Origin of the sequence: Algiphilus sp., assembly GCF_023145115.1 — a bacterium.
Lineage (GTDB): Bacteria > Pseudomonadota > Gammaproteobacteria > Nevskiales > Nevskiaceae > Algiphilus.
The window spans coordinates 56749-170037 of sequence record NZ_JAGLEJ010000014.1 but is presented as its reverse complement, the minus strand read 5'-3'; the positions used below and the strand labels follow the sequence as shown (position 1 = coordinate 170037).

Here is a 113289-nt window from a genome sequence, read left to right as displayed (position 1 = left end):
CGATCGCGCCCAGCTCGGCCGCGCTGCCGGCGTTGCCGATGACCGCGGTGTCGACCAGGCCGAGCAGCGGCGTGCTGCAGTTGGCCAGCATGATCGGCCACGCCAGCCGCAGCAGGTCGCGGTGCCGCGGCAGCGTCCGGTCGGCATCGCTCAATTGGCCGGCGACCCGGCACCGACCGTTGGCCGGAAACCGTCTGTGCGGGGATGACGGGGATGCCCCCGGTTGCTACCGTGCAGCCGGGTGGCGCGTGCACGGTGAGGGAGGCCGGCACCCGCGCCCTTCCACAGACAGCGCAAGGGGGAGACCGTGGGCATCATCTCGTGGATCGTGCTCGGACTGATCGCCGGTATTCTGGCGAAATGGATCATGCCGGGCCGGGATCCCGGCGGCATTGTCGTCACCATTCTCATCGGCGTCGCCGGCGCCTTCGTCGGTGGCTATGTCGGGTCGCTGGTCGGTCTCGGCACGACCGGCGGCCTGAGCCTGGGGAGCATCGTCACCGCCGTCGTCGGCGCCCTGATCCTGCTCTTCGCCTATCGACTGATCGCCGGCAAATCCGGCAAGTGACGGCACGGCCGCGCCTGATCCAGCGGATCCGGGCGCGGCCGTCATGGCGCCGCCGCGGCAGCGCCGGCGTCAGGTACGACGCTCGACCAGCATCTTCTTGGTCTCGGCGATGGCCTTGGCCGGATTGAGCCCCTTCGGGCAGGTCTTGGCGCAGTTCATGATGGTGTGGCAGCGATACAGCTTGAACGGGTCCTCGAGCGCGTCCAGGCGGTCGCCGGTGGCCTCGTCGCGCGAATCGGCCAGCCAGCGGTAGGCCTGCAGCAGGATGGCCGGTCCCAGGTAGCGATCGCCGTTCCACCAGTAGCTGGGGCACGCCGTCGAGCAGCACGCGCAGAGAATGCACTCGTAGAGTCCGTCGAGCTCGGCACGGTCCTCCTTGGACTGCAGGCGCTCGCGCGTGGGCGCGGGCGTGTCGGTCTTGAGCCAGGGCTCGATGGATTCGTACTGCGCGTAGAAGTGCGACAGATCCGGCACCAGATCCTTGATGACCGGCATGTGCGGCAGCGGATAGACCGCCACGTCGCCCTTGATCTCGTCGTGTCCCTTGAGGCACGCGAGCGTGTTGGTGCCGTCGATGTTCATCGCGCAGCTGCCGCAGATCCCTTCGCGGCACGAGCGGCGGAAGGTCAGCGTCGGGTCGATCTCGTTCTTGATCTTGATCAGCGCGTCGAGAACCATCGGACCGCAACTGTCCGCATCGACCTCGTAGGTATCGACGCGGGGATTGTCCCCGCCGTCCGGGTCGTAGCGGTAGATCTTGTAGATGTGCTTGTTGGTCGCCTTCGACGGGAAGTACTTGCCGGGCTGCGGCCGCGAGCCCTTGGGAAGCGTTAGCTGGGCCATCGTGCTTGCTCCTGGTGATTCAGTAGACGCGCTTCTGCGGTGCGATGACGTCGATCTCGTCGTCGATCGTGTACATGTGCACCGAGCGGTAGTCGATCTGCGTTTCCGTGTCGCTGGTGCGCCAGCAGAGGCTGTGCTTCATCCACTGGTCGTCGTCCCGATCCGGGAAGTCCTCGCGGGCGTGGGCGCCGCGCGATTCCTGGCGGTTCTGCGCGCTGGCCAGCGTGGTGAGCGCGCAGCCGAGCAGATTGTCGAGCTCGAGGGTCTCGACCAGATCGGAGTTCCAGACCAGGGAGCGATCGGACACGGCGATGTCGCTGAAGGTGCCGGCCGTGGCGGTCAGCTTCTTCATGCCCTCGTCCAGCGACTCGCCGGTGCGGAACACCGCGGCGTGGTCCTGCATGACCTTCTGCATCTCGGCGCGGACCTCGGCGGTGCTGCGACTGCCCTGGGCGTTGCGGAGCCCGTCGAAGCGGTCGAGGATCTTCTCCTCGGAGGCCGGCGAGATCGGCTTGTGCGCCTGGTTGGGCGTCATGGTCTCGGCACAGCGCTGCGCCACCGAGCGGCCGAACACCACCAGGTCGAGCAGCGAGTTGGAACCCAGGCGGTTGGCGCCGTGCACCGACACGCACGCGGCCTCGCCGGCCGCCATCAGGCCGGGGACGACCTTGTTCTCGTCGCCGTCCGCCGAGGTGACCACCTCGCCGGTGTAGAGCGTCGGGATGCCGCCCATGTTGTAGTGCACCGTGGGCAGCACCGGGATCGGCGCCTTGGTGGCGTCGACGCCGGAGAAGATCTGCGCGGTCTCGGTGATGCCCGGCAGCCGCTCGTGCAGCACTTCCGGCCCGAGGTGCTCGAGGTGCAGGAAGATGTGGTCCTTGTTGGGACCGACACCGCGCCCTTCGCGGATCTCGATGGTCATCGAGCGTGAAACGACGTCGCGCGACGCGAGATCCTTGCGGCTGGGCGCGTAGCGCTCCATGAAGCGCTCGCCCTCGGAGTTGGTCAGATAGCCGCCCTCGCCGCGCGCGCCCTCGGTGATCAGGCAGCCGGCGCCGTAGATGCCGGTGGGGTGGAACTGGACGAACTCCATGTCCTGCATGGGCAGGCCGGCGCGCAGCACCATGCCGTTGCCGTCGCCGGTGCAGGTGTGCGCGGAGGTCGCGGAGAAGTAGGCGCGGCCATAGCCGCCGGTGGCCAGGATGACACGGTGCGCCCGGAAGCGGTGCAGCGTGCCGTTGGCCAGGTCCCAGGCGATGACGCCGCGGCAGGCGCCGTCGTCGTCCATGATCAGGTCGAGGGCGAAGAACTCGACGAAGAACTGCGCGCGGCACTTCAGGCTCTGCTGGTACATCGCGTGCAGCATGGCGTGACCGGTACGGTCGGCCGCCGCGCAGGTGCGCTGGGCGGTGCCCTCGCCATAGTGGGTGGTCATGCCGCCGAAGGGGCGCTGGTAGATCTTGCCCTCGTCGGTGCGCGAGAAAGGCACGCCCCAGTGCTCCAGCTCGACCACCGCCGGGATGGCCTCGCGGCACATGTACTGCACGGCATCCTGGTCGCCGAGCCAGTCGGAGCCCTTGATGGTGTCGTACATGTGCCAGCGCCAGTCATCGTCGCCCATGTTGGCGAGCGCGGCCGAGATGCCGCCCTGCGCGGCGACGGTGTGCGAGCGCGTGGGGAAGACCTTGGTGATGTTGGCGGTCTTGAAACCGGCCTCGGCCAGACCGACCGTGGCGCGCAGACCGGCGCCGCCGGCACCGACAACGACCACGTCGTACTCGTGATGGATCAGCTCGTAGGCAGCCATGCAATCGAACTCCTGCGATGCCGGCGCTCAGGCGCCGAGCGAGATTTTCAGAACGGCGACGATGCCCAGCACGCCGGCCAGCACCAGGCCGAAGCGCGACACCACCAGCAGCGCGAACTTCGCGCCCTCGTGCCCGACGTAGTCCTCGATCACCACCTGCATGCCGAGGATGGCGTGGTGAAAGAGCGTCGCGAGCAGGACGACGAGCAGCGCGGTATTCAGCGGATGCGCCACCCAGGCGCGCACCGCGATGTACTCGCTGCCCGCCAGGGACGCGAGGCTGAACAGCAGCCAGAGCATCAGCGGCGCCATGGCGATGGCGGAAATGCGCTGGATGTACCAGTGGTGCGTGCCTTCCTTGGCCGCGCCGAGGCCGCGGGCCTCGGAAAGGGGGGATCGCAGACTCATGTTTCCGGCTCCTTCAGCGGCTCAGATCAGCACCACCAGCCAGACCAGCGCGGTCAGCGCCAGCGATCCGGCAATGACGGCATAGCCCGTGCGGTAGACGGTGGGAAGGTCGAAGCCGCGCCCCGTGTCCCACACCAGATGGCGCAGTCCGTTGCACAGGTGGTAGGCAAGCGTCCAGCTCCATCCGAACATCAGGATCAGTCCGTACCAGGCGCCGGCGTGCCCCATGAAGGCAGCGTGCGCATCGGGCCCGGCCGCGATGCAGAGCAGCCACACGACGAGGCCCAGCGCGCCGGCGACGTTGATCATGCCGGTCAGACGGTGGGTGATCGACAGCATCGACGTGAGCTGCGGGCGGTAGTACGGACCGATCATGAACGGCGAAAGCGGCCGCTGCGGAGACGGTTTAGCGCTCATGGTGCCTCTCGAAGTATCTTGTTCTGAGAATGTCGCGCTGCATCAGAAGTCGATGCAACGCCCCTTCTTTTCCCAGTCGCCGTAGCGCGTCGGTTCGGGCCCGCGTCGGCCGCCGATCTCCCGGGGACGCGCATTATCGCCGCTTTCGGGATTCGAGGTCGCCGCGTTGTCATCTGCCGGCTGCTTTTCGGCCCCGGAAGGCGGAAAGTCGGTATCGTGTCGCTGATCGTGGTTGCTCATAGCGCCCGGCATGTTCGTACAAAAGCTGCAGTGCAGCAATGGATGTTGAGTCAGAAATGCATTCGACGATGGTCGCGAGTCCGCCGCCGCACGGCGCCCTGATCCGCGTGGCGGGCGCCGACGCCGAGAGCTTCCTGCAGGGACAGCTGAGCCACGACATGCGCGCGCTGGGCGCCGGTCGCGCCACGCTCAGCAGCCTCAACGGCCCCAAGGGGCGCGTGCTGGCGACCCTGGTCGTGCTCCGCCTAGGCGACGAAGTCGGGCTGCTGCTGGCGCCGGACATCGCCGAGGCGATGCTCAAGCGCCTGCGCATGTTCGTGCTGCGGTCGAAGGTCACGCTGACCCTCGACGAGGCGTCCGTGGGCGGTCTGGTCGCCACCGGAGATGCCGGGCAGGAGGCGGACTGGGGCATCACGCGCGACGGCGAAGACTGGCGCATCCGCGCGCCCGGACATCCGGCGCGATGGTGGGTGATGGGTACCGCGGGCCACGGTGTGGAAACCACCGATCCCGACGCCTTCGCGGCGGCCGACATCGCCGCGGGGCTGCCGTGCATCGGCGCCGCCCAGACCGAGGCCCATGTCGCGCAGCACATCGGCCTCCAGCACTTCGGCGCGCTGGCCTTCGACAAGGGCTGCTTCACCGGCCAGGAAGTCATCGCGCGCCTGCACTTCCGCGGTGGCGTCAACCGCGTGCCGGTCCGCCTGCGCGGCCCCGGCGCGGCACCCGACCCCGGCAGCACCCTGCGCAATGCCGATGGCAAGGCGATGGCCGAGGTGGTGAACAGCGTCGCGACCGCGGACGGCTGCGAGGTACTCGCGGTGTGGCGCGGCACCGAGCCCCCCGACACCGCGCCCGCCGTCGAGCAGGCATTCGCGGTGCTGCCCTTCGCGCGCTGATACCCCAAGGGCGCCCGGAGACGCGAGCCCGGTGACCGCGGCGACCACTCGCACCAGGTGCCGTCCGGCGCTATGCCTCGGGGTGCATCCGCGGGCGGGCCGGAGGACGCGAATGTCCGGTGAACACTACCCCGGCGAGTGCCGGGCCATGGATGGCCCGGCAGGAGGTTCTCACGGGCAGTGGCGTCACGCCACGGAGGACTACTGCTCGGGGCGCATCTGGGGGAACAGCAGGACATCCCGAATCGACGCCGAATCGGTCAGGAACATCGCCAGCCGGTCGATGCCGATGCCGGCGCCGGCGGTCGGCGGCATGCCGTATTCGAGGGCGCGGATGTAGTCGGCGTCGTAGACCATGGCCTCGTCGTCGCCGGCATCGCGGGCCTCGACCTGAGCGCGGAAGCGCTCCGCCTGGTCGTCGGGATCGTTGAGCTCGGAGAAGCCATTGGCGACCTCGCGCCCGGCAAGGAAGAACTCGAAGCGGTCGGTGACGTCGGGGTTGTCGTCGTTGCGCCGCGCCAGCGGCGACACTTCCGCCGGGTACTCGGTGATGAAGGCCGGCCCGTCGAGCTTGTGCTCCACCGTCTTCTCGAAGAGCTCGGTGAGCAGCTTGCCCGGCCCGTAGCCGGGCTGCACGTCGCCGCCCGCGGTGCGCGCGGCCTCGGCGAGCCGCTCGCGATCATCGAGCACCGCGGCGTCGAGCCCCGGATTGTGGGCCAGCACGGCTTCACGCATGGTCTGGCGCAGGAAGGGCTGCGCCAGGTCATAGTCGGTGTCCTGGTAGCGGATCGTCGTGCCACCGGTCACGGCCAGGGCCGCGTCGCGCACGTAGTCCTCGATGCGGCTCATGAGATCGCGGTAGTCGCTGTGCGACTGGTAGAACTCCAGCATCGTGAACTCGGGGTTGTGCCGCGTCGACAGCCCCTCGTTGCGGAAGTTGCGGTTGATCTCGTAGACCCGCTCGAAGCCGCCCACCACCAGTCGCTTGAGATACAGCTCGGGGGCGATGCGCAGATACATGTCACGATCGAGCGCGTGGTAGTGCGTGATGAAGGGTCTGGCGCTGGCGCCGCCCGGAATCGGCTGCAGCATCGGGGTCTCGACCTCGATGAAGCCGAGTGCGTCGAAGAAGTCCCGGGTGAAGCGCAGCAGCCGGGCGCGGCGCCGGAAGGTCTCGCGGGCATCGCGGTTGACGATGAGATCGACATAGCGCTGGCGGTAGCGCTGCTCGACGTCGGTGAGCCCCGCCCACTTCTCGGGCAGCGGACGCAGCGACTTGGTGAGCAGGCGCACTGCTTCGGCCTTGATGCTGAGCTCGCCGGCGCGGGTGCGGAACATGGTGCCGGTGACGCCGACGATATCGCCGATGTCCCAGCCCTTGAAGGCCTTGTAGACGTCCTCGCCGAGCACGTCGCGCTGCAGGAAGGCCTGCAGCCGCCCCTCGGCATCCTGCACACCGATGAAGCTGGCCTTGCCCATGACCCGCTTCGCCACGATGCGACCGGCGATGCTGTGCCGCCGCTCTGCCGCCTCCAGCGCTTCGGCGTCGAGCTCGCCGTAGAGGCCGTGCAGCACATCGGTGGAGGCATCGGGCCGGAAGTCGTTGGGATAGGCGTTGCCCGCCTCGCGCAGTGCGCCCAGCTTCTCGCGGCGCTGCGCGATGACGAAGTTCTCGTCGCTGTGTTGATCGGCCATGGTCAGAGCCCCTGCTTGAGGCTGGCTTCGATGAAGGGATCGAGATGCCCGTTGAGCACCTTCTGGGTGTCGGCGATCTCGACGCCGGTGCGCAGATCCTTGATGCGCGACTGGTCGAGCACGTAGGAGCGGATCTGGTTGCCCCAGCCGATGTCGCTCTTGCTGTCCTCGACCGCCTGCTTCTCGGCCTCGCGCTTGGACAGCTCCAGCTCGTACAACCGCGCGCGCAGCATCTTCATGGCCTGGTCGCGGTTCTTGTGCTGGCTGCGTTCGTTCTGGCAAGCCACCACCACGCCGGACGGCGTGTGCGTGATGCGCACCGCCGAATCGGTCTTGTTGACGTGCTGGCCGCCCGCACCCGAGGAGCGGTAGGTGTCGACGCGCAGATCGGCCGGATTGATCTCGATCTCGAAGCTGTCGTCCACCTCCGGCGACACGAACACGGCCGCGAACGAGGTATGCCGGCGCGCGCCCGAATCGAAGGGCGACTTGCGCACCAGCCGGTGCACGCCGGTCTCGGTGCGCAGCCAGCCGAAGGCATAGTCGCCGCGCACCATCAGCGTGGCGGACTTGATGCCCGCGACATCGCCGGCCGAGCATTCCAGCAGCTCGTGCTCGAAGGCGTGCTCGTCGCACCAGCGCAGGTACATGCGGAGCAGCATCTCCGCCCAGTCCTGGGCCTCGGTGCCACCTGAACCGGCCTGGATATCGACGAAGGCGTTGGCGGCATCCATGTCGCCCGAGAACATGCGCTGGAACTCCAGCTTCTCCGCCATGCCGGCGAAGCGGGTGCAGTCCTTCTCGATCTCGGCGATGGTCGCGGCGTCGCCTTCCTCGGCCGCCATGTCGAGCAGGTCGAGGGCATCGCGCAGACCGTTGGTGGCTTCGTCGAGCGGCTCGACGGCGTCGATCAGGCGCGCGCGCTCTCGCCCGAGCGCCTGCGCCTGCTCGGGGTTGTTCCAGATCTCGGGATTCTCGAGCTCGCCGTCGATCTCGGCGACGCGGTCACGCTTCTCAGCGTAGTCAAAGATAGCCCCGCAGCGCGTCGAAACGCGCCTGCAGGGCCGTAATCTCTTGCTTGATCTGGTGGGCTTCCATCGGGACGGGGCATTCGCTTGAATTGCGGGGTCGCGCAGTGTACGCAAGCAGCCGGCGTCGCGCAGCGCCGGGACGCCGCGACACAAGCGCGGCGGGCGCTGATATAGTCTGCGGGACGCGTCGTCGACGGCCACGCGCACCAAAAGATCAGGGGAGAGTTCATGTTCAATCGATTCCGCACGGCGCTTGCTGTGATCGCCGGATTCGGCCTCGTCCTGCCGGCCTCCGCCCAGCTCCAGGACAACCGCTACTACGTCGCACCCGCCTTCTCCTATTCCGTCGCGGACGGGGACCGCATGACGGATGACGGCATCGGCGGTCAGATCAGCTTCGGCAAGCGCGTCACCAGCAACATGACGGCCGAGCTCACCGGCTTCTACAGCAGCTACGACGCCGCCTTCGCCGACGGCTCAGGCGAGCTGAAGGGCGTCGGCCTGGCGCTGAACATGTTCCTGGTGACCGACCGCCCGGGCTTCTACATCCGCAGCGCGCTTCACTACGGTGCCTCCGAGGACCTGCCCTGCACGACGCCGGCGGACCTCGACGGCTGCAAGCACAACTACGACAGCGTGGTCTTCGACTTCGGCGCCGGCGCGCTGATCCGGCCGCAGTTCCTGTCGTTCCTCGGCGAGGGCACCGCCATCCGCACCGAGGCGGTCTACCGCATGGACTCGCACGAGGAGAGCACCGCGGGCCGCGGCGGCGACGATGCCTTCTACGACGGCGTCTTCACGGTCGGCCTGCAGATCCCGATCGGCTCGATCTACGAAGAACCCGAAGAGGAGCCGGAACCCCAGGTCGTGGCGGCCGACGAGCCGACCTGCGCCGAATACCCCAACCTGCCGGACGATGTCCCGGTGGGCGACGACGGCTGCCCCTTCGATGACGACGCCGATACCGTCGCCAACTTCGAGGACGAGTGCCCGGGCACGCCCGCCGGCACCGCCGTCGACGCGGTGGGCTGCGCACTGCCGCTCTCCGAGTGCCGTCCGCCGTTCCCGGGCGAATCCGCCGATGCGCGCGGCTGTGCCGACGGGGACACGGTCGTGCTGCGCGGCGTCACCTTCGAGTTCGACAGCACACGCATCACGCCCAATGCACGCGTGATCCTCGACGAGGTTGCCGACACCCTGCTGGCCGCGCCCGGCCTGGTGATCGAGATCGGCGGCCACACCGACAGTCGCGGCTCGGACAGCTACAACCAGACGCTGTCGCGCGAGCGTGCCGATTCCGTGATCGCCTATCTGAGCGACCGCGGTGTCGCGGCCGACCAGCTGGAGGCCGAGGGCTACGGCGAGACCCAGCCGATCGCCTCCAACGACACCGAGGACGGCCGCGAGCTGAACCGGCGCGTGGAGCTGAAGATCCTGGAGACGCGCGACCTCTAGGGCGCTCCCGCCTCGGACGGACGACGTCCAGGGCCCCGGCAGACACTGCCGGGGCCCTTTCTGATTGGGTCCAGCCACACACACCCCGTCCCTTGCCTTCCGGCAGGGCTGCGCGCAGGCTGACGCGGTGACCGAGCAACCACCGGAACCTATCATCCAGACCGTCGCCGAGGCCGTGCGGGCGCAGAGCGCCCGACGCATCGCGATCTTCGCCGCCCCCGGCACGGACGAAGCGCCGCCCGAATGGCTGCCCGTCGACGCGATGCGCGTATCGGCCTGCGCGGATCTGCAGGCAGGGCGGCCGGATGGCGCGCGCGTGGATCTCGCCCTCCTGACACCCGACTGGCTGCGTCAGGCCGCGGATGCCGGCAACCTCGAGCGCGAGCTGGCCGCGCTGCGCGACCTCTACGCGGGCGCGGTGCTGGCAGTCGCCGAGCAGGATGCGCCGCTCAGTGACGCCGGGTGGCGGGCGCTCGGCTTCACGACGCACCGGCGCGACGCGCGCACCGGCACCGCGCTGCAGGGTTTCAACCTCTATGACTACAAGCAGCGCCCGGACTGGCTGAACGCGCGGAACTGGGCGAACCCGGAGCTCTGGGACGTCTACCGCTGGTAGCGCACGGCGCGCGCCGGAGCGTCAGCGAGCTCCCGCAACGGCCCCAGGGATCATCGGCACCAGACGACGCTCGATCAGCCCGCGGAGGGCCTCGCGGTCCCGCTGGTGCGGACTGTCCACGATGAGCAGCGACAGCGTCATCCGGCAGGCGACTTCGGCGATCTCGGCCTCGTCATCCGGATCGAGCCGCGCCGGCGCGAAGACGTGGGCGGTGACGTGCCGCACGAGCTCCCAGTTCTGCGGCGCGCCGAGCGCATCCTCGCTCACGAACGACGCCAGATCGGGCCGGGTGATGACCGCGAGTGACGGCTCCTTGGGCAGTTCCTCGAGACAGAAGAGGATCGATTCCACGAAGCGATCAGCGATCGAATCGAAGGCACTGACGTGCGCGATCAGGCGCTGTGCCAGCAGCATCGAGGACTGGTAGAGCGCCGCCTGCAGCAGCTCGTGGCGGTTCGCGAAGTAGCTGTAGACCGTCGGGCGCGTGACGCCGGCTTCCTTGGCGATGTCGTTGAGGTTGGTCTTCTCCACCCCCCACTTCTTCACGCAGCGGATGGCCGCTTCGAGAATCCCCTGCCGCGTCGGATTGTCCGTTTCCGGAACCGGCAACGGGATGGTCGATTCTCGCGACGACGACATGATGCTCCTCCGGTGTCTCCCGTCATGGGCCCGCGGCGGCGCGCGCCCGCGACTCGCCCGGCACTTCCGCGCCGGCACGTATCGGCTTTACATCCTACGCGGAAGTGTCTAGTCGTTGCCAGCCCGTGGTCGCCGCGGCGCTCCCCCGCGCCGCCGGCCGTTCAGCGCGAACGCGAGAAGACGCTGGTGACCTTGATCATGCCGTTGATGCCGCGCACGACCATGTCCGGCACCACGATCGGCCGGCTCAGCATGGAGCCCGCCATCTTCTTGTACTTCTCGGTGTACGGCGGAAACATCATGTCGGGATCGCCGACCGGCGGTCCCTCCTCGATGATCGAGCGCTGATTGCTGGTCTCCAGGAAGGTGTAGTGCCCGCCAATGCGCCCGATGCCGCTGGCATTGACGCCGCCGAAGGGCAGATTGGCATTGGTGCCGGACTGGATCATGTTGTGGTTGACCACGGTGCTGCCCGAGGTGGTGCGCGCCAGGAACCAGTCGATGGCCTCGCGATCCTCCGCGAAGATGTACAGCGCCAGCGGCTTGGGCCGGCGCCGGATGGTGGCCAGCACCTCCTCGCGTTCGCGCCAGGGCACCACGGCGATGGCCGGGCCGAAGATCTCCTCCTGCATGATGCGCATGTCCTCGGTCACGCCGGTCACGACGCAGGGCGCCATGTAGCGCTCGGCGGCCTCCCGCTCGCCGCCGCAGGCCAGCTTCGCGCCCTTGTCGACGGCATCATCGATGAGCCCTGTGACCCGCTCGAAGTGACGGTCATTGATGATGCGCGGGTACTCCGGGTTGCTCTTGAACCCGCGATCACCGGGGTTGTACATGTCGGCCATCGCGCGCGACAGCGCCTCGACGAAGCGGTCATGGACGGATTCGTGCACCAGCGCATAGTCCGGCGCGATGCACACCTGCCCGGCATTGCTCAGGCGCCCCCATGCGATCTTGCGCGCGCTGGTCTCGATGTCGGCGCTGGCGTCGATGATGGTGGGATTCTTGCCGCCCATCTCCAGTGTCACCGAGGCGAAATGCTCGGCTGCCGCCTTCATCACCAGCCGGCCCACCTGGTGGCCACCGATGTAGAAGATGTGATTGAAGGGCTGCGCGAGCAGCTCCTGGGCGATGTCCGCCCCACCCTGCAGGACCGTGAACACATCCGGCTCGACCGCACGCGAGACGATGCGCGCCAGCACCTCAGCCGAGTGCGGCGCCAGCTCGGACGGCTTCAGCAGCACGGCATTGCCGGCCGCCAGCGCGCCGATCGCCGGCACCAGGCCGATCGCGTACGGCGCGTTCCAGGTTGCCAGGTTGAGCACCACGCCCTTGGGCTCGTAGCGGATGTAGGACTTCTTGCCCAGCGTCATGAGCGAGCCCTTGACCCGCTGCGCCTTCACCCAGTCGGCCAGATGCTTGCAGGCGTATTCGATCTCCGCCTTCACCATCAGCAGCTGCTGGTCGATGTCGGTATCGCACAGGCCGAGCTCCTTGCGCACGGCCTCGTGGATCTCGTCGCGCGCGGCGAGCGTCTCCTTCAGGAGGCGCTGCAACCGCTCGATACGGGTGGCAGCACTCTCGTGCACCAGATCGGGGGCACGCGCGGCCAGCGCATCGAAGGCCGGCCGCACATCGCTGATCGCGTTATCCGCCATTGTTTCAGGCCCTGGCAGTGGGAATCTTGTAGACGCCGCGGATCATCGCCTCGAAGCGACCTCCGGGCATGAATCGGTGCAGCATGCCGAGCGGGCGCGCATCCTTGCCGACGCAGTACCACGCACCCAGCTTGTTGCGCTCCGCGATGGCGATGATCTCGTCGGTCACGGCATCGGCGGTATTGCCTTTCCGCTCGATCATGTCGGGCAGGATCTCGGTGATGCCGCGCTTGAGATACTCGGCGTAGGTTTTCTGCACGTCCTCGGGCTGCGCATTCCAGGAACCGAGCGTGCTCTCCTTGGCATTCGCCGTCATCGCCGTCTTGACTGCGCCCGGCCATATCGAGGTGACCTGCACCCCGAACGGTGCCAGCTCGTTGCGCAGCGTGAGCGTCATGCCGTGCACGGCGTGCTTGGACATGGTGTAGGGCCCGGCCATCGGCGGTGCCACCAGCACGGCCCCCGAACCGAAGTTGAGGATCTTCGCCGGCTTCGCGGCACGGCGGATCATGGGCAGGAACGCCTGGCAGACGCGCAGCTGTCCGAAGGTGTTGATCTCGAACAGGCGCCGGACATCGTCCATCGCCGCGCCCTCGATCACCGCCGAGGCGATGTTGGCAACACCGGCGACATTCATCAGGAGATCGAGTCCGGCTCCGTCCAGCGCCTCCTCCACGACACTGGCACTGGCACGGACCGACGCGTCGTCGGACACATCCTGCTCGACCACCGTGACACCGGCCACCGAGCCGAGATCGGTCTCGGCGCCGGGCAGCACCCCGCCGAACACGCGCCAGCCCCTGGCCGCCAGCTTCTTGGCGATCAGATTGCCCTGCCCGATCGCGGCTCCGGTGATGAATGCGCTCTTCATGCTCTCCCTCTGCGTCCCGTGCGTGCGTGATTGGGGGCGGCGGCGCGCCGGCACGCGCCGCCGCCGGCCGTCATCGGCCCTTGCGCGCCAGCGCTTCGGCGCTGAACTGCGACGGCTTGAGCGGCTCGTTCAGCGTCCACCAGTCGTCGCCGGCCTCGTTGACCAGATAGCCCGCCTCGTAGGTCTGCGCCGTGAGGTCGTGATAGACCGAGACGCCGCGATGGAAGCCCTGCGACTCCGGCGAGTAGAAGTAGTTGACGAAGTTCGGGCGCCACAGCTGTTCCCGCTTGTCGTAGTTGTCCGCCCACAGCGCCAGCCAGGTGTCCTCGTCGACGTAGAGGACGCGCTTGCCGTAGTTGTGGCGCACCCCCTCCTTGAGCGTGCCCTCGACGACCCAGACGCGGTGCAGCTCGTAGCGCACGTATTCCGGATTCACGGTGTGATCGCCGATCAGCTCGTCGTAGTCGATCGACGGATCGTTGATCTTGAAGTTGTGGTACGGGACGTAGAACTCCTTCTTGCCGACCAGGCGCCAGGTGAAGCGCTCGGGCGAGCCGTTGAAGAGGTAGTCGTCGTCGGTGTTGCGCATGCCGGCGGGCGGCACCGGGTAGTCGAAGCCGACTTCGGGGGCCTGGCGCACGCGGCGCAGGCCGGGCTGGTACTGCCACGAGTTGGTGGCGTCCTCGGCGAAGTTGTTGGGCTGATAGCCCACCGCCGTGAAGCCGGCGTCGCGCGGCGGCTCGATGAACTCGGCGTAGAAGTAGGCGTTGATCTTGTCGGTGAACGACTTGCGCTCGTCCGGATCGGGGTGATTGCCGGGGTTGAGCGTCATGAATCGCTGCCGCCCCCAGGCCACACTGCCGTTCTCGTAGACGTTGGCGATGTCGTAGACGACCTGCTCGGTCCAGGCACGGTGCGGATTGATGACGTTCCAGATCGCCTGCAGGCCGCCCTCCGGGAACGGGAACGGGTGCGCACCGGTTGTGCCGGTGACGCCCAGCCCGTCATCGGTGATCTCGGCACTGGTGGCATTCTTCTTGACGATGTCGCACACCCAGTCGCGATTCTTGAAGTCGCGGTGACTGGGATAGACCTTCATGTAGAAGCTGTCCGGATAGGCCTCGAACAGCGCCTTCTGCCCCGGCGTGAGCTGGTCCGCGTACTCGTCCATGTTGTCGGCGCGGATGGTGAACAGCGGCTCCTCGTCGGCGTACGGGCCCGGTCGGTAGCCGGCTTCCTCCTCCATGCCCGGCCACTCGCCCTGGAACTTGCCGGTGTACTCCGCGACGCCGCTCTCGGTACCGGCGCGCTCGGCCCCCATGCAGGTGTACTTCTCCCCGCCGAGCTCGGCGGCCTTCTCGGCCGAGACCTTGGCGGTTGCAGGGCCGCCGGCCAGCGCGGCAGCGAAAGCGGCCGCGGCCAGGATCCGGCCGTGGGAGCGAAATTCATGCATGGTGGCTTCCTCCGTGCCGCACTCGTCTATGCGGGCCTGTTGCTGTAATGGATGATCCGTGCTCAGCGCGAGCGATCCCGATGGTGGGCGCTACTCACCAGGGCGTCATCGTCCGAACTGACGATCAGCGATAGTCATCGATCAGCGCGCGGCCCGCGTCAGCTTCCTGCTCGGCACGCGTCTCCATGTCCGATGCCACGAACTTCTCGAGCTTGCGCCCGACGACGGGGACGTTGGCCTTGATGTCCCAGTCGTAGCGCACCACGCAAGCGTCGTCGCCGTCGTCCTCGATGCGGGCGCTGCAGCGCATCTCGATGGGCATGCCCTGCGGCTCCGCCACGATGGTGGCCGTCCCCTCCTGCAGATCCCAGTCCTCGGTGTGCACGACCCGGCTGCTGCCCGAGGACTTCTTGAGCCCCGGCAACTGGACCGGCACCTGGCGCGCGATGCTGACGCGGGCACGCGCATCGTCGGCCTGGAACTCCAGCACCTCGTACCTGGCGATGCCCATCGCATCGAGCTTGCGCTCGTGGAAGGCGCGGTCGGCAAACATTCGGAGCAGCACCGCGCGCGGTGCCTCGTAGCGGGACTCCATGCTGTGCTTCATGTCGATTCCTGTTGGCGCCGGCTCAGCCGACGAAAGGTTCGAAGGCCGACTTCGGCGAGCCGCACTCGGGACAGGTCCAGTCCTCGGGCAGATCCTCGAAGCGGGTGCCGGGGGCAATGCCGTGATCCGGCATGCCCTCGGCCTCGTCGTAGATGAACCCGCAGATCACGCAGATCCACTGCTGCATGTCAGGCTGCCTGCCGTGCCGCGTTCTGGTGGGTTCGCACGTGCAGCCGGTTGATGCGGCGGGCGTTGTGATGAGCGTAGTCGTAATCGATGTCGCCGTCGCCATTGGCGAGCTCGGCATCGGGGAAGCGCTTGAGGAATTCGCTGATCATCAGTCCTCCCTGCACCCGCACCAGATAGGTGCCGATGCAGAAATGCGCGCCGGCGCCGAACACCAGGTTGCCGTCGAGCCGTCGCTCGATGTCGAGCTGGTCCCAGTCCGGGTACCTGGCGGGATCGTGCCAGGCGGCGGACAGGTTCACCAGGATGCACTGCCCCTTGCCGATGCGCTCACCGCCGAAGTCGACATCCTCGGAAGCGAAGCGGAAGAAGGGCAGCTTGCCCATCGAGCCGTGCCGCAGCAGCTCGATGATGGCGTTCTCCATCAGATCGGGGTTGTCGCGCAGCTTCTGCATCTGGTCCGGATGCTCGAGCAGCCCCTTGATGGCGTAGGTGTGCAGATCGGTGGCGGTATCGGAGCCCGCCGCGATCAGCGCGAAGATGACCGCGAGGATGTCGTAGTCGTCCAGGCTCTCGCCGTCCTCGCTCGCACCCACGAGGCTGCCCAGGAAGTCGTCGCCGGGCTCGTCGCGGGCGCGGCGCTCGTCGATCAGCTCGCGGAAGAAGGCGAAGCCCGGCAGCGTGCCCTCGATGGCGGCGTCGCGCTGCTTCGGACTCAGGTTGGGGCGCGTGGCCATGATCAGGTTGACCGCGAAGTCGTGGAAGAAGGCCTCGCGGTCGGTGGGCACGCCCACCATCCGCGCGATGGCCCGTACCGGCAGCTTGTTGGCGATCGCATCGTAGACGTCGAACTCCTCGGCATCGCCGATATCGTCGAAGCATTCCGTGACCAGATCCTCGATCTTGCCGTGGATCCTGCCCATGACCGGCTTGGAGAACGCCGGCATGGTGAGCTTGCGCAGTTTCAGGTGCTGCTTCTGCGAGACCGTGAACAGCGAATGGTCGAAGGCCTTGTCGAAGTCGTTCTTCTCGGCCTCCGGCTTCTCCGGCGGGGCGTGCTCCCACATCCGGAAGTTGGGCGTGAACACATTGTTCTTGAGGATCGCGGAGCACAGCTCGTGGGTATTGACGACCCACATCTGCAGCTCCTTGTGCCAGGCGATGGGATAGTCGCGCAGCATCCGCTGCCAGGTGTCGTGCGGCGCGCGCACGAACTCCGGAGAGAAGGGATTGAACACGCTGCTGTCGATCTCGGTCCGTGGTGTCGCGGCGTTCTCGCTCATGATGTCGCCTCCTGCTGTTCCGCCTCGCGGGCGGCCTGGTTTCCGTTTCGATCGCCTTCGACGAGGCCGGCGGGCAGGACCTCGCCGCGCTCGTGGGCGAAGCCGTGCAGCATCGGCAGCAGCGCCGAGCGCCAGTGCTCGCGCTCGGCGGTGCGATAGCAGTGGAGTCCGCGCATGACGTGCGGATAGCGCCGCGGGCCGGCCGCCCTGACGGCCTTCTCCATGCCCGCGACCAGATGTGCGCCGCCGCCCGCCGCGCGCGCACCGGCGGCGCCGGCGGCCGCCCCCACGGCCAGCATGGCCACGGCGTTGTGCAGCCGCATGCCTGCCTCGGTGCCGACCCCGCACGCGGCCAGCTGCGCCAGGAATGGCTCGAGGAAGATGATCTCGGTCTCCGGCGCGAGGCGGCCGGCCGCGAGCTCGCCGATCAGCTGCGGCTGCTCGGCGAAGACCTCGACCAGGCTATCGGCGTAGGTGCACACCACCTCGGCCCAGTGGGAGGGCGGATGCGCGTCGTCGCTGGCCACCTGGCGGGCCAGCGCAAGCCGGAAGCTCGCCAGCCGAACCAGTTCGTCGCGGCCGCTGACGTGGCGATAGAGCGTCGCCGCGCCGACGCCGAGCCGCTGTGCGACACGGCGGAGCGTGACGTCGCGCAGCCCGATGGCGATGGCCGCGTCGAGAATCTGCTCGATGCGCACCCGCGGCGGCCGGCCGGGCCGACGATCACCCCGCGGCGGTGCCGGTGCCCGCATGCACGACTGGCTGGCAGACGTCTCCATCTGTCTCGGTCCTCGAACGCCCCGTCTCCCGTTTCGAGACGGACGTTCGCAAACCGGGGCATGCGGAACATCCCCCACTCGGACGAGACCGGGACGGCGCAAGCGGAAGGAGAGATTTCCGGCCTTCAGGCCTCGGGTGCGACTTCCACCGCGATGCCGGAAAGTCCGTCGTCGAGCTCGATCTGGCAGGCCAGACGCGAGGTCGGGCGAACCTCGACGAAGTCGCCGAGCGCCTCCAGCATCATGGCTTCGTCCTCGCTGCGCTCGGGAAGCTTCCCGGCCCATTCCGGCGCGACGTAGACATGGCAGGTGCCGCATGAGCACATGCCGCCACAGGTCCCCTCGACGCCGGTGCTGCCATCGCGCAGCACCTCCATGAGCGGGCATGCGCCCGTCGATTCCAGCGTCCGGCTCTCGCCGTCCCGGGTCACCACTTCCACTCGCGCCATCGTGCCTTCCGACCTCCAGAAAAGGAAAAGCCGGGGACGGCGTGGCCGCCGCCCCCGGCCTCTTGCGTACCTAGATCTTCGCCAGCGTTTCCTCATCCGTGACGTAGAACTGCTTGAACCACTTGCGGAACTGCAGCACCGGACCGTCGCCGTCGCACAGCAGCGGGTTGGGGCGGTACTTCTTGTGGTTCCACACGATGAAATCGACGCTCTCGAAGCCGGCGCTCTCTTCGCCCTCGGCCTCGCCGATCATGTGATCGACGATCCTGGAGGCGATCATGCGCTCCTGCGAGCCTTCCGGGTAGTCCGCGTGCCGGAAGCTCATGTTCATCTGGCTCTTCTCGACATCGATCGGCTGCGTGTAGCTGATCATGGTGGCGGACACGCCGTTCTGCGTGAAGCGGAATACGTTCAGACCGGGGCCGTAGCCCTTGCCGACGATGTAGCCGTGACCCATGTTGATGTCGATGACATGATCGTCGAAGTTCACCTCGGCCGGCGGGATCTGCTCCGCACCGTGCAGGAACTTGAGATGGGCGAAGTCGACACCGTTCTCGGCGATCTCCTGGATCGCCGTGCTGGCGGTCCACGAACCGCGACGCGAGCCGGTCCAGCCCTCCTCGTCCTCGAGCTCGGGGATGTAGGGCAGTTCCCAGGTCGGCGCCTCGCACTTGGGGTGGTACCAGGCCCAGATCATGCCGTACTTCTCGACGATCGGAAGCGTGCGCAGGATGGCCTGCTTCTTGGTGATCGGCGGCGCGATCTTGCCGTACGGGATCTCCTTGCACCAGCCCTCGGTGTCGTACTGCCAGTGATGGAACGGGCAGCGGATGTTCTCGCCGACAACCTTGCCGCCGTGGCCGATGTGGGCGCCCAGATGCGGGCAGTACGGATCGGTCATGCCGACCTTGCCGGACTCGTTCCGGAAGAGCACCCACTCCTGGCCGAAGATGAAGACGTTGCGGATCTCCTCCTTGGCCAGGTTCTCCGAGAAATCGACGTGGAACCAGCCCGACGGGATCGGAAACGGGCAACGCTCAAGCTGCTGGGACTCGAGCAGCTGCTGGAGATTGATGGCACCCATTGTGAAACGCCTCCTGCTTCGAATGGCAATCGTTGCGCGGAACGCACTGACCGCGCCTGCTAACACACTGTCATGGTGCGCAGGCGGGCGCACCGTGTCCTACTCCATTCAGGTGATAGTTGTCGGCACCCGCCCTCCACGCCCGCCGCGGACGCACGCATCCCAGATCGGCGCGCGCCGCCGCCCAGTCGCGGTCGAGCAGGCACAGATCGGCCCGCATGCCCGCACGCAGGCGGAGATCGCCCCGCCCCGGCCCGCTCGGCCGGCCGGCCATGGCGGCGTAGGCACGCTCCGGGCTCAGCGCCTCGCCCGGGCCCAGCGGCTCGCCGTCGGCGCAGCGTCGTGTCACCGCGGCCGCCATCGCCCGCCAGGGATCAATGTCGGTATAGGGCGCGTCACTGCTCAGCGCCAGAGGCACACCGGCGACCTGGAAGCTGCGCAGGCGGTAGAGATGCGGCAGGTCGTCCGCATCGACCTCCCGGCGATAGACCGCGCCGCGCTCGCTGATCATCGCGGGCTGCGACACCACCGTCAGGCCGAGCGCGGCGATCTCGGCCAGTGCTTCGGGTGGCGCGACCGAGGCGTGCTCGACGCGGTCACCAGGGCGCGCCCCCGCGGCGCGCCAGGCGGCCAGCGCAAAGGCCAGATCGACGCGGCTGACGCAATGCGCGGCAACGTTGCGGCCGGCGGCGTGGGCGGCGCGCATCGCCGCGGTCAGCTCGTCGAGATCGGGCAGCGCCGCGTCGTGCAGATGGAACTTGCGCGCGCCGATGGCCAGCTCCGGACCGTCGTCTCCGTCGGCGGGCACCCCGGCACCGTCGAGGTCGGCATTGCCCATCACCAGCACATCCTGCAGCAGCGCACCGCTGCGCTGCGCTGCTCCGAAGGCGGCGACATCGTCGCGGTCGTTGTCGTGGCTGCAGTCGGTGACCGCCGTCACGCCCAGCGCCCACAGTGCCCGGCTGAGGTCGCCCAGATCCGGTCGCCGCGCGCCGGTGCGCGCGCCCAGCCAGCCGTCGGCGTCGTAGAGGCGCCCGGTGAAGCGCCCGCCCCGGCGCTCCAGCGGCGTGTCGCCGTCGTCCTCGTCGACACCGATCGCCCGCAGCGCGGCCGTGTTGAGGAGCCACATGCGACCGCTGCGATGCTGGAGCCGCGCCGGGCGGTGGGGCACCACCCGGTCCAGCCAGTCGCGGTCCGGAGCGGCGCCGGACCCGGCCAGCACGTGCTCGTGGAATCCGTTGCCGCGCAGCCACCCTCCTGCCGGCAGCACGCGATCAGCCGCCTGCAGGCGCTCCGCGAGTGCGGTCGCATCGGGGCAGGCGGCGTCTGCGCAGTCGACCGAGGCGCGCGCCGCCGCGGTCGCCTTGAGATGAAGATGATGGTCACAGAGGCTGGGCAGCAGCGCACAGCCGCCGGCCGTCACCACGGTCTCGCCGGCGCGACGCGACAGCCGTGGCGCGATCTCGGCGACGCGTCCTTCGGCCACGCGCACATCGCCACGCCGTCCACCGAAGTCGAGCTCGGCGTCGCGGATCAGCACGGCAGGCCGAGCTCGCGCAGCACGGCCGTGGTATCGGCGCCGAGGGCGGCCGCGGCGCCGCCGGATGCGCGCACCGCGGGCGCCCGGGCCGGCGGGCGGGGCGCGCGGTGCGCCGACCACGCCCGCGCGCGCCGCGCGAAGGCATCGGCGTCGCGGTCGCCGCCCGACGTGGCCACGTGCGCGACCACATCGCGCATGGCGACATCGATCAGGCCGCCGCCCCCCGCGAGCCAGCCGCACCAGGCCGCCAGCCCCGCGTGCATGCCGGTCAGCGGATCGGCCAACGCATCGCCCACGAAGCAGGGCTCGCCGTGGGCGGCCGCCATGACCCAGCCGAGTCCGCCGGCCACGGCGGCATCGTCGCCGTAGGCCACCCGCCCGGCGTCGGCGCCATCGCGGCCGTAGCCGGTGATGCTGATCCAGGTCAGCCCCGGCACCTCGGCGACACAGCGCCGTGCATCGATGCCCAGCTGCGCCAGCGCGCGGGGCCGCGCCGACTCGATGACGATATCGGCGCGCGCGATCAGGCCGCGCAGCTGATCGCGACCGCGTGCGCTGGCGAGATCGAGCGCCACCGAGGGCTTCCCGGCATTGAGCAGATCGAAGAAGGCCGCCTCGCCGTTTCGCGCGCCGTCGGGCCGCTGCAGGCTCTCGACCTTGAGCACGCGCGCACCCATGCGCTGCAGCAGGTGCCCGCACAGCGGGCCGGCCCAGAGCGCGGAGAGATCGACCACCAGCGGCGTCTTCGCGCCGCACCGCCCGGCCGGCCCCCGCTGCAGTACACGGAACGGCGACCGGACCTGGCACGGTGGCGCGCAAACCGCGACGGCAAGCCCGAGCCAGGCGGCGCGCTCCAGCAGCACCGCGTGCGGGACGGTGCGCAATGCGTCGGCCAGGGCCTCCCAGTCCGGGGCTACGGCGCGCTCCAGCCATGCCGGCAGCAGCCCCCAGTCATCCTCCCGCGCGAGGTTCACGGCCAGGGTACCGTCGGCGCAGTCGAGCAGTCGGCAGGCGCCACCGGGTGCGACGCGCCCGCCGCGCGCCAGACCGGAGATGGCAGCGCGCTCGGTCAGCAGCGCGGCGCCGCGGAGTCCCGCCAGCCCCTCACCGCCGGGCAGCGCCGCAAGCGCGCCCAGCACGCCGTCGGCACAGGCCGCGATCGGCACCGGGCAGATGCGTCCCGGGCCATCGGCAGCGCCGGTGAGTGCTTCCAGGCCGCATTCGGCAGCCGCATCGGCAGGATGACAGGCCGCCAGAGCGGTCGGCTCGGCGTGGCCGAGCCCGTCGAGCAGGCCGCGCGCGTACTGCGCGGCGAGCCCGCCCTCGTCGGGTGCGCGGGTCAGCGCGGGTTGCGCTGCGCCCACAGCGATTCGGCGCGTTCCTTGACGCCCCCGTTCATGCCGGCGAAACCGCCGCGCAGCCGTGCTCCGAGCAGGCCGCGCACCACCGGCATGAGCCAGCCCCGCAGCTCGAAATGCGACCGATAGCGACAATGGCCGTCGTCCACCGGCGTGATGTCGTGCCAGCGGGCGCTGGACAGGGCCCCGCCCGGCACCGGCTTCATGCGGTAGGCGAAGCCGCGTCCCTCGTGGTATTCGCTGATCCACTCGCGCTGCTGCTGCGGGCGTTTCATGAGATGGACGGTCATGTCGATGGGATCGCCTGGCCGCAGCGTCGATGCGCACGACGAGACGAAGGGATTCCACTCGCCGTAGCGCGGCAGGTCGGTGATGACCTCCCAGACCACGGCCGCCGGCGCGGCGATGTCGAGGGTCTGCTCGTAGACGAAGGCCATGGCGTCAGGCCGCCACGGCTTCGGCGAGCTCGCCACGGATGATGCGGCGCAGGACCTTGCCCATCTCGTTGTACGGCAGCGCATCGCGGAACACGATCACCTGCGGCACGCGCGACGAGCGCAGATGCTCGCGCACCAGGGCCTGCAGCGCCTCCGCGGACACCGACTGCCCGGCCTCCAGCACGACCGCGGCACCGACGCCCTCGCCCCACTGCTCGTCCGGCACCGCGACCACCGCGACGTCGGCCACCGCCGGATGCGCCAGCAGCACGTCCTCGATCTCGCCGGGCGAGATGTTCTCGCCGCCACGCACGATGACGTCGTCCTCGCGGCCGTCGAGATAGAGATAGCCGTCGGCGTCGAGATAGCCGCGGTCCTTGGTCGGGAACCAGCCGTCGGCATCGAGCTGGCTGCCCAGCGACAGGTACTCGCCGGAGACCTGGGGGCCGCGCACGAAGACCAGACCGGCCTCCTCGGGGCCGAGCACGCGATCGGCATCGTCGCGCACCTGGATCTCGACCGCCCCGGTGGGCTGTCCGGCCGAGGCGAGGCGCCGGCGCACCTTCGGATCGTCACTGGCCATGGCGAGCCGGTGATCATCCGGACCGAGCACCGCCACCGTCGAGCTGGTTTCGGTGAGCCCGTAGGCATTGGTGAAATCGACCTGCGGCAGCAGCTGCATGGCGCGCTCGATGGTCTGCTGCGGCATGCGCCCGCCGCCGTACGCCACCGCCCGCAGGCTGGGCAGGCCGGCGCCGCCCTCGGCCTCGAGCCGATCAATGATGCGACTCAGCATGGTGGGCACGATGAAGCAGTTGGTGGCGTTCTGCTCGCGGCAGGCCGTCACCCAGGCGACCGGCTCGAACGCGCCGATCATGGCCATGCGGCGGCAGGCGTAGGTAGAGCTGAGGATCGCCGAGATGCCGGCGATATGGTACGGCGGCACGCTGACCAGATTGGCCTCGTCCTCGCCGGCGGCGCCGAACTCGACGGTGCCGATGATGTAGGCGCTGAGATTCTCGTGGCGTAGCACGGCCGCCTTGGGCTTGCCGGTGGTGCCGCTGGTGAACAGCTGAACGGCGATCGCCGACGGGTCCTCGGCGGCGTGCGACACGCCCTCGCCGGCGCCGTCGGTTGCGCGCAGGAAGTCCTTGCGCCGGATCACGGTGAGGCCGGCGCGCTCGGGCAGCCGTCCCTCCGCCTCCGGACCCACCACCACCAGGGCCGGCGCGATGCGCTCCACCAGCTCGGCCAGCTCGTCGTCGGTCAGCCGGTAGTTGAGCGGCACGTAGGGCACCGCGGCGTGGGCGGCCCCGAACAGCGCCACCGCCGTGGCCGGGCTGTTGACGTCGAGCAGCGCCAGATGCTCGGCGCCGCTGTCGCGCACGATCTGCGACGCGGCCAGCGCGCGGCGGCGCAGCTCGGCGTAGTCGATCGTGCTTCCCTCGTAGGCGATGGCGACACGATCGCCGAAGGCCTCGGCGCTCATGTCGAGCAGCATGCTGATGTTCATGGTCGGGGGCGGATCAGTCCGAGGACGGAAGCTGCTTGGCCTGCTTGACCTCCAGCGGCGTGCCGTCGAGGACCAGACTGCCCTGGCCGCCCTTGGTGCACAGCAGCTCGATGCTCTCGTCGGCATTGACGTAGCGCTTGCCCATCAGGGTGCCGCCCGACAGCTGCGGGTCGATGGCCTGGTCGGACGCGGCGCCGTCGGGGGCCACCATGGGCTGGCCGCCGCACTGCAGGTCGTACTCGGCGGCAGGCGCCTTGATGACCATGACCTGGGTGTCGCAGACCGCGCTCTTGACGCGGGTACCGGCTTTGAGGGTGATGCTCATGACGTGCTGATGACTCCTGGTGCGGTCGTCGCTTCCGGCGCCGCCACGCGGGTGGCCCAGTGCGCCAGCCGCCGGAACAGCCCGGCGCGCGACGGGAAGAGAAAATGGCTGTGCCCGGCACCGGGCAGGATATGCAGACAGACGTCGCCGCTGCCAGTGAAGGCGGCCGGCACCTTGTGGGGTGCGCCTGCCATGTCGCGGCTGCCCAGCCCGATGAACACCGGAACCGCGACCTCGGCGGCCTCGGGGCCAACGTTGTCCGGCAGCATGGAGCAGAACGCCGCCGTCGGCAGCAGCGGCGCCCGGCAGTCGCGCAGCGCCAGAATGCCGTCCGACTCGGCGCCCTCGCGGCCGTAGATGTCGCCGTCACCGCCGCCGCTGGACTCGCCCATTGCCGCGAACATCGCCCGCGCCAGCTCGACGCGCTGCGCGCGCAGCGCATCGCGATCGTCGAGCAGGGCGCGGACCTGTTCCGGCACGTACTCGGGCAGCCCGCGCGTGCTGAAGCCGAGCACCGCGATCGCCGCGTGCGTCGGCTCGCGCTGCTGGTGCAGGACCGTGATCATGGCGCCCATCGAGTGACCGACGCCGATGGTGGGCAATGCCGCGACCGGTGCCGCGCCCGGCACCAGCGAACCCGCCCGCAGGCCGGTGACGATCCGCCCGCAGGCGGCTGCCGCCACATCGGCGAGCGACTCCGGGGTGTGCCGATAGCGATCGCCGCCGTCGTCGCTGTCACCCGTCCCCGGGTGATCGATGGCCGCCACGGCGAAGCCCTGCGCCGCCATGGCGCGCGCGAAGCTGTGGCTGTCGTTGCCGGGCACGCGCAGGTCGAAGTAGCCGCGCGTCATGTGGCCGCCGGGCAGGCAGAAGAACAGTGCCGCCGGCGCGGCGCCGTCGGGCAGCCAGACGCTGGCGCCGACGCGCGTGCCGCCGGCGTCCAGCACGAGATCGTGCTGCCGGACGCTCCCGGATGCCACCGCCGTGTTGCGCTGGTGCAGCGCCTCGCCCATCGTGCTCAGGCGCGACCCAGCACGGCGCCGGCCATGCCGGAAGTCACCAGCACGTTCTGGGCGCCGTCGACCTGGTTGACCGAGCTGCCGCGGATCTGGCGCACGCCCTCGGCCATGCTGTTCATGCCGTGGATGTAGGCCTCGCCGAGCAGGCCGCCGTGCGTGTTCACCGGCAGGCTGCCGCCGGGGCCGATCTCCGACTTCACGAAGTCCCGGGCCTCGCCGCGCCCGCAGAAGCCGAAGGCCTCGAGCTGCATGAAGACCTGCGGCGTGAAGGCGTCGTAGATCATCGCCGCCTGCATGTCGGAAGGCTTGAGCCCGGTCTGCGCCCAGAGACGCTTTGCGGTGCCCTCGGCCTCCGGCATGACCGTGAGGTCGTCGTGGTAGTAGTTCGAGATCACCTCGACGTTGTACGGGATCGACTGGGTGGCGCCGAGGATGCGCACCGGCGGCTGCTTCAGGTCGCGCGCGCGTTCCATGGAGGTGACCAGGATGGCAACGCCGCCGTCCGACTCCTGGCAGCAGTCCAGCATGCGCAGCACCGGGTCGACGATCCACTTCGAGTTCTGGTGGTCGTCGATGGTGATCGGCCGCTCGTAGAACCAGGCGTTGGGATTGGTGGCCGCGTAGGCGCGCTGCTGCACCGACAGCGGCGCGAAGTCGGCATTGGTCAGGCCGTAGGTCTCCATGTACGGCCGCGCCGCCAGCGCCGCCCAGGAGCCGGGCGTCATCGCGCCGAAGGGCACGCACCACAGCAGCGAACCGGTACTGTTGCCCGACTGGACCTGCTGCTGCTGGTTCTGGCCGAAGCGGTACTGGCTGCGCTCGTTCATCGCCCGCCAGATCAACACGTTGTGGCAGAGGCCGGCATCGACCAGGGCCATGGCGTGGTACAGCGTCGCTGCGGCCGCGGCGCCGCCGCCCGGAATGCGGCCGGAATACGCCAGATCCTTCACCCCCAGCGAGCGAGCGAGGTTGATCTCGTCGCTGTTGTCGATGGTGAAGGTGATCATGCCGTCGATGTCCGCCGGCGCCACGCCGGCGTCCTGGCAGGCAGCCAGCGAGCACTCGGCGGCCAGCTGCAGCTCGCTGCGGCCCGATTCCTTGGAGAACTCGGTGGCGCCGATGCCGGCGATGGCGGCTTGTCTTTCTACGTTCTTGGCAGTCATAAGGCTCTAGATAGAACCACAGATTTCACAGATTCAGGGGATTAACAAAAGAAGAGAATCTGTGAAAACCTGTGCAATCTGTGGTTGAAAATCAGTTGGATGCAGGCCGGAAGACCGGCACCTTGTGATTGTTCATGGTCGGCACGAAGCAGACCTCGACCGGCATGTCGCGGGTGATGTCCTCGAAGGCGATGTCGATGACGTTCGACACGAAGCGCACCCCCTCCTCGAGCTCGATCACGGCGACGGTCGGCGGCTCCTTGAAGCCGAAGGCCGGCGGATGCACCGGCTTGACCCAGCTCACCACCCTGCCGCGGCCGGACAGCGGCGCGACCTCGATATCCACGCTGTGGGTATCGGGGCACATCGGCCGCGGCGGGAAGAGGAACTCCCCGGTCGCCCGGCTGCGCTGGCAGACGAGTTCCTCGCGATCGGCTGCTTCCCAGAAGAACTTGGCGTCGGGGGTGACGATCGGCGCGAGCCGCGTCGGTTTGTCTTCGCTCATCGGTTGCCTGCTTGGTGAAGGGAGAGCGGGTCCGGGTCGCACGACCCGGCCCGCCGACTCGGCGGAGGGCCGTCAGGCCGCCGGGCGCGTGGGCATGCGCGGCATGCCCTCGAAGCCGATGGCGAACTGCTCCTCCATCTCGGTCATCTGTTCCTCGCTGTAGCCCATCCCGGCGAGCATCTCCTTGGTGTGCTCGCCGACCAGCAGCGGACGCTGCTGAATGACGCCGGGCGTCTCCGAGAGATCGACCAGGAGACCGATCTGGTCGAGCCGGCCGACGTGCGGGTGGTCGAAGGAGCAGACCCACTTGCGCTTCTGGAACTCCGGGGTGTCGTGGAGCGTCTTCGAGAAGGTCTCGGACACGATCTCCACCGGAACCCCGGCAGCATCGAGCTTGCCGAACCAGGCTTCCGCGGTGTCCTGCATGAGCGCGCTGCCGATGGCCTCGGCGAGCGCGGCGTCATTGGCCCTGCGCGCGTCGGCATCGGCGAAGCGGCTGTCGGCCGCAAGATCGGCCAGCCCGAGCGTGGTGAAGAGGCCGTCCCAGTGCGCCTCGCTGACCAGCACGAAGCAGAGCCAGCCCTCGGCGGTCTGGTAGACGCGGTGCCCGGCCGAAAAGCCGAACTGCTGGCCGTCGAGCCTGGGTCGGTCGAAGCCGGTGCCGTCGGGCCGCGCCAGCGCGTAGGAAGTGTTGAGCAGGCCGGCATTGACGATCGAAGTGTCCACGAACTGGCCCTCACCGGTACGGTCGCGGTGATACAGCGCCTGCATGACCGCCACGGCCGACAGGAAGCCGTTGCCGGTATCGCCGAAGGAGGTGAAGCTCCACAGCGGCTTGCCGCCGTTGTGCATGCCGCCGTCCTCGTACTGGATGCCGGTCAGGCAGGCGCCGGTCTGGTCGTTGCCGGGCAGCGGCTGACGCGGGCCGGTCTCGAAGCCGCGCGTGTGGCAGTAGATGATCTTCGGATTGACCTGCTTGAGCGACTCGTAGTCGATCTTCAGGCGCTCGGCGGCGTCGTAGCGCATGTTGTGATGCACGACATCGGCGTCGGCCACCAGCTTGTGCAGCACCTCCAGCGAGCGCGGGTCCTTGACGTTGAGCGTGATGCTGCGCTTGCCGCGATTCGACATGAAGGCGATGTGCACGCGGTGCCAGAACATGTCGTAGAGGCCGTTGACCTTGATGACCTCGGCGCCCAGGTCGGCGAGCAGCTGGCAGCCGAAGGGTCCGGCAATGGCCATGCCCAGATCGAGCACCTTGACGCCCTCCAGCGGCGCGCCCAGCTTGCCGCCCTTGGTGGCGCCGGCCGGCGCGGGCCTGCCCTGCACGGCCTGCTTGCGGACGGCGCCATTGTGCTCGCCCACCTTCGCCACGCGGTGGTCGATGGTGTTCTTGTTCGCACTCATCTTGTAGGTCTGGCCGACGCCGCGCACGGTCCCGAGATCCGGGTCCTCGAACTCGGCGACGCAGCCGTCCTGCAGGAACAGCGGATCGGCGAGCGATTCCTCGACCGAGCGCACGTCCTGCATGGTCATGCCGCCCTCGGCCGCCGCCTTGACCCACTCGTTGGCCGGGAACTTAGCCACCGCGTCCTGCAGGATGGGGTGATAGTGCGCCATCACCAGCAGCTCCTCGGGCCCGGTGCCGAAGCGGTCCGGGTCGTTCTGCACCGAGAGGTCCGGATTCGCCACGAGCGTTTCGCCCTTCGAGGCCTCCAGGATGAAACGCGGGTTCGGCACCCAGTTGTGGATCCAGCGCCCGTCCGAGCACCGGAAGTGTCCCTTGGGGGAGCGGCTCGACAGGATCCAGGAGTCGAAGCCCGGGTAGTCGATGTTCTCGGCGCGCTGCCAGACGCCGGCGCAGCCCGCCAGAACACCCTGGAACAGCGAGGTCTCGACGTGCTGACCGCGACCGGTGTGCTCGCGCGCGCGCAGCGCCGCGTTGATGCCCATCGAGGCATTGAAGAAGGCGCCCAGGCTCGGCCAGTGCGAGGACGGCATCAGCGGCCCTTCGCGGTCCGCGCCCTGGGTCCACTCGGTGGGGATCTCGGCGTCGGCGAAGGGGTCCTCGCGTCCGGCGAGATGGTTGAGCGCGCCCTCGGGCCAGCCGCGCTGCTCCCAGAGCATGCCGGTGCGCGCCATGACCAGCGCGTCGTAGGCCGGCCGGTCGCTGTGCTCGGTGTCGCGACCGTAGCCGGTGATCGAGCAGTAGATCAGCCGCGGGTTGCGCGCCGCGAGCGTGTCGTAGTCGATGCCGAGGCGCGCGGTGACGCCGGGCGCATAGCTCTCGACCAGGACATCGGCCTGATCGGCAAGTGCCAGCAGCACCTCGAGATCCTCCGGCTTCTTGAGGTCGAGCTCGGCGCGCTTCTTGCCGCGCTGCCAGGTCCGATAGCCCAGCTGGTCCCGGAACGGGTCGCCGCCCGGCGGCTCGATCTTGGTCACGTCGGCACCGTGATCGGCCATCAGCATCGTGGCCATCGGGCCCGCGATGCCCCACGTGAGGTCCAGCACCTTGATGTCTGCGAGTACTCCAGCCATGTCTCCACCTGGTCGAGCAAATGACGGCCGGGGCCATGCATGGCCCCGGCTAGCGCATGGTCGGGAAGCTATTAGCTCGGCCGGACCGGCACATGCCTCAAAAGGGTGAGACAGACTCACCGGCGCGCCGCCCCGATGATCGCCGGCCTGCGGCGCGCCCGCTACCGCGCGCGCCGGGCCCGGAAGTCGACCAGCGCCGCGTTCACCGCTTCCCAGACCGGGGTCGGTTCCCAGCCGAGCTCGGACCGGGCACGCGCGGCCGTGCAGCGGCTCAGCATCGTCGAGCAACGGATGGCATCCCGGTTGAAGCGATTCTCGCGATCCAGCCGGGCGGCCATCCACTCCACCGCATCGGCCATGGGCAGCATCAGCGCGTCCGGGAAGCGAAACCGGGGGCCGCACCGTCCCGCCCAGCGGGCCGCATGCATGAACATCTCGCGGTAGCCGAGCCAGCGCTCGGAGAAGATGTAGCGCGCGCCCGAGGCCCCGTGCCGCTCGGCGAGGATCATGCCGCGGGCCGCATCCTCGATGCCGAGCGCACAGGTCCCGCCATCCCAGTAGAACGGCATGCGGCCCCGACTGGCATCGTCGATCAGCCTGCCCTGCGGCGTCGGCAGCAGATCGCCGGCGCCGAAGGTGGTCGCCACGCAGCCAGCGACGCCTTCCATGCGGCTGGCCGCGATGTGCGCGAAGAACCGGCGCTCGGCTTCGATGCGACACCGGATGTAGGGCGGGAGATCGTCGATGATGTCGTAGTGGTCGCGCTCGTCCGACGTCCCGCCGTCGGCGCGCGGTGCGATGGTGCCGTAGGTGCTGGTGAAGACGAAGCGCCGCACCCCGGCGGCCTCGGCCGCGCGCAGCGCGTTCTCCATGCCCTCGACGTTGACCCGGAACAGTGGATCCGGATCGCGCAGCCAGGCGCGCGCATCAACCACACAGTGATGGACGACCTCGACGCCCTGCATGGCGCGCGCAAGGCTGTCCGGGTCCAGCACGTCGCCCACGACGCGCTCCACCGGCAGGCCATCGATGAGCGCCAGATTGCTGTTCCGACGGGCCAGCACCCGCAGCGGGCGCCGCTGTTCGCAGAGCTGGCGCACGACATGCGCACCGAGAAAGCCCGAGCCGCCCAGCACCAGCGTGGGCGGGCCCTGGACGCCGTCCTGCCGCGCTTCGATCACGGATCAGACGGCGCGACCGCCCGTCACAGCGCTCCCACCCAGTGGGTCGCGAAATCGAGCAGGAAGAAGGTCAGCATGCTGGCGCTGAGCGCGCCCGCGGCGGTCTGCACCAGGCTCCACCGCCGCTCGCGGGATTCGTCGATGAAGTAGTAGATCGGGAAGCTGGCGATGAAGTAGGTCGCGTAGATCGCCGAGCCGTAGGCCAGCATGCGCGCCATGTCGCGGTAGTGGAAGTTCTCCGCGATGAGCGGATTGGCCATCGCCTTCGTCTCCATCCAGGCCCACGCATAGCCGATGACGAACACGAAGATCGGGAACAGCAGCTGCATCCCCGGCAGCCGCGCGGTTCCGAGCCGCCGCAGCACGATGTTGGCGGTGGCGTGGTAGGTCATGAAGTAGGCGTGGGTATAGAAGTACATGATCAGCGGCACGTCCTGCTCGCCGCTGCCCACCAGGGCGGCATCCAGCACGGTACTGACGTTCGGGTAGACGTAGACCATCCCCAGCACGTCGAAGAAGTACTCCGAGCCGAAGTAGTTGCCGAAGAAGGAGAAGATCGCGAGGTAGAGGTTGGCCTTGAGCCAATAGCTCGCGTGCCACGGGGTGTCGGTGCGGCGGCCGGCGATCAGCATCGGCACCAGCACGATGGGCAGCGCCACGGCGATGGCGTGCACCAGCATCGCCGTGTTGCTCCACTCCCCGCCCCAGCCGGTGACCACCATCACCGCCATGGCGAGCATCCACAGCGGCGAGTAGATCAGGAAGAACTTCTCGACCCAGGCCTTGTCGGGGTTCTCCGAGAACCAGCGCGCCATCGCTAGCGACCGGTCAGGCCGACGCGCGCCATGGCCAGGAAGTTGCGCAGCTTGCGGCCCGTCGACGGCGGCTCGCGCAGCTTGCGGTGCCCCTGCAGCAGCTCGCCCTTCGCCTGACGGCGGATCTTCTCCTTGACCGGCGCCGAGAGCGCATTCATGCCCGCCAGCTCGAAGAACAGCGCCTTGACGTTGCCGAGATCGAAGAAGTCGCGCTGCCAGCGCCACTGATAGTTGCCGGCGTACTCGAACCACGAACCGCCGATGCCCTCGACGCAGATGCGCGTGCCGTCGGCGCGCGTGTACGGCGACTGCTGCTTCCAGAAGCCGAGCACCGTGCCGCGCCGGTCGTCGATGATGATGTCGTGGTAGGGATACTCCCAGCCCTCGAAGCCGACCATCTGGTAGCCCAGCGCCACGTCGCAGATTTCCTGGCGGCCGTCGGCGACGAACTCCTCGTCCGGCCCCATGTTCCAGGTATAGACCGCGTCCTCGGTGTACATGGGTCCGAGGTGCCGGGTCCAGTCTCCCTCCTTCTCGGCATCGACGTTGGCCTGCAGCCACTTTTCCACCATGGCCTCCATCTCCTCGCGCGGATAGGCCTGGTTCGGCGGGGTGATGGAGGGTGCGCGCTTGTCGCTCATCTAGATGGTCTCCCTGATCTGCATGGTGCTCTGGATGGCGGGCCCCGCCTTGGCCGCGGACAGATGCCCCGCCTCGGCGAGCCACCGGATGGTGTCGTGGAAGGTGACCTCGCCGGGCCGGAAGGCGATGCCGAGATCGCTGCGCGCCCGGTCTGCGCTGGCGTCCGGCCAGCGCGTGACGATGTTCATGGACTCGGTGTTCATCGAGCCACCGAAGGGCACGACGCGGCGCGCCAGGTCGGCTCCGGCACCGAAAACGCGCAGCAGCGCCCCCGGCACCCGCGGCGCGAACAGGCGCCGGCCGGTCACGCGCTCGAGAACATCGCGCAGCTCGGCCCAGCGGTGGTAGCGACCGCTGAGGATGTAGCGCGCCGTCGCCGGGTCCGCCACCGGCTCGCGCTCCAGCAGCACGCGGTGCGCGCGCGCCACATCGCGGACATCGACGAACTGGATGCCGGTGCTGGTGCGCGGCAGCATCTGGGTGAGAAAGGCGGTGATCGCGAAGTTGGCTTCGCTGAGCCGCGGGTCGTCCGGCCCGATGATGGCGCTCGGATAGGTGATGCTGATGGGGTGTCCCTGCGCCTGAAGCGCGCGCACGCGTACGTCGGCGTCGCGCTTGGAGCGTGCGTAGGCGTCGTGCGGCGTGCCCAGCGGCGTATCCTCGTCGATGGCGGCCAGGCCGGGGCTGAACAGCACGCTCAGACTCGAGACATAGACGATGCGCCGGATGCCGAGCGCGCACGCCGCCCCGACCACCGCTTCCATGCCGCCGACATTGTTGTCGTAGGTCTGCTGCGCCTTGCGCGGATCCAGCGAAACCGCCGCCGCCGCGTGCAGCACGCCGTCGCATCCCTGCATGGCATCCCGCACGGCATCCGCGTCGCGCATGTCTGCGACCACCCAGTCGCTCACTGGTGCGTCGTGCCGCGCGAAATAGGCCCGCGCCGCGTCCGGGTTGCGCGCCAGCAGCCGCAGTTCATGGCCGGCGGCAAGCAGCTCGCGTGCTGTGTGTGCGCCGACGAAACCGGTGGCGCCGGTAAGAAAGATCTTCATGCGGGCCGGTCAGTCCTCGACGATCTTCAGCGCCTGGGTCGGGCAGTACTCCACCGCCTGCTCGACCTTCTGCCGCTCGTCGTCGTCGACGGTTTCGCGAACGATCTGCAACACGCCGTCCGCACTCACCTGGAAGTGGGCGGGCGATTCACCCATGCAGACCGCATGCCCCTGGCAGAGCTGGCGATCGACTGCTACGCGCATGGTGCGCTCGGCGGTAGCAGCATCCGCACCATCGGCATGGAAGGGGCACCCACTCGCCGCGGCGCTCTCGTCGACGCCTTCCGGCGCCCCGGAGGTGCCGTAGCGCGACGCGAAGCTGCTCGGATCGCGGCGCCGATAGCGCACGCGGCAGGGCTCCTTCGGCTGCACGATCATGTCGTTGTAGTTGTCGACATAGCTTTCCGGAGCGTCGACCAGCTCGAAGTCGTAGCGCCGCAGCAGCACGGCAAAGATGGCCTTGATCTGGAACATCGCGAAGGCGTTGCCCGAACACTTGTGCTTGCCTCCGCCGAAGGGCTGGTAGGCCATGATGTTCTTGTCCTCGCGGCGACCCTCGGCGTAGCGCTCGGGATCGAACACTTCGGGATTCGGGAACAGCCCCGAGATGCGGTGCGTGACCGGCGGCGCTGCCCAGACCATGTCGCCCTTGCGGATGACGTAGTCCTTGAAGTGCAGGTCCTCGCTGACCTGTCGCATCAGGATGATGAGCGGCGGATGCAGGCGCAGGACCTCCTTGAGCACGCGATCCAGCACGTGCATCTCGCGCATGTTCTGGAAGCTGACCTCGCCCTCGGCGCCCAGCAACGTGTCGACCTCCTCGCGCGCCTCGCGAAGGATGTGCGGATGCTTGAGGAGCTCCAGCAGCATCCAGGCCGCGGTCCCGGAGCTGGTGTGGTGCCCGGCGAAGATGGCGCCGATCAGCATGCCGGTGATCTCGTCCTCGGTGAGCCGGGTCCCATCGGCATAGCGCATGTCGATGAGGCTCTGGAACATGTCATCCGGCTTGTCGATCTGCGCTTCGCGGCGTTGCACGATGTCACCGACCAGCAACTTGAGACGCTTGCGCGCGCGATCACGGCGCCGGAAGCGCGGCAGCGGCAGATTGGGATAGTGGTAGGCCACCGGATGCACGCCCTGCTCGAGATCGTGATAGATGGCGGCGAATTCCTCGTTGAGCTCGTAGCGGAACTCCCGGCCCAGCAGGCAATGGCTGGCAGTGTTGATGGTGAGCTGCTTCATGAATGCGACCAGCTCGATCTCGCCGCTGTCGCCCCAGTCGGCGATCAGGTCCTCGACCTCCTGCACGACCTTCGACGAGTGATTGCGCATCGCTTCCGCGCGCAGGGTCGGCATGAGCATGCGGAGCTGCTCGTTCTTGCGCTCGATGGGGGCATCGAAGATCACGCCCTCCCCGAACACCGGGGTCATCATCTTGTAGGCCGCGGACTGGTCCAGCTGCTCGTCGGAAGCCCGGTAGAAGACCTCGCTGGCTTCGTCACCGGTCAGCAGCACGATGCGCTGCCCGAGCATGCGGAAGGAAGCAATCTCGCCACCGCGACCGGCAACATCGCTGACGAAGCGGTACGGATTGCGGACGAAGGCCAGCATGTGGCCGATCCACGGCAGACCGCCGGGATGGGACGGCGGATTCGGCCCTCCGCCGCGGGGCTGGGTCAGGGTCTGGGTAGCCATGAGCGTGCTCCTGCTGTGGGCGATCAGCGGCCGGCGCGGGCCGCTGCCTCGGGGCGGAACTGCTGTGGGCGCATGGTCTGGTTGAGGCGCCACCAGCCATCGCCGGCTTCGTTGACGAGGTAGTCGGCCTCGTAGGAGCCGGCGGTCAGGTCGTGGAACAGCGAGACGCCGCGGTGATAGGTGCCGGACTCCTGCGAGTAGAAGTAGAGCACCCAGTTGGAGCGCCAGAGATCGCCGCGCGTGTCGAAGTTGTCCGACATGTGCGCCAGCCAGGTGTCCTCGTGGGCATAGATCCGGCGCTTGCCGTAGACGTGGCGGTAGTCCTCCTTGAGGTAGCCGTCGATGACCCAGACCCGGTGCAGCTCCCAGCGCACGTGCTCCGGATTGACCGTGCCGGGCCGGATGATCTGGTCGTAGGACAGTGAGGGATCGTTGATCCGGAAGTTGTGCCGCGGGATGTACATCTCCTTCTTGCCCACCAGCTTCCAGCTGTAGCGCTCGGGTGATCCGTTGAAGATGTAGTCGTCGTCGGAGGTGCGCATGCCGGCCGGCGGCACCGGATAGTCGTGCCCGATCTCGGGCGCCTTGCGGACCCGCCGCGTGCCGGGGTTGTACTGCCACGCCTGGGTGGCGTCGTCGGCGAAGTTGTTGGGCTGGTAGCCGACGTTGATCTGACCTGCGTCGCTCGGCGGTGCCAGCAGCTCGATGAACAGATAGCCGCCGACCTTGTCGCTGAAGCGCCCGCGCTCGTCGGGGTCCGGGTGGGCGCCGGTGTTCATGGTCGTGAAGTCCCACTTGCCCCAGGCGACGTCGCCGTTGCCGTGCACCATCGCGATGTCGTATACCGCGTGCTCGGTCCACGCCCGGTGCGGCTGGATCACGTTCCAGATGGCCTGCAGTCCGTTCTCCGGGAACGGGAACGGATGCGCACCCGCCATGCCTTCGAGGCCGAGGCCGTTGTCGACCAGCTTCGCGTTTTCGGCGTTGTACCGGACGACGTCGCAGACCCAGTCATGGAAGCGGAAATCGCGATGGCTCGGATACACGTGCATCCGGAAGGTCTCCGGGTACTTCTCGAACATCTGCTTCGGGCCCTCGGCGAGCCGGTCGGCGTGCTCCCGGTAGTTCTCGGCGGTGATCGTGAGCACCGGCTCCTCGTCGGCGTAGGGCCCCGGCTGGTAGCCGTGCGGCTCGCTCTGCCCCGGCCAGGTCTTGAACCACTTGCCGGTGTATTCGGCCACCCCGCTCTCGGTACCGGCGCGCGGTGCGCCCATGCAGGTGGTGTCCTCGCTGTCGAGCGCGGCGAGCTGCTCCTCCGTCGCCGCCGCATGGGACGCGCCGAACGGCCAGCACAGTGCGGCGATGGTGGCAATGCTCGCAACACGGGTCCGTTTCATGGTCGTCTCCTCGGGTCGTTGTCTTGGTGCCGGATGCGACCGGCCGTAGTGGTAATTACTAATTCATTTGGGATAACGTGTATTACCCTCGACGGACTAGTCGTGCCTTCTAGAAGAAGTCGTACTCGACACTGAGCCCGATGGTGTCGCGGTCGGCCAGCGGCCGGTCCAGGAAGTGGGGCGCACCGCCCAGGAAGCCGCTGTACTGGATGCCGATGGTCAGGCGCTGCTGGCGCGTGAAGTTGAAACCGATCCCGACCCGGGTATCGTTCTCGTCGAACAGCGAGCCGAAGGCCCCGTTGAGCGGGGACCGACCCTTCAGTGCCTGCTGGTAGGACACCGGCACGGTGAGGTTCCAGCCCGGGAAGACCGAGTAGCGCTGCAGGATCGCGAGCACCGAGATCGCCCACGCCTCCTCGTCGAACTGGAGCGTATTGAACATCTCGCCCTCGGTCGCGCCCTCCTGACTGGGCCGGGGCTGCACATCGGTCGCGCGCACCCAGCCAACCTCCGTGACCAGCGAGAGACTGTCGAACAGCCAGGGCGGCCGCCCGCTGTAGATGGCGTTTATCAGTACCTGATGGGTATTGGCGCGCGTCGGCGTCGGCACCGGCCCGTTCACACCATTGGGCACGTCGACGTTGACGTCCGCACCGCGCCGATGGATGGCCTCGGCACCGACGTTCAGCCCCATGACCACCGTCGAAAGGCTGAGCGCGTAGAGATCGACGTTGTCGAAGAAGCGGATGTTGTAGGTCGCGGGCACGCTGAGCCCGAGATCGGCGGTGGTGATCGCCGGAATGCCGATATCGCCGAGGATGTCCTGCTCGGGGATGATCGGCAGCTCGCCGAAGTTGGTCACCACTGCCGGCGTCTTCTGGTGGTAGCGCAGGTAGTAGGCGCCCAGCTCGGTGGTCGGCGTCAGCGAATAGGTGAGGCCGCCGCCGTACTGGGGATCGTCCGACTCGATGTAGCCGGCGAAGGTCGGGTTGATGCCCTCGGGGGCGTTCAGCACCGGGTTCAGTGGTGCGATCGGCAGCGAGAACGACGGCAGTCCGTCGAGCGGCAATCCGGCCAGCAGGTTCTCGAGCTGCTCGGTGGGCAGCCGGTCGTCGAACAGGGCTTCATCGATGGTCATGACCAGTCCCGATATATCGTCGAGATTGGTGAGGTCGAGCTCGGCGAGGTTCTCGAGATTGAGCGGATTCTTGAGCCCGTAGATCATCTCGGCACCGGGTCCGACGACATCCGTCGGCGAGTTGAAGGATCCGATCGGGTCCAGCTCGAAGGGCTTGTTCTCGAAGATGTACTGACCGAGCAGGGTCAGCCGGTTGGTGAGCGTGAAGCGGATGGAGGCCTGATTGACCGGCAGCAGGATGCTCTTGACGTCGATGCCCGGTACCGTCGCCCGGGTCGCGTCGGCGGGCGCCTGGGCCTGGGCAATACCGGCGAAGAACAGGCTCTCGCCCCACGCCGCGATGTGCTGCCCCAGGCGCACGTTCAGCGCCATGGTGTCGCCGAAGTAGAAGTTGCCGTAGGCGTACGCGTCCAGCAGACGCGCCCGCCGGCGGCTGCGCTCCTCCGCGTCGGATGTGAAGGTGTTGAACGGTTCCTGCGAAGTATTGATGCGATCCGGCGCATCGTGATCGTTGCGACCGGCATAGGCGTGGTCGTAGAACACGTCGCCCCGGATCAGCACCCCGTAGTCGCGCCACGAGAACTCGACGTCCCCGAGCGCCGAGGCGCGATTGTTCACCATCGACCACTGGTCGAAGTTGCGGTTGCCGTCGTCGTAGTTGTTGGACTCCGGGTACTTCAGGAAGTCCGCGACCGGAACGTCGGGACTGCCCGGTGCGTCGATGATGCGCGGATCGGGCGCTTCCAGCCGCCATGCGGCCGAGTAGCGCGCGGTCAGCGAGTAGTCGATGTCGATGCCGTTGAAGCTGGTCCGGCCGGCGTGCGCCGTGGCCCCCCAGGCCGTCATGGCGACGGCCGCAGCCGCGGCTACGTGATGCGCCCGGCCCAGGCGGCCGGCCCCCCGATGGCGATTCCGCATGGTCTCCTCCTCGTGTGCACTGCCGTTTCCGACCTCTTTGTCGTTGCGGGTCGGTCAGGCGGCGGCGCGTAGTTGCTCGGCGGTCCGGCGAATGCCCTCCTCGAGCGATACTGCCGGCCGCCAGTCGAGATCGCGGGCGGCCTTGGCGATGCTGAAGTAGTGGTGCGTCACCATGTAGCGCACCGAGAAGCGCGTCATGCCGTTCTCGGTGTTGAGCGTGCCGCCGCGCAGCGTGTCGATGCCCTCGGCCACGGCGGCGGCCGAATACGCCACCCAGTACGGCACCTTGCCGCGGATCGGCGGATGACCCATCTCGACGATCAGCTTCTCGATGAAGTCGAAGAACGCCATCGGCTCGCCGTTGGTGACGAAATAGGCCTGCCCGCTGACCGGCGATCCGGTGTCGAGCCGGGCCTCGGCAGCGACCACGGCATCGACCAGATTGTCGATGTAGGTGAAATCCGAGAGCTTGTCGCGATTGCCCACCGCGCGCGTCAGCTTGCCCGCCGCCGCCTTCTGGAGGATCGCCGGGATGAAGCGGTTGTCGCCGGCGCCGAAGACCACGTGCGGGCGGATGGCGCACGCATGCGCCCCGCCCTGCCCGCTGTGGGCCAGCACCAGCTTCTCGGCGGCGATCTTGCTGTCGGCGTAGGGCGCCTGCGAGATGCGGGAATACGGCAGCGTCTCGTCGCCGTTCTCGATGTCCTCACCCTCGTACACGGCGCTCGCCGAGCTCATGTAGACCAGCCGTGGAATGCCATGGGCACGACACGCGGCCAGGATGTTCTCGGTGCCGGTCAGGTTGACCGCCCACACGTCCTCCTCGCGGTTGTGCTTGGTATGCACCAGCGAGGCGTTGTGGATGACGCTGTCGACGCCGGACAACGCCTCCTGCACGGCAGCGGCATCGCGGATGTCGAGCTTGACGAAGCGCACATCCGGCCGGAAGGCACGGTCCAACATGTCCGCGCAGACGACCTCGAAGCCGTCGTCGGCGAAGCGGTCGACCAGCGCCCGCCCGACGAAGCCCTGCCCCCCCGTTATCAGTATCTTTCTGGCCATCGTGGTGCCCGTCTCCCTATTTGAAGGTGCCGAACGCCTGATCCCAGAACGGGAAGATCGAGGCGTAGTTGTACTTGAGCCTGGCGTGGTGGATGTCGTGCTTCTGGGCCCAGAAGTTGAAGAGCCGAAATGCCGGATGCGGCAGCACGAGATTGCCGTGCACGATGATGTTGACCGTGGAATAGACGAACCAGGTGGTCAGGAACGAGACCGTGCTGATCGGCCCGAGGATGACGATGGAAAGGCCCAGCAGCCCCAGCCCGGCCATGTTCTCGGCCGGATGCAGATAGATGCTCTCCGGCGCGGTCGGGAACTTCACGTAGTGGTGGATGCGATGCACGTGCTTGAGCACGCGCGGGTGGTGCATCACGCGGTGCAGGAAGTAGTACATGAAGTCATAGAGCAGCAGTACCGCGAGCACTTCGCCGATGAAGTGCGCGGTACCGGGCCAGCTCGCGTAGAGCACGCGGTCGCCGAGGAAGTAGAAGAACGCACCCAGCAACGACAGCGACAGCACGTTGTTCAGATTGGTGTTGAGCAGCAGCCTGGTGCGCGGGATCTGGTAGGTGCTCGGCGTGCGGATGCGGTACTTCGAGAAGCGCTCCGATCTCGCCGCCCACGCCAGCGCGTACATCAGCACCCCGTCGAATGCCAGGATCGCGGCCACGCCTATGAAGAATGCGGTGTCCATGGCTACCTCTTCGCTTGCTTGGACTTCTTGGTGAGGGCCGCACGCACGATCGCGAACAGGGCGCGGACGCGCGCGCGCAGGCCGGTGGCAAACATCAGCCGGATGCCGTTGCGTGCCGTGGCGTAGTCGCGCTCGCCGACCGGGTACAGCCGCGGCGGGATCGCCACCGGGAAGCGGTCGCTGAGCACCGCCTTCGCGTTGGTATAGGCGCGCAGTCCATCGCGACCGTTCATGCGGCCGAATCCGGAGTACTTGACGCCCCCGAAGGGCAGATCCTGATTCAGGTAGCAGAGACCGAAATCGTTGATGCAGGTCGCCCCGGCCTCGATGACGGCCGCGATGCGCGCGGCACGCAGCTTGTTGCGACTGAAGACCGACGACTGCAGCCCGAAACTGGTGGCGTTCGCGATCCGCACGGCCTCGTTGTCGTCGGGCACCCGCATGATCGCCATCACCGGGCCGAAGACCTCTTCGTTGGCGATGCGCATGTCGGGGGTGACATCCACCAGCACGGTGGGCGGATAGAAGTTGCCCTGCCCGCCCTCGGGCAGTGCACCGCCCACCAGCGCGCGCGCGCCGCTGGCAAGCGCGTCGCGCACCAGTTCGTCGACGATCGCGACCTGCTGCGGCGTGGTCATGGCGCCGACGTCGAGCGTGCCCGGGCGCTCGGGCACGCCCTGACGCAGCTCCGCCGCGTAGCGCACGACCGTATCGACGAAACGGTCGTGGATGCGCTCGTGCACGATGAGACGCTCGGAGGCGATGCAGTTCTGCCCGAGATTGATGAAGCAGCCGCTGAGCGCCGAGTGCACGGCCTGGCCCAGATGCGCATCGTCGCAGACGATCATCGGGTCCTTGCCGCCGAGCTCCATGACCACCGGCGTCAGATGCTCGGCACTGCCCTCGATGATGCGGCGGCCGTTGCCCACCGATCCGATGAACAGGATCTTCTGCACGCGGCTGCGCACCAGCGCCGCGCCGGTCTCGCCGAAGCCGTTGAGGATCTGCACGGTGTCCTTCGGGAAACCCTCGGCCTCCAGCGCTTCCTCGAAGACGCGCTGGAAGCGCCGGGTCGACCAGGCCACGGCCTCGGACGCCTTGATGACCACCGCGTTGCCCGCCATCAGCGGCGCGACCAGCGAACCGAAGATGTTCTGGAAGGGATAGTTCCACGGCACGATGCAGGCCACGACGCCGAGCGGGTGGTACTCGATGACCCCCTTCTTGTGCTTGAGCAGGCCGGACGGCACCTTCTCGGGCTTCAGATGCTTCTCGCCGTGGCGCATGACCCACTGGATCTTGTTGCACACCGGCATGACCTCGCCGAGCAGCGCGTTCTCCCAGGTCTTGCCCGAGTCCTCGACCACCGCGGCGCACAGCTCGTCGGCGTGATCGAGGATGTGCTGCAGCATGTGCCGCAGCACCCGGCGACGCTGCCGGAAGGTGCTTCGCGCCCACTCGCGCTGTGCCGCGCGGGCGCGCTCGACCGCCGCATGCACGTCCTCGGGACTGGCAACCGGCACTTCGCCGAGCGGTTCGCCGCTGGCGGCGTTGCGACATTCGATGACATCCGGCGTCTCGCCCGGACCCGGAACCGTTTTGCTCCTGTGCTGTGCGTATGCGCTCACGATGCAACCCCTTCGAGAATGAAATCGGCACCGCGGTAGCCGACCATCATGCTGGGCGCGTTGAGCGCCGACACCGGGATTGCCGGCATGACCGACGCATCAGCCACCCGCACATTGGCGAGACCCTTGACGCACAGCCGCGTATCGACCGGGCTGTCGCAGTCCTCTCCCATCCGGCAGCTACCGCAGTAATGGAAGGTGGTCATGGTGGCACCGTGAATCCAGCGCCGGCGCTTGCGTCGATCGGTCGATACCGCGGCCCGGGACAGCGCCCGCACGCCGGTCCCCGCCAGCGGGGCCTGCCGCGTGATGGCATGGGCGCGCATCACCGCCGCGTCCATGGTGTCGCGATCCGATTCGGTGGCGTAGTACGCGGGGTCGATGCGCGCCGGTACCGCCGGATCGCGGCTCGCCAGCCGAACGCTACCCTCGGAGGTGGGCTTTCCGAGGATGACGACCACGCCGAAGACCTTCGAGACGAAGCGACGGAGCGGTGGCAGTCGGAACGCGCCGTGCACCAGCGCACGCAGCAGGGCACGCAGCCAGCGCTGCCGGTACAGCCGGCCCGGGAGCGCCAGGATAGGGATCATGCGCAGCATCGATTCCTTCAGCGATGCCGGCGCGGCGTAGCAGACGAAGCAGCTGTCCGGAGCCGCGCCGTCGCCGGGTCGAGCGGCACCGAAGGCGTAGATCTGCGGATAGCGGAAATCCACCGGAGCCTCGCCGCGATAGAACATGCAGACATTGGGGTGGTCACGCAGGTGCGCACCCACGCCGGGTGCGTCGAGCACCGTGCCGATGCCCAGCCGCGCCAGTTCCTCGGACGGCCCGACACCGGACAGCTGGAGCAGCCTGGGCGTCTCCAGCGCTCCCGCGCACAGGATCACCTCGCGCGTGACGGCGATCCGGCGCACCGCGCCGGCCACGAGCACCTCGACGCCAATCGCGCGCCGCCGATCGTCGAACGCCAGCCGCTGCACCTCGGCGCCGGTGAGGCGCTGTACGCCGGCTCCGCCGGCCTCGTGCAGCCAGGCGCGGTAGGAGCTGCGCCGCGCATCGCCGTCGTAGTTCATGTCGTTGCAGCCGACGACTTCGGCGAGATCGCCGTCGTTGAGTCCGTCCTTGCGCGCGAATCCGGCCTCCTCCGCCGCCGCCATGAAGCGTTCGGCGAACGCGGTCGGCGTCCGTGGACGCACGCGCAGACGCGCCTCGACCGCCTCGAAGGCCGGCACGAGGTCCTCCCAGTGCCAGCCCGCCGGCCAGTCCGCGAAGTCGCGCCGGTCGCCGCGCGTGTAGACCATGCCGTTGACCGCGCCGCTGCCCCCCATGACGCGGCCGCTTCCCATGTACAGCGAACGCCCGCCGCAGTCCGCCTGCGGTGCGCTCATTCGGTGCCACATCAGCGCGTCGTTCGTGAAGGTGTGCTTGAAGCCGTCGGCGGACAGCGTTTCCGGATGTCGCTCGGCCTCGTCCCCGGCCTCGATCAGCAGGACGGTGCCCGCGCCGCCTTCGGCGAGTCTGGCGGCGACGATGCAGCCGGCCGAGCCGGCGCCGACCACGATGTAGTCGTAGCGCTCGGACGCCGCGATGCCCGCCCGCGCGCCGGCATGTGCATTGCCGGCGGTTTCGCGATGCTGCTCCGCTGTCCGTGTCTCGCCCCGCGCTTCGTGCATAATTGCGCTTACGTTTTTTGTAATTGCCGTTACTACACTAGAATGGGCGCGTACCGGTGTCAACATTCCCGCCCCGACCCGATGCGCGGCCCTCGCGCCCGGCAACGGCCGCTTCCAGGAAGTCGTCATGAGCAACCCCACCCGCAACGCCGACAGCACCACTGCCCGCCCCAGGGGCGGACGACGCCCGCAGGCCGCCGACCTCAAGGCCGCCAAGGACGCGCTCTACCGCAAGCACATCCTCGCGGTCGCCGAGAGCGTATTCGCCGACCAGGGTTTCGGCAGTGCCAAGATGCAGGACATCGCGCGCGCCGCCGGCATCTCGCTCGGCACGCTGTACCAGTCCTATCCGAGCAAGCGCGACCTGCATCGCGGCGTGCTGATCGCGCGCGACACCGAGATGTTCGAGGCGGTGATGCAGCAGGGTCAGGCGATCCTGCAGAACCCCGAATCGATGACCCGCCTGCTGTCCCTGCAGCGCATCCACCTGCAGTACCTGCTGGAGCACCCCGACTACCTGCGCATGCAGTTGCACGAGGGCTACGTCTGGTACCACGACGCCGCCTGGCCGAGCTCGGAGGAGCAGCAGCTGTGGGCGCGGGGCCTGGACGTCATCGAGCAGGTCTTCAACTGGGGCGCATCGCAGGGCCTGCTGGTGCCCGGCACGCCGCGCGACGATGCGCGCCTGCTCATGGTCATGCAGCAGACGCGCCTCGCGAACTGGGTGATGGCCGGCATGCAGGAACCGCACGACACCGTCATCGCCCGCATCCTCGCCGACTTCGTTCGCCAGTTCTGCCGCCCCGAGGTCGCCGCCCGCATGCTCGCTGCCGATGGCGGCGCGCTCAGCGACGACACGCGCGACGCGCTGCGCCGCCTCGCCGACTGAGGGCCACTCGACGGGTGCACGGCTCATCCTGTCGGACGACGACAGGCGCGTGCGGCGCCGGCGAAGGTGCCGGATCGAATCACAAGGGGAGACCACACCATGAATCAGCAGACCAACGGCGATTTCCCGGAAGGCGCGACCGTCGTCTTCGGCGGCAGCGGCGGCATCGGCGCCATCATCGCCGAGGGCTTCGGTCAGGCCGGCAGCAACGTGGCCGTGACCTACAACAGCAAGGCCGACCGGGCCCGCGAGGTCGCCGGCCGCATCTCCGGATCGGACGCGCGCGCCGAAGCCTTCCAGTGCGACGTGCGCGACGCCGCCCAGGTCGAGGCCTGCTGCCGATCGGTGCTGGAAACCTTCGGCGCCATCCACACCGTCGTCTTCGCCGCCGGCCCGGTGGTCGAGCAGAAGCTGCTCGCCGAAACCGAGCCGTCGCTCTGGGAACCCTCGGTCCAGATCGAGCTGCAGGGCTTCATGCACGTTACCCGCGCCTTCCTGCCCGCGCTGCGCGACAGCCAGGGCAGCTTCGTGCACATCGGCTCCGCCGGTGATCGCTGGTGGCCGCCCAGGGACGGCCTCTCGGTGGTCCCCAAGGCCGCCAACGAGGCGCTGATCCGCGGCATCGCCAAGGAGGAAGGTGTCAATGGCGTGCGCGCCAACTCGGTACTGGTCGGCGTCATCGAGGCCGGCATGTTCCTCGAGCTCCTCGAACGCGGCGTCTTCGACGACGCGTGGATCAACGAAACCCAGAAGCTGCTCGCGCTCAAGCGCTGGGGCAAGCCCGAGGACATCGCCAACGCGGCCGTCTTCCTGGCATCACGCAAGGCCGGCTATATCACCGGCGAGCAGTTAAATGTGTCCGGAGGCTTCGGAGTCTAGGCAGCGCCGACCGGCCCCGAAGGAAGGGACCGGCCGGCGCCCGGCCATCCGGACTAACTGCCGGCCCGCCGCAGCCCCTCCGGCGAGAACTCGCCGGCATGCGGCTCGCGCCGGTTCAGACGCGTGCCCATCGGCTCCTCGTTGTTGAGCTTCTCGATGCTGTAGGCCTTGGACACGAGGTCCTGGTAGATCGAGACGTTGTTGTAGTAGCCCTCGGCGTCGTAGGCGTAGATCATGCCGTCCTGCGAGACGCGCCAGAGCTCGCCACGGGTGTCGTAGTTCTCCCCCATGACCTTGTGCCAGCTGTCCTCCTCGACGTAGAAGCGGCGCTTGCCGTAGATGTGGCGCATGCCGTCCTTCAGCGTGCCTTCCACGACCCACACGCGGCGCAGTTCATGCCGGATGTATTCCGGGTCGGGATGACCGCGCGTGGTGATGAAGTCGTCGTACTCCAGCTCACGCGAGTCGAGCTGGTAGTTGTGGAAGGGCACGATCATCTCGCGCTTGCCCACCAGCTCCCACTCGAAGCGCGCCGGCGAGCCGTTGAAGCCGTTCTGCTCGTCGACCACGCGCGGACCGTTCGGCACCGGATAGTCGTGCTGCACGTCCGGGGTCTTGCGCACGCGGCGGGTGCCGGGATCGTACTGCCAGGCGTCGCGCGGCGTGCCGGAGTTGTCGTAGGTGTTGGACGACAGCGTGATGCGCCCGGCGTTGCGCGGCGGAGCTCGCTCCTCGCTCATGCTGTACGAGAAAACGTCACCGTCCTCCCAGCCTTCGCGGTCGTCGCCTCGCGTGTACGGGTTGTAGACCTTGAGGAAGACTTCCGATTCGGTGACGCTCCCGTTGGCGTGGACATAGCGCGAGATCTGCGGGGCCTCGATGAACCAGGGCGCGCTCGAGGTCAGGATGTTGTAGACCACCTGCAGGCCGTTGTCGGGGATCGGAAAGGCCACACCGCCGTAGGCACCCTCGAGGGTCAGTCCGTCGTTGGTGAGGCGGGCGTTCTCGGCGTTGAGTCGCACGTTCTCGTGCACGCGATCCGGGCGCCGGAAGTCGCGGTGCGTGGGATAGACGTGGATGCGATAGGTGTCCGGATAGGCCTCGAACAGCGCGAGCTGACCGGGCCCGAGCTTGTCGGCGTGCGCCTCGACGTTCTCGGCGGTGATGGTGTAGCGGACTTCGTCATCCGGGTAGGGGTTGGGGTTGTAGCTGCCGTCGTAGTCGACATGCGGGGGTGCGCCCAGCCACTTGCCGCTCCATTCGGGGATGGTACCGGCCTCGTTACCGGCCTTGACGGCCCCCACCGGGGTCAGTTCGTCGCCGAGGGCTTCGGGTCCGTAGTCGGCGGCGGTCGCCGACCCCATTACGGCAACCAGCGCGCCAGCGAGGGCGATGGATATGCGCTTGTGCATGATGATGGTCTCCAATGGTGCGGATCAGAAGCTGTACTTCGCGCTGAAGGAGGCGAAGCTGCGATCGGCCAGGCCGCGTCGGCCGACGTCGGGGCTTCCGTCGAAATGGTTGTAGGCGACCTCGAACTGGAGGTTCGCCAGATAGGTGAAGCCGAAGCCGATGCGGTAACGGCGGTCGCCCTGCCCGGTCAGGCTCCCGAGCGAGGCGTTGAGCGACGTGCTGCCCTCGAAGGCGTTGGAATGGGCAAGCGTCACGCCCAGATCCCAGCCCGGCAGCACCTGCTGATAGGTGAAGATCATCTGGCCCTGGAAGGCGGCCGCGTTCTTGCTCTTGCTGAGGTCATCGAAGGCCTGACCGTTCGCCATCACCGGATCGACATCGGCGACGTGTACTCCGGCAATCTCGCCGAGCACCACCAGCTGGTCCCAGAAGGCCGTCGGCAGGAAGATGTGGAAGGCGCCCAGATTGGCCTGCCAGACATCGCCGGTCGTGGGCGTCGGGGCCGGGGCACCAGCCAGTGCCGGTGCATTGACCGATATGCCGGCATCCCAGCGACGGCTCACCTCGGCGGTCAGTGCTGTGCCGCCGACATCCGTGCTCAGACTGATCGACGCGAGCCGGATGTCATCGGTGTACAGGATCTGGTAGCTGCTGTTGCCGCCGATGATGTCGACCGGACCGGGGTTGTTGAAGACGACTCCGGTCGGATTGGGGTCGTGATACTGCAGGTACTGAACGGCCACCTCGGTGCCGAGTCCGAACAGGTACTTCGCGGACACGCCCCACTGGCGGCCGTCCGCCGGCTTGATGTCCGCCCCGCGCTGTACCTGCAGCGTGCCCACCTGGGGGAACTCGACGAGCAGGAACTCCGCGCCCGGTCCGACGGTGTCGGTGGTGCTGAAGTAGGCGCCGACCGGGTTGAGTTCGGTGTAGTCGTTTTCGTACTGCACGTAGCCGGACAGGCCCAGGCGGGGTGTGATGCCCCACTGCACGTACACCTGCCCCACCGGGAGCAGCACGTCCTTGACCTCGGTGCCCGGCACGTTGGAGCTGGTCGCGTCGGCCGGACTCTGCGCGCCGCTGGTGTTGGGGAAGAACAGGCTCTCGCCCCAGGACACCACCTGCTCGCCGGCCCGCACGGACACGCTGGTTCCGCCGATGTCCCAGGTGCCGTAGGCATAGGCATCCAGAACCCGCGCGCGCCGCCCGAGCTGACTCTTCATGGCGTCGCTGAAGCGATCGGGGTCGCCGGCGCGATTGCGGCGGTTGGGTGCATCGTGATCGGGATCGCTGCCCGCCACCGCGGCATCGTAGAACGCGCTGCCGCGCGTGAAGATGCCCATGCGGTTGCGTTCGTAGCGGAACTCGCCCAGCGCCGCGACGCGGTTGTTGATGAGCGTGCCCGCATCGAAGTTGCGGTTGCCGTCGTCGCCGTTGATGTTGGCCTCGAGCCGGTCGGAAGCGTCGTCGACGCGCATCGCCGCGCTGTAGGTCAGGTTCAGCAGATACTCGATGCTGGTGCCGTCGGCGAAATCGACCGTGCCCGCCGTCGCGCCCCCCGCGCACAGCAGTGGCACGACACCACCCGCCACGCGGGCCCGCCACCCGGCGTACCGCCGATTGTCCTTCCGCTTCATGTCTCTCATCCGACTCCTCCTGCTGTTGGAATGCGCGGGTCCCGTGTGCCCGGGACTACCGTCGCGGTCTGCTCATGCCACTCCGGGGGTCATGCAATCTCCGATGACCGTTCGGCCATCCAGGGCGTGCAGCGGGAGCTGCAGCCGATACATCAGGTCGCGGCTGCCGGTCACCAGCCCGGTGAAGGTCCCGGTGACGAGCTGATAGGCGGCCTCGGCCATGGTCTCGACCGGCTCCACCCACTCCGGCCGCGTGCGACCGACCTCGCGCGCCACGCGCTCGGCACGCTCGGTGCGCGCTATGCGCTGCGGCGCCAGGGCGTTGACCAGCACCCCGCTGCCGTGCAGCTCGGCGGCAAGCCCCGTCGTCACCCGCTCCAGCGCTGCCTTCGACGCGCCGTACACGCTCAGGGCGTGCACCATCGCGGCCGGACCGGCATAGGGCACTTCGGGTTGCCGGACGGTATCGCTGCTGATGTTCAGGATCCGTCCCCAGCCCTTCGCGCGCATCGCCGGCAGCGACTGCTGCACCAGATCGATGGGCGCATCGAGATTGATGGCGAAAAGGCGCCGGCGGGTCGCGAGGGTCATCGCACTCGCGGGCTCGAATGCCGGTATCGCGGCGGCATTGTTGACCAGCACGTCGATGCCGCCGGCAAGCTCCGCGGCCTGGGCCACCAGTGCGCGCCGCGCCTCGTCATCGCCCAGCTCGGCCACCAGGCATTCCGCACGCCCGCCGCGAGCCCGGATGTCGTCGCGCGCCGCCTGCAGCGCATCCTGCGAGCGCGGCGAACTGCTCAGCACCACGGCGGCGCCGTGCGCGGCCAGACGGGTGGCTATCGCCCGTCCGATGCCGCGGCTGGCGCCGGTGACCAGCGCGCAGCGTCCGGAGAGAGTGGCCGGGGCGCCTGTCCCGGCAGCCGGCTCAGGCATGTTGCGGCACCGCTGCCGGGCGTACCCGGATCACCAGCAGCGCGGCCACGCATGCAAAGCCGATGAAGGTCCAGAAGGCCGCGTCATAGCTGCCGGTGCGGTCGAAGACCTCGCCGATGTAGCGCACCGAGAATACCGAGAGCGGCATGACGATCAGGCTCATGATGCCGGCCACCGATCCGAAGGAACGCGGACCGAAGCTGTCCGCGAGCAGGGTCATCCAGAGCGGATAGGCCCCGCCCACCGCGAGCCCGGCGGTGGCGCAGGCCACCACCAGCACGATGTGCCCCGGCGACAGCAGGAGCACGCTGAGGAACAGCAGGTGGCAGGCCGCCACCGCGACGAACAGCCAGCGCTTGTCCACCCGGTCGGCCAGCGCGCCGATGACCAGCTTGCCGACGATGGCCGACACCGTCAGACAGGACACCAGCAGCGCCGCCTGCGGCGTCGACAGCCCGGCATCCTCGCCGTACGGAACGATCGATGCCAGCAGCGCCTGATCGGCCCCGAACAGTAGACCGGCACCGAGCCCGATGAGCCAGAAATCGGCGTTCCCGAGCAGCTCGCGCAGTCGCCACTCCCGGCCCGGACCATCCGCGCTGCCAGCCGCCTCCGGCCCTGCGCCGTCGGCCCGCAGGCCGACGGCCTCGGGACGGTCGCGCACCAGCAGCAGCACCAGCATCAGCATGCCCGCTGCCGCCGCGAACCCGATCGCCGCCAGCGTGTCGCGCCAGCCGTAGGCCTCGAGCGATGCGGCGACCAGCGGCGGCACCGCGAATCCGCCGGCCGAGGTGGCCGTGGCGAGAAGGCCCATCGCCCGGCCGCGGCGCCGTGTGAACCAGCGCGACGTCAGCGTATTGGCGGCCAGCGCCCCGCAGGCCACCGTGCCGAACGCCACCGGCCCGAAGATCGCGGCAGCCAGCATCCACGGCGCACCGGCGCGCGCCATCAGCACGAAGCCGACGCCGAAGCCGACCGCGCCCGCGCCCATCACCAGTCGCGCCGAATACCGGTCGAGCAGTCGTCCGGCCACCGGCGACCACGCCGCCATGCCCAGCAGCAGCATGATGAAGCCGGTATTGGCATCGGCCCGCGACAGACCGAAGGTCTCGGACATCGGCGCCACGAAGAGTCCGAAGGTGTAGGTCGTGCTGCCGATGGCCAGCATCGTGCACGCGTAGCCGGCGAGCAGGACCCACCAGCCGCGATACGGGAGTGCGGTCATGGAGCGCCTACAGTGCGAAGGTGCGAAGGGCGTTGTCGCAGACGATCTTCTTCCGGTCGTGTTCCGGAATCTCGGCTTCGGTCAGCTGGCTGACCACCTGCTGCTGCGAGTGCGGCCAGCACGTCGCCGGGTGCGGGAAGTCGGTGGACCAGTACAGGCAATCGGCACCGAAGAAATCGTAGAAGGCCTTCAGGCCCTTGGGCTCGTACATGAAGGTCGCCCCGCACTGCTCGCGGAAGGTCTCCGACGGCGGACGGTTGACGCCCGGGAACTCGTAGTGCTCGTGCATGCGCGGGTCGAGCAGGAACTCGAAGAACCAGGGGATCCAGCCCAGGCCCGGCTCCACGAAGATCACGCGGAGCTTCGGGTACTTCTCCAGCGTGCCGGTCAGGATCCAGAAGCAGATGGCCTCCGCCAGCGGCGCCCAGGGCAGCGCCGTGAAGATGCCCTTCTGCGGCGTCGGGTCGCGACGGAAGATGCTCCAGAGCTCGGTCTTCGGCTCGAGGTGGTTCATGATCGTCAGGCCGGTCTCCTCGATGGTCCGCCAGAGCGGCTCGTAGACCGGATCGTGCAGGTCGGGCAGCCCCATGTCGGCCGGAAACGGTGTCACCTGCACGCACCGCGCCCGGTGATCACGCGCCAGCCGTTCGACCTCGCGGCAGGCGAAGTCGACGTCCATCAGGGGCAACTGGTAGGCGCAGAGCAGGCGGTCGGGGTCGTGTCCGGCAAAGTCGCTGAGCGCGCGGTTGTAGCCCTGGAATACCGCCTTCCAGTCATCACCCATCAGCGCCGGATGGCAGACCTTGGCGCCGCCCAGTTCGGGAAACAGCACCTCGGCCTGCACACCGTCACGGTCCATGGCGGCGAGCCTGGCTTCCGGCTCGCGATAACCGGGATCCTCCGACGCTTCCGGATCGACGAAATCGCGCAGTTCGAGATTGGGCTGACCGCCGCGCAGATGCTCGGCCGCGTAGGCCTCGGACTTCCTGCCCGCCTCGTCCCAGACCGCATGCAGGCGCGACGGGAGCCGCTCCTTGACCCACTCCCCGGTCAGGAACACATGCGAGTCCGCCGACACCAGCGTCTGCTGTGCCACAGCGTTCATGCCTCGTCTCCTCCCGCGATCGTGCGCGGTTCATCTGTTATGGAGACGACGCTATGGGGGCCCGGTCCGGCCGACCTCCCATATACGGACGAGATCGGAACGGAACCGGACCGGCGGTAGCGCGCGCTAGGCTCTCCGGCGGAAGAACCAGGTGCCCAGCGCGGGCAGCAGGCAGATGGCGCCGAACATGTTCACCAGGAACATGAAGGCCAGCAGGAGCCCCATGTCGGCCTGGAACTTGAGCGCGGACATGGTCCACGTCGCGACGCCGATCGACATGGTCAGCGCCGTGAACACGATGGCCGCACCGCGCTCGCGCATGCCGTGCTCGAAGGCCGCGCGGAAATCGCGCCCCTCGCCCATGTGATGCTGGATGCGCTCGAAGAGATAGAGACCGTAGTCCACGCCCACGCCGACGCCGAGCGCGATGACCGGCAGCGTCGCGGTCTTGAGACCGATACCGATCATCGCCATGAGTGCGTTGGCAAACACGCACACCATGGCCAGCGGCGCCAGTACGCACAGCGCCCCGATCCACGATCGGAAGGACAGCAGGCAGAACAGCAGCAGCGCACCGAAGATCGACAGCAGCATGCGGGCCTCGGCTTCGGCCACTGCCTCGTTGGTCGCCGCCATCACGCCGACGTTGCCGCTGGCCAGGCGGAAGGTCACGCCCTCCGTGTCGTCCTGCGCGATGAAGTCCTTGGCCTCTGCCACCGCGTGCGCCACCTTCTCGCCCTCGTGGTCCTCCATGAAGACCAGCACCTGGATGGCCCGGCAGCTCTCGTTGTTGAGCCCGAGCTGCGGGTCGAAGCCGCGCGAGCCGACCGCCAGGCCGGCCTGGCTGCGCGCCAGTGCCTGCCAGCGCGGATTGCCCTCGTTGAAGGCACCCACAACACGCTTGGTGACGCCGGCCACGCTGGTGACCGAGCGCACTCCGGCGACGCCGCGCATGTGCATCTCGAAGCGGTCGACGGCATCCATCACCGGGTAGTGCAGACAGGAATCGCCCTCGAAGTCCGGCGCCTCGACGATCACCGACAGGATGTCGGTGCCGATGTCGTAGCTGTTCGAGATCACGCGACCGTCGTAGTTGTAGCGCGAGTCGTGATGCAGCTCCGGCGCCCCGGTGCCGCTGTCGCCGATGACGAGATCGCGCGACTGCCAGGTCGCCGTCGCCAGCAGCACCACGCTGACCAGCAGCACCCATTTCGCGCCACCGGGCGTGGCGCAGGCCGAGATCAGCGAGAGCAGGTTGCGCGCAGTCGCCGACTCCGGCTTCCGGGCGCGCTCCAGGCTCTTGTCCTCGAGCTGCAGTCGCGACAGCAGGATGGGCAGGATCATCTTGTTGGTGATGATCATCAGCAGCACGCCGATGCTGGCGGTGATGCCGAGCTCGTGCACGATCGGGATGTCGATCAGCATGATGACGCCGAAGCCGAGCGCCTCGGTCAGCAGCGCCACCGACCCGGGCACGAACAGCTTGGTGAAGGCGCGTTCCGCCGCGGTGACCGAATCGGCGCCGTCTATGATCTCCAGACGCCAGGCGCTGGTCATCTGCACCGCGTGCGATACCCCGATGGCGAAGATCAGGAAGGGCACCAGGATCGACATCGGATCGATGCCGTATCCGATCGCCGGCAGCACACCGATCAGCCAGAGCACCGGCAGCGCGGCGACGAAGGTCGCGACGAAGGTGATGCGCAGCGACCGTGTGTACAGGTACAGCAGCAGCATGGTCAGCACGAAGGCCAGCGCGAAGAACGCGAACACGCCGAGCAGGCCCTTGATCACGTCGCCGAGCAGACGCGCGAAGCCGATGACGTTGACCTCGATGTTCTCGTTCTCGAACTGGTCGCGGATCTCGGTCAGCTTCTGCTGCACCAGCCAGTAGTCCACGCGCTCGCCGTCCGCGCCGCGCTCCAGCAGATCGGCGCGAATCAGCGCGCCCTTGTGGTCGTTCGCCACCAGCTCGCCGATGCGGCCGGAATGCTCGACGTTGTGCCGGATGGTCTCGAGTTGTTCCTCGGTGCCCGTGAACCGGGCCGGGATCACCGGCTCGCCGCGGAAGCCGTACTCGGTGACCTCGATGTAGATGGTGTCGGGCGTGAACAGCGAGGACACCGTGGTGCGATTGATCCCGGGGATGAAGAACACCGCGTCGGTGGCTTCCTCCAGCGCGGTCAGGAACTCCTCGTTGTAGATGTCGCCCTCGCCCTTCCAGCGCAGGTTGACCAGCACGCGGTTGGCGCCCGAGAAGTCATCCATGTACTCCATCATGGTGTCCATGTAGGAGTGGTTGACCGGAATGAGCTTCAGGAACCCCGGATCCAGCTCGATGCGGGAGGCGCTGAAGCCGAGCAGGGCCGTGACCAGCAGGAAGAAGATCGACAGCGGACGACGGCGCCCGATGATGAAGGAGCCCAGGCCGTCGACCATGCGATTGCCGCTGCTCATGCGTCGTCTCCGCCGTTGCGCCGCTCGCCGGTGGCGAGATCGATGAGCTGTGCACCCGGGTCACCACCGACCAGTACGGCCCCGTCGGGTGCCTCGAGCACGGTCGAATAGGTGCCCTGCTTGGAGGGAATCACGCGCCGGAACGTCCACTCGCCCGGTGTCGCGATCAGGATGGTGTGCATGGCGCCGACCAGGACCACGCGACCGTCCGCGAGCTGCGTGCCGCCGAACAGCGAATCGCTGATGCCGGTATCGACCGCTTGCCAGCTGTCGCCGTTGTCCTCGCTGAGGAAGGCGTTGCCGCGCATCCCGAAGGCCAGCCAGCGCCCGTCGCCGAGCGAGAGCGCACCGAACATCGATCCGGGGTAGTCCAGCTCGAGGGGATCCCAGGTCTGCCCGCCGTCGCGCGAGCGCAGCAGCAGTCCGCGCTCGGCCGCGATCAGCAGAGTCCCGTCCGCCCCGATGACGATATCGTTGAGATGGCTGCCGTTGAAGGCCTCGATCCGGCGCGACGTCCAGGTGTCGCCGCCGTCGCCGGATTCCAGGTACTGGCCGAATCCGCCCACCGCGACCAGCCGGTCGCCTCCGGGGACCTTCGCGATGTCGAGCAGCGGCTCGGGAACGTCGAGGTCGACGTGCACGTTCTGCCAGCTGCCACCGCCGTCGGTGCTGCGCAGGATCATGAGATTGTGTCCGACCGCGAACATGCGCCCGTCATCGACGGCGACGATGCGCGTGACCGGTGAGCCGTGGGTCTCGCCGACCTCGGCGTCGGTCCAGGGTCCCCGGGCGGATTCAGCGGTGAGGATGCGCCCCTTGGCGCCGCCGGCGACGAAGCCCGCGCCATCCCGCGCAAGTCCGTTGATGAGCAGCTGATCGGCCTGGAGTTGCGTCGGCGGATAGTCGGGCAGCGGTCGCGGCGAGAACGAGTAGACGGCACCCGCCGTGACCAGTGCCGCGAAGCCGATGGCCGGCCACCCCGCTGCGAAGCTGCCGCGCGACCGCGGTCGGCTGTCGGTACTGACGCTCTGCTGCATGCTCTGGCCTCCTCTTGCGCTTCCGGTCTGGCGCCGGATCCGATGCGTGTCTATCGTCGGTTGCGGGGGCTGTCCTCAGCCGGGAATCTCGAACAGGCCGGCAGCGCCCATGCCGCCGCCGATGCACATGGTCACCACCACGTAGCGCACACCGCGCCGGCGCCCCTCGATCAGGGCGTGCCCCACCATGCGCGCGCCGGACATGCCGAAGGGATGCCCGATGGCGATGGCGCCGCCATCGACGTTGAGGCGGTCGTTGTCGATGCCGAGCTGATCGCGGCAGTAGATCACCTGGCAGGCGAAGGCCTCGTTCAGCTCCCACAGCCCGATGTCGGCCACGCTCAGTCCGTGCCGCGCCAGGAGCTTCGGCACCGCGAAGACCGGGCCGATGCCCATCTCCTCGGGTCCGCAGCCGGCAACCGCGCATCCGCGATACAGGCCCAGGATCGGCAGGCCGTGCGACTCGGCGGCATCGCGCCGCATGAGCAGGGCCGCGGCGGCGCCATCGGAAAGCTGCGAGGCGTTGCCGGCGGTGATGAACCGGCCCTGCTCCACCCAGCGCCCGTTCTTCCATACCGGCTTGAGTCCGGAGAGCCCTTCCAGCGTGGTGTCGGCGCGGTTGCCCTCGTCCTGCTTCAGCGTCACCACCTCGTGGCCGGCGGGCTGCTTGTCGGCATCGAAGAGCAGCTTCTGCGCGGTCAGCGGCGCGATCTCGTCGTCGAAACGGCCGGCGCGCTGCGCTTCGGCCGTGCGCTGCTGGCTCTGGAAGGCGTAGGCGTCCTGCGCCTCGCGCGGGATGCCGTAGCGCTCGGCGACGATCTCGGCGGTCTCGATCATCGGAATGTAGGCGCCCGGCTCCTGCGCGATGACTGCTTCCGACACCGCGCGGTAGCTGTTCTTGTGCGGATTCTGCGTCAGCGAGATCGATTCCAGACCGCCGCCGATGACGATGTCCTGCTCGCCGGCGATGATGTTCTTGGCCGCGATGGCGATGCTCATCAGGCCCGAGGAACACTGGCGGTCGAGGGTCATGCCCGAGACCGTCTTCGGCAGCCCCGCGGTGTAGGTGCAGAGGCGGCCCAGGTTGTAGCCCTGGGTGCCCTGCTGCGCGGCGGCGCCGATGATGACATCGTCCACCGAGGCGGGATCGACGCCGGCGCGCTCGACGCAGGCCTTGATGACATGCCCGCCCAGCACCGGGGCCTCGGTGTCGTTGAAGGCCCCGCGATAGGCCTTGCCGATGGGCGTGCGGGCGACGGATACGATGGCGGCTTCGGGCATTTCGAACCTATCCTTGAACCACGGATTTCACGGATTTCGGGGATTGGTCGCTGGTGTCGCTGACAAGGTCAGCGCACACCAGAGACAAAAGACAATCTGTGGAAATCTGCGAAATCTGTGGTTCCAAAAAGATCAAAAGTAGTAACGGCTGATGGTGTCGGCGACGCAGGCCGGGCGTTCCTCGCCCTCGATCTCGACGGTGACGCGGATCACCGCCTGCGTGCCGCCATCCCGGGTCGCCTCGGCGGCGATCATCTCGCCGCGACCGCGGATGCGCGCGCCGACCTTGACTGCATTGGGAAAGCGCACCTTGTCGCAGCCGTAGTTGACGCCCATGCGCATGCCGCGGATCTCGACGATCTCGGGCAGGAAGCGGCTGACCAGCGACAGCGTGAGGTAGCCGTGCGCGATGGTGGCACCGAACGGCCCATCCTTCGCGCGCTCGGGATCGACGTGGATCCACTGGTGGTCGTCGGTGGCGTCGGCGAAGGTGTCGACGCGTTCCTGGGTAACGGTCAGCCACTCGCCGCTGCCGAGCTCCGTGCCGGCGGCGGCGAGGATGGCGTCCGGGGAATCGAAGACGGTGGCCATGAATCTCCTCAGGGATGCTGGCTGGAGGCCGAGAGCACCTCGCCCACCAGATAGGAACTGTAGTCGGACGCAAGCATCACGATGCAGTTGGCGATCTCCCAGACCTCGGCCGCGCGCCCGAAGGCCTCGCGGCTGGCGAGCTGCTCGAGCAGCTCCTGCGGCGCGGTCTTGCGCAGGTGGTCGTGGAAGGCGATGGACGGCGCCACCGCATTGATGCGGATGCCGTGATCGGCGGCCTCCAGCGCGCTGCAGCGGGTCAGCGCCATGACCCCGGCCTTGGCCGCGGCATAGTGGGCCTGCTCCTTCTGCGCCCGCCAGCCGAGCACCGAGGCATTGTTGACGATGGCCCCGCGCCCGCGGGGCTGCATCCTGCGCAGCATGGCGCGGGTCATGCGGAAGGTGCCGGTGAGGGTCACGTCGAGCACCCGGCTCCACTCATCGTCGGTCATGTCGACCACCAGGCGGCTGCCACCGAGGCCGGCGTTGTTGACCAGCAGGTCGACGCCGTCGCAGTGCGCCTCGGCCGCATCGATCAGCGCCTGCACCTCGTCCTCGACGGTGACGTTGGCGAGCTGGCCGGCGATCGCGGCATCCGGAAAATCCGCGCGCAGGCGGTCAACGGCCTCGCCCAGGCGGCGCTCGTGAATGTCCGCGATCATCAGCGCGCGGGCACCCTCCTCCAGCACACGCCGCGCCGTGGCATTGCCGATGCCGCCACCGGCCGCGGCCGTGATCAGCACCGACTTTCCGGCGAGCAGACCGTGCGCCGGCACGTAGTCCGGCGCCGGCGTCATGCCGCCACCTCGTCGCCATCAGCATCCGGAAAGCCAACCACCGATTTCACCGATTCCACAGATCGGGGATCGGTTGATGAAATCCGTCGCCGGTCAGCCTCGCCTGCGGCGCCGCTGCGCATCGCCATTGCGGTTCTCACGAAGGACAGGAAGAGAATCTGGGGAAATCTGTGCAATCTGTGGTTCCAGGTTTGTTCAACCGCGAGGCTCGCGCGGCAGGCCGAGGCCGCGCTCGGCGATCAGGTTGAGCTGGATCTCGTTGCTGCCGGCGTAGATGGTGTCGGCGCGCGAGAAGAAGAAGATCTGCTGCAGCCGCTTGATGGCGGGATCCTCGGAGGGCACATCGCCGTCGGGGCCGAGCACGTCCATCGCCAGCTTGCCGAGGTCGCGGTGCCAGTTGGACCAGTAGTACTTGTAGATCAGCGCCTCGCGCGTCAGCTTGAGGTCGTCGGCACCCGCCAGCATGCGCAGCGCGTTGTAGCGCATGACGCGCAGCCCGCCCCAGGCATCGGCGATGCGCGCCCGGATGTGCGGATCGCCGGCGCGGCCGGTGCGCTCCGCCGCCTCGATGACGAGCTGCAGCTCGTGCGCGAAATGCATCTGCTGGCCGAGCGTGGACACGCCGCGCTCGATCTCCAGCAGGCCCATCGCCACCGACCAGCCCTCGCCCGGAGCACCGACCAGACAGTCGGCCTCGGCCACCGCTTCGTCGAAGAAGACCTCGTTGAACTCGGAGCCGCCGCTCATCTGCCGGATCGGCCGGATGCTGATCCCGGGCTGGTCCAGCGGCATCAGCAGGAAGCTCAGGCCGTGCCGCCCCTTGCTGCCCGGCTCGCTGCGCGCGAGCACGAAGATCCAGTCCGACTCGTGCGCCAGCGAGGTCCAGATCTTCTGTCCGGACACCCGCCAGCTGCCGTCGTCGTGCTGCCAGCAGCGGGCCTGCACATTGGCCAGATCGGAGCCGGCGGCAGGCTCGGAGTAGCCCTGCGCCCAGAATTCGCGCCCCGCGACGATGCCGGGCAGGAAGCGCGCCTGCTGCGCTTCGCTGCCGTAGCGGATCAGCGCCGGCCCGATGAGCCCTTCGCCGATGTGCCCCATGCGACCCGGGCCGCCGGCGCGCGCGTATTCCTCGTGGAAGATGACCTGCTGGTCGATCGACAGACCGCGGCCGCCGAAGCGCTCCGGCCAGCCCACGCAGGTCCATCCGCCGGCCGCCAGCTCGCGCTCCCAGCGCTTGCGCAGCTCGGGGTCGGCCTCCTCGTCGCCGGGGCCGCCGCGATGCTTGAGGGCCGCGAAGGGCCCGGTCAGATGGGCGGCCATCCAGTCCGCGATCGCCGCGCGGAAATCCGTCGGCGCCGGCGGTGTCTTGTCGGCTGCCAGCGCCATCACGCCGCCTCGGCCCGGAAGAGGTGTGCCGCCACCTCGGCGCGCAGCGCCTCCGGGGTGCCCAGCCAGTGGTGCGCGGCCTGCATCCGCTTGAAATACAGGTGCGGGTCGTACTCCCAGGTGAAGCCCACCCCGCCGTGCAGCTGGATGGCCTCCTGGGCACAGAAGAAGCCGGTGGTGTCGGCGCGGGCGCGCAGCGCCGCGCATTCCGCAGCCAGCGCGGCCGTGTCGGTCCCGGTCTCGGCCAGTCGCGCCGCACCGTGGACGCCCGAGCGGAGCGCCTCGATCGCCACCATCATCTCGGCACAACGGTGCTTGACGGCCTGGAAGGAACCCACCGCGCGGCCGAACTGCTTGCGCTCGGCGACATAGGCAGTGGTCAGATCCAGGCACTGCTGCGCCGCCCCCAGGGTCTCGGCGGCAATCGCCAGACGCGCCAGCGCGGTCGCGCGCGGCAGCTCGCTGCGCAGGCGCCCGGCGTCGTCCACGCGCTCGGCCGCAACATCGCGCAGCGCGACCTCGGCGAAGCGGCGCGTGGCGTCCCAGCCGGCGCGGGTGCGCACGGTCACGCCCTCCGCCGCGCTCGGCACGGCGAACAGGCCGATGCCGTCGTCGCCGGGCAGACGCGCGAACAGCAGCAGCGTATCCACCGCGGCGGCGTCCGGCACCCGCGCAACGTCGCCCCGCAGGTGCCACCCCGCGTCGTCGGAACGCGCCTCCAGATTCTCCGCTGCATCGGTCCAGTCGGCGGTCGCGGGCAGCGGCGCCGAGAGGCCGACACGGCCCTCCGCGACGCCTGGCAGCCAGCGCCCCCGCGCACCGTCATCGGCGACCGTCCGAAGGAGGTTCGCACCCAGCGCCAGCGTCGCGAACAGCGGCGCACAGAGCAGATGCCTTCCGGCCTGCTCGAAGAGCAGCGCCTCGGTGAGCGCTCCCATGCCCATGCCGCCGTGTGCCTCGTCGATGCCGACCGCGCACCAGCCGAGCTCGCCGGCGATCCGGCGCCAGGCGTCGTGATCCACGCCGTCCTCGGCCTCGATGCAGGCGCGCACGGCCGCCGAGTCGCTGACGCCGTCGAGGAAGTCGGCGGCCGCGTCGCGGATCATGCGTTCGTCTTCGCTGAGGGAAAGTTCCATTGCCACGCAGTCGGAAGCGATGCGGCGATCTTGCGGGCGCGCACCGCCGGGCTCATCACCCGTTGGGATTAGTGAGGACGCCTTACCAGCGCGGTGGCGGACCATGCGCCGCCACCACGCCGGTTCGCGCGATCAGGTGCCGTAGACCTTCTGCGGCGCGGGCGCCTTCGCGATCAGCGCCTCGACCGCCCTGCCGATCTCGGCCGGCGCCCAGCGCGTGCCCTTGTCGTTGACCTCCCCGGTGCGCCAGCCATCGGCCACCGAGATGCGGCCGCCGTCGGCCTCGAAGACGCGGCCGCTCACGGCAGCAGACTGCGGACTGCACAGCCAGACCACGATGGGCGAGACGTTCTCGGGTGCGAAGTGGTCGAAGCCGTCCTCGGGCTTCTTCATGACGTCGGCGAAGACGTCCTCGGTCATGCCGGTGCGCGCCGCCGGCGCCAGCGCGTTGGACGTGATGCCGTAGCGGCCGAGCTCGGCGGCCTGGATCAGCGTCAGCGTGGCGATGCCGCCCTTGGCGGCGCCGTAGTTGCTCTGCCCCACCGAGCCCTGCAGACCGGCACCGGAGGTGGTGTTGATGATGCGCGCGTCGACCTTCTCGCCGCGCTCCTTGACCTGTGCGCGCCAGCGCTTCACCAGCACGTTGCTGATGCAGAAGTGGCCCTTGAGATGGACCTTGACGACGATGTCCCAGTCCTCCTCGGACATGCTGGCGAACATCTTGTCGCGCAGCACGCCGGCATTGTTGACCACGGCGTGCACGTCGCCGAAGGCCTCGGCGGCGGCATTGACGATGGCCTCGGCGCCGCTGGTGGTGGTGATGTCATCGCTGTTGGCAATGGCGCGGCCACCGGCGGCGTCGATCTCGCCGGCCACGGTTTCGGCCGCCTCGCGGTTGATGTCGTTGACCAGCACCGCCGCGCCTTCCGCCGCCAGCGCGAGCGCGTGCGCCCGGCCCAGACCGCCACCTGCGCCGGTGATGATGACGCTGCGTCCTTCACAAATTGCCATTGCTGGCTCCTTCCAGGATATTCGTTACAAAAAAGCGCTTGAACCACAGATTTCACGGATTCACACAGATCTTTCTCTCTGTTTCCTTTTCCGGAACTGCGGAATCTGTGCGATCCGTGGTTTCAAAGCCGCTCGATGATGGTGACGTTGGCCACGCCGCCGCCCTCGCACATGGTCTGCAGGCCGTAGCGGCCGCCGCGCCGCTCGAGCTCGTGGAGCAGCGTGGTCATGAGCTTGGTGCCGGTCGCGCCCAGCGGGTGGCCGAGCGCGATGGCGCCGCCGTTGACGTTGACCTGCTCGTGCGCGAAGCCGGTTTCGTGCATCCACGCCATGGGCACCGGCGCGAAGGCCTCGTTGCATTCGGCGATATCGATGTCGGACGGCTTGAGACCGGTCTTCTTCAGCGCGTGCTGGGTCGCCGGGATGGGGGCGGTCAGCATGGCGATCGGGTCGTCACCCATAAGCCCCATGTAGTGGATGCGGGCGCGCGGCTTCAGGCCGTAGCGCTTGAGCGCGGCTTCCGACACCACCAGCATCGCCGAGGCGCCGTCGCAGGTCTGGCTGGCCACCGCGGCGGTCAGGCTGCCGCCCTCGGCCAGCACCTCGAGCTCGGCCATCTTCTCGAGCGAGGTCTCGCGCGTGGTTTCGTCCTGCTCGAGTCCGTTGAGCGGGACGAGCTCGCGGTCGAAGTGGCCCGCCGCGATGGCGGCGCGCCCGCGCTCGTGGCTCTCCAGTGCGAAGCGCTCCATGGCCTCGCGGTCGAAGCCCCAGCGGTCCGCGATCATCTGCGCGCCGTTGAACTGCGTCACCGGCGCATCGCCGAAGCGCGCCTTCCAGCCCTTGCTGCCGGAGAACGGATCGTCGAAGCCCAGCGGGCGGCCGGCCATCATCGACGAGCCGATCGGCACGCTGCTCATGGTCTGCACGCCGCCGGCGATGACGACGTCCTGAACGCCGCTCATCACCGCCTGTGCGGCGAAGTGCACGGCCTGCTGCGACGAGCCGCACTGCCGATCGATGGTGACGCCCGGCACGCTGAGCGGCAGCCCCGCCGCCAGCCAGCAGGTGCGCGCGATGTTGCCCGCCATCGGGCCGACGGTGTCGACACAGCCGAAGACGACATCGTCGATCTCCTCGGCCGGCACCGGATTGCGATCGACCACCGCCTTGATGACGTGCGCCCCCAGGTCGGCGGCGTGGACTTCGGCGAGACTCCCGCGGCGCTTGCCGGTGGGCGTGCGCAGCGCGTCTACGAGATAGGCTTCGGGCATCGGTGACTCCTGGTTGTCAATGCGCCGACGCCTGCGCACAGGCGCCGCCGCTTCGGTTGAAGGGATGCCGGCTCCGCAGGTGGACGGCGGGCCGGCTCCCGGCGTTCTGGCGAAACGGACCGCTCACGCGGTCTCGAAGGTGCTGGCCGGACCGAGCGCCGCTTCATCCGCGAAGATGGCATCGGCCACGAGTGCCTTGTGGTGCGCGAGATCGCCCCAGGCGTTGTCGAGCACCCAGGCACGCTTCATGAACATCTGCAGGTCGGCCTCCCAGGTATAGCCCATGGCGCCGTGCGCCTGGAGGCTGGCGCGCGCCGCCTTGTGCGCCGCGTCGCTGGCCTGGATGCGGGCCTGCGCGATGGCATGGGCGGCGCCGGCATGCCCGTGCGCCAGGGCATAGGCGGCGCGATGGAGCACCGGCTCGGCGAACTCGATGGCGACCGCGACATCCGCCAGCGGATGCTTGACCCCCTGGAAGCTGCCGATGATCTTGCCGAACTGCTTGCGCTGCGCGGCGTGATCGACGCCGAGGTCGAGCATGCGCTGCGCCAGGCCGATCAGCTGGGCGGCCACCGCCAGCGCGCCGCGATTGCTGGTGTCGGCCCACAGCCGTGCGCCGATGCGTGCGTCGGCGATGCGGTTCGCGGCTTCCGGCGTCCAGTCGACGGTGAACAGCCGCCGCGACATGTCGATGCTCGGCTGCGCGGTCAGGGTGACCTGATCCGGCGTCAGCGCGTGCACGGCGTCCTCGTGCCACAGCAGCAGCAGATCGGCCGTGCCGGCGTCCGCGACGAAGGGGTTGACCGGATGCCCCACCGCCACGCGCGCGCTGCCGTCGGCGATGCGCGGCAGCCACTCGCGCTTGAGCGCGACGTCGGCGGCCAGTCCGCAGATCAGGCCGGTGCCCAGATAGGCGGTATCGATCAGCGAATCCGGAATGGCGTAGTAGCCCAGCTCCTGCTGGACCAGCACCCAGTCGAGGTCGCCGAGCGCGATGCCGCCGAACTCCTCCGGCACCGACAGTGCCGTAAGGCCCTGATCGGCCAGCTTGGCGCGCAGCTCCGCGGAGCGCCCGCTCTGGGTCTCCCAGATGTCGCGCAGCATTTCCGGCGCGGCCTCGACGACGAGGAACTTGCGGATGGCGTCGCGGAAGGCGAGCTGATGGCTCTCGAAGGTGAAGTCCATGGTCAGGCTCGGGGCAGGCCGAGCATGCGCTCGGCGATGATGTTGCGCTGGATCTCGTTGGTGCCGGCGTAGATGGGGCCGGCCTGGGCGAACAGGAATCCGTCCAGCCAGTGGCCGATGCCGGCCGCCTCGGGCGCGTGCGGCAGCAGCTCGGCGCGCGCGCCGAGGATCTTCATGGCTGTGTCGTGCAGCATCAGATCGAGCTCGGACCAGAAGATCTTGTTGGTGCTGGCCTCGATGCCGATGCTCCCGCCCTTGGCGATGCGCGAGGCCGTGCGATAAGTGGCCAGCGCATAGGCCTCGGCGGCGACGTAGCCGCGCAGCACCGCATCGCGGATGCCGGGATCGCGGTCGGCGCGTGCCTGGTTGGCGCGATACAGCGCCACCAGCGCCTTGGCGGTCTGCTGGAAGCGACCCGGCGAGCGCAGCATGAGGCCACGCTCGAAACCGGCCGTGGCCATGGCGATGCGCCAGCCGGCGCCCTCGTCGCCGAGCCGGTTCTCCACCGGCACGCGCACGTTGTCGAAGAAGATCTCGGCAAAGCCGGGCTGCCCGTTGAGCTGGCGGATCGGCCGGATGCTGATGCCCGGCAGGTCCAGCGGCAGCAGCACGAAGCTCATGCCCTGGTGGCGCTGCGCCCTGGCGTCGCTGCGGAACAGCCCGAACAGCCAGTCGGCATAGACCGCACGCGTCGACCAGGTCTTCTGGCCGTTGATGACGTAGTGGTCGCCGTCACGCTCGGCCCGGCAGCGGATGGCCGCCATGTCGGAACCGGCGCCGGGCTCGGACCACCCCTGCGCCCAGATGTCCTCGCCCGATGCCATGCGCGGCAGGAAGCGCGCCTTCTGCTCCTCGGTGCCGTACTCCATCAGGGTCGGCGCCAGCAGGAAGATGCCGTTCTGGTTGACGCGCAGCGGCGCGCCCGAGCCCCAGTACTCTTCCTCGAAGATCAGCCAGTCGATGAGGCCGAGGTCGCGGCCGCCGAAGGCGGTCGGCCAGGTCACCGCGGACCAGCCGCCGGCATGCAGCGTGCGCTCCCACTCGCGGTGCGCCGCGAACCCTTCCTCGGTGTCGAGGCTCGGCAGCGGCTCCTTCGGTACGTGTTCGGCGAGCCAGGCGCGCACTTCCTCGCGGAAGCTGTGCTGGCTCCGGGTGTATTCCAGTCTCATGGGGTCTCGGGGGTGTTGTGATCGCGCGCGTCGAACCGCGCGTCGCGTTTTTCGACAAAGGCCCGCCGCGTCTCGGCGGAGTCCGGGCTCATGTAGGCCTGGAGCGTGAAACCCTGCTCCCAGCGGTACTTGTCCTCGAGGTTGCCGTCCTCGATGCCGTTGAGCGATTCCTTGGCCAGCCGCAGCATGGCCGCGCTCTTGCCGGCGATCCGGGCGGCCAGCGCCATGGCACGATCGCGCAGCTCGGCATCCGGCACCACCGCCTCGACGGCGCCCAGGCGGTGCGCCTCGGCGGCATCGATGGGATCGCCGGTGAAGTACATCGCGCGCACCTTCTGCACCGGGAACAGGCGCTGGAGGTGGGCGCCGCCGCCCATCGCGCCGCGATCGACCTCGGGCACGCCGAAGCTGGCGCTCTCGGCGGCGACCAGCACGTCGGCGGCTCCGGCGATGCCGATGCCGCCGCCAAGCACGAAGCCGTGCAGCGCCACGATCACCGGCAGCGGGTTGCGATGGATCGCCTCGAAGGTGCGGTAGTTGCCGGCGTTGACGTCGACGATGCGCTCGGGATGCGCATCCAGCTCCTTGATGTCGACGCCGGCGCAGAAGCCCTTGCCCTCGGCGCGAATGACGATGACGGCGATGTCGGCGCGCGCGCCGAGGGCGTGAATGGCATCGGCCAGCGCGTGCCAGCCGTCGCTGTCGAGAGCGTTGACCGGCGGCTTGGCGAGGACCAGCTCGCCGATGCCGTCGCTGCATTCGATGCGAAACGGTGTGCTCATGCCGCGTCTCCCTGCTTGCTGGTGTCGGCCGCGCCGTCCGTCGGCCGCGGCAGCGCCTCGAGGCGAGCGACGGCATCGGCCATGATGGTGTCGATGAGGCTGGCCACCGGCGGCAGGTCGTCGAGCACCGAGGCCACCTGTCCGCTGGGCAGCACGCCCTCGTCCGGATGCCCCTCGACCATCGCGCGCTGGATCAGCACCGGCGCGTTCGCGGCCGACAGGGTCTGGGTGATGGAATCGCCCGAGCGCATCGCCGCCACGAAGGTGCGCAGCATGTGCGCAATGCTCATGCCGGTGCGCTGCTTCCAGCGCCAGGCCGAACCCAGCGCCACGAATAGGCGACGCAGGCTGCCGCCGCGCTCGAGCCGCTCGAGATAGGGGTTGTCGATCATGCGCTGCGGCATGCCGTCGACCGCGGTCGACGCGCGGATCCTCGCCGCATCGCGGACTTGCTGGTAGCGCGCGAGCGTGCTGCGCGGCACCGGCGATTCGGCGGTCATCAGGAAGCGCGTGCCCATGGCGATGCCGGCCGCGCCCCAGGCCAGCGCGGCCGCCAGACCGCGACCGTCGTGGAAGCCGCCGGCGGCGACCACCGGCACGTCCACTGCCTTCAGCACCTGCGGAAGCAGCAGCGTGGTGGGCGTCGATCCGGTATGCCCGCCGCCCTCGCCGCCCTGCACGGTGATGATGTCCGCGCCCAGCTCGACCGCCTTCACGGCGTGCTTGAGCGCGCCCACCGTGGGCATGCACAGCACGCCGGCGTCCTTGAAGCGACGGATGGTCGCGGCGTCGGGCCCGCGTCCGTAGCTCACCGCGCGCACGCGGTCGGCATTGGCCAGCACGCGCTCGATGACGTCCTGCGCGTTGGGCTGGAACATGTGGAAGTTGACGCCGAAGGGTCCGCTGCAGCTGTCGCGCAGATCGGCCAGCGCGGCGTCCAGCTCCGGTGTCGACATGGTCGCGGCTGCCAGGAAGCCGAAGCCGCCGGCATTGGTTGTGGCGGCGACCAGCTTCGCGTCGGCCACCCATCCCATCGCGGTCTGCACCACGGGATGGCGGCAGCCCAGCATCTCCGTCAGCGGCGTGCGGATCTCCGGCATCAGCGCTGCACGATGACGCAGGACCCGTGACCGAAGAGGCCCTGATTGGCGGTGATGCCGACGCGCGCGCCGTCGACCTGGCGACTGCCCGCCCGGCCCGAGAGCTGCCAGTGCAGCTCGCAGACCTGCGCGATGGCCTGCGCCGGCACGGCCTCGCCGAAGCACGCCAGCCCGCCGGAGGGGTTGACCGGGAGCCGGCCACCGACGGCGGTGTCGCCGCGGCGCAGCCACTGCGCCGCCTCGCCGCGCGCGCACAGCCCGAGATCCTCCATCCAGTCGAGCTCGAGCGCGGTGGACAGATCGTAGACCTCGGCGACGTTGACATCCCCGGGCCCGATGCCGGCCTGCTCGAAGGCGGGTTTCGCCAGCGTGGCGCGGAAGCTGTGCGGCTCGGCGGCCACCGCCGAGTCGGTCGCCAGATCCGGCATCTCGACCGTGCTGGACGCGAAGGTCGGCGTGGCGGTCGAGATCCCCGCCACGCGCGGCGCATCGGCGCGCCCGAGGCGCCTGGCGTAGGCCTCGCTGCAGACCACCAGCGCGGCCCCGCCGTCGGAAGTGGCGCAGACATCCATCAGGCGCAGCGGATCGGCCACCACCGGCGAGTCGGCGACATCCTGCGCCGAGAAGCGCTTGCGGTAGCGCGCGTTGGCGTTGTCGGCACCGTGCGCGGCGTTCTTGACCTTGACCGCGGCGAAATCCTCGACGGTATCGCCGTACATGGCCATGCGCCGGCGCGCGTACAGCGCGAAGTAGGTCGGGTTGGTGATACCCACGCGGAAGCGCACCCAGTCCGGATCGTCGGGGCGCTCGCCGGCGTTGGGCTTGAGGAAGCCCTTGGGCGTGGTGTCGGCCCCCACCACCAGTGCGACCTCGCACTCGCCGGCCAGGATCTTGGCGCGCGCCGCGGCCAGCGCCTGGGCACCGGAGGCACAGGCGGCGTAGGAGGTGTTGACCTGCGCGCCCTGCCAGCCCAGCGCCTGCGCGAAGGTGGCGCCGGCAACGTAGCCGGGATAGCCGCAGCGCACGGTGGCCGCGCCCGAGACGAAGCCGACATCGCGCCACGGCACGCCGGCCTCGGCCAGCGCCGCGCGCGCGGCGTGCACGCCGTAGCGCACGAAGTTGTGCCCCCACTTGCCCCAGGGGTGCATGCCGGCGCCGAGTATCGCGACCGAGCCGCTCATGCCGCACCTCCGGCGACCGGGCGCCACTTCCAGATCAGCGCGTCGCCGTCGTCGTCGGTGTACAGCGCCTCGACGACCAGCTCCATGGCCATGCCCACTTCGAGATCGGCGAGCCCGGTGCCGGCAGCGCACTGGCCGAGCACGACCATGCGCTCGCCGTCGAGCTCGACCGCCGCGATGGCGAAGGGCTCGTAGGGATCCGATACCGGCACGTACGGCGGCGGCGGCTGATAGGCCGCATTGGTGTAGGACCACAGGCGGCCGGTCCGCGACAGCGGCAGATCCTCGAAGGTCTCGCTGTCGCAGTCCGGATGCCGGCAGAAGCTGTCGAGGCGCGGAAAGTAGTAGGTGCCGCAGCCGGTGCAGCGGCTGCCCAGCAGGTGCGGCACCCCATCCACCTCGGTGAGATAGCCGTCGAGGGCGTGACGCGGGGCGGTTTCGGTCATGCCGCCTCCCGGATCGCCGGCGGATTGTCCTTGATCTGGCGGGCGCGCAGGCCGTGCGGATCCATGCGCGCGATGACCGCGAGCTGCTCGGCGGTGGGCAGCGGCGTCTCGGTCATGTCCTCGGCCGCCAGCAGCGGAAAGCCGGTGGCCGCCTGGACCTCCTCGAAGCTCACGCCCGGGTGCAGCGAGCGCACCCGCGCGGCATGGTCGGGGCCGTCGAAATCCATCACGCAGAGATTGGTCACGATGATGCCCAGCGTCGCGAAGTCGCGCTTCATTCCGGGCTCCCAGCGCTCCGGCCTGAAGCCGACGCCGCTGACCATGTCGACCTCGCCCTCGACGAACACGCGCGTGTTGTGCTGCGGCACGAAGAAGGAGTTGCGATGGTTGATGCTGTTGCCGGGCAACCCGCGCACACCCAGGATGGCGGCCTTGGGCTGCTCGTAAGTGCCACCGACCACCGAAAGATTGGTCTGCGCCCAGCGATCGATCTGCGTCGGCCCGATCATGGCGTGGCGCGCGCCGAACCAGACGCACTCGAACACCCGCTCGAAGGGCATGTAGCCCTCGTAGCGCGGCTGGTAGTCGCCGCGCGGGCCGATGGGCACCGGCTCGGCGACCAGATGCGCCTCGCTATCGGTCATCAGAAGCTCGGGCGAGTGCGTGAGCTTGGCGAGGCTCGCGCCCAGGCGCGGGATCGGGCCTATGCCGGAGGCGAAGATCTCGCCGTTGTCGCGCCAGGCTTCGCTGGCGGCGACGATCATCAGTTCCGCGAGGGTCGGCGATTCAGACATGCTGCTTCTCCGCGGTAAAGGGGGTGGCGTCGGCGGGCATCGTCAAAACACCGGCAGCGGCAGGCCGCGCACGTGGGCCTCGCCGCCGACGGCGTCGAGATAGGCGGCCTCGCCGGGCGCGACGTAGTGATCGAAGTAGCCGGTCCAGCCATCGGCCTCGGCGGCCGAGGCGTTGTAGGCCTTGAGATGGGCCATGTCCCATCCGTAGTCCGGCCCCATGTAGGTGGGATGCGCACCGCACGGCGCGTGCACCACGCCGCTGACGAGGTAGCGCTCGAAGCGGTTCTCGACGGCGGCATCCGCATCCAGTGCCAGATGGTCCTCGAGCTGCTCGCAGCTCACGTAGGTGGCATCGGCGGCACGCGCGAACAGGTGATCGAAGAACAGGTCGCGCCCGCGCATCAGCGTATTGCCCAGCCGGTCCGCGACATTGACGTGCAGCAGGCAGGCATCGAGCTTCAGCGCCGGCATGGCGACGTAGACCTCGCCGTCGTCGTAGGGCGAGGCAACCGTCTTCAGCTCCGGATTGCGCTTCATCACGTCGGTGGCGAGCCCGACCCTGGTGGGCAGGAAGGACATGCGCATGCCGGCGGCGCGCAGGCCCCACTCGAACATGCCCTCGTCCAGCTCCATGATCGACAGCTCGCCGCTCTGGCGCGCCTTGCGGAAGTACGGCTCGAGCGGGATGGCGTCCATGGTCACGAAGGGATAGACCAGACGCTTCACCTTGCCCGCGGCGCACAGCATGCCGACCTCCGGGCCGCCGTAGGCCACCACGGTGAGATCGCGCACGTCCGAGCGCAGCAGCTCGCGCACCAGCGCCATCGGCTTGCGCCGCGGCCCCCAGCCGCCGATGCCCAGCGTCATGCCGCTTTCCAGACGGCCGATGACCTCGGCCGCCGCCATGTTCTTGTCCAGCGCCATGCTCTCCCCTTACTGGAAGCCGACCGAGAAGTCGTGGCCCCAGATGCTCACGCTCTCGGTGTGGGTGGTCTCGTGGCGACTCGGATCGACGATCTCCCCGCCCCAGCCGAACTCCAGCGCGAAATTCGACGGCGTCATCATGTAGAACGACGTCATCTTGTCGTTGGTGTGCTGCCCCAGGGTCGCCATAAGCTTGACGTCGAACGCCTGCATGCGGTCGTGCGCCCTGCCGACCTCGGTCATCGACTCGACCTCCACCATGATGTGGACGCAGCCCGCCGGATTCGGCATCTCGGCCAGCGCGAGGCTGTGGTGACGGCCGTTGATGCAGTGCAGGAAGTGAATGCGCATGCCCGGAGAGCCGTCCGGCGGCTGGAAGTTGAACTCGTCCGAGACACCGAAGCCCAGCCGTTCCACGAAGAAGGCGCGCGTCTCGTCGAAGGGCAGCGCCGGCAGCACCGTGTGCCCCATGCCGTACTTGCCGGTCTTGAAGGCCGGAACCCCGATCGGCGACACGAAGGCTTCGCTGCCGCCGGTGTAGCCGTGGCCGAGTTCGTGGCGGTTGCCGGCCGGGTCGCGGAAGGTCGCGATGTCGCTGACGCGCCGCGCCTGCTTCAGCGCCGCGTCCCCGCGCTCGACCGGCTGGCCGGCTGCCTCGATGACCGCGATGGTCTCCTCGAAGGCGGCCGCATCGGCGACTTCCCACCCGGAGGCGAAATAGCGATCCTCGTCCCCGGCAACCACGCTGATGCGGAAATCGCGCTCGTCCATCTTCAGCGCGAGCCCGTCGCCGTCGTCCAGCGCCTGCATGCCGAGCACCTGCTCGGCGTACGCGCGCCAGCGCGGGATGTCGGTGGATTCGGCCACGACATAGGCGAGCTGGGAAACTTGCGGCATGGCGGTCTCTGCCCCTTGAAGTGCGCCGCCATTATCAAAAACCCCACCCCCCACCAGCTTCGTCTATTGGGGTGAGTCCAGACCGAAGTGCCAGTGGCACTTCGCAGCTGGACTCACCGCCGTGGCCACGGATGGCCGCGGCAGGGTCACTTAGCGAGGCCCGGATGGCCGAGCTTAGTGACCGCGGGCGAGCTGCGACCGAGGTGCCAGTGGCACCTCGCAGCGCGGTGAGCGCTCGGACATGGATGTCCGAGCCGGGGGTGGTTGAAGCTCGGCTGTCGCGCCACGGACGGCCACTCGGCGCCCAAGCCCGCCCGCCATTGAGCAAAGGTGCCCCACCCGATCCGGAACACCCCACCCCGTCACCCCCGCCGCACATCCCCCCGCGCATCCGCCAGAACCCGATCCCGCGCCCTCACGTTCCGCCGCCGATACACCCAGGTCCCCACCTTCATCCACAACGGCTCATTCAGCGTGAAGCTCTTGCGCTCGCACCGTCGCGTGATGCGCCAGCCGTGCTCGGTGCGTCGGTATTCGTCCTCGTACCAGACGCCGATCACCATGGTCCGCTTCAGACCCGGGATCAGGTCCGGCAGCACCATGGGGTTGAGGCAGGCGACCTGCCCGGTGGCCGTATCCCCGTCGATGCAGTAGCTGAAGTTGCCGACGAAGTGCATGAAGCCGCCGAACAGGCCCAGCGACTCGGGCAGCCATGCCCTGACCTCCGGATAGCACCCCGCAATGCCGCCGGCAGCGGTGTAGTCGATCCAGGCATCGGGCTGGAACACCGCGTCCAGCCGATCCCACTCCCGGGCATCGATGGCGTTGGCATACGCAATGGCAAGGCGCTGCAGCGCAGCGCGATCGTCCGCTTCCGGGCCATTCATGCCCGGCTGCGGCTCATGCCCGGCGGCCCGCGCCATCGTCGAGCCGCCCCTTGTCCCCCGCCTGGAGAATGCCGCGCTCGATGCAGAAGTCCAGCAGATCGCGCAGCGTCTCGTCGGTGGGCCGGGGCTGGTAGCCGAGCTCGCGGGCGGCCTTGGAATGATCGATGGGACCGGAGGTCTCGATGGTGGCAAGCGCAACCTCCGAGAACGAGCCGGCCTCCCGGCCGAACAGCCGGGCCAGCGGCCCGACCACCGCCGCGATGCCCTTGAGCACCTTCATCGGCAGCATGAAGCGCGGTCCGCGCTCGCCGACCAGCTGCGCGGCCCGGCGACAGGCATCGATCATCGAGACGAACTCGCCGCCCAGCAGGTAGTTCTCGCCGTTGCGGCCGTGCTCGGCCGCCAGCAGCAGCCCCTGGACCACATCGCGCACGTCGACGAGGTCGAAGCCCCCCTCCACCATCACCGGCAACCGGCCGCGCGCCGAATCGACCATGTTGCCGTTCAGGTGCGGCATCGGGGAACCGAAGTCCTGCGGCCCGAAGACGCCGGTGGGATAGCACACCACCACTTCGAGGCCGCGCGCGGCGACCTTCATCACCTCACACTCGCCGGCATACTTGGAGCGCGCGTAGACGTGGAGCCCGGGATCGACCGAGCGCGGCATCGATTCGTTCATGGTCCTGCCGCGGCTCTGGTACATGTCGAAGGAGGCGATCGAACTGACGTGGACCATGCGGCGCACGCCGGCCATCAGCGCAGCTTCGGCCACCGCCTTCGCGCCTTCGACATTGACATGCCAGGTCGCCGCGTCCTCCTGCGCCAGCGAGATCTTGGCCACCAGATGGAAGACCACGTCGACGCCTTCGAGCGCCGTCTGCAGGCTGGGCGCGTCGAAGATGTCCTGCTCCTGCCACTGCGCGCGGCTGTCGAGATGCGGCGACTGCACGCGGTCCAGCGCCAGGACCTCGTGTCCGGCGTCGAGCAGTGTCCGGACCAGATTCAGCCCCACGTAACCGCAGCCCCCGGTGATCGCCGTCTTCATGTCATCCCCGATTGATAGCTGAAACGCCGACCCTAGCCGAGCGCGCACCCACCGACTTCACCCTGATGCATCAGATGCGCACACCCGATCAGAACGACCACTTGATCTCGCCGAAGAGCCGGTCGTTGTCGGCGCTGACGTTGAAGGGCCGCTGATCGCCGCCCTCATAGATCAGCACGCCGCCCACCACCTCCAGCCCGCCGCCGAGGTCGTACTCGGCATTGATGCGGTGGACGGCACCGCCGGTAGCCTCCCAGAAGCGCCCGTCGTCGTTGAACAGGACGCTGATCAGGATCACGCGGAGGCGCTGATTGAGGAAGTCGCGGGTGGCACGGAGCGCGGTCTCGCCGCGGAGCTCCCGATAGCCCGAGAGCGCGAGGTCATCATCGAAATCGTCGAGATGGCGCCCGGCGATCTCGACGGCGAAGGTGGTATCCGGCAGGCCGAAGTACTCGACGCCCAGGAGCGCGTCGTAGCGACGCACCGCCCGCGTGTCCTCGGGCAGCGCCCGGCCGTCGGCATCGGGCACCAGTGCACCGACGATGGGAATGGCGTTGATCAGCGGCAGCGGCTGCTCGAGCGGCGTGGTGCGCGTCACATCGACGCCGTCGACGAGCGCGGCCTCGTGCTTGAAGAGCCATCCCCCGCGGGTCACCTGCACGCCGAAGCCGGCCAGCGTGACGCGGCTGTGGCGCAGCACGGCAGCATTCTCGAAGTCGTCCTGGCTGGCCCCGGGACTGCGCTCGAAGGCGCTGGCATCGAGAAACGGCTCATCCATCCAGAAGCGCGCGACATTGAGGCTCAGGTCCCAGCCGGAGAACCGCCCCAGCAGCGCCGCCGCGTAGTCCGGATCCTCGAAATCGTCGGGGCGGATCTCGCGGTAGCGCACGGCGTTGCCGTCCCCGTCAGTTACCGGGTAGAAGTCGCTGCCGAAGGGCGGATTGCGCGAGAAGCGGTGCTCGGGCGTGACCACCAGCGTGGCACGCCACGGGCCGGCGTAGTGATCCAGGCGCACCATGCCGGTGGGGCGGCGCAGGTCCTCGATGTCGGCACGCCCCGGCTCGAGGTTGTCCAGCGGGTTCAGCACGTCGAGCACGCGCAGGTTGTCCGCAAAGCCCCAGACCGTGATCTGACGGCCGATCTTGAGATCGGTGGCACCGCCCAGCTCGCCGGCGATCCAGGCATCGAGCACCTCGAGCTCCTTCTCGTAGGCGTCGCGCACCGCGTCGGTGTAGTCGGCATCGCGATACGCGTAGGCCAGGTCCTGCCAGCCGGTGGCCGCAACCTCGCCGCGCCACCGTTCGCCGAGGTCGACGTCGAGTCCGAGCGTCCCCCGCAGGCGCAACCGGGACAGTCCGTCGTAATCGGTCCCGGTGGTCGAGGCGTGGTCGCGCAGGTTGTAGCTGCCCTCGGCCGACAGGCTGCCGCCGAGGTCCCAGGGCCGGTCGTCGAAGCCGCCCTGGCCCGCGGCATCGGCCGCACCGGTGTAGTCGTCCATGTCCTCGAAGCCGCCGAGGAGATCGTCCATGTCGTCCTGCGCACCGGCGCCGGCCGCAGCGCCGAGGATCGCCGCCGCCAGCGCCGTGCGGGCCATCGCGCGCATCGGCTGTCCTTCCGGCAGGATCAGAGCCCCTGGCTCAGGCGCCGCTGCGAGAACAGGTCATCGTCCAGCGACTGGTTGTACCGGATGTTCTTCCAGGTGATGACGCTGGCATGCTCGGTCTGCTTGCCCTTCTTGGTGGTCATGACCATTTCGGTCGGCGTCCAGATGCCGTCGATGCGCTCCAGTTCCTTGACCTCCATGAACTTCATGCGGTCGCCCTTCTCCAGCCAGTTGACCGAGCGGATCGTCACGAAGTTGTCCTGTCGGACGAACATCACCGACCTGGTGTAGCCGGTGCGCTCGACCTCCTCCTCGCTTCTGGGCGTGGCGAGGATCTGCCACACCGGATGGCCATTGACCTCGGTCTCCTTCATGAGCTCGTAGTCGTAGTCGTCGATATCCGGCGTGCTCATGTCGGCGTAGGTGAAATCCGAGCCCATGAAGCTGCCGCTTTTGTCGGACGAGGCGATGCGCTTGACCTTGTTCAGTGCCGGCAGGTACAGCCACTGGTCGTCGTCCCGGTCGCCGGCGTCGTAGTCGAAGGTGAGGAAGCCGGTGTCCTCGACGTTCGCCGGGCCGAGGAAGAACATGATGCTCTGCGAGTCCTCGGGATTGTCCGGCGCGTCGCGCCGGAAGGAGCGAATCTGCCGTTCGCGCGTGTCGCCGTCGCCATCGATCAGCAGCATGTTCATGTCCATGACCGCGTTGTCGCCGTCCTCGCGGTCGTAGACCTTCTGCATGATGTCGCGCGCCGACAGCTCGGCGGCACCCGCCACGGGAACGGCGAGCAAGGCGGCCAGGGTCAGGGATAGGGAGATGCGGGTCATGCGGTTGCCTCCAGGAGTTGTCGTTGCTTGCGCCGCGCCAGCAGGGTCATCAGCGCCGGCGCCAGCAGGGCGTCGGCGAGGAAGGCGACGAGGATGCAGAAGCCGGTGAGCAGGCCGAAGTCGCGCAGGTTGTGCATGGTGCCGAGCAGGTTCACGAAGAAGGCGCCGGACAGCACCAGCGACGTGATCATCAGCGCCTTGCCGGTGGTGCGCAGCGTCTCGCGCACGGCCTGCCGCTCGTCGCCGAGCTGGGCGTAGTAGCGGTGGAAGTTGTGCATGAAGTGGATGGTGTCGTCCACCGCCAGGCCCAGCGCGATGGAGCCCACCAGCAGGGTGAAGGCATCCAGCGGAATCCCCAGCAGCGGCATCAGCGCCAGCGTGACGATGATGGGCGCGAGATTGGGGATCATGCTGATGAGGCCGGTGCGCACCGAGCCCACCAGCAGCATCATCAGCGGCGCGACGATGGCGAAGGCCATGAGGTAGGCGCGGATGGTGTCGCCGATGAGCGACTTGACGCTGCCGGCGAGGATCATGATGACGCCGGTGAAGGTGATGTCGGCGCGGTCGCCGATGCGTTCCTCGAAGCCCGCCTTCAGCTCGGTCAGATAGTCCGGGTACAGCACGCCATCGACGAAGGGCATCTTGGCGGTGATGCGCATCTTGCTGAACTCGGTGTCGACGATGTCCTCGAGATCGTCGCTGCCCGAATTCTCGAACAGCAGCAGCTCCTGGGCAATCAGCTCGCGACTGTCCGGAATCTCGTAGTAGGCCGGATCGTTGCCGTTGAGCGCCTGGTGCAGCTCCTTGTTGATCTGGAGCAGCGAGGTCGACTTGCCGGACTGCACGCCGTGCACCTCGAGCTCGTCCATGAAGGCCACGGCGCTGTCGACGGCGTGCAGCAGCTCGGGGTCGTGCAGGCCGTTCTCGACGCCGGTGTCGATGATGATCTCGGAGAAGGTCGCGCCGCCGAAGTGGCGGTCGATGACCTCGGTGGTGCTCCGTACCTCGCTGTCGGCCGGGAACCATTCCAGCGGGAAGTGGCTCGGCCGGATCTGGGCGGCGATGACCAGGCACACCGCGAGCAGCGCGAACCAGATGCCGACCACGCGCAGCGGATGGCTGGTGGATACCTCCGCGCACCACATCAGGAAGCGCTGGAAAAGCCCCCCGCTGTCATCGTGCAGGCCGCGGTTGCGGAACGGGGTCACCGCGATCAGCGCCGGCAGCAGCGCCAGCGAGAACAGCAGCGCGCAGATGATGCCCATGGGCGCGATGATCCCGATGTCGCCGATGGGCTTGAGGTTGGCGGTGACGAAGGACGCCAGGCCGCCGGCCGTGGTCAGTCCCGTCATCATGACCGCCAGACCGGAGTGCCCCAGCGCGTAGCGCAGTGCCTCGCGCTTGTCGTTGCCGCGATCGACGGCCTGGAAGTAGACCGTGAACACGTGCACCGCATTGCCCACGCCGACCGCCAGCAGCAGCGAGGGCAGGATCTGCACGGCCGTGGTGATGACCATGCCGAAAAAGCACATCAGCGCGAAGGTGAAGTACACCGCCAGCGCGGACACGCTGATCGGCAGAACCACCATCACCCAGCGCCGGAACACCGCGAACAGCAGCACCGAGATCAGCACGATGCCCACGCCCGAGAACAGGAACATGTCCCGCCCGAGGATGAAGGTGAGCTGGTGCATCATGAAGGGCGAACCGGCGATGCCGATGTCGAAGCCCGGCCGGGCGAAGTCGCTCTTCGCCGCCCGGATGGTGTCGATCATCGCGTAGATCTCTTCATCGGTGATGAAGCGCGCCTCGTCGGCGGCGGCATCCTCCGCGGCGTCATCGCCCCCGCCCTTCGCCATGAGGGCGTCCGCGCCGCCGAATCCGGACTCGAAGTCGAAGGCGTCAGGGTCGTCGTCCGCGCCGGCACCGGAATAGCTCGCGGTATAGGTGTCCGGCGTCACGATCAGGATCGTGCGCTGCAGGTCCGGGCTGACGTAGTGATTGCGGTAGAGCGGATTGCTCCGGATGCGCTCGCGCAGCGCGTCGAAGCCGGCATCGCTCTGCGGCCAGTCCTCGAGCAGATCCTTGACGATGAGCTCGTCGTCGCGGCCGATGGTCAGGCGCGCGTTGATCAGGCTGTCGACCTTGTCGACCTGCGGCACCGATTCGAGGAATTCGTGCCATTCGCGCAGCCGGCGCAGGAAGGCATCGTTCACGATATCGCCATCGCTCTCGACCAGCACGACGATGCGCTCGTCCTTGCCGAACTCGCGCTGGAAGGCGTCGTAGGTGACGCGCGCGGGGTCGCTCTTGCGCAGGTAGCTCTCGTTGGAGGTATCGACCTGCATGGTCTGGAACCAGGTCGAGAAGTACACCAGCGCCAGCACGATGGTGGCGATGATCCACCACGGATGGTCATGACAGAACGCGCCCCAGCGCGCGAAACCGTCCTCGATGCGCGCCCGCACGCGGTCGAAGCCTCGCGATGCACGGTCGCTCATGCGCGGCTCACCGCGCGCCCGTTCTCCACACCCGAGACACCCGCGCACGCCGCTTGCGCTGCCAAGGTCATTGCTCTCCCCGAACTCGCGGCGCCGACCGCCGCAACGTGATGCCAAGCGCGACTATAACGGCTTTACACTTTCGATCAAGTTGTATAGCAACGCTCGTCCGGGCGGACGGGGCGCACGAACTGGCGTCGCGACTAGCCTGCGGGGATCAGTCATCCACGGGAGAGCACCATGCTAAGCCAGCAGGCGATGTCGGACCGACTCGAGATCGAGACGGTGCTGGTGCGGTACGTCAACGCCATCGACACCCGCGACTTCGATGCCCTCGACGCCGTGTTCACGCCCGATGCCCGCATCGACTACACCGCGATGGGCGGCATGGCCGGCAGCTATGCCGAGGTGCGCCCCTGGCTCGCCGATGTGCTGCCCCGCTTCCCGGCGTACTACCACCTCCTCGGCAACATCGCCGCTACCATCGACGGCGACTCGGCGCACTCCCGCACCGCCTGCTTCAACCCGATGACCGTCGAGCTCGCCGGCGGTGTTCAGCAGACCATGTTCCTCGGCCTCTGGTACATCGACGACTGGCTGCGCACGCCCGAGGGCTGGCGCATCACCCGCCGGATCGAGGAGAAATGCTTCGACCACAACGTGCCGGCGCCGATGAACACCGGCACCCAGGCAAGCTAGTCATTCCGGACGAAGCCGCTGCCGCGGCGATCCGAATAATGCGCCATACCAGCCAAGCAACGCGGACCCGATACGCCCATGGCCACTGACGCCGACGCGCAGCCCCGGGACGGCACGCTCGCCGTCTCCGCGCCCCTGGAAGTCGATGCGGTCGACGGCGGCTGGGACGAGGAGTGCGACGTGCTGGTGACCGGCTTCGGTGCCGCCGGCGCGGCGAGCGCGATCAGCGCGCACGATGCCGGCGCCCGGGTCCTGATCTGCGAGCGCTTCGAAGGCGGCGGCGCCACCACCATCAGCGGCGGGGTCGTCTACCTCGGCGGCGGCACGCGCCATCAGCGCGATTCCGGCTTCGACGACACGCCGGAGGCCATGCGCGCCTATCTCGCCACCGAGGTCGGCGATGCGGTCTCCCCCGCTACCCTGCAGCGCTTCTGCGACGACAGCCGCGGCATGCTCGACTGGCTGGAATCGCTGGGCGTCCCCTTCGCCGGCGAGAGCGATCCGCCCAAGACCTCCTACCCGCGCGACGGCGTCTATCTGTACTACTCCGGCAACGAGAAGGTGCCCGAGGTGGCGGCGATCGCGCCGCCGGCGCCGCGCGGCCATCGCACCGCGGTACCCGGCATGTCGGGCTACGGGCTGTTCGCGGCGCTGCGCGAGGCGGTCGCTGCCCGGGGCATCGCGGTGAGCGCGCAGACTGCCGTGCGCCGCCTGGTGCGCGAGCGCGCCACCGGCGCCATCCTCGGGGCCGAGGTCGCACGCCTGCCCCCCGGCTCGCGCGCGGCGCGCCGGCACGCGCGACTGGCGCGCTGGGCCGGCCGCCTGCACAACGTGGCGGGCGGGCTTGCCGATCGTCTCCGGGCCCGCGCCTGCGCCATCGAGCGCGAGCACGCCCGCACGGTGCGCGTGCGCGCCCGCAACGGCGTCGTGCTGACCACCGGCGGCTTCGTGTTCAATCGCGCCATGGTGGCCGAGCATGCCCCCGCCTACGGCGCCAATCTGCGCCTCGGCGCCACCGGCTGCGACGGCAGCGGCATCCGCCTGGGCATGTCGGCCGGCGGCGATACGGCGCGGCTGCACAAGGCATCGGCGTGGCGCTTCATCAACCCGCCCTCGCCCTGGCCGAAGGGCCTGATCGTGGACACGCAGGGCCGGCGCTTCTGCAACGAGGAGGTCTATGGCGCCCGCCTCGGCGTCATCATGTGCGAGCAGCACGACGGTCGCGCCTGGCTGATCCTGGACCGCGAGCTGCGCCGGCAGGCCACCCGCGAGGCACTGTTCGGCAAGCTGCGCGCCTTCCAGAGCGTGCCCTCGCTGATCATGATGCTGTTCGCCCCGCGGGCACGGTCGATCACCGCACTGGCCCGAAAGCTGCGCCTGCCGGCGGCCAATGTCGAGGGCGCAGTGGCGGCGATGAACGATGCCATCGCGCAGCAGCGACCGGACCCGCTGGGCAAGTCCGAGAGCACGCGCCACGCGCTGACCGAGGGCCCGTTCTACGCCATCGATATCTCGGCCACCAGCCCGGTGTTCCCGCTGCCGACCATCACGCTCGGCGGTCTGCGCGTCGACGAGCAGACCGGCGCGGTGCTCGATGCGGACGACGCCCCCATTCCCGGCCTCTACGCCGCGGGCCGCGCAGCGGTCGGCCTGGCATCGAACGGCTACGTCAGCGGGCTGTCGCTGGCCGACTGTCTCTGGTCCGGTCGCCGGGCCGGCGCGGCCATGGCGGGCGGCGTGCAGGCCGCGCCACGGGATGCCGTGCCGGCGCCCGGCGGGCACGCGGACGATGTCGCGACCGCCTAGTCGCGTCCGCGTCTACCGCACAGCCACCGACCGACAGGACACGCACCGCCATGGACAGGCCCAACGACAGCGTCGCCATCGCGATCGCCGCACCCGGAGCGCCGGTCGATACCGCAGCCAGGGCGCCCACTCCCGCACCGGAAGCCGACCGTTTCGTCGACGGGCCCGCGCCGCACGCCCGCAACGGCGGCCGCATCCGGGGCGAATGACCATCACGCACGCTACCGCGCCATGACCGCACCGCAGTACCACCGCATCACCGTCGAGGACGTCACCGCCGAAACCGCGGACGCGCACTCGATCACCTTCTCGGTGCCCGAGCAGCTGCTCGATACCTTTGCCTACAAGCCCGGCCAGCATCTGCAGCTTCATGTCCCGCACGAGGACCGCAAGCTGCCGCGCTGCTACTCGCTGTCGTCGAACCCGTTCGCCGGCGAGATGCTGCGGGTGACCGTCAAGCGTGTGGCCGACGGCCGCGCCTCGAACTGGATCTGCGACCACCTGGCCGCCGGCGACAGCGTCGAGGTCGCGGCGCCGGCCGGCGTCTTCGTCCCGCGCACCCTGGACGCGGATCTCCTCATGTTCGCGGGCGGCAGCGGCATCACGCCGGTGTACTCGATCCTGCGCTCGGTGATGACGGCCGGTCGTGGGCACGTACGGCTGATCTACGCCAACCGCGACAGCGACGCCATCATCTTCCGTGATGCGCTCGCCGCGCTCGCCCGGGAGCACGCCGACCGGCTGGAGATCATCCACTGGCTCGACAACGTGCAGGGCCACCCCAGCGAGACCCAGCTGACCATGCTGGCCCGCGGCTGGGAGCGGGCGGACTGCTTCGTGTGCGGACCGGGCCCCTTCATGGATACCGCCGTCGCGGCGCTCCACGGCATGGGGGTGCCGCGCGCGCGGGTCCACGTCGAGCGCTTCGTGTCGCTGCCCGACGATGCCGATGCACTGGCCGCACCCGAGCCCGATGCCGGCGCCACCACCATGCCGCTGACCGTGCACATCGACGGCGGCACGGTCGAGGCCACCGCGCGCAGCGGCCAGCCGCTGCTCGATGCCCTGGAGGCCGCCGGCGTCGAGGCACCGCACTCGTGCCGCAGCGGCGCCTGCGGTGCCTGCATGTGCCGCCTCGAGGAAGGCAGCATCGATCACCGGCACAACGTGGTGCTCGACGAGCAGGACCTTGCCGACGGCTGGATCCTGTCGTGCCAGGCACTCCCGACGTCGCCGCGGCTCACCATTCGCTATCCCGAATAGAGGAACGCGTCATGCACACCACACCGGAGGTCTTCGCCGATGCGGTGCGCCGCTACGGCAACAGGCCGGCCCTGGTCGACGAGCAGGGTCGCGCGACCACCTACAGCGAGCTCGATGCCATCCGCAAGCGCGCGGCGGGCGCGCTGATCGCGCGTGGCATCCAGCCCGGCGATCGCGTCGCCATCTGGGCGCCCAACACGGTGCAGTGGGTGATGGCGGCGCTGGCCATCCACAGCGCGGGCGCAGCGCTGGTGCCGATCAATACCCGCATGCGCGGCAAGGAGGCGGGCTACATCCTGGCGCGCAGCGGCGCACGCCTGATGTTCTGCGCCGGCGACTTCCTGGGCACCCACTATCCGGGCCTGCTCGGCGACGATCGCCCCGACACCCTGGAAGACATCGTCATCCTCCACGATGCCCGCGCGAGCGATACCGGATGGGACGCCTTCCTCGATCAGGCGCCCTGGGCCCACGAGACCGAGGTGAAGACGCGCGCGGCATCGGTGACCGCGGACAGCGTCATGGACATCATGTTCACGTCCGGTACCACCGGTCTGCCCAAGGGCGTGGTGACCTGCCACGGGCAGAATCTGCGCGTGATCGCCGAATGGTCGCGCTGCATGGGGCTGAAGGCGGACGACCGCTACCTCGTCGTCAATCCCTTCTTCCACGCCTTCGGCTACAAGGTCGGCTGGCTGGCCGGGCTCATGCACGGCATGGCGGTCTATCCGCAGGCGGTGTTCGATGCCGCCACCGTCATGGAGCGCATCGGCCGGGACCGCATCTCGGTCCTGCCGGGCCCACCCACCCTCTTCGTCAGCCTGCTCGACGACCCCGACCGCGCCAGCCGCGACCTGTCCAGCCTGCGCGCGACCATCACCGGCGCGGCCGCGGTAGCCCCCAGCCTGATCGAGCGCATCCGCGCCGAGCTCGGCTTCGAGATCGTGCTGACCGGTTACGGGCTCACCGAGACCTGCGGCATCGTCACGCTGTGCGACGCCGACGACGACGCCGAGACCATCGTCAACACGGTGGGGCGCGCCCTGCCCGCCATCGATCTGCGCTGCATGGACGACACCGGCAAGCTGCTGGGCCCGAACGAGACCGGCGAGGTCGTGGTGCGCGGCTACAACGTCATGCAGGGCTACCTCGACGACGCCACGGCCACCCACAAGGCGATCGATGCGGCCGGCTGGCTGCACACCGGCGACATCGGCAGCATCGACGACAACGGCTATCTGAAGATCACCGACCGCCTCAAGGACATGTACATCTGCGGCGGCTTCAACTGCTACCCGGCCGAGATCGAGCGCCTCGTCGCCGCCCATCCGGCGGTGAGTCAGGTCGCCGTCGTCGGTGTTCCCGATGCGCGCATGGGCGAGGTCGGCAAGGCCTATGTCGTGCCGCGCAGCGGCCAGCAGCTCGACGAGGCCGCGTTCCGCGAGTGGTGCCGGGACCGGATGGCCAACTACAAGGTGCCGCGCCATCTCGAGCTGCGCGAATCACTGCCCACCAACGCCTCGGGCAAGGTGCTGAAGTACGAATTGCGTGGGAAGGAATCCTGAAGCACAGCTTTGAACCACAGATTGCACAGATTTCCACAGATTCTTTTCCGGTTCTGGTGGCGCTGACGGAGTCAGCGCCACCAGCAAGAATCCCCTGAATCTGTGAAATCTGTGGTTCCAACAACCTAAGGAGGAGCGATGAGCGACAAGCAGCTTGAAGGCGTGGTGGCAGTGGTCACCGGCGCCTCGCGCGGGGCCGGCAAGGGCATCGCGATTGCGCTCGGCAGCCATGGCGCCACGGTCTACGTGACCGGCCGCTCGCTGAACGAGGGGGACGCCGCCCTGCCCGGCACCATCGGCGCCACCGCCGAGGCCGTGACCGACGCCGGTGGCACCGGCGTCGCGGTGGCCTGCGACCACGCCGATGACGCCCAGGTGGAAGCGCTGTTCGAACGGGTGAAGGCCGAGCAGGGCGGGCTGGATATCCTGGTCAACAACGCCACCTTCGTCCACGACCAGCTCATCGAGCCGGGCGGCTTCTGGGAGAAGCCGCTGGACATGACGCGCATCTTCGACGTCGGGCTGCGCTCGTCCTACGTGGCGAGCTGGTTCGCGGCGCCACTGCTGGTTGCCCGCGGCGGCGGCCTGATGGTGTTCACGTCGTCATTCGGGGCGCGCTGCTACATGCACGGACCGGCCTACGGCGCGCAGAAGGTCGCCGTCGACAAGTTCGCCGCCGACATGGCGGTCGACCTGCGCGAGCACGATGTCGCCACCGCGTCGATCTGGATGGGCATGCTGCAGACCGACCGCACACGCCGGGTGATGGCACAGGATCCCGACAAGTACGCCGGCTTCTGGGATATCGCCGAGACGCCGGAGTTCACCGGACACCTCGTCGCCGCGCTCTACCGCGACCCGAAACGCATGGAACGCAGCGGGCAGACGCTGATCGGCGCCGAGCTGGCGCAGGAGTACGGGCTCAGCGAGACCGACGGCCGCCAGCCGCCGTCGCATCGCGAGATGCTGGGTGCGCCCGTGCAGGCGCACCCAGCCATCGTCCAGTAGCGCGACCGGCTACCAGCGCACCACGCCGACCACGCCGAAGGTCCGCGGCTCGCGGAAGTTGGCGATGGTCAGCCCGCCGAAGCCGGGCCCGAAGTCGATGAAGTTGGTGGCGGCGTCCTCGTCGAGGGCGTTGCGCACCCACAGCGCGACCTCGCCGAATGCCCCGTTGCCCAGCGGCAGCTCGGCCATCGACAGGCGGGCGTTGAGAATGCCGTGGGCCTCCACCTCCGAGTTCTCGGCAACCTGGGCAGCCGGGTTGTAGCCCGGCTCGCCCGGTCCGCTGAGCTGGTACGGGTAGGTGAAGAAGGCGTCGGTCCAGGAGTAGTCGACGGTGGCGCGCAGCACGCCGAAGTCGAACTGATGGATATCGCTGTCCAGCACGATATTGAAGGCGTGGTCCGGCGCGTGCACGAAGGCGCGGTTGTCGGCCTGGTCGACACCGGCGTCGATGTATTCGTCGTAGTCGGCGTCGAGGAAGGTGTAGTTGAAGCTGAAGGTCGCGAAATCGCCGATCAGCCACTGGCCTTCCAGCTCGAAGCCGTCGATGGTGGCCTCGCCGGCGTTGCGGATCACCGTGGCCGCCGCGCCGCTGCCCAGGAAGATCGAGGTCTGCAGATCCTCGAGCTCGTTGTGGAAGACCGCGCCGCTCAGGCGCAGGCGGTCGAAGCGGCTCTTGAAGCCGGCCTCGTAGCTGCGCTGCTTCTCGGGCTTGAACGGGGTCTTGGTCTCGGCGATGTTCAGCGCGATGAGTTCGGCGATGTCCTCGCCCTCGGCGCCGGTGGGCGGCTGGCTGAACTCGCCGTTGAAGCCTCCGCTCTTGAAGCCCTCCGCGTAGCGCAGATAGGTGCTGAAGCGCTCGGTGACGCGCCAGTTCAGTGCGGCCACCGGTGTGGTGTCGCTGAAGGTCTCCTCGGCGCTGGTGCCTTCCGGGATCAGGTAGAGGAAGTCACCCCCCGGGCTGCCCGCAACGCCGAAGCGGCGATCGAGCTCCTTGGTTTCCCGGGTGTAGCGCGCACCGAGGGTGGCGGTGACGGCATCGGTGAGCAGGAAGTCGAGCTGGCCGTAACCGGCCCAGGCGTCGGTGCGCGTGGCGTACTGCGAGTCGAAGACCTGCGCCCCGCCGAAGAACTCCTGCGGGTTCTCGGTCTCGCCGTCGTCGCCGAAGTAGTACAGGCCGCCGACGAACTCGACGATGCCGACCCGGCCGAGGAACTGGATGTCCTGCGAGATCTGGTCGTAGTCGGTGAAGCGCTGGGTCAGCGCCACCGGCAGCGGCGATCCGTCGAGGTCGAGGGAGTCGCGCCAGTCCATGCTGCGGTAGCCGGTGATGGACTTGATGGAGAAGTCGTCGAGCACGTCCCAGGTCAGCGTCAGCGAATGCCCGCCGATCTCGGCGACCTCGTAGCTCGGCGCATTGACGGCTGCCGACTCCTGGCGCTCGCGCGAGGCGAAGGAGGGCAGCGCCTCGAAGGGTGCCCCCGGGCTGAATGCCGGGAACTCGGCACTCACCCGATGGAGCTGCGTGAAGTTGTTGGTCTGATCGACGTAGGACCGGTCGAAGCGGTACTCGAGCAACAGGTCCGGCGTCACGTCGTAGTCGACCGCCAGCCGCATGCCGTCGTTGTTGCGATCGTTGAAGGTCTCGACCGAGCTCGCCCGCGTGGTGTCGATCCAGCCGTCGCGCCGCTCCATGCGCGCGCCGATGGCGATGCGCAGGCCGGCCATCTCGGGGAGGGAGAGATTCACCTTCTGGACCATCGAATCGTAGTTGCCCACCTCCAGCGATCCGCGGCCGGAGAACACGCCCTGCGGCGCCTGCGTGCGCAGGTTGATGGCGCCGGCCAGCGTGTTGCGGCCATAGAGCGTGCCCTGCGGACCGCGCAGCACCTCGACCGATTCGAGGTTGACCAGGTCGAAGATCGAGCCCTGCGACTTGCCGATGTAGACCCCGTCCAGATACACCCCGACCGCGGGATCCCAGTAGATCGCCGGGTTGATCTGCGTGATGCCGCGTATGGAGATCTGCGAGATGGTGGTGTTGCTGGGCGTCTTGCTGATCTGCAGGCCCGGCGCCACCGCATCCATCTGCCCGATGTTCTCGATGCCGCGGCTCTGCAGCTCGTCGGCATTGAGACCGCTCACCGCGATCGGCACGTCCTCCAGCGCCTGCTCGCGGCGCTGGGCGGTTACCACGATCTCCTCGATGGCGCGCTGCTGCCTGGCGCCGCTCTCGTCGCCGGTCGCATCATCCTGGGCGGCAGCCGCCCCGCCGAAAAGCAGCGCGCCGCCGGCAAGGCCGGACATGAGCGTGCGCAGAAAACCACCGGAAGGGGTCGCCGATCCGGTCACCCGATAGCGTGTCATCGTCTCCACCTCGTCGTTCTAGTCGTGGGCATGGCGCCGTCCGGCACCTTCCATCATCGACCGTGCCGGCAGCCCCCCGCCCTCGCCTCACCCGATCGGATGACCCGCGCTCCGCGGAGCACCGGGTCATGCATTCGCATGAGGCCGCTGCCCGGCCGGCGTCGCACCATCGCCCCACCATTCCGAAGGCGCGCCCATGACGAGCCGCCATCAACCGCGCACGAGGGGGCACGGCCATGAGCTGGTACACGGGGGATCCGGTATTCGACACGGTGCTGGCCATCGGCCTGGCCTTCGCCATCGTCACCCTGCTGGGCAGCATCTTCGTGCCGGCACCGTACGGTCGCTTTGCGCAGGGCTCCGGCATCAACCTGCACCCGAAGCTGGGCTGGTGGCTGATGGAGATTCCGGCCACCGTCGCCTTCCTCTGGTTCTTCCTGGGAAGCGATGCCGACGGCTGGACGGTGACCACGCTGGTGCTGGCCGGCATCTGGATCCTCCACTACGGCAACCGGGGCTGGTTCTTCCCGCTGGCGATCCGTGCCGCGCCCGGCGCGCGCAGCAGCTTCAGCCTGATGGTGATGGCGATGGGAATGTTCGTCACCGGCATCCACGGCTACCTGCATGCGCTCTGGTTCACCGAGTACGGCGACCACCTGACGCCTCGGTGGCTGAGCGATCCGCGCTTCCTGATCGGGCTGGCGATCTACGCGCTCGGCCTCTTCCTGATCCTGACCTCGGAATCGGTCATGCGGCACCTGCGCGACCCGAACCCCGCCCCTGACGCCCCGCGCTACCGCATTCCCCACGGCTGGGGCTTCCGCCTGGTGTCGAGCCCGCAGTATCTCGGCGAGATCATTGCCTGGACCGGTTTCGCGGTCCTGACCTGGGGCCTGCCCGGCGTCATGATCCTGCTGATATCGGCGTCGAACCTGGTACCGCGCGCACTGGCCACGCACCGCTGGTACCGCGAGCAGTTCCCCGACTATCCCCCCGAGCGGCGGGCGCTGATCCCCTATGTCGTCTGACTGGCCGGCCGAGGCCATGCTGGCCTGCGTGCGCGCATCACCGGAAGCGGTGGCCGCGCACGACAAGGCGGCCTGGCTGGGCCTGTTCGCGGACGACGCCGAGGTGCACGACCCGGTAGGGTCGCGCGGTCACGCCGGCCATTCCGCCATCGCGCGCTTCTACGACACCTTCATCGCCCCCAACGACATCCACTTCGAAGTGCTGGCGGAAGGCGCCTGCGACGATGTCGTGTTCCGCGACGTCGTCATCCACACCCGCATGGGCACCGGCCTTGCGGTGGTCGTGCCTGCCCACATCCGCTACCGACTGACGGCCGCTGCCGACGACGGCGCGCTGCGCGTGCGCCGCCTGGACGCGCACTGGGAGCTGCGCCGCATGGTCGGCCAGAGCCTGCGCGCCGGTCCGCGCGGCTGGATCACGCACGCGCGCCTGTCCACGCACATGCTCGCCTGCCAGGGTCTGGGCGGCGTGCTCGGTTTCATGCGCGGGTTCCGCGGCGTCGGAACGCGCGGCACACGTGTGGCCACGCGATTCCTGCATGCCATCCGCGCCGGCTCGCGCAGCGATGCCGCGGCGCTCCTCGCCACCGACGTGGTGCTGAGAGAGCCCGGCCGGCGGGATGTCGCGCTCGACCATCTCTGTGCCAGCGCCGGGAACCTGCAGTGGCACAAGCTGATCGCGGCCGGACGGCACGTCACCGCCTCGCTGGAACGCGACGGGCACCCCGGCCTGGCGCTGTTCACGCTCGACCGTCGCCGCCGCATCGAGCGGCTTCGGTTCCATTTCTGAACGGCCCCGAAGCGGGCACGACCACGACAGGGAGACGCAATGAGCGACAAGGCACTCGAAGGCAAGGTGGCGCTGGTCACCGGCGGCGCGCGCGGCATGGGCGCGGCAACGGTCCGGCGCTTCGTTGCCGACGGCGCGAAGGTGCTGTTCGGCGATGTCCTCGACGAGGACGGTGCCGCGCTCGCGGCCGAGCTCGGCGATGCGGTGCGCTTCCGGCACCTCGACGTCAGCAGCGAGGCCGACTGGGCCGCGGCCCGCGACGAAGCGATCGCGGCCTTCGGCCGCATCGATGCGCTCGTCAACAACGCCGGCGTGCTGCTGTTCCGTACGCTGCAGGAGACGAGCCTGGACGACTACCGGCGGGTGCTGGGCATCAATCTCGAGGGCACCTTCCTGGGGGTGCGCATCATCGGCGCGCACATGCTGGAGCGCGGCTCGGGATCGATCGTGAACATCTCCTCGGCCGACGGCATGAAGGGCGCCAACGGGCTCGGAGCCTACTGCTCCAGCAAGTGGGGCATCCGCGGCCTGACGCGCGTCGCGGCGATGGAGTACGGCCACCGCGGCGTGCGCGTGAACTCGGTTCACCCCGGCGGCGTCGACACCAGCATGGGCAACCCCTTCGCCGAGAACCGCGACGACGTCAACAAGCGCTACACCATGGTGCCGCTGCAGCGCGTCGGCGACCCCGACGAGGTCGCCCGCGTCAGCGCCTTCCTGGCGAGCGACGCGGCGTCCTACCTGTGCGGCTCCGAGATTGCCGTCGACGGCGGCATGCTCACCGGGCAGTACTACGTCGGCTTCCCCGGCGCGCCAGGCGTCGAGTAGCGTCGCTCAGCCGTAGAACTGCGCCGCCCAGCGCCGGTGCGCGGCGACCGGTCCGTCGCCGGGCGCCAGCGCCGGACGCGCGACCGGCGTCAGGTTCTCCCAGAGCCGCACGTCGTCGTGGATGTCCTTGAGATAGCCGCGACGCAGCACTGCCTGCATCAGCCTCTCGACGAGGCCGCGCGGCAGCGGTTTCAGCGCTGCGCTGATGCGGCCCGGATCGCCGATCCGCCGCAGCGCCATGCCGTGCCACAGATCGCAGCGGTCGGGCGCGACCGGCGCGGGGTTGACGAAAGTGCGCATGCCCAGCCCCAGCGCCGGAATCTCGACATCGGTCACCGAATAGCCCAGGCCCCAGGCGCAGTAGTCGAAGCGCACTTCCTGCCTGCCCTGCAGACGCCGGCGCAACGCTGCGGGCAGCCAGCGCGGCGGATGCGTCGGGTTGTCGAAGCGATAGGCCGTGCGCAGGGCGGGGCCGGCCGTGTCGAACGCTGCGGTGCGCGCCACCTCGTCGTAGCCGTGCACGGTCCGCAGGTGGCCCTGATCGGCGATGCCTTCCATGATGAGCTGCGCCGGGGCCGCCACCGGGTCGCGCCAAATGCGCAGGCCGAGATGACCGCTGGCGTCGAGCGCCTCCGGCTCCCAGTCGGGCGCGGCATTCCCGGGGTGGTACCAGACCATGACCAGCCCGTTGCGCTCCAGACAGCGCCACGGCTGCGTGCAGGCCCGCGGCGCGACGCCGCCGTAGCCGGTGCGCCGGCAGGCGCCGTCGCGGTCATAGGCGAAATGATGCACCGGACAGACCAGCAGACCGTCCTCGACCCGACCGCCCTTCGTGAAGCGACCGCCGAGATGCGGGCAGCGATCGTGCACGCAGTGCACAACCCCGTCGGCGGTCCGGTAGACCACCAGATCGATGCCCGCGATGCGGGCCGCCTGCAGCCCGCCCGGGGCCAGCGCGGCAGCGGCCGCGACCGTGTACCAGCCGGCCGGCACCCGCTTCGGCGGCTCGGTGCGCACCGCGAGCGGGTGGTCCATCAGCCGCGCCTCGGCGGCAGCGGCACCAGCATCGACACCTCGCGCATCAGCTGCGCGTAGGCGGGCCGGCGCTCGAGGCTGCGCTTCTCCATCATCGGGATGCTGGCCAGCACGAACATCAGCAGCATGGCGATGACGCCGATGATCTGCCACCACCAGCCGGCCGGATGCGCCGCCAGACCGAACAGCGCGAGCCCGCCCCAGAAGCTGATCTCGCCGAAGTAGTTGGGATGGCGCGACCAGCCCCAAAGGCCGGTGCGGATGACCTCGCCGGGCCGGGCCCGCTTGAGGAAGCCGCGCAGCTGCAGGTCGGCGACCATTTCGATGACCACGGCGCCGAAGGTCACCGCCGCCGCCACCGCGTCGAGCCATCCCAGCGGGCGGCTGTAGGTGACCGCGGCATAGAGCGGCAGACAGCCCAGGAAGACCTGCACGGTCGGGAAGAAGTGGATGCCGAAGAAATCGGTGAACAGCGCCATGCGGGGTTTGGCCTCGCGCACCATCGGATAGCGCCAGTCCTCGTGGCCGAGCCCCTGCCAATGATGCGCCCAGTTCCAGGTCAGGCGCACCGCCCAGAACATCACCAGCGCCATCGCGAGCAGCGCGCGCGCGTCGACGGGAGCACCGGCGGCCCACCACCAGTAGGCGCCGAGCAGCGGCGGGATCACGCTCCAGTAGGCATCGTAGAAGCTCGAATTCCGGTAGGCACGACTGAAGCCGAAGATCACCACCGTCGCGACGATGTCCGCCACCAGGGCCCGCCAGAGCGGCGCGCCGGGCACCAGCCACAGCACCACCGCGCCGGCCGCGATCGCGACCGCATAGGCCCACCACACCAGCGCCAATGCACGCCCCCGTTCCGTCATGCTGCTGCTCCCCTGTCGTGTGCCCGCCACGGAAATGTGTGGCCGGTGCGGCGCTCGCAGTACGCCCACAGGCAGGCGCGCGCCGAGGCATCGCGCGCCACCGGCGTCGGCGTGAGCAGACGCGACGCACCGCGCATCTCGCCGAACCCGCCGGGACCGAAGAAGCTGCCGCCCGCCATGGATCGGTCGGCCGCCGCCCGGAGCACCGGACGCGACGCGACATCGGCCGGCTGGCCCATCAGGCGCATGACGCCGTGAAAGGCGAGATCGGTGAGGTGATCGTGCAGGCCGACGCGCGCCTGGCCATCACGGCTGTGACCGATGGCGGTGCGCGCCACCCCGGGATGCGCGGCCAGCGATGCGATGTGGCTGCCGCGCTCGCGCCCGCGCCGGTCCATCTCCATGGCCAGCATCAGGCTGGCGATCTTGGCCTGGTTGTAGGCGTTCTGGGCTTCGTAGTTCCGGGCGCCGTCGAGGTCGTCGAGATCGATGCGGCCGCGCCGGTGCACCAGGCTCGACAGCCACACCACGCGCGGCGCGTGCGCTGCGCCGAGCGCCGGCAGCAGCGATGCGGTCAGCGCGAAATGCCCCAGCACGCTGATCGCGAAGGCGAGCTCGTCACCGCGCGCTGTGGTGCGGCGTCGCAGCGGCGGCAGGATGCCGGCGTTGTTGACGAGGATGTCGACCGGGGCATCGCCCAGTGCCGCCGCGCAGGTCGACACCGCCTCGGGTTCGGCCAGATCGACGGCCCGGAAGCTCGCACTGCCGTCGCCGCCGAGCGCATTGATGGCGCCCGCGGCCGCCTCGCCCGCCGCGGCATCGCGATCGGCGATGACGACATGCGCGCCGAGCGCGGCGAGGCCGCGCGACACGGCCAGCCCGATGCCACTGCCCCCGCCGGTGACCACGGCGCGACCACCATCCAGCGTGCGGAGATTCGCCTGCGCCCAGACCGCGATGTCCTGATCCCGGCGCATGATCAGCCCGCCGCCGGGCGGCTGTTGGCGTCGGGATCGCCGCTGCCGGTGAGCACGCAGTGCGTGCCGCCCGGACCGTACATGGTCACCACGCACTCGTTGCAGGCCGTGCAGCCGGATACGCGCGTCTCGCCACGCTCGAAGCGCCGCACCAGCTGCGCGTCGTGGATCAGCGCCCGGCCCATGACGACGCAGTCGAAGCCGTCGGCCATGACACTGCCCACGCCGTCCATGGACTTGGCACCGCCGAGATAGGCCAGCGGCATCGTGACCGCGCCGCGGACCTGCTGCGAGTAGGGCCGCAGATAGAGCTCCTCGAAGGCGACCCGGGGCTCCCACAGCCGCATCAGGCGCGTCGCCACGCGCACCACCGGGTTCTGGATGCTGGTCACCGCCGCGGCCGGCATGTTGCTGCCGAAGATCTGCCAGGGCGCCTCGACATTCATGCCGCCGGACAGCACCAGCATGTGGGCGCCGGCGGCCTCGAGCGCGCGCGCGGTGGTGATGACGTCCTCCAGCGGCGCGCCGCGCCTGTGGCCCTCGACCACGCTAAGCTTGCAGGTCACCGCCATGGTGTCGCCGACCGCGTCGAGCACCCGGCGCAGCACCGCGACCGGGAAGCGTGCGCGCCGCTCGGCGTTGCCGCCCCACGCATCCCGGCGGCGGTTGTAGGCCGGCGACAGGAACTGGCTCAGCAGATAGCCGTGCCCCATGTGGATCTCGACCGCGTCGAAGCCCGCCTCGCGCGCCCGGCGGGCGCCGGCGGCGAAGGCCTCCGCGACCGTGTCCATGTCGGCCTCGGTCATCGCGGTCTTGAAGAAGCGCCCGCTGATCGCCCCCGGCGGATTGAAGCCGCCCGATGCCGACAGCGGATAGCGCGTGGAGAGCTCGGGCAGGAAGGTGAAGCAGCCGCCGTGCGTGATCTGCGCGCAGGCGGCGGCGCCCTCCGCACGCACCGCATCGGTCAGCGCGCGCAGGTGCGGAAGGGTGGCGTCGTCGAGGGTCACCTGATCCTCGAAGGTGCGGCCGTCCGCCGTCACCGCGCAGTAGGCGACCGTGGTCATGGCGGCGCCGCCGGCGGCGATGCGGCGATGGTGCTCCACCAGCGCCCGCGAGGGCACGCCGCCACGCGCCATGCCCTCGTTGGTCGCGGATTTGATGAAGCGGTTGCGCAAGGTCAGTGGCCCGACTGTCACCGGCGTGAAGGCGCGTGCCTCGTCGGGCTGCTCGACGGCCGTCATGGTTTCTGCCCTGGTTTCAAAGGGTGCCTACCCGATGCGGGCCTGACCACCGTCCAGCGCAATGCTCTGCCCGTTGACGTAGGCGCAGTCCTCGGAGCACAGCGTCGCCACGAAACGGCCGATGTCCTGCTCGCAGTCGCCGATGCGCTGCATCGGCACGGTGGCGACGAAGGCCTCGGCCTCCTCGGGGCGCTCGCGCGTCCACCAGGCCATCGCTGGCGAGCTGGCCAGCGGCAGGATGGCATTGGTCCGGATGCCCTCGGAGGCCCATTCGCAGGCGGCCGCGCGGGTGAGCTGGCGGATGGCTTCCTTGACGGCGCCGTAGCAGCCGTAGCCCGCCGCATCCCAGCGCATCGCGGCCGGCGATGCCAGGTTGACGATGCAGCCGTCTCCGCGCAGCCAGGGATGGGCCAGCTTCATGAGCCGGAAGGTCGCCATCGGACCCGACTGCCAGCCGGCATCGAAGGCATCGTCCGCGACGTCGTCGAGCGCACCCAGCGGGACCTCCTGGGCGTTGTTGACGAGGATATTGAGCCCGCCCAACTCGCGCACCGTCGTTTCCACGGCGGCCGCCAGCGCATCGGGGTCCTTGACGTCGCAGACCACCGCCAGCGCCGATCCGCCGCGCTCGTGGATGCCGGCGACGGTCTCGTCGAGCTTCGCGCGGGTCCGGCCGGTGACCGCCACCGCCGCACCTTCGGCGGCGAGCGCCAGCGCGATGCCCTGACCCACGCCCTGGCCGGCGCCGGTGACCAGCGCCACCTTGTTCTGCAGCCTCTGCATGTCTCCCCCTCGTTGATCTTGTCGGGCCGGTGCCGAGGTGGAGGCACCGATCCCTGGAACCCGCCGCGGTCAGGCTGCTTTACGCTGCTCGGCCGCCCGCATCGCGATATCGTGCGCGGCGATGTAGGCGAAGGTCATCGCGGGCCCGAGCGTGGCACCGGGCCCGGCATAGGTCCGCCCCATCACCGCCGCCGAGCAGTTGCCGACCGCATAGAGCCCGTCGATCGCCTTGCCGTCGGCTTCGCGCAGCACGCGCGCATGCTCGTCGGTGAGCAGGCCGCCCTTGGTGCCGAGCTCGCCGGGGTCGACGCGCACGGCATAGAACGGCCCCTTCTCGACCGGGCCGAGGCACGGATTGGGCTTGACGGTGGGATCGCTGTAATAGCGATCGAAGACGTTGCCGCCCTTGCCGAACTCCGCGTCGACACCCTGGCGGGCGTAGCGGTTGATGCGTTCCACCGAGCGCGCCAGGCCGTCGGCATCGACGCCGATCGCGCCGGCCAGCGCCTCCAGCGAGTCGGCGCGATGGATGACCTTGCCCCACCAGTCCCGGGGCAGCTTGCGATCGGGCTGGATGCTGCCCGGCAGCGTCGGCCCGAGGGGATACTTCTTCCGGAAGGTGGCATCGCAGATCATCCACGCCGGCACGCAGCAGCCGCTCTGCTGATGGTTGCGATACATCGCGTAGATGACCTCGGTATACGGGTCGGCCTCGTTGCAGAAGCGCTCGCCCTTGCCGTTGACCATCAGGCAGCCGGGCAGCGCCCGCTCGACGAACAGGCCGGGCTGCGGCACTTCGCCGGGCATGTCGACGGTGGGTGCGCCCCAGGTGAGATCCATGAAGGCCGTGCCGGCACCGAGCGCGAGACCGGCCCGGATGCCGTCACCGTGGTTGATCGGCGGTGCGGCGGTCCAGGCGGCGTCGGTCGGTTTGGGCAGGTACTGTTCGCGCATCTCCTGGTTCGACTCGAAACCGCCGGATGCGAGCACCACGGCCTGCGCGGCGCGAAGCCGCTTGCGCGTGCCGTCGCACTCGACCTCGACACCGATCACGCGCCCCTGTTCCTCGATCAACGACACCAGACCGGTACCCAGCTGGACCGGAACGTCCTGCCGCCGCAGCGCCGCGCGCAGCGCGCCGACCAGGGCCTGCCCCAGGGTCAGCCGCCGGTCGCGCCGCGTGCGCATGCGCCAGCGGAAATCCGTCCAGTAGCGCCACATCATCCCGAGGGTCAGGCGGATCCAGCCGGCGCCGCGCGTGAAGAGCGTGTGCGCCTGCACCTGGTCCATCGACACGCGCCCCATCAGCTGGGTGCCCGCGAAGGGCTCGCGCAGCCCCTCGAAGTCGTCCCCGAGCCGCGCCGCGTCGAAGGCGGCAGGCTCCATGGTGCGGAAGCCGGGCTTGCCGCCGGGCTTGTCGGGGAAGTAGTCCGGATACTTGCGCACCGAACGGAAGTGCACGTCCGACTCGCGCGCCAGTGCCCGCACCATCTCGGGGGCGTTGCGCAGATAGGCCTCGATGCGGGCCTCCGGCACCTCGCCACCGGTGAGATGGCGCAGATAGGTCAGCGCCTCGTCGTACGAATCCGACTCGCCCATCTCGGCGATCTGGTCGTTGCACGGGATCCAGATGCCGCCGCCCGATACCGCGCTGGTGCCCCCGTAGCGATCCGACTTCTCCAGCACGATGCTGGAAAGCCCCTCGGTCCGCGCGCGCAGTGCGGCGGTGAGCCCGCCGGCACCCGAGCCGATGACGATGACGTCGTACTCGCCGTCCCAGTGCTGCGCCGCTTCGCTCATGACGGGCCCGCGCCTAGATGAAGAAGTCGGTGTTGTCGCGACCCATCATGACGCCGCCGAAATTGCTGCCGAACATGTGGGCGTTGTTGGCGTAGTGGGCGCGCGCGGTATGGATATCGAGGAAGTGCCGCTGGACCGGGAAGTCGGTGAAGATGCTGCGACCGCCCGCCGCCGCCATCAGGCGCGAGACGCGCTCGGCACAGCGGTCGACCACCTGCGCCGCCTGGTAGCGGAAGTGCAGCCGGCGCTCGACACTGACCGGCTTGTTCTGCCGGATGCCGTCGAGGATCTCCTCGAAGTTGCGGTGCAGGATCAGCTTGAGCTCGTCGACCGTGGTCATCGCCTCGGCGACGGCGAGCTGCGCCGGCGCCTGCTCGGCGGTCTTGGAACCCATGTTGCCGGTCCAGTCGGTGGCCCAGTTGCGGAATTCGTTGACCGCGCCACTGAGGGCGCCGATGGCCGCCGAGGACACCGCGCGCACGAAGATCTGGCCGAACGGGATCTTGTACAGCGGCGACGTGAAGGTGTCGCCGCCCGGGTTGGTGCCGGCGAAGCCGTCGGCCGCCTTGTGGGTGCGGTACTCCGGCACGAAGGCGTCCTCGACGATGATGTCGTTGCTGCCGGTGCCCTTGAGGCCCATGGTGTGCCAGGTGTCCTCGACGCGGAAGTCCGAGCGCGGCACCAGGAAGGTGCGGTACTCGGGCGGCTGCCCCTCGTTGAAGATGAGGCCGCCGAGCAGCACCCACTCGCAGTGGTCGATGCCGCTCGAGAAGCCCCACCGCCCGCTGAACTTGAAGCCGCCCTCGACCGGCGTGACCTGCCCCTTGGGCATGTAGGTCGACGCAACCAGCGTGCCGGTGTCCTCCTTCCAGACGTCCTCGGCGGCGCGCGGATCGAACAGCGCGAGCTGCCAGTTGTGCACGCCGATGATCCCGTAGATCCAGCCCGTGGACATGCAGCCCTCGGACAGGATCATGGCGATGTCGTAGAACACCTGCGGGTCCATCTCGTAGCCGCCGTAGGCTTTCGGCTGCAGCACGCGGAAGAGGCCGGCCTCCTGCAGATCGCGGATGGTCTCGTCGGGGACGCGGCGCTGTTCGTCCGCCTGTGCGGCGCGCTCGACGAGGCGCGGCACGATATCGCGTGCACGCTGCTTCAATACTTCCGGACTGACGGGCGTCACGGCGCTCTGGGCGTTGCTCTGCATGGCGTTCTCCTGCTTGCGATTGCCGTCCGCCGGCGCGCTGACGAGTCGCGACCGGGGCAATGTGCCCTGCATTACAACCATCCGGCCGGGGTGCAGCATCGTCCGAAATGACTAAGTCCCGGGCTTGTCCAACTTCGCTGCCGACTCACGCAAATGGGTGATGCAGCAGGGCGCGGCAATGCCAAGACTGACACTCGAAAAGGCATAACCGGAGCAACTCTCCATGGTCACAGCAATCCGCCCCGCCGCCGGCAACGCACCAACCCACCGCATCGAGGCTGCCGAACCGCCGGAGCGCTTCGCGCGTGGCTGGCACTGCCTCGGCCTCGCCGACGAGTACAAGGACGGCAAGCCGCATTCGCTGGACATCTTCGGCACCCGGCTGGTCGCCTTCCAGGGCGCCAGCGGCAAGATCAACATTCTCGATGCATGGTGCCCCCACATGGGCGCCGACCTCGGCCTGGGCGAGGTCAAGGGCGACGCTGTCGTGTGCCGCTTCCACGGCTGGCACTGGGGCGGCGACGGCAAGTGCACCGAGATTCCCTACTGCAAGCGCATTCCGCCTAAGGCCCGCGTGCGCTCGTGGCACACCTGCGAGGAGAACAACCTGCTCTTCGTCTGGAACGACCCGGAGGGCGCCGAACCGCCCGCCGAGCAGGCCATCCCGCGCATGGATCAGGCGTTCTCCGACGAGTGGTCCGAGTGGCACATCGTCAAGTGGGACATCGGCACCAACTGCCGGGAACTGGTCGACAACCAGGCCGACATGACGCACTTCACGCCGGTGCACGGCTCGGAGAACGTCGTCTACTTCGCCAACATCTTCGAGGGCCACAAGGCCACGCAGATCATGGTCGGCAAGAACGAGCGGCTGGGCGGCCCGAACAGCTATCTGACCACCATCGCGACCTACTTCGGCCCGGCGTACCACATCACCCACATGTTCGGCGAAGCGAACGGCGTGCCGATCGAGTCGATCCTGCTGAACACCCACGTCCCGGTGGACCAGAACCGCTTCGAGCTGCGCTTCGGCGTCATGGTCAAGAAGATCCCCGGCATGGACGAGGCCGCCTGCAACGACATGATCAAGCAGTACGTCGACCTCACCTGCAAGGCGTTCTCGGAGGACGTCGAGATCTGGCACAACAAGGTGCGCGTCGACAACCCGCTGCTGTGCGAAGGCGACGGCCCGATCTATCAGCTGCGCGAGTGGTACGAGCAGTTCTACACCGACAGCGACAAGGTGCCCTCGGAGCGCCGCATGCGGCGCGTGGTGGAGATCGATCAGGGCCTCGAAGAGAAGCCCGCGATGGCCCACGTATTCGAGGCCTGAGGAAACCGCCGCCGCCGGCAGCGGGCTCAGCCCGCTGCCGGCGCCACGTCGGAAGGACCCCAGTAGGCCTCCATGCTCGCGAAGCGACCGTCGGCATCGAACCGCATCACGTCGATGACGCGGATCACGCTCTGCCCCGTGGGCATCTCGAGATGGACGTCGAAGGCCATTGCGGCCGCGTTGTCGTGCGATGCCCTGATCGGCGCCGCCAGGGAAAGCCGCGCACCGGTCTGAACGGCCATGCGATAGAACGCCAGGATCGCCTCCCGCCCATGCTTGCGATCACTGCCGACAGGATCCTCCACCGTCGCATCGTCCGCGTAGAGCGCGGCGATGGCCTCCGGGTCCGCCGCATTGAATGCATCGATATAGGCCTGCATGGCCGCCTTCATGCCCGCTTCGTCCACCATGTCGAGATCAACCCCCGGAATCGTGCGAGTGTCCGCGCGCCGCAACCGCACGCGCTCCGGAGGGCATCGTCGCGTTCCGCCGTGCCGCCGGCTTCCCCCGGACGGACGAAGGCCGCGACGAACGCTCGACAGCACGCCCGGGATGAGGGACGATGCCGGCAGAGAGGCGGAGATGCGCGCGGTTTCGACGTGCATCCCAGAGACAAGAGCAGGAATGACACGAGGAGATCATTCGCATGCCGTTGACCAAGACGAGCCTCGCAGAGGCACGCGCGGAAGCGCGCACTGAGATGCCGGCCAGCGAACTGGTCCAGCTCACCACGACCGAACGCTTCCGTGAACTCGATGCCATGGTCGGCGCCCTCTACGAGGGACCGCTGACCACCCCGCCCTGGCAGCAGGCACTGCAGATGCTGCAGGACAAGCTCGGCGCCGAGCACGTCACGCTGATGCTGCGGCCGCCGTCGTCCGATCATTCCGGCGTCATGATCAACACCGGCGAGACGACCCGGCAGGCCACCGAGTCCTACGAGACGCACTTCTTCTCCATCGACCCCTTCGTGCGGCTCGAGGAAGGCGAAGTGGTGACCGCCGAGGAAATGGTGGGTCGCGAGTGGCTCAACAGCACGGTCTACAAGGAATACCTCAGGCCGCTCGGCGTGCGGCACCTGCTGGGGGCCGACATCTACACCGATGACGGCGTCGAGTGTCGCCTGCGCGTCACGCGCACCGACCAGGTGGCCCCCTTCTCGGAGGACGACAAGGCACTCGTGCGCTTCGTGCTGCCGCACCTCAAGCGCGCGATACAGCTGCATTCGCGGCTCGACTTTCTGGAGACCGAGCGCCAGCTGTTCGCGGGCACCATCAACCGCATGCTGCTCGGCATCATCAGCTATGACGAGCAGGGCAACATCCTCGAGACCAACGAGGAAGCGCGTCGCATCCTCGGAGAGAAGGACGGCATCTGGATGACCCGTGACGCGCTGCGACTCGACCGCACCACCGAGGAGCGCGAGCTGCACCGCATCATCCGCCGCGCCTGCTCGGGCGAATGCGCCGAGGACACCCCCGCGATGGTCGACGCCCTCGCCGTCACCCGCCCGTCCGGTCGCGCCAGCCTGGGCGTCCTGATCAAGACCGTGCCGGCCGGCGAGTATTCCGAAGGCCGCAACCGTCCGGCGGCGGTGGTCTATCTGCGCGACCCCGAGGCCAACGCCGCCCAGCCCTCGCACGAGCTGGTGCGCCGCCTCTTCGGCCTGACGCGCATGGAGGCAACCCTGGCGCTGCTGCTGGCCGAGGGCCTGACGCTCGACGAAGCCGCTGAGGAAATGAACGTGCGTCGCAACACCGCCCGCACCCACCTCCGTTCCATCTTCTGCAAGACCGGCGTCACCCGCCAGACCATGCTGGTCCGCCTCCTCCTAAACTCGGTCATTCGATTGGGCTGAGCCGCGACCGACTTGCCAGTGGCAAGTCGCAGCGCGGCTCAGCGCCGGGGCCATGGATGGCCCCGGCAGGGTCACTTAGCGAGGGTGAACCCGACCGAAGCGCCAGCGGCGCTTCGCAGCGGGTGAACGCCCGGACAGGACGTCCGGGCAGAGTCACTTGGCGAGGCAGGAGCCGAGCTTGGTGACCGCGGCGATCTCCGCACGACCGCACGCTTCTCGCCGCCCGCCGACACCACGAGGCCCGGAATCCCGAGACCGAAGCCCCAGCGACCCACTTGCCAGCGGCAAGTCACAGTGCGGCCCAGCACCGCCCCATGAATGGCCCCTGGAAGGCCGGGTTCGGGGACCGCTGCGCACCTGCGCACGCCTGCAACAGCCACCGAACGCCCCCCTTCGCACCCTGGAAGTGACCCAGCGCACAGAAGGGGTCGTGATGCCCCCTTCTGCGTGTGGCCGCCGGACGGTGACGGCGCCTATAGTCCCGGCCTCGACACGCCGACCGCAGGGAGCCACACCATGCCCGCCCCACTGATCCGGATCCTGCAATCGCGGCCCTTCGTCATCGCCGTCCTGGCACTCGCCGGCATCACGTCCTTCGATTCCGGCGCCAGCACCGCGGACATCGCAGCGGCGGCGTCCGCCGCTGCGACCGCGACCGACGCAGCCACGACCCGCTGCTAATGCGACGCCCTACTCGGCGTCGGGCGGCAGCTTCTTGCCGTGCTTGGCAAGGTGGTGCGCGGTGATGTTCGGCGTCCTGGTGACCTCCTCGACGATCTCCCAGACCCGCTCGTAGCCGCTGTGCCGGATCTGCCAGCGCCCGTCCCGGAAGACGTAGCGGTCGCGGTAGAAGGATGCGCCGTCGGTGGTGATATTGCGGCGCAGATCCAGGAACCAGTCGCGCAGATACCAGAGACCGGTGGCCTCGGTGTCGGACTGCACCTCGATCTCGGGATGGTTGCCGTGATGGAAGGCAATGGCCTCGGCGTGGAACGCGTACTCAAGCGCCTGCAGGATGTTGTCGCGTCCTTCGGCTTCGAAGCGATAGGTGCCGCCCACGTAGCAGACGGTGGCGTCCTCCGTGAACACGCCCTTCAGCGTCTCCATGTCCGCGGTATCGATGGCGCGGAAGTATCGGTACTTGAGCTGCCTGATCAGCTCGATGGCTTCCAGGTTCAGTGCCATGCAGCGTCTCCTCTCCTGTGAACGCCGGCCTCGCGAGCCGGTCCGGAGAGCGTCGCCGCCAGGCGGCGCCGCTGCATCGCTCATACGGACGAAGTGCGCGCCGCACTCGCGATCTCAGGGCGTGCGGTGGAACCTCCCCGGATCGAAGATGCCCTCGTTGGGATCCGACAGCACGCGGATCCGCTGCACCTTGAGCACGGACTCGCCGCCGTCCCTGAGATCGGCCATGCGCAGGCGATACGGATACCAGTACTGACCGAACTGGCGCAGATCCTCGGCCTCCACGCTCAGCCGCTTGTGCAACCGGCTGCCGTCGTAGAACTCGGCCTCCATGACCAGGCACTGCTCGGCATCGATCGATACCTCGATGCGGTCGTGTACCGCGCGCTCCGGATGCGGTGCCTCCAGCAACAGATTGTGCGTGCGACGCCCCTGCCGTTCCGTGGTGTCGACGAAGCTCACGTCGGCGTCGCCGAAGAGCCCCTGCCAGCGGCGAAAGGTGTTGTAGCTGAACTCGGTTCCCATCAGCGCGGTATCGCCGAACCCGCCGCTGACCCGCCGGACGCGACGGACCGATGGCAGGTAGACGTACATGCCGTCGCTGCCGTCCGCATCGCTCGCCTCGCGCAGCAGATAGCTCGCGCCTGCGAGGAACTCCGGCGCGTCGACCCGCATCATGGCGTCCAGGTGGCGTCCCGCCCCCTCCCCGGCCCGCCCGCTGACGGTGAGATAGAGACGCGCGTCGAGCTCGCTGGGGGCCTCGTCACCCGGCTGCGTGGTCACGAAGCGCAGTTGCTGAAGGATGACGACATCCGATGGGACCGCGTTCGCCACGCAGTCCAGGATGGCGCCGACGTCGGGGTCGCCTTCCTGCGCCCACGCGCTTCCGGCGAGCACCGATCCGCTCATCAGCAGGGTCGCTATCGCTTTTCGCATTCCAGATACTCCTTATTTTTCAAGGGGTCGCCGGCACCAGTTCCAGCGCTCTCATCGATCGTTCCAGACACCAGCATGCACCGAACGTGCCCATCGCGTAGGCCGTGACCAGACGCGCGACGCCGGTCGCGGGCTCGACCGGCACCCGGGCGAGCATCGCACCGCATGCCGCGAGCACCCCCAGCACCAGGATCTGGCCGACTTCGATGCCGACGTTGAACGCTGCCAGCGCGATGCCCAGTGCTTCCTGCGGCAGACCGATCTCGCGCAGCGCACCGGCGAATCCCAGCCCGTGCAGCAGCCCGAAGCCGGCCGCGAACCAGGGCGCGCGGGTCGCGCGCCACATCCCGTCGGCCTGCCCCGTCAGCCGGCGCGCCAGTACGTGCAGCGCCAGCCACACCACGCTCGCGGCAATGGCGAGCTCGGTCAGGGCCGGGTCGAGCCGCACCACATCGAGCACCGACAGCGCCAGCGTCACGCTGTGCCCCAGGGTGAAGGCGGCGGTCACCACCAGCAACCGGCGCCAGCCGCTGACCAGGAGGAAGAGACCGGCCACGAACAGCAGATGATCGGGCCCGAAGACGAGGTGCGTCACGCCGAGCTCGGCGTAGCGCATCGCGACGGCGAGCGGCTCGGCATGCTGCGGCACGGTATAGGACGCGCCGCCATCGATCATGCCCTGCGCGATGGTCTCCCCGTGGCGATTGCGCACCAGGACGATGGTGTTGATGCCGCTGCCTCCACCGCCGCTCACGCCCACCGCGTGGCCGCGCAGGCCCTGCGTGCCGCAGTCGCTGCGCCAGCGCATCTCGAAGGCGGCACCGTCGAGCGCCGTGCGCGGTGGCGCCAACGGGGTGCAGTGAACCGGCAGCACCGGCTGCAGGCGTGCCCCGGTGGGCTGGACGGCGGCAAGACGCCAGCGGACCGCCACCTCTCCGCTGTCGGTCTCGGTCAGCGCGAGCAGTGCGGGGGCCAGCGGATGCGCCGAGACACCCGGTGCCAGGACCAGCAGCGCCAGCAAAGCGAGGCATGCGCAGCACCTCATTCCGCCCACTCCGCCAGCGCCAGCACGCGGCCCGCGACCTCGACCGGATAGCGCTCGCGCAGCTGCTCCAGCAGCCGGTGCAGGGCGCGTTCGTCGGCCGCATCGTAGAGCGCCGCCACCACGCGGCTGCGGTCGGCGGCGGGCGCGCGCCGCGACACCGCCTCGACGCGGATCAAGTGCGCGCCGAAGGGCGTGGTCGCGGGGCCGATCCAGCGCCCCTCCGGTGCCGCCGCTACCGCGGCCGCGAAGGCGGAGCCCATGCGGCCAGCGATGGTGTCGCGGGTCGCCGCGTGAAAGCGCTCGCCGAGCGGGAAGGGGTCGCCGGCATCGGCGGGCATGTCCGCATCGGCGATTCGCGCCAGCACCGCCGCCGCATCGCCAGCCGGATCGCGGCGCCGATCGGCGCTGAACAGCACGTGCCGGAGGTCGTAGCGTGATACGACCGCGCGCTGCTCGCCACTGCGCGCCAGCGCAGCGCGGACCTCGGCCTCGCTGACCGCGACGCCGGCGGCGACGCGATGGCGCACGCGCTGCGCGAGGCGGCGCTGCACCACCGGGTCGCGCTCGAGCATGCCGAGCGCGACCGCGCGGCGGTACAGCGCGTCGTCGTCGGCATCCGCGTCGGGCTCGAGGAAGCGCATGTTGCGCACCACGCGCTGACGCACCACCGGATCCCCGCGGTGCAGCCCGAGTCGCAGTCCTTCGCGCGCGAGCAGGCGCTCATCCACCCGCGAGCGAACGAGGCCGTCGAGGGTGGCCCGGTCCGGCTCGGCGCCCTCCTGCGCACGCCAGGTGGCCCGCAGCTCGGCGATCTCGGCGTGCCCGATGCGTATGGGGGCCGGGTCCGGCGCCATGCCCGCGCGCACCGCCAGCAGCACCAACCCGAGCGCGAGGAAGTGCAGCAACGGTGCGCGAACGAGACGCCGCATCACGGTTCAGGACGGCTCCGGCCGGTACCAGATGGGCGATGTCCAGGCGCGCTCCTGGATGGTGTCCGGAATGCTCGCATCGCAGCATCCGGCGTACGCGTCCGGCACGCCGTCCGGGTCGGCGCAGTCGATGCCGGCGGCCACGCACTGCCGGTGCGACCAGCGGCAGCTCGGATTCTCGACCACGCGGGCGTAGTAGAACGCGCGCTGCTGCGGGTCGAAATCCGGGTCGCGCCAGACGCTGCACAGCTGCGCGAATCCGCTGCCGCGCGTCTCGCAGGTCTGCAGATCGACGCCGGCGCCGTTGGTCGGATCGCCGGCGACCTCGTAGACCGCCTCGTGCTTCTCGCCGCCGGCGATCCAGCCCTTGACGATCTGGATGCGCTGCAGCGGCTCGGCGCCGGATGCGGGATCGCGCGTCGCTGCCACCGCGAACGCGGGGGCGCCGGCGTCCGCCGGTGGACCCGGCAGCATCGCCCCCATGGGCACGCCGCGATCGTAGCCGATGCCTGCGAAGTCGCCGCTACCGCATTGATTGTCCGGGAGATCCCATCCGCCGAAGAAGCGCACCACCGGGCGATTGCCGCTGGTGCCGTAGACTTCGCGCCGTTCCATGGCAGCGAACAGCGCCTCGCGCGTGTTCTCTTCCGCCCAGATCACTGCCAGCCCGCCGGGGCTGTACTCCACCAGATCGGTGAGGCCGGCGGGCAGGGTGTCGATGGCCGGCATGCCGGCGCCGCCGTGGCCCGGGAAGCCGTCCTCGGCGACCAGTCCCGGTGTCGCCAGATGGGTGTCGCTGCTGGCGATGAAGCCGTAGCGGAACGGGTTCTCGCCGATGGCCGCTTCCTGCGCCAGCCCTTCCTTGAGCGCCTCGCGCAGGAAGTCCTGCGGCACCGGCGGGCCGGTGTTGAAGCCGCCGAAGCGGTCGCCGGTGAGGTTGTTGTAGGGCAGGATCTCGAAGCCGCAGAGCTCGTCCTGCATGCCGGCACCGGCCGTGTTCAGGCATTCCGAGGACCCCTTGTGCTGGTAGATCTCGGCCAGCGGCTCGTTGCGACGGCGCTCGGCGGCGACCTCCGCCGTGTAGGCATTGCCGTCCTTGTCGACGGTCTCGAACATCAGCCCGGCGCTGAGATTCGAGTTGTGCGGGATGGTCAGGAAATCGCAGCCATCCTCGTCGCGGCAGCGCTCGTCGAGCGCCGCCCAGAGCAGCTCGGGCTCCGGGAATTCCTGGTAGGCCGGGGGCTGCTCGGGCACCGCCGCGCTGCGGAACAGCACATTGCGATGCAGGTTGTTGGACAGCGGCGCGCCGGTCCACTCGTAGCCCACGAAGGTGGTGAAGGCGCAGTCGCGGGAACGGTCGTAGAACGCCTCGGCGGCCGCCTGGGTATCGCGCCAGGGCGTCTTGGCGGCCTCCAGGCAGCGCTCGCCGCCGAGACCGCAGAACGGCATGCGCGGCACCGTGCCGTCGGCACCGATCAGCGGCAGCCGGGTGATCAGCGGCAGATCGCTGATCGGCAGCCGCGACAGATCCGGCAGACCGACCGCGAAGAGATTGAACAGCGTGAAGGCGCTCTGCGGATTGCGCCGGTAGTAGCGGCATTCCACCGAGTCGTAGCCCGCCAGCTCGGGATCGGTGCAGATGTCGACCTCGCCGAAGAGCTCTGCGTGATCGGTCACCGCCGCGAAGTCCAGGGGCCGCGCGAGCTGGCTGGTGCGCAGCGCGTTGCCGTCGGCGTCGTACGGCTGGATGCCGAGGGGCTCGCCGCGCGCGTAGCGATAGGCATCGTGCGGCGTCAGGCGGGTGCCCTGCGTATTGGCGTCGAGCGAATAAGTGGTGTGAACGTGCAGGTCGCCGAAGTAGGGATTGCGCAGTGCGTCGAAGCCCAGACACTGCCCCGGTCCGTCGCGCGCATCGCCGGCACCCCCCGCACCCACTCCGGAGGTCGTGTCGCCACCGCACGCGCCCATCATCGCGACGACCAGCGCCGTGAAGGTACCGCGCAACACACCGCCGGAAACAAGGCGCATGGTTGGTCTCCCTCCTTACTCCCGGTTGACGTTGGCCTCCGCCAGGAAGGACGGACGCTCCCCGCCACCGTGGATCACCATATTGCTGCCCGACACGTAGCCCGCCCCGGGACCGCTCATCCAGACGCATGCATCGCCGATCTCGCGCGGCTGCGCCAGCCGCCGCAGCGGGATGGTATCGGCGACGCGGCGGATGCCTTCGGCGTCGCCGTAGTGCAGATGCGATTGCTCGGTCTCGACCAGGCCGGGGCTGACGCACACGACGCGCACCCTGGGCCCCCACTCGACCGCCAGCGACTGGGTCAGGCTGACGATGCCGGCCTTGGCCGCGCCGTAGGCAGCCGTACCGGGCGACGGACGCACCGCGCTGATACTGCCCACGAAGACGATGGCGCCGCCGCCGTCCTGTGCCTGCATGAGGCGGTTGGCGTGCTGGGCCAGCTCGAGCGGGGCCAGCAGATTGAGCTCGACGATGGCGCGGTGGAAGCGCGGCGAGGCCTCGGCGGCTTCGGCGAACGGCGAGCCGCCGGCATTGTTCACCAGCACGTCCAGACGCCCGAAACGCGTGCCGATCTCCTCCATCATCGCCGCCACGGACTCGCTCTTGCGCACGTCGGCGGCAATGAACTCGGCCCGGCTGTCGTCGTGGACGGGCAGCGCTTCGGGTGCATTGCGGGCGCACACCACGACACGGTCCCCGGCCGCCAGAAAGGCCTCGGCAATGCCCCGCCCGACGCCACGGGCGCCGCCCGTCACCAGAACCACGCGCTGTTGTGCCACTAATCGCTCCGTCGTCTCCTGAACGCATGCTAGGGACCCGACCCCGCCCCGCCGTCATCCAAAAGGACGACGCGCGCGCAGGGCCCGGTGGCGAGCATGAGCGCCAACTTCGGACGACACCGCCCCCATGAGCGCCACGCCCATCCCCGAGGGCCAGTACCTGACCACCGCCAGCGGCCTGCGCCTGCACTATCAGGAGCAGGGCTCCGGCGGTACCACCATCGTGTTCCTGCACGGCAGCGGGCCGGGTGCCAGCGGCTACAGCAACTTCAAGCTGAACTATCCGGAACTGGCCGCGGCCGGACACCGCGTGGTGGTGCCGGACCTGCCGGGCTACGGACTATCCGACAAGCCCGAGGATCAGGAGTACGTCAACGACTTCTTCGTGGCGACCGTCCACGAGCTCATCGAGGGGCTCGACCTCGGACGCGTCGTGCTGCTCGGCAACTCGCTGGGCGGCGCCATCGCGCTGGGCTACGCCCTCGCCCACCCCGAGCGCGTGCAGGGCCTCATCCTGATGGCACCCGGCGGCGTCGAGGAGCGCGAGGCCTACTTCGAGATGGAGGGCATCAAGCGGATGATGGCGCTGTTCGCCGAGGGGCCGCTGGACTTCGACGCCATGAAGAAGCTGCTCGGCTTCCAGCTGCACGATGCCTCGCAGGTCAGCGACCAGGTCGTGGCCGAACGCGTGGCGATCTGCGCCGATCAGCCGCGCACGGTGCTGTCGACCATGCGGGTACCCAACATGGAGAACCGTCTGGGCGAGATCACCTGCCCGGTGCTCGCCTTCTGGGGCGTGAACGATCAGTTCAACCCGCCCGGCGGCGCGCAGAAGATCGCCGCCGGCTGCCCGAACGCGCGCGTTACGCTGGTCAACCGGTGCGGACACTGGGTGATGGTCGAGCACCGCGACTATTTCAACCGCGCCTGCATCGATTTCCTGGCCCACGAGGTGGCGGCGGCATGAGCCTGAGCGACATGAGCTGCAACGGCATCGGCGACGACCTGTTCGCGGCACTGCGCGAGCGGCGCACCATCGAGCCCCCCAGCGCGCAGCACAACGGCATGGAGATCGACGACGCCTATCGGGTCTCGCGTCATTTCCTGGCGCGCCGCATGGCCGAGGGCGAGAAACTGGTGGGCAAGAAGATCGGGGTCACCAGCGCCGCCGTACAGGACATGCTGGGCGTGCACCAGCCCGACTTCGGTTTCCTCACCGATGTCATGCAGGTGCCCGACGGCGGCACCGTCAGTCTCGCCGCGCACGGCCTCATCCAGCCGCGCGCCGAGGGCGAGATCGCCTTCGTGCTGCGTCGCGACCTCCAGGGCCCCGGCGTCACCGAGGACGATGTCCTCGATGCCACCGAGTACGTCTGTCCCTGCTTCGAGATCGTCGACTCGCGCATCACCGACTGGCGCATTGCCATCCAGGACACCATCGCGGACAACGCCTCCTGCGGTGTCTTCCTGCTGGGGCAGGCGCGCGTCGATCCGCGATCGCTCGATCTTGCGGCGGTGGCCATGCGCATCGACAAGAACGGCAGTCATGCCGCGGACGGTCTGGGGAGCGCCGTCCAGGGCCATCCGGCGACCGCGGTCGCCTGGCTGGCCAACACGCTGGGCGAGTACGGCATTCCGCTGCTCGCCGGCGAGATCATCCTCTCCGGATCGCTGGCGCCACTGCTGCCCGCGCACGCCGGCGACCGCTTCCACCTGCAACTCGAGGGCATTGGCGAAGCGACCGTTTCCTTCGCCGACTGACCACCCGGGAGGTTCCCTAGAATGAGCAAGATCCGCTGCGCCATCATCGGCTCCGGCAACATCGGCACCGACCTGCTTTACAAGCTGCAACGCAGCGAGCTGCTGGAGCCGGCCTGGATGGTCGGCATAGACCCCGACAGCGAGGGCCTTCAGCGCGCGCGCGACGCCGGCCTCAAGACCACATCCGAAGGCGTCGACGGTCTGGTGCCGCACGTCGAGGCCGACGACGTGCGCATTGCCTTCGATGCCACCTCGGCCTATGTGCACGCGGAGAACTCGCGCAAGCTCAACGAGCGCGGCGTGCTGATGATCGACCTCACGCCGGCCGCCATCGGGCCGTACTGCGTCCCGCCGGTCAACCTCGCCGAGCACGCCGACTCGCGCACCATGAATCTCAACATGGTCACCTGTGGCGGCCAGGCCACCATCCCGATGGTGGCGGCGGTGTCGCGCGTGCAGGCGGTGCGCTACGGCGAGATCGTCGCCACCGTGTCGTCGAAATCGGTGGGCCCCGGCACACGCAAGAACATCGACGAGTTCACCCGCACCACCGCCACCGGCGTCGAGCGTGTCGGCGGTGCGGCGAAGGGCAAGGCCATCATCGTCATCAACCCGGCCGATCCGCCCATCATCATGCGCGACACCATCCACTGCCTGACCGTGGACAAGCCGAAGCACGCCGAGATCGAGGCCTCCGTGCAGGCCATGATCAAGGAGGTGCAGAAGTACGTGCCCGGCTACCGGCTGGTCAACGGCCCGGTGATCGACGACGACGACCACCGCGTGACCTGCTACATGGAGGTCGAGGGTCTGGGCGACTATCTGCCCAAGTACGCCGGCAATCTCGACATCATGACCGCGGCTGCGGCGCGCACCGCCGAGATGTTCGCGGAGCGGATGCAGGCCGGTCAGTTCGCGCCGGCGGCGGCGACCGCCTAGGCCGGCCCACCATTGATCCCGCAGGGCGACGGACGCTTTGGCCGAAGCAGGCGTCCGTCGGCCTGTCCGCCATCGGGGCACCGAGAAGCCGTGTCCAGGAGTCTGATGCCATGAATCTAGAAGGCCGCAAGGTCACCGTCCACGACATGTCGCTGCGCGACGGCATGCACCCCAAGCGCCACCAGATCACCGTGCAGCAGATGCGCGACGTCGCGCGCGGCCTCGACGCCGCCGGCGTGCCGCTCATCGAGGTCACCCACGGTGACGGTCTCGGCGGCGAGTCGGTCAACTACGGATTTCCGGCCGCCTCGGACGAGGAGTACCTGCGCGCGGTCGTGCCGGAACTGAAGAACAGCAAGGTCTCGGCCCTGCTGCTGCCGGGCATCGGCACGGTGGACCATCTGAAGATGGCCGCCGACTGCGGCGTCACCACCATCCGCGTGGCCACCCACTGCACCGAGGCCGACGTCTCCGAGCAGCACATCCAGCTCGGCCGCGAGATGGGGCTCGACACCGTCGGCTTCCTGATGATGGCGCACATGATCCCGCCCGAGCAGCTGGTCGAGCAGGCGCTGCTCATGGAGTCCTACGGCGCCAACTGCCTCTACGTCACCGACTCCGCCGGCTACATGCTCCCCGACGACGTCACCGCGCGCATCAGCCTGCTGCGCGAGAAGGCGATGCCGGAAACCGAGATCGGCTTCCACGGCCATCACAACATGTCGATGGGCGTGGCCAACTCGATCGCGGCGGTAGCCGCGGGCGCCAACCGCATCGACGCCGCCTGCGGCGGTCTCGGCGCCGGCGCCGGCAACACGCCCACCGAAGTCTTCGTGGCGGTGGCCAACCGCATGGGCATCGATACCGGCATCGACCTGTTCAAGGTCTCCGACGTCGCCGAGGATCTCATCCAGCCGATGCTGGACTTCCCGGTGCGCATCGACCGCAACGCGCTCACGCTCGGCTACGCCGGCGTCTATTCGTCCTTCCTTCTGTTCGCGCAGCGCGCCGAGGCCAAGTACGGCATCCCGGCCCGCGAGATCCTGCTCGAGCTCGGCCGCCAGAAGATGGTGGGCGGTCAGGAGGACATGATCGAGGACACCGCACTGACCATGGCGCGCGAGCGCGAGCGGGCGGCGGCAGCGGGCTGATCCGGACCGCGACGCCGGCGTCGCGCCATCCACCACGCATCTTCGAGCGCGGCATGCCTGAGAGACGGGTCGTCCGTGCCGCCGCGACCCGCCGTCGCCCGAGCGCGCTCGCCGGCAGGCGTGCGCCCGGGCCGGGGCAAGTATCTGATTCCGTGCTCCGTTCCCGCGGCAGCGGTGGCCACGACGCGCTAGGACTGGCACACCAAGTGCTAGAGTTCGGGCATGGAAAATCCCATCCGCCTGCACTGGCTCGATCCCAAGGATCCGGCGCAGCCGTTCCCCTCTCCGGGGCGGGCACTGCGCGATCCGGACGGACTCCTGGCCATCGGCGGCGACCTCTCGACAGCGCGTCTGCTGCGCGCCTACCGCGAGGGGATATTCCCCTGGTTCAATCCCGACGAGCCCATCCTGTGGTGGAGCCCGGACCCGCGCACGGTACTGCCCACGGGCCGCATGCATGTCAGCCGCAGCCTGCGCCGCGCCGTCCGGCGTGCCGACTACGCCATCCGGTTCAACACCGCGCCCGACGCCGTCATGGCCGCCTGTGCCGCACCCCGCGAGCCCGGTCAGGGCACCTGGCTCGGCCTGCAGATGCGACGCGCCTACCGCAGCCTCTTCGACGCCGGCGCCATGAAGACCGTCGAGGTCTGGCGCGCCGGCACGTTGGTGGGTGGCGTGTACGGCGTCGCCATCGGGCGGATGTTCTACGGTGAATCGATGTTCTCGACCGTGGACAACGCCTCGAAGATCGCCCTGTTCTGGCTGTGCCGCTTCATGGCAGCGCAGCGGATGCCGCTGCTCGATTGCCAGGTGGGCTCCGACCACCTCGCCTCCCTGGGTGCCGAGGGAATGCCGCGTGCCCAGTTCATCGAGATGGTGCAGCGCCTCGTGAACGAAGCCCCCCCGGACTGGACGGAACCCGCGGATGCGCCGGCCGCGGCGGAGCATCTCCCCGCATGCTGAGCGGCAGCGACAACATCAGCCTGCTCATCACGCAGCCGCACCCGTGCAGCTATCTCGCGGACCGTACCGCGCGCAATCTCGTGGTCGACCCGCGTCTGCGCCTCGACGGGATGCGCTACGAACAGCTGCTGGCACAGGGCTTCCGTCGCAGCGGCGATGCGGTCTATCGCCCGCACTGCCCACAGTGTCAGGCTTGCACGCCGGTCCGCATCCCGGTCGACGCCTTCCGCCCCGATCGCGCCCAGCGCCGCTGCCTGCGACGCAACCGGGATCTGCGTCTGGTGCGGACGAGCACCATCAACGCCGAGATCCTGCAGCTCTACGAGCGCTATCTGCGCGCGCGGCACGACGGGGAAGGCATGGACCCGGACGATCACTTCGGCTTCGAGCGCTTCACGGCGTGCAGCTGGCTGCCGGTCGAGTACTGGCAGTTCTTCGAGAAGGGCAGGCTCATCGCCTGCGCCGTGGTCGATGTGCTTCCGGAAGGCTACTCTGCAGTGTATACGGTGTTCGACCCCGCGCCCGAGCACGCGCCGCGCAGCCTCGGCATCCACGCCGTGCTGCAGCAGATCATGGCCGCGCGCGAGGAAGGTCGCCGCCATGTCTGGCTGGGCTACTGGATACCGGGATGCGGCAAGATGGAGTACAAGCGCCGCTTCCGCCCGCAGGAGCGTCCCTGCGGCGAAGGCTGGAAACGCGTTGCCGAATGACGCCTTCGCCCCGATAATACGCGGCCTATTCCACTAGCAGCATTCATGGCCAAAGAAGACCATATCGAGATGGAGGGTGTCGTGATGGACACGCTCCCCAACACCACCTTCCGCGTCAAGCTGGAGAACGGCCACATCGTGACCGCGCACATCTCCGGCAAGATGCGCAAGCACTACATCCGGATCCTCACCGGAGACAAGGTCAAGGTCGAACTCACGCCCTACGACCTGACCAAGGGCCGCATCACCTACCGGGACAAGTAGCCCGGGCCCGGGCGGCGCCTCTCGTGTCGAACGTCGCTCGCCCACCAATCTCCCGCCCCGCATGACTGCGCACTGCCGGCCCCGCGCCGGCGCCCGGTGCGAATCGCTGTCGTGCGCGCCATCGCGGCGAGCGGGCGAATCCGCGAAGCATCGCTCCCCGTCGACCACGTCCGAAGCAGGCGCCTTGCCGCAGCGGGGTGCCCGAGCCGGGAAGTCGTCCGTGGCGCTGCTGCTGCGCCCCCGCTCCGCCGCGCGAAACGCGGATTGCGCCCATCGGGTTGCCGACGGCACGCGCCGCCGTTCACGGGGTGATTGGCGGCGGCCATGACGGTCCGGCACCTGGCCGGCAGGGCGTCAGCGACAGGACGCGCCGCGCACCATCATGGTGCGCGGCGGTCGGTCATCAGGCCGGCGCCGCCTCGCGCGCCTGCACATCCAGCGACAGTTCGTCGCCCTCGACACCGACGCGCACGACGC

At 68.8% G+C, this 113289-nt stretch carries 106 protein-coding genes and 1 pseudogene (2 of these 107 cut by a window edge); 25 read left to right on the top strand and 82 right to left on the bottom strand.

Going from position 1 to position 113289, the window contains the following annotated elements:
* Window positions 1-154, bottom strand: the beginning of a protein-coding gene (locus tag KAH28_RS05215) for an MATE family efflux transporter (protein WP_290574870.1). Its footprint begins 1184 nt before the window's first position; only the first 154 of its 1338 coding nucleotides appear in the window; its start codon is at window positions 152-154; its stop codon lies beyond the left edge, outside the window.
* Window positions 155-307: 153 nt separating this feature from the next.
* Here KAH28_RS05215 and KAH28_RS05210 point away from each other — a divergent pair, with 153 nt between their 5' ends.
* Window positions 308-568 carry a GlsB/YeaQ/YmgE family stress response membrane protein gene (locus KAH28_RS05210; protein ID WP_290574868.1) on the top strand — a complete coding sequence of 87 codons (261 nt, stop codon included), beginning with the start codon at window positions 308-310 and terminating at the stop codon, window positions 566-568.
* A 69-nt stretch (window positions 569-637) separates the two neighbouring features.
* On the opposite strand, the gene KAH28_RS05205 is transcribed toward KAH28_RS05210, so the two are convergent.
* From KAH28_RS05205 to KAH28_RS17440, 5 genes are read right to left on the bottom strand one after another with little or no spacing between them, the layout of a single operon-like run.
* On the bottom strand, window positions 638-1411 hold the full coding sequence (locus tag KAH28_RS05205; protein WP_290574866.1) for a succinate dehydrogenase iron-sulfur subunit: 774 nt from the start codon (window positions 1409-1411) through the stop codon (window positions 638-640).
* A 19-nt stretch (window positions 1412-1430) separates the two neighbouring features.
* Complete coding sequence (gene sdhA, locus KAH28_RS05200; protein WP_290574864.1) at window positions 1431-3218, bottom strand: succinate dehydrogenase flavoprotein subunit; 1788 nt, start codon at window positions 3216-3218, stop codon at window positions 1431-1433.
* A gap of 27 nt (window positions 3219-3245) precedes the next feature.
* Complete coding sequence (gene sdhD, locus KAH28_RS05195; protein WP_290574863.1) at window positions 3246-3626, bottom strand: succinate dehydrogenase, hydrophobic membrane anchor protein; 381 nt, start codon at window positions 3624-3626, stop codon at window positions 3246-3248.
* A 21-nt stretch (window positions 3627-3647) separates the two neighbouring features.
* Window positions 3648-4043 carry a succinate dehydrogenase, cytochrome b556 subunit gene (gene sdhC / locus KAH28_RS05190; protein ID WP_290574862.1) on the bottom strand — a complete coding sequence of 132 codons (396 nt, stop codon included), beginning with the start codon at window positions 4041-4043 and terminating at the stop codon, window positions 3648-3650.
* A 42-nt stretch (window positions 4044-4085) separates the two neighbouring features.
* The gene (locus tag KAH28_RS17440) at window positions 4086-4283 is read right to left on the bottom strand and encodes a succinate dehydrogenase assembly factor 4 (RefSeq protein ID WP_366918126.1); all 198 of its coding nucleotides are present in this window, start codon (window positions 4281-4283) and stop codon (window positions 4086-4088) included.
* A 68-nt stretch (window positions 4284-4351) separates the two neighbouring features.
* Here KAH28_RS17440 and KAH28_RS05185 point away from each other — a divergent pair, with 68 nt between their 5' ends.
* On the top strand, window positions 4352-5182 hold the full coding sequence (locus tag KAH28_RS05185) for a hypothetical protein (protein WP_290574861.1): 831 nt from the start codon (window positions 4352-4354) through the stop codon (window positions 5180-5182).
* A 201-nt stretch (window positions 5183-5383) separates the two neighbouring features.
* On the opposite strand, the gene lysS is transcribed toward KAH28_RS05185, so the two are convergent.
* A complete protein-coding gene (gene lysS / locus KAH28_RS05180; RefSeq protein WP_290574859.1) occupies window positions 5384-6877 on the bottom strand; it encodes a lysine--tRNA ligase in 1494 nt (497 codons plus the stop codon).
* A 2-nt stretch (window positions 6878-6879) separates the two neighbouring features.
* A protein-coding gene (gene prfB / locus KAH28_RS05175) for a peptide chain release factor 2 (RefSeq protein WP_290574858.1) occupies window positions 6880-7975 on the bottom strand; the annotation gives its coding sequence in 2 pieces (ribosomal slippage) (window positions 6880-7902 and window positions 7904-7975; 1095 coding nt in all).
* A gap of 161 nt (window positions 7976-8136) precedes the next feature.
* Between prfB and KAH28_RS05170 the strand changes: the two genes are divergently transcribed.
* Window positions 8137-9363: an OmpA family protein gene (locus tag KAH28_RS05170; protein ID WP_290574857.1), complete on the top strand. Its 1227-nt coding sequence runs from the start codon at window positions 8137-8139 to the stop codon at window positions 9361-9363.
* 127 nt (window positions 9364-9490) lie between these two features.
* On the top strand, window positions 9491-9979 hold the full coding sequence (locus KAH28_RS05165; RefSeq protein ID WP_290574856.1) for a DUF6231 family protein: 489 nt from the start codon (window positions 9491-9493) through the stop codon (window positions 9977-9979).
* A gap of 21 nt (window positions 9980-10000) precedes the next feature.
* Here KAH28_RS05165 and KAH28_RS05160 read toward each other — a convergent pair whose 3' ends face one another.
* The 30 genes from KAH28_RS05160 to KAH28_RS05015 all read right to left on the bottom strand — a co-directional run bounded on the left by KAH28_RS05160 (window position 10001) and on the right by KAH28_RS05015 (window position 43281).
* Window positions 10001-10618: a TetR/AcrR family transcriptional regulator gene (locus tag KAH28_RS05160; protein ID WP_290574855.1), complete on the bottom strand. Its 618-nt coding sequence runs from the start codon at window positions 10616-10618 to the stop codon at window positions 10001-10003.
* A gap of 161 nt (window positions 10619-10779) precedes the next feature.
* Complete coding sequence (locus KAH28_RS05155; RefSeq protein WP_290574854.1) at window positions 10780-12276, bottom strand: aldehyde dehydrogenase family protein; 1497 nt, start codon at window positions 12274-12276, stop codon at window positions 10780-10782.
* 4 nt (window positions 12277-12280) lie between these two features.
* On the bottom strand, window positions 12281-13147 hold the full coding sequence (locus KAH28_RS05150; RefSeq protein WP_290574853.1) for an SDR family NAD(P)-dependent oxidoreductase: 867 nt from the start codon (window positions 13145-13147) through the stop codon (window positions 12281-12283).
* A 70-nt stretch (window positions 13148-13217) separates the two neighbouring features.
* Window positions 13218-14600 (bottom strand): DUF1329 domain-containing protein, encoded by a 1383-nt coding sequence (locus tag KAH28_RS05145; RefSeq protein ID WP_290574852.1) that lies wholly within the window; start codon window positions 14598-14600, stop codon window positions 13218-13220.
* Between the two features lie 124 nt (window positions 14601-14724).
* Window positions 14725-15207, bottom strand: a complete 483-nt coding sequence (locus tag KAH28_RS05140; protein ID WP_290574851.1) for a DUF2505 domain-containing protein — start codon at window positions 15205-15207, stop codon at window positions 14725-14727.
* A 22-nt stretch (window positions 15208-15229) separates the two neighbouring features.
* Complete coding sequence (locus KAH28_RS05135) at window positions 15230-15394, bottom strand: rubredoxin (RefSeq protein WP_290574850.1); 165 nt, start codon at window positions 15392-15394, stop codon at window positions 15230-15232.
* 1 nt (window position 15395) lies between these two features.
* Window positions 15396-16676: a cytochrome P450 gene (locus KAH28_RS05130; RefSeq protein WP_290574848.1), complete on the bottom strand. Its 1281-nt coding sequence runs from the start codon at window positions 16674-16676 to the stop codon at window positions 15396-15398.
* Window positions 16673-17455, bottom strand: a complete 783-nt coding sequence (locus KAH28_RS05125) for a TetR/AcrR family transcriptional regulator (protein ID WP_290574846.1) — start codon at window positions 17453-17455, stop codon at window positions 16673-16675. The genes KAH28_RS05130 and KAH28_RS05125 overlap by 4 nt, the downstream gene beginning before the upstream one ends.
* A gap of 125 nt (window positions 17456-17580) precedes the next feature.
* Window positions 17581-17904 carry a 2Fe-2S iron-sulfur cluster-binding protein gene (locus KAH28_RS05120; RefSeq protein WP_290574844.1) on the bottom strand — a complete coding sequence of 108 codons (324 nt, stop codon included), beginning with the start codon at window positions 17902-17904 and terminating at the stop codon, window positions 17581-17583.
* Between the two features lie 70 nt (window positions 17905-17974).
* A complete protein-coding gene (locus tag KAH28_RS05115) occupies window positions 17975-18988 on the bottom strand; it encodes a Rieske 2Fe-2S domain-containing protein (protein ID WP_290574842.1) in 1014 nt (337 codons plus the stop codon).
* A gap of 70 nt (window positions 18989-19058) precedes the next feature.
* The gene (locus tag KAH28_RS05110; RefSeq protein ID WP_290574840.1) at window positions 19059-20528 is read right to left on the bottom strand and encodes an amidohydrolase family protein; all 1470 of its coding nucleotides are present in this window, start codon (window positions 20526-20528) and stop codon (window positions 19059-19061) included.
* Window positions 20522-21892, bottom strand: coding sequence for a CoA transferase (locus tag KAH28_RS05105; protein ID WP_290574838.1), 1371 nt, complete (start codon window positions 21890-21892; stop codon window positions 20522-20524). The genes KAH28_RS05110 and KAH28_RS05105 overlap by 7 nt, the downstream gene beginning before the upstream one ends.
* Window positions 21868-22359, bottom strand: coding sequence for an SRPBCC domain-containing protein (locus KAH28_RS05100; protein ID WP_290574836.1), 492 nt, complete (start codon window positions 22357-22359; stop codon window positions 21868-21870). Before KAH28_RS05100 ends, KAH28_RS05105 begins: the two co-directional genes overlap by 25 nt.
* Entirely contained in the window at window positions 22328-23836 is a 1509-nt protein-coding gene (locus tag KAH28_RS05095) for a class I adenylate-forming enzyme family protein (RefSeq protein ID WP_290574834.1), read from the bottom strand. Before KAH28_RS05095 ends, KAH28_RS05100 begins: the two co-directional genes overlap by 32 nt.
* A 13-nt stretch (window positions 23837-23849) precedes the next feature.
* Window positions 23850-24161: a hypothetical protein gene (locus KAH28_RS05090; RefSeq protein ID WP_290574833.1), complete on the bottom strand. Its 312-nt coding sequence runs from the start codon at window positions 24159-24161 to the stop codon at window positions 23850-23852.
* Entirely contained in the window at window positions 24158-25174 is a 1017-nt protein-coding gene (locus KAH28_RS05085) for an alpha/beta fold hydrolase (protein WP_290574822.1), read from the bottom strand. The genes KAH28_RS05090 and KAH28_RS05085 overlap by 4 nt, the downstream gene beginning before the upstream one ends.
* Before the next feature lie 5 nt (window positions 25175-25179).
* Window positions 25180-26343, bottom strand: coding sequence for a lipid-transfer protein (locus KAH28_RS05080; protein WP_290574821.1), 1164 nt, complete (start codon window positions 26341-26343; stop codon window positions 25180-25182).
* A gap of 91 nt (window positions 26344-26434) precedes the next feature.
* A complete protein-coding gene (locus KAH28_RS05075; protein ID WP_290574820.1) occupies window positions 26435-26848 on the bottom strand; it encodes an OB-fold domain-containing protein in 414 nt (137 codons plus the stop codon).
* Window positions 26849-26920: 72 nt separating this feature from the next.
* Complete coding sequence (locus tag KAH28_RS05070; RefSeq protein ID WP_290574819.1) at window positions 26921-29389, bottom strand: CoA transferase; 2469 nt, start codon at window positions 29387-29389, stop codon at window positions 26921-26923.
* Window positions 29390-29550: 161 nt separating this feature from the next.
* Window positions 29551-30570, bottom strand: a complete 1020-nt coding sequence (locus KAH28_RS05065; RefSeq protein WP_290574818.1) for an NAD-dependent epimerase/dehydratase family protein — start codon at window positions 30568-30570, stop codon at window positions 29551-29553.
* A 23-nt stretch (window positions 30571-30593) separates the two neighbouring features.
* Window positions 30594-31385, bottom strand: coding sequence for a hypothetical protein (locus tag KAH28_RS05060; RefSeq protein ID WP_290574817.1), 792 nt, complete (start codon window positions 31383-31385; stop codon window positions 30594-30596).
* A 2-nt stretch (window positions 31386-31387) separates the two neighbouring features.
* A complete protein-coding gene (locus tag KAH28_RS05055) occupies window positions 31388-32026 on the bottom strand; it encodes a hypothetical protein (protein WP_290574816.1) in 639 nt (212 codons plus the stop codon).
* Window positions 32027-33079, bottom strand: a complete 1053-nt coding sequence (locus KAH28_RS05050; protein ID WP_290574814.1) for an NAD-dependent epimerase/dehydratase family protein — start codon at window positions 33077-33079, stop codon at window positions 32027-32029. It lies immediately after the preceding gene.
* A gap of 9 nt (window positions 33080-33088) precedes the next feature.
* Complete coding sequence (locus tag KAH28_RS05045) at window positions 33089-34774, bottom strand: cytochrome P450 (protein WP_290574813.1); 1686 nt, start codon at window positions 34772-34774, stop codon at window positions 33089-33091.
* A 23-nt stretch (window positions 34775-34797) separates the two neighbouring features.
* Entirely contained in the window at window positions 34798-36171 is a 1374-nt protein-coding gene (locus tag KAH28_RS05040) for a DUF1329 domain-containing protein (RefSeq protein ID WP_290574812.1), read from the bottom strand.
* A gap of 109 nt (window positions 36172-36280) precedes the next feature.
* Window positions 36281-38227, bottom strand: coding sequence for a DUF1302 family protein (locus tag KAH28_RS05035; protein WP_366918125.1), 1947 nt, complete (start codon window positions 38225-38227; stop codon window positions 36281-36283).
* Between the two features lie 54 nt (window positions 38228-38281).
* On the bottom strand, window positions 38282-39289 hold the full coding sequence (locus KAH28_RS05030; protein WP_290574810.1) for an NAD-dependent epimerase/dehydratase family protein: 1008 nt from the start codon (window positions 39287-39289) through the stop codon (window positions 38282-38284).
* Window positions 39290-39305: 16 nt separating this feature from the next.
* Window positions 39306-39980, bottom strand: a complete 675-nt coding sequence (locus KAH28_RS05025) for a sterol desaturase family protein (RefSeq protein ID WP_290574809.1) — start codon at window positions 39978-39980, stop codon at window positions 39306-39308.
* A gap of 2 nt (window positions 39981-39982) precedes the next feature.
* Window positions 39983-41608 carry an aldehyde dehydrogenase family protein gene (locus KAH28_RS05020; protein WP_290574807.1) on the bottom strand — a complete coding sequence of 542 codons (1626 nt, stop codon included), beginning with the start codon at window positions 41606-41608 and terminating at the stop codon, window positions 39983-39985.
* Window positions 41605-43281, bottom strand: coding sequence for a GMC family oxidoreductase (locus KAH28_RS05015; RefSeq protein WP_290574806.1), 1677 nt, complete (start codon window positions 43279-43281; stop codon window positions 41605-41607). The genes KAH28_RS05020 and KAH28_RS05015 overlap by 4 nt, the downstream gene beginning before the upstream one ends.
* A gap of 127 nt (window positions 43282-43408) precedes the next feature.
* On the opposite strand from KAH28_RS05015, the gene KAH28_RS05010 reads away from it, so the two are divergent.
* Together KAH28_RS05010 and KAH28_RS05005 are read left to right on the top strand one after the other, a co-directional pair.
* Window positions 43409-44170: a TetR/AcrR family transcriptional regulator gene (locus tag KAH28_RS05010; protein ID WP_290574804.1), complete on the top strand. Its 762-nt coding sequence runs from the start codon at window positions 43409-43411 to the stop codon at window positions 44168-44170.
* A 99-nt stretch (window positions 44171-44269) separates the two neighbouring features.
* The gene (locus tag KAH28_RS05005) at window positions 44270-45049 is read left to right on the top strand and encodes an SDR family oxidoreductase (RefSeq protein ID WP_290574803.1); all 780 of its coding nucleotides are present in this window, start codon (window positions 44270-44272) and stop codon (window positions 45047-45049) included.
* Between the two features lie 53 nt (window positions 45050-45102).
* Here the strand turns inward: KAH28_RS05005 and KAH28_RS05000 are convergent, their stop codons facing one another.
* The 28 genes and pseudogenes from KAH28_RS05000 to KAH28_RS04865 all read right to left on the bottom strand — a co-directional run bounded on the left by KAH28_RS05000 (window position 45103) and on the right by KAH28_RS04865 (window position 77670).
* Window positions 45103-46461 carry a DUF1329 domain-containing protein gene (locus KAH28_RS05000; protein ID WP_290574802.1) on the bottom strand — a complete coding sequence of 453 codons (1359 nt, stop codon included), beginning with the start codon at window positions 46459-46461 and terminating at the stop codon, window positions 45103-45105.
* Window positions 46462-46485: 24 nt separating this feature from the next.
* The gene (locus KAH28_RS04995) at window positions 46486-48099 is read right to left on the bottom strand and encodes a DUF1302 family protein (protein ID WP_290574800.1); all 1614 of its coding nucleotides are present in this window, start codon (window positions 48097-48099) and stop codon (window positions 46486-46488) included.
* A gap of 72 nt (window positions 48100-48171) precedes the next feature.
* Window positions 48172-49032 (bottom strand): SDR family NAD(P)-dependent oxidoreductase, encoded by an 861-nt coding sequence (locus KAH28_RS04990; protein ID WP_290574798.1) that lies wholly within the window; start codon window positions 49030-49032, stop codon window positions 48172-48174.
* Entirely contained in the window at window positions 49025-50257 is a 1233-nt protein-coding gene (locus KAH28_RS04985; RefSeq protein ID WP_290574797.1) for an MFS transporter, read from the bottom strand. Before KAH28_RS04985 ends, KAH28_RS04990 begins: the two co-directional genes overlap by 8 nt.
* A gap of 7 nt (window positions 50258-50264) precedes the next feature.
* Window positions 50265-51362 (bottom strand): amidohydrolase family protein, encoded by a 1098-nt coding sequence (locus KAH28_RS04980; protein ID WP_290574796.1) that lies wholly within the window; start codon window positions 51360-51362, stop codon window positions 50265-50267.
* A gap of 126 nt (window positions 51363-51488) precedes the next feature.
* On the bottom strand, window positions 51489-53819 hold the full coding sequence (locus tag KAH28_RS04975; RefSeq protein WP_290574794.1) for an efflux RND transporter permease subunit: 2331 nt from the start codon (window positions 53817-53819) through the stop codon (window positions 51489-51491).
* The gene (locus tag KAH28_RS04970; protein WP_290574793.1) at window positions 53816-54856 is read right to left on the bottom strand and encodes a YCF48-related protein; all 1041 of its coding nucleotides are present in this window, start codon (window positions 54854-54856) and stop codon (window positions 53816-53818) included. Before KAH28_RS04970 ends, KAH28_RS04975 begins: the two co-directional genes overlap by 4 nt.
* A 75-nt stretch (window positions 54857-54931) precedes the next feature.
* Window positions 54932-56137 (bottom strand): acetyl-CoA C-acyltransferase, encoded by a 1206-nt coding sequence (locus KAH28_RS04965; RefSeq protein ID WP_290574791.1) that lies wholly within the window; start codon window positions 56135-56137, stop codon window positions 54932-54934.
* A 132-nt stretch (window positions 56138-56269) separates the two neighbouring features.
* Complete coding sequence (locus KAH28_RS04960) at window positions 56270-56728, bottom strand: MaoC family dehydratase (protein WP_290574790.1); 459 nt, start codon at window positions 56726-56728, stop codon at window positions 56270-56272.
* An 8-nt stretch (window positions 56729-56736) separates the two neighbouring features.
* Window positions 56737-57522, bottom strand: coding sequence for an SDR family oxidoreductase (locus KAH28_RS04955; protein WP_290574789.1), 786 nt, complete (start codon window positions 57520-57522; stop codon window positions 56737-56739).
* A gap of 195 nt (window positions 57523-57717) precedes the next feature.
* Entirely contained in the window at window positions 57718-58908 is a 1191-nt protein-coding gene (locus tag KAH28_RS04950) for an acyl-CoA dehydrogenase family protein (RefSeq protein WP_290574788.1), read from the bottom strand.
* On the bottom strand, window positions 58908-60014 hold the full coding sequence (locus KAH28_RS04945) for an acyl-CoA dehydrogenase family protein (protein WP_290574786.1): 1107 nt from the start codon (window positions 60012-60014) through the stop codon (window positions 58908-58910). The genes KAH28_RS04950 and KAH28_RS04945 overlap by 1 nt, the downstream gene beginning before the upstream one ends.
* 162 nt (window positions 60015-60176) lie before the next feature.
* A complete protein-coding gene (locus tag KAH28_RS04940; protein ID WP_290574785.1) occupies window positions 60177-61055 on the bottom strand; it encodes an SDR family oxidoreductase in 879 nt (292 codons plus the stop codon).
* Window positions 61056-61177: 122 nt separating this feature from the next.
* Window positions 61178-62326, bottom strand: a complete 1149-nt coding sequence (locus KAH28_RS04935; RefSeq protein ID WP_290574784.1) for an acetyl-CoA C-acetyltransferase — start codon at window positions 62324-62326, stop codon at window positions 61178-61180.
* 123 nt (window positions 62327-62449) lie between these two features.
* Window positions 62450-63511 (bottom strand): acyl-CoA dehydrogenase family protein, encoded by a 1062-nt coding sequence (locus tag KAH28_RS04930; protein WP_290574782.1) that lies wholly within the window; start codon window positions 63509-63511, stop codon window positions 62450-62452.
* Window positions 63512-63513: 2 nt separating this feature from the next.
* The gene (locus KAH28_RS04925; protein WP_290574780.1) at window positions 63514-64680 is read right to left on the bottom strand and encodes an acyl-CoA dehydrogenase family protein; all 1167 of its coding nucleotides are present in this window, start codon (window positions 64678-64680) and stop codon (window positions 63514-63516) included.
* A complete protein-coding gene (locus KAH28_RS04920) occupies window positions 64677-65462 on the bottom strand; it encodes an enoyl-CoA hydratase family protein (protein ID WP_290574779.1) in 786 nt (261 codons plus the stop codon). The genes KAH28_RS04925 and KAH28_RS04920 overlap by 4 nt, the downstream gene beginning before the upstream one ends.
* Entirely contained in the window at window positions 65459-66562 is a 1104-nt protein-coding gene (locus KAH28_RS04915) for a nitronate monooxygenase (protein WP_290574777.1), read from the bottom strand. Before KAH28_RS04915 ends, KAH28_RS04920 begins: the two co-directional genes overlap by 4 nt.
* On the bottom strand, window positions 66562-67743 hold the full coding sequence (locus tag KAH28_RS04910) for a lipid-transfer protein (protein ID WP_290574776.1): 1182 nt from the start codon (window positions 67741-67743) through the stop codon (window positions 66562-66564). The genes KAH28_RS04915 and KAH28_RS04910 overlap by 1 nt, the downstream gene beginning before the upstream one ends.
* Window positions 67740-68189 (bottom strand): OB-fold domain-containing protein, encoded by a 450-nt coding sequence (locus KAH28_RS04905; RefSeq protein ID WP_290574775.1) that lies wholly within the window; start codon window positions 68187-68189, stop codon window positions 67740-67742. The genes KAH28_RS04910 and KAH28_RS04905 overlap by 4 nt, the downstream gene beginning before the upstream one ends.
* A complete protein-coding gene (locus KAH28_RS04900) occupies window positions 68186-68983 on the bottom strand; it encodes a ketoacid CoA transferase (RefSeq protein WP_290574774.1) in 798 nt (265 codons plus the stop codon). The genes KAH28_RS04905 and KAH28_RS04900 overlap by 4 nt, the downstream gene beginning before the upstream one ends.
* 42 nt (window positions 68984-69025) lie before the next feature.
* Window positions 69026-69901, bottom strand: coding sequence for a CoA-transferase (locus tag KAH28_RS04895; RefSeq protein WP_366918130.1), 876 nt, complete (start codon window positions 69899-69901; stop codon window positions 69026-69028).
* Between the two features lie 15 nt (window positions 69902-69916).
* Window positions 69917-70804 (bottom strand): VOC family protein, encoded by an 888-nt coding sequence (locus KAH28_RS04890; protein WP_290574771.1) that lies wholly within the window; start codon window positions 70802-70804, stop codon window positions 69917-69919.
* Window positions 70805-71280: 476 nt separating this feature from the next.
* Window positions 71281-71691: pseudogene (locus KAH28_RS04885) on the bottom strand (nuclear transport factor 2 family protein); the annotation flags it as partial.
* A gap of 13 nt (window positions 71692-71704) precedes the next feature.
* Window positions 71705-72736, bottom strand: coding sequence for an NAD-dependent epimerase/dehydratase family protein (locus KAH28_RS04880; protein ID WP_290574769.1), 1032 nt, complete (start codon window positions 72734-72736; stop codon window positions 71705-71707).
* A gap of 88 nt (window positions 72737-72824) precedes the next feature.
* Window positions 72825-74339 (bottom strand): DUF1302 family protein, encoded by a 1515-nt coding sequence (locus KAH28_RS04875; protein ID WP_290574768.1) that lies wholly within the window; start codon window positions 74337-74339, stop codon window positions 72825-72827.
* Between the two features lie 20 nt (window positions 74340-74359).
* Window positions 74360-75166 carry an outer membrane lipoprotein-sorting protein gene (locus tag KAH28_RS04870; RefSeq protein WP_290574766.1) on the bottom strand — a complete coding sequence of 269 codons (807 nt, stop codon included), beginning with the start codon at window positions 75164-75166 and terminating at the stop codon, window positions 74360-74362.
* Window positions 75163-77670 carry an efflux RND transporter permease subunit gene (locus KAH28_RS04865; RefSeq protein WP_290574765.1) on the bottom strand — a complete coding sequence of 836 codons (2508 nt, stop codon included), beginning with the start codon at window positions 77668-77670 and terminating at the stop codon, window positions 75163-75165. Before KAH28_RS04865 ends, KAH28_RS04870 begins: the two co-directional genes overlap by 4 nt.
* A gap of 240 nt (window positions 77671-77910) precedes the next feature.
* On the opposite strand from KAH28_RS04865, the gene KAH28_RS04860 reads away from it, so the two are divergent.
* The 6 genes from KAH28_RS04860 to KAH28_RS04835 all read left to right on the top strand — a co-directional run bounded on the left by KAH28_RS04860 (window position 77911) and on the right by KAH28_RS04835 (window position 84011).
* Window positions 77911-78369 (top strand): nuclear transport factor 2 family protein, encoded by a 459-nt coding sequence (locus tag KAH28_RS04860; protein WP_290574764.1) that lies wholly within the window; start codon window positions 77911-77913, stop codon window positions 78367-78369.
* A 78-nt stretch (window positions 78370-78447) separates the two neighbouring features.
* Entirely contained in the window at window positions 78448-80175 is a 1728-nt protein-coding gene (locus KAH28_RS04855; protein ID WP_290574763.1) for an FAD-binding protein, read from the top strand.
* A 50-nt stretch (window positions 80176-80225) separates the two neighbouring features.
* Window positions 80226-80384 carry a hypothetical protein gene (locus KAH28_RS04850; RefSeq protein ID WP_290574762.1) on the top strand — a complete coding sequence of 53 codons (159 nt, stop codon included), beginning with the start codon at window positions 80226-80228 and terminating at the stop codon, window positions 80382-80384.
* Window positions 80385-80406: 22 nt separating this feature from the next.
* Window positions 80407-81438 carry a ferredoxin--NADP reductase gene (locus tag KAH28_RS04845; protein WP_290574761.1) on the top strand — a complete coding sequence of 344 codons (1032 nt, stop codon included), beginning with the start codon at window positions 80407-80409 and terminating at the stop codon, window positions 81436-81438.
* 11 nt (window positions 81439-81449) lie between these two features.
* Complete coding sequence (locus tag KAH28_RS04840) at window positions 81450-83003, top strand: FadD3 family acyl-CoA ligase (RefSeq protein ID WP_290574759.1); 1554 nt, start codon at window positions 81450-81452, stop codon at window positions 83001-83003.
* Window positions 83004-83141: 138 nt separating this feature from the next.
* On the top strand, window positions 83142-84011 hold the full coding sequence (locus KAH28_RS04835) for an SDR family NAD(P)-dependent oxidoreductase (RefSeq protein WP_290574758.1): 870 nt from the start codon (window positions 83142-83144) through the stop codon (window positions 84009-84011).
* Between the two features lie 9 nt (window positions 84012-84020).
* Here the strand turns inward: KAH28_RS04835 and KAH28_RS04830 are convergent, their stop codons facing one another.
* Entirely contained in the window at window positions 84021-86375 is a 2355-nt protein-coding gene (locus KAH28_RS04830; protein ID WP_290574756.1) for a TonB-dependent receptor, read from the bottom strand.
* 236 nt (window positions 86376-86611) lie between these two features.
* On the opposite strand from KAH28_RS04830, the gene KAH28_RS04825 reads away from it, so the two are divergent.
* The 3 genes from KAH28_RS04825 to KAH28_RS04815 are packed head-to-tail and all read left to right on the top strand — an operon-like array spanning window position 86612 to window position 89021.
* Window positions 86612-87403, top strand: a complete 792-nt coding sequence (locus KAH28_RS04825; RefSeq protein ID WP_290574754.1) for a hypothetical protein — start codon at window positions 86612-86614, stop codon at window positions 87401-87403.
* Window positions 87393-88193 (top strand): nuclear transport factor 2 family protein, encoded by an 801-nt coding sequence (locus KAH28_RS04820; RefSeq protein WP_290574752.1) that lies wholly within the window; start codon window positions 87393-87395, stop codon window positions 88191-88193. The genes KAH28_RS04825 and KAH28_RS04820 overlap by 11 nt, the downstream gene beginning before the upstream one ends.
* 39 nt (window positions 88194-88232) lie before the next feature.
* Window positions 88233-89021 carry a glucose 1-dehydrogenase gene (locus tag KAH28_RS04815; RefSeq protein ID WP_290574750.1) on the top strand — a complete coding sequence of 263 codons (789 nt, stop codon included), beginning with the start codon at window positions 88233-88235 and terminating at the stop codon, window positions 89019-89021.
* Window positions 89022-89027: 6 nt separating this feature from the next.
* Here KAH28_RS04815 and KAH28_RS04810 read toward each other — a convergent pair whose 3' ends face one another.
* From KAH28_RS04810 to KAH28_RS04780, 7 genes are all read right to left on the bottom strand, one after another.
* Complete coding sequence (locus KAH28_RS04810) at window positions 89028-90056, bottom strand: Rieske 2Fe-2S domain-containing protein (RefSeq protein ID WP_290574749.1); 1029 nt, start codon at window positions 90054-90056, stop codon at window positions 89028-89030.
* Entirely contained in the window at window positions 90056-90922 is an 867-nt protein-coding gene (locus KAH28_RS04805) for a DUF1295 domain-containing protein (RefSeq protein ID WP_290574747.1), read from the bottom strand. The genes KAH28_RS04810 and KAH28_RS04805 overlap by 1 nt, the downstream gene beginning before the upstream one ends.
* Complete coding sequence (locus tag KAH28_RS04800; RefSeq protein ID WP_290574745.1) at window positions 90919-91899, bottom strand: SDR family NAD(P)-dependent oxidoreductase; 981 nt, start codon at window positions 91897-91899, stop codon at window positions 90919-90921. The genes KAH28_RS04805 and KAH28_RS04800 overlap by 4 nt, the downstream gene beginning before the upstream one ends.
* Window positions 91900-91901: 2 nt before the next feature.
* Window positions 91902-93140 (bottom strand): NADH:flavin oxidoreductase, encoded by a 1239-nt coding sequence (locus tag KAH28_RS04795; protein ID WP_290574743.1) that lies wholly within the window; start codon window positions 93138-93140, stop codon window positions 91902-91904.
* A gap of 27 nt (window positions 93141-93167) precedes the next feature.
* On the bottom strand, window positions 93168-93923 hold the full coding sequence (locus tag KAH28_RS04790) for an SDR family oxidoreductase (protein ID WP_290574742.1): 756 nt from the start codon (window positions 93921-93923) through the stop codon (window positions 93168-93170).
* 69 nt (window positions 93924-93992) lie between these two features.
* Complete coding sequence (locus KAH28_RS04785; protein ID WP_290574740.1) at window positions 93993-95723, bottom strand: FAD-dependent oxidoreductase; 1731 nt, start codon at window positions 95721-95723, stop codon at window positions 93993-93995.
* Window positions 95724-95736: 13 nt separating this feature from the next.
* Complete coding sequence (locus KAH28_RS04780; RefSeq protein ID WP_290574738.1) at window positions 95737-97002, bottom strand: flavin-dependent monooxygenase; 1266 nt, start codon at window positions 97000-97002, stop codon at window positions 95737-95739.
* Between the two features lie 151 nt (window positions 97003-97153).
* On the opposite strand from KAH28_RS04780, the gene KAH28_RS04775 reads away from it, so the two are divergent.
* The gene (locus tag KAH28_RS04775; RefSeq protein ID WP_290574736.1) at window positions 97154-98263 is read left to right on the top strand and encodes a Rieske 2Fe-2S domain-containing protein; all 1110 of its coding nucleotides are present in this window, start codon (window positions 97154-97156) and stop codon (window positions 98261-98263) included.
* 26 nt (window positions 98264-98289) lie between these two features.
* Here the strand turns inward: KAH28_RS04775 and KAH28_RS04770 are convergent, their stop codons facing one another.
* Complete coding sequence (locus KAH28_RS04770; protein WP_366918129.1) at window positions 98290-98673, bottom strand: steroid Delta-isomerase; 384 nt, start codon at window positions 98671-98673, stop codon at window positions 98290-98292.
* Between the two features lie 236 nt (window positions 98674-98909).
* Here KAH28_RS04770 and KAH28_RS04765 point away from each other — a divergent pair, with 236 nt between their 5' ends.
* Both KAH28_RS04765 and KAH28_RS04760 read left to right on the top strand, forming a co-directional pair.
* Window positions 98910-100121, top strand: a complete 1212-nt coding sequence (locus tag KAH28_RS04765) for a helix-turn-helix transcriptional regulator (protein WP_290574732.1) — start codon at window positions 98910-98912, stop codon at window positions 100119-100121.
* 516 nt (window positions 100122-100637) lie between these two features.
* A complete protein-coding gene (locus KAH28_RS04760; RefSeq protein ID WP_290574730.1) occupies window positions 100638-100802 on the top strand; it encodes a hypothetical protein in 165 nt (54 codons plus the stop codon).
* 9 nt (window positions 100803-100811) lie between these two features.
* Here the strand turns inward: KAH28_RS04760 and KAH28_RS04755 are convergent, their stop codons facing one another.
* The 6 genes from KAH28_RS04755 to KAH28_RS04730 all read right to left on the bottom strand — a co-directional run bounded on the left by KAH28_RS04755 (window position 100812) and on the right by KAH28_RS04730 (window position 107024).
* On the bottom strand, window positions 100812-101306 hold the full coding sequence (locus KAH28_RS04755; RefSeq protein WP_290574728.1) for a nuclear transport factor 2 family protein: 495 nt from the start codon (window positions 101304-101306) through the stop codon (window positions 100812-100814).
* Between the two features lie 114 nt (window positions 101307-101420).
* Entirely contained in the window at window positions 101421-102242 is an 822-nt protein-coding gene (locus tag KAH28_RS04750; protein WP_290574727.1) for an outer membrane lipoprotein-sorting protein, read from the bottom strand.
* A 19-nt stretch (window positions 102243-102261) separates the two neighbouring features.
* Window positions 102262-103287 carry a HupE/UreJ family protein gene (locus KAH28_RS04745; RefSeq protein WP_290574725.1) on the bottom strand — a complete coding sequence of 342 codons (1026 nt, stop codon included), beginning with the start codon at window positions 103285-103287 and terminating at the stop codon, window positions 102262-102264.
* Window positions 103284-104216 (bottom strand): peptidyl-prolyl cis-trans isomerase, encoded by a 933-nt coding sequence (locus tag KAH28_RS04740; RefSeq protein ID WP_290574922.1) that lies wholly within the window; start codon window positions 104214-104216, stop codon window positions 103284-103286. Before KAH28_RS04740 ends, KAH28_RS04745 begins: the two co-directional genes overlap by 4 nt.
* 6 nt (window positions 104217-104222) lie before the next feature.
* Window positions 104223-106244 carry a DUF3604 domain-containing protein gene (locus KAH28_RS04735; RefSeq protein ID WP_290574724.1) on the bottom strand — a complete coding sequence of 674 codons (2022 nt, stop codon included), beginning with the start codon at window positions 106242-106244 and terminating at the stop codon, window positions 104223-104225.
* Window positions 106245-106259: 15 nt separating this feature from the next.
* Window positions 106260-107024 (bottom strand): SDR family oxidoreductase, encoded by a 765-nt coding sequence (locus tag KAH28_RS04730; protein ID WP_290574723.1) that lies wholly within the window; start codon window positions 107022-107024, stop codon window positions 106260-106262.
* A 127-nt stretch (window positions 107025-107151) separates the two neighbouring features.
* Here KAH28_RS04730 and KAH28_RS04725 point away from each other — a divergent pair, with 127 nt between their 5' ends.
* The 7 genes from KAH28_RS04725 (at window position 107152) to infA (ending at window position 112812) form a co-directional block, all read left to right on the top strand.
* The gene (locus KAH28_RS04725; RefSeq protein WP_290574722.1) at window positions 107152-107991 is read left to right on the top strand and encodes an alpha/beta hydrolase; all 840 of its coding nucleotides are present in this window, start codon (window positions 107152-107154) and stop codon (window positions 107989-107991) included.
* Window positions 107988-108785 (top strand): fumarylacetoacetate hydrolase family protein, encoded by a 798-nt coding sequence (locus tag KAH28_RS04720; RefSeq protein ID WP_290574721.1) that lies wholly within the window; start codon window positions 107988-107990, stop codon window positions 108783-108785. The genes KAH28_RS04725 and KAH28_RS04720 overlap by 4 nt, the downstream gene beginning before the upstream one ends.
* A 21-nt stretch (window positions 108786-108806) precedes the next feature.
* Window positions 108807-109724, top strand: coding sequence for an acetaldehyde dehydrogenase (acetylating) (locus KAH28_RS04715; protein WP_290574719.1), 918 nt, complete (start codon window positions 108807-108809; stop codon window positions 109722-109724).
* A 110-nt stretch (window positions 109725-109834) separates the two neighbouring features.
* A complete protein-coding gene (gene dmpG, locus KAH28_RS04710; RefSeq protein ID WP_290574717.1) occupies window positions 109835-110875 on the top strand; it encodes a 4-hydroxy-2-oxovalerate aldolase in 1041 nt (346 codons plus the stop codon).
* A gap of 222 nt (window positions 110876-111097) precedes the next feature.
* Window positions 111098-111838, top strand: coding sequence for a leucyl/phenylalanyl-tRNA--protein transferase (gene aat / locus KAH28_RS04705; protein ID WP_290574716.1), 741 nt, complete (start codon window positions 111098-111100; stop codon window positions 111836-111838).
* Window positions 111832-112548, top strand: a complete 717-nt coding sequence (locus KAH28_RS04700) for an arginyltransferase (RefSeq protein WP_290574714.1) — start codon at window positions 111832-111834, stop codon at window positions 112546-112548. Before aat ends, KAH28_RS04700 begins: the two co-directional genes overlap by 7 nt.
* A gap of 45 nt (window positions 112549-112593) precedes the next feature.
* Complete coding sequence (gene infA / locus KAH28_RS04695) at window positions 112594-112812, top strand: translation initiation factor IF-1 (protein WP_043767427.1); 219 nt, start codon at window positions 112594-112596, stop codon at window positions 112810-112812.
* Between the two features lie 403 nt (window positions 112813-113215).
* On the opposite strand, the gene clpA is transcribed toward infA, so the two are convergent.
* Window positions 113216-113289 carry the 3' end of an ATP-dependent Clp protease ATP-binding subunit ClpA gene (gene clpA, locus KAH28_RS04690; RefSeq protein WP_290574712.1) on the bottom strand. 2191 nt of this gene lie beyond the right edge of the window, so only the last 74 of its 2265 coding nucleotides appear in the window; the start codon falls outside the window, past its right edge; the stop codon is at window positions 113216-113218.

Coding starts and splice junctions, on each gene's coding strand:
- KAH28_RS05205 (WP_290574866.1), bottom strand. CDS start 1,411: ATGGCCCAGCTAACGCTTCCCAAGGGCTCGCGGCCGCAGCCCGGCAAG.
- sdhA (WP_290574864.1), bottom strand. CDS start 3,218: ATGGCTGCCTACGAGCTGATCCATCACGAGTACGACGTGGTCGTTGTC.
- sdhD (WP_290574863.1), bottom strand. CDS start 3,626: ATGAGTCTGCGATCCCCCCTTTCCGAGGCCCGCGGCCTCGGCGCGGCC.
- sdhC (WP_290574862.1), bottom strand. CDS start 4,043: ATGAGCGCTAAACCGTCTCCGCAGCGGCCGCTTTCGCCGTTCATGATC.
- KAH28_RS17440 (WP_366918126.1), bottom strand. CDS start 4,283: ATGAGCAACCACGATCAGCGACACGATACCGACTTTCCGCCTTCCGGG.
- KAH28_RS05185 (WP_290574861.1), top strand. CDS start 4,352: ATGGTCGCGAGTCCGCCGCCGCACGGCGCCCTGATCCGCGTGGCGGGC.
- lysS (WP_290574859.1), bottom strand. CDS start 6,877: ATGGCCGATCAACACAGCGACGAGAACTTCGTCATCGCGCAGCGCCGC.
- KAH28_RS05170 (WP_290574857.1), top strand. CDS start 8,137: ATGTTCAATCGATTCCGCACGGCGCTTGCTGTGATCGCCGGATTCGGC.
- KAH28_RS05160 (WP_290574855.1), bottom strand. CDS start 10,618: ATGTCGTCGTCGCGAGAATCGACCATCCCGTTGCCGGTTCCGGAAACG.
- KAH28_RS05155 (WP_290574854.1), bottom strand. CDS start 12,276: ATGGCGGATAACGCGATCAGCGATGTGCGGCCGGCCTTCGATGCGCTG.
- KAH28_RS05150 (WP_290574853.1), bottom strand. CDS start 13,147: ATGAAGAGCGCATTCATCACCGGAGCCGCGATCGGGCAGGGCAATCTG.
- KAH28_RS05145 (WP_290574852.1), bottom strand. CDS start 14,600: ATGCATGAATTTCGCTCCCACGGCCGGATCCTGGCCGCGGCCGCTTTC.
- KAH28_RS05140 (WP_290574851.1), bottom strand. CDS start 15,207: ATGAAGCACAGCATGGAGTCCCGCTACGAGGCACCGCGCGCGGTGCTG.
- KAH28_RS05135 (WP_290574850.1), bottom strand. CDS start 15,394: ATGCAGCAGTGGATCTGCGTGATCTGCGGGTTCATCTACGACGAGGCC.
- KAH28_RS05130 (WP_290574848.1), bottom strand. CDS start 16,676: ATGAGCGAGAACGCCGCGACACCACGGACCGAGATCGACAGCAGCGTG.
- KAH28_RS05125 (WP_290574846.1), bottom strand. CDS start 17,455: ATGGAGACGTCTGCCAGCCAGTCGTGCATGCGGGCACCGGCACCGCCG.
- KAH28_RS05120 (WP_290574844.1), bottom strand. CDS start 17,904: ATGGCGCGAGTGGAAGTGGTGACCCGGGACGGCGAGAGCCGGACGCTG.
- KAH28_RS05115 (WP_290574842.1), bottom strand. CDS start 18,988: ATGGGTGCCATCAATCTCCAGCAGCTGCTCGAGTCCCAGCAGCTTGAG.
- KAH28_RS05095 (WP_290574834.1), bottom strand. CDS start 23,836: ATGAACATCAGCATGCTGCTCGACATGAGCGCCGAGGCCTTCGGCGAT.
- KAH28_RS05090 (WP_290574833.1), bottom strand. CDS start 24,161: ATGAGCATCACCCTCAAAGCCGGTACCCGCGTCAAGAGCGCGGTCTGC.
- KAH28_RS05085 (WP_290574822.1), bottom strand. CDS start 25,174: ATGGGCGAGGCGCTGCACCAGCGCAACACGGCGGTGGCATCCGGGAGC.
- KAH28_RS05080 (WP_290574821.1), bottom strand. CDS start 26,343: ATGACTGCCAAGAACGTAGAAAGACAAGCCGCCATCGCCGGCATCGGC.
- KAH28_RS05075 (WP_290574820.1), bottom strand. CDS start 26,848: ATGAGCGAAGACAAACCGACGCGGCTCGCGCCGATCGTCACCCCCGAC.
- KAH28_RS05070 (WP_290574819.1), bottom strand. CDS start 29,389: ATGGCTGGAGTACTCGCAGACATCAAGGTGCTGGACCTCACGTGGGGC.
- KAH28_RS05060 (WP_290574817.1), bottom strand. CDS start 31,385: ATGGCGCGCTGGTTCTCGGAGAACCCCGACAAGGCCTGGGTCGAGAAG.
- KAH28_RS05055 (WP_290574816.1), bottom strand. CDS start 32,026: ATGAGCGACAAGCGCGCACCCTCCATCACCCCGCCGAACCAGGCCTAT.
- KAH28_RS05050 (WP_290574814.1), bottom strand. CDS start 33,079: ATGAAGATCTTTCTTACCGGCGCCACCGGTTTCGTCGGCGCACACACA.
- KAH28_RS05045 (WP_290574813.1), bottom strand. CDS start 34,774: ATGGCTACCCAGACCCTGACCCAGCCCCGCGGCGGAGGGCCGAATCCG.
- KAH28_RS05040 (WP_290574812.1), bottom strand. CDS start 36,171: ATGAAACGGACCCGTGTTGCGAGCATTGCCACCATCGCCGCACTGTGC.
- KAH28_RS05035 (WP_366918125.1), bottom strand. CDS start 38,227: ATGCGGAATCGCCATCGGGGGGCCGGCCGCCTGGGCCGGGCGCATCAC.
- KAH28_RS05030 (WP_290574810.1), bottom strand. CDS start 39,289: ATGGCCAGAAAGATACTGATAACGGGGGGGCAGGGCTTCGTCGGGCGG.
- KAH28_RS05025 (WP_290574809.1), bottom strand. CDS start 39,980: ATGGACACCGCATTCTTCATAGGCGTGGCCGCGATCCTGGCATTCGAC.
- KAH28_RS05015 (WP_290574806.1), bottom strand. CDS start 43,281: ATGCACGAAGCGCGGGGCGAGACACGGACAGCGGAGCAGCATCGCGAA.
- KAH28_RS05010 (WP_290574804.1), top strand. CDS start 43,409: ATGAGCAACCCCACCCGCAACGCCGACAGCACCACTGCCCGCCCCAGG.
- KAH28_RS05005 (WP_290574803.1), top strand. CDS start 44,270: ATGAATCAGCAGACCAACGGCGATTTCCCGGAAGGCGCGACCGTCGTC.
- KAH28_RS05000 (WP_290574802.1), bottom strand. CDS start 46,461: ATGCACAAGCGCATATCCATCGCCCTCGCTGGCGCGCTGGTTGCCGTA.
- KAH28_RS04995 (WP_290574800.1), bottom strand. CDS start 48,099: ATGAAGCGGAAGGACAATCGGCGGTACGCCGGGTGGCGGGCCCGCGTG.
- KAH28_RS04990 (WP_290574798.1), bottom strand. CDS start 49,032: ATGCCTGAGCCGGCTGCCGGGACAGGCGCCCCGGCCACTCTCTCCGGA.
- KAH28_RS04985 (WP_290574797.1), bottom strand. CDS start 50,257: ATGACCGCACTCCCGTATCGCGGCTGGTGGGTCCTGCTCGCCGGCTAC.
- KAH28_RS04980 (WP_290574796.1), bottom strand. CDS start 51,362: ATGAACGCTGTGGCACAGCAGACGCTGGTGTCGGCGGACTCGCATGTG.
- KAH28_RS04975 (WP_290574794.1), bottom strand. CDS start 53,819: ATGAGCAGCGGCAATCGCATGGTCGACGGCCTGGGCTCCTTCATCATC.
- KAH28_RS04970 (WP_290574793.1), bottom strand. CDS start 54,856: ATGCAGCAGAGCGTCAGTACCGACAGCCGACCGCGGTCGCGCGGCAGC.
- KAH28_RS04965 (WP_290574791.1), bottom strand. CDS start 56,137: ATGCCCGAAGCCGCCATCGTATCCGTCGCCCGCACGCCCATCGGCAAG.
- KAH28_RS04960 (WP_290574790.1), bottom strand. CDS start 56,728: ATGGCCACCGTCTTCGATTCCCCGGACGCCATCCTCGCCGCCGCCGGC.
- KAH28_RS04955 (WP_290574789.1), bottom strand. CDS start 57,522: ATGACGCCGGCGCCGGACTACGTGCCGGCGCACGGTCTGCTCGCCGGA.
- KAH28_RS04950 (WP_290574788.1), bottom strand. CDS start 58,908: ATGGCGCTGGCAGCCGACAAGACACCGCCGGCGCCGACGGATTTCCGC.
- KAH28_RS04945 (WP_290574786.1), bottom strand. CDS start 60,014: ATGATCCGCGACGCGGCCGCCGACTTCCTCGACGGCGTCAGCGACTCG.
- KAH28_RS04940 (WP_290574785.1), bottom strand. CDS start 61,055: ATGGCAATTTGTGAAGGACGCAGCGTCATCATCACCGGCGCAGGTGGC.
- KAH28_RS04935 (WP_290574784.1), bottom strand. CDS start 62,326: ATGCCCGAAGCCTATCTCGTAGACGCGCTGCGCACGCCCACCGGCAAG.
- KAH28_RS04930 (WP_290574782.1), bottom strand. CDS start 63,511: ATGGACTTCACCTTCGAGAGCCATCAGCTCGCCTTCCGCGACGCCATC.
- KAH28_RS04925 (WP_290574780.1), bottom strand. CDS start 64,680: ATGAGACTGGAATACACCCGGAGCCAGCACAGCTTCCGCGAGGAAGTG.
- KAH28_RS04920 (WP_290574779.1), bottom strand. CDS start 65,462: ATGAGCACACCGTTTCGCATCGAATGCAGCGACGGCATCGGCGAGCTG.
- KAH28_RS04915 (WP_290574777.1), bottom strand. CDS start 66,562: ATGCCGGAGATCCGCACGCCGCTGACGGAGATGCTGGGCTGCCGCCAT.
- KAH28_RS04910 (WP_290574776.1), bottom strand. CDS start 67,743: ATGAGCGGCTCGGTCGCGATACTCGGCGCCGGCATGCACCCCTGGGGC.
- KAH28_RS04905 (WP_290574775.1), bottom strand. CDS start 68,189: ATGACCGAAACCGCCCCGCGTCACGCCCTCGACGGCTATCTCACCGAG.
- KAH28_RS04900 (WP_290574774.1), bottom strand. CDS start 68,983: ATGTCTGAATCGCCGACCCTCGCGGAACTGATGATCGTCGCCGCCAGC.
- KAH28_RS04890 (WP_290574771.1), bottom strand. CDS start 70,804: ATGCCGCAAGTTTCCCAGCTCGCCTATGTCGTGGCCGAATCCACCGAC.
- KAH28_RS04880 (WP_290574769.1), bottom strand. CDS start 72,736: ATGAAGACGGCGATCACCGGGGGCTGCGGTTACGTGGGGCTGAATCTG.
- KAH28_RS04875 (WP_290574768.1), bottom strand. CDS start 74,339: ATGCGCGCGATGGCCCGCACGGCGCTGGCGGCGGCGATCCTCGGCGCT.
- KAH28_RS04870 (WP_290574766.1), bottom strand. CDS start 75,166: ATGACCCGCATCTCCCTATCCCTGACCCTGGCCGCCTTGCTCGCCGTT.
- KAH28_RS04865 (WP_290574765.1), bottom strand. CDS start 77,670: ATGAGCGACCGTGCATCGCGAGGCTTCGACCGCGTGCGGGCGCGCATC.
- KAH28_RS04860 (WP_290574764.1), top strand. CDS start 77,911: ATGCTAAGCCAGCAGGCGATGTCGGACCGACTCGAGATCGAGACGGTG.
- KAH28_RS04855 (WP_290574763.1), top strand. CDS start 78,448: ATGGCCACTGACGCCGACGCGCAGCCCCGGGACGGCACGCTCGCCGTC.
- KAH28_RS04850 (WP_290574762.1), top strand. CDS start 80,226: ATGGACAGGCCCAACGACAGCGTCGCCATCGCGATCGCCGCACCCGGA.
- KAH28_RS04845 (WP_290574761.1), top strand. CDS start 80,407: ATGACCGCACCGCAGTACCACCGCATCACCGTCGAGGACGTCACCGCC.
- KAH28_RS04840 (WP_290574759.1), top strand. CDS start 81,450: ATGCACACCACACCGGAGGTCTTCGCCGATGCGGTGCGCCGCTACGGC.
- KAH28_RS04835 (WP_290574758.1), top strand. CDS start 83,142: ATGAGCGACAAGCAGCTTGAAGGCGTGGTGGCAGTGGTCACCGGCGCC.
- KAH28_RS04830 (WP_290574756.1), bottom strand. CDS start 86,375: ATGACACGCTATCGGGTGACCGGATCGGCGACCCCTTCCGGTGGTTTT.
- KAH28_RS04825 (WP_290574754.1), top strand. CDS start 86,612: ATGAGCTGGTACACGGGGGATCCGGTATTCGACACGGTGCTGGCCATC.
- KAH28_RS04820 (WP_290574752.1), top strand. CDS start 87,393: ATGTCGTCTGACTGGCCGGCCGAGGCCATGCTGGCCTGCGTGCGCGCA.
- KAH28_RS04815 (WP_290574750.1), top strand. CDS start 88,233: ATGAGCGACAAGGCACTCGAAGGCAAGGTGGCGCTGGTCACCGGCGGC.
- KAH28_RS04810 (WP_290574749.1), bottom strand. CDS start 90,056: ATGGACCACCCGCTCGCGGTGCGCACCGAGCCGCCGAAGCGGGTGCCG.
- KAH28_RS04805 (WP_290574747.1), bottom strand. CDS start 90,922: ATGACGGAACGGGGGCGTGCATTGGCGCTGGTGTGGTGGGCCTATGCG.
- KAH28_RS04800 (WP_290574745.1), bottom strand. CDS start 91,899: ATGCGCCGGGATCAGGACATCGCGGTCTGGGCGCAGGCGAATCTCCGC.
- KAH28_RS04795 (WP_290574743.1), bottom strand. CDS start 93,140: ATGACGGCCGTCGAGCAGCCCGACGAGGCACGCGCCTTCACGCCGGTG.
- KAH28_RS04790 (WP_290574742.1), bottom strand. CDS start 93,923: ATGCAGAGGCTGCAGAACAAGGTGGCGCTGGTCACCGGCGCCGGCCAG.
- KAH28_RS04785 (WP_290574740.1), bottom strand. CDS start 95,723: ATGAGCGAAGCGGCGCAGCACTGGGACGGCGAGTACGACGTCATCGTC.
- KAH28_RS04780 (WP_290574738.1), bottom strand. CDS start 97,002: ATGCAGGGCACATTGCCCCGGTCGCGACTCGTCAGCGCGCCGGCGGAC.
- KAH28_RS04775 (WP_290574736.1), top strand. CDS start 97,154: ATGGTCACAGCAATCCGCCCCGCCGCCGGCAACGCACCAACCCACCGC.
- KAH28_RS04770 (WP_366918129.1), bottom strand. CDS start 98,673: ATGGTGGACGAAGCGGGCATGAAGGCGGCCATGCAGGCCTATATCGAT.
- KAH28_RS04765 (WP_290574732.1), top strand. CDS start 98,910: ATGCCGTTGACCAAGACGAGCCTCGCAGAGGCACGCGCGGAAGCGCGC.
- KAH28_RS04760 (WP_290574730.1), top strand. CDS start 100,638: ATGCCCGCCCCACTGATCCGGATCCTGCAATCGCGGCCCTTCGTCATC.
- KAH28_RS04755 (WP_290574728.1), bottom strand. CDS start 101,306: ATGGCACTGAACCTGGAAGCCATCGAGCTGATCAGGCAGCTCAAGTAC.
- KAH28_RS04750 (WP_290574727.1), bottom strand. CDS start 102,242: ATGCGAAAAGCGATAGCGACCCTGCTGATGAGCGGATCGGTGCTCGCC.
- KAH28_RS04745 (WP_290574725.1), bottom strand. CDS start 103,287: ATGAGGTGCTGCGCATGCCTCGCTTTGCTGGCGCTGCTGGTCCTGGCA.
- KAH28_RS04740 (WP_290574922.1), bottom strand. CDS start 104,216: ATGCGGCGTCTCGTTCGCGCACCGTTGCTGCACTTCCTCGCGCTCGGG.
- KAH28_RS04735 (WP_290574724.1), bottom strand. CDS start 106,244: ATGCGCCTTGTTTCCGGCGGTGTGTTGCGCGGTACCTTCACGGCGCTG.
- KAH28_RS04725 (WP_290574722.1), top strand. CDS start 107,152: ATGAGCGCCACGCCCATCCCCGAGGGCCAGTACCTGACCACCGCCAGC.
- KAH28_RS04720 (WP_290574721.1), top strand. CDS start 107,988: ATGAGCCTGAGCGACATGAGCTGCAACGGCATCGGCGACGACCTGTTC.
- KAH28_RS04715 (WP_290574719.1), top strand. CDS start 108,807: ATGAGCAAGATCCGCTGCGCCATCATCGGCTCCGGCAACATCGGCACC.
- dmpG (WP_290574717.1), top strand. CDS start 109,835: ATGAATCTAGAAGGCCGCAAGGTCACCGTCCACGACATGTCGCTGCGC.
- aat (WP_290574716.1), top strand. CDS start 111,098: ATGGAAAATCCCATCCGCCTGCACTGGCTCGATCCCAAGGATCCGGCG.
- KAH28_RS04700 (WP_290574714.1), top strand. CDS start 111,832: ATGCTGAGCGGCAGCGACAACATCAGCCTGCTCATCACGCAGCCGCAC.
- infA (WP_043767427.1), top strand. CDS start 112,594: ATGGCCAAAGAAGACCATATCGAGATGGAGGGTGTCGTGATGGACACG.